This window comes from Pseudomonas sp. FW305-7, assembly GCF_058786735.1.
In genome coordinates, this window is sequence record NZ_JBYSZA010000016.1 from 1 (window position 1) to 115,343 (window position 115,343).

Genomic DNA, 115,343 nt, shown 5'->3' on the forward strand with positions numbered 1-115,343 from the left:
CGGGGATGTCGAGTTCATTGAAAATCAGGGTGCTGTTTTCGGGCAGATCGTTGGCGGACATGGGCGCGAACTCCGGTCGGGAAGGTGACGGAGTGATTGAACGTGGGATCGGGGAATTGCGCACCTGTCAGATCTGACAGGTGCGGGCGGGTTTTCGACGAACGGTCATTGAGGAAAAGCGAAGGTCAAAAAGATCGCAGCCTTCGTCAGCTCCTACAGGATGGAACAGTGGAGGGTCAGAGCTCACGCCACATGTGGATCTTGTCGAAATAGTCTTCGCCGACCCGCACCGCCAGTGGCTCCAGGCCGAACTGGATGAAACCGCAGCGCTGATACAGCTTGAACGCGGCGTCATTGCCGGCGGTGACGGTGAGCTGGATGAGCTTCAGCTCGGGATGTCTGCCGGCTTCGGCGAGGGCGGCTTGCACCAGTTCCTGACCGAAACCGTGTTGACGAAAAGCCGCCGAAACGTACATGCCGAACAGCGTCACCTTGTGCCGGGCCTTCTCACGCGGTTCAAACGCGAGACCGACGATGCCGGCCAGCACACCCGCTTCGAATGCGCCCAGCACTGCATCGAGCTTGCTGGTCAGACGCGCTTCCCACCAACTCAACGGCATCACCGCTCGCTCGCGCACGCTGGAGGTAAACGCCTGCGGATGCCGGTCATACGCTTCGAGCATCAGCTCGCGATAGGCCAGCGCATGACTGGCGTCCAGCCGTTCGATCCACATGGTCAGGCCGTCCTGCGTTGCTCAAGCATCAGACGCACAGCCAGACCGCCGAGCACCATCCCCATGAAATAACGCTGCAGCGCCAACCACGTTGGATTGCGCACGAACCACGAAGCAATGCCCGCCGCAAACAACGCGATCAGCAGATTGACGCAGAAGCTGACGCTGATCTGGGTCAGGCCGAGGATGATGCTTTGGGTGAACACCGAGCCGTGTTCAGGGCTGATGAATTGCGGAAACACCGAGAGGTAGAACACGGCGATTTTCGGGTTCAGCGCGCTGGTGAGAAAACCCATGGTGATCAGTTTGCGCGACGAATCCGGCGGCAACTGCTGGGCTTCGAACGGCGAGCGCGCGCCGGGTTTCACCGCTTGCCAGGCCAGCCACAGCAGGTACAGCGCACCGGCCCACTTCAATACTTCATAAGCCATCGGCACCGCGAGGAACACCGCCGTCAAACCGGCGGCTGCGGCAAACATATGCACGAAGAAACCGGCCACCACACCGAGCAATGAAGTGACCCCGGCCTTGCGTCCCTGGCAGATCGAACGCGAGATCAGGTAGATCATGTTCGGCCCCGGCGTCAGTACCATCAGCAACGCGGCGGCAGCGAAGATCAGCAGGTCTTGAAGCGGGATCATGGTGGGCGTCCTTTGCGTGGATGATCAGGCGATCGCAGTCAGCGAAGCTCGATAAAACGGCAGGATCAGGTCGCGTGTCAATGGCGCCAGAACCACAGCAGGATCAGTGGTGGGGTCGATCCAGATGACTTCTTCGATTTCAGCGGCCGGAGACACCTCGGCGTCGATGCTCAGCTGGAATATCTCGGCCTGAACGATAAACCCCGGTTCGTTGGCGGCGGGTGCCGAGAACTGCCCGAGGAACGTTGCCTGAGCAGGATCGATCGCCAATCCCAGCTCCTCCTCCAGCTCACGGGCCAGCGCATGCACCGGCAACTCATGCGCCTCGATCTTGCCGCCCGGTTGCATGAACGCCGTGGTGCCGCGCTTGCGTACCAGCAATGTCTGGCCATCGGCACGAACCAGCAGGGCGGCGGCAATACGAATCAGTGGAGGGACAACGGATGCAGAGGTCATGGGTCAGCCACCAGCCTTGAAAAAACGCAAGGATCCCATGCTCGCCCGATGACGTCACGTTGCCCGGCCTCACCCCTGAGCCTTGAGCGCGGCTTCGACCTCCTCCGGCACCTTGACGAAAATCCTGTACTTGGCGCCCTCCATGGCTTCGAAGGCAATCAGCTTTTCCACCAGCAGACCGCTGAGGACCTTGCCGGCATTGAGCAGCAACATGCCGTTATCGGCATTCAGATTGCGTGCCAGGATCATTCCCGCCGCCAGATCCCGAGTGGTCAGTACCTTGACCGTCGGATCCGCCAAGGTGACGTCACTGAGGAAGGCCGCACACACCTGAATGAAATCTTCGACCAGATCGGGATCGTACAATCGCCCGGCGTACTGGCGCAGGTACAGCAGCGCTTCGTCACTGTTCATCTGCCGCTCGAGAATCAAACCACGTTGCAATTCAACGAAGTCCACCGCCAGTTTCAGCAAGCGTGAACCAAACGGAATCGCTTCGCCCTTGAGCCGGTCAGGAAAACCGCTGCCGTCCCAACGCTCCTGATGATGCAGGATCAGGCGTGCCGCATCCTTCATCGGATCCAGCGTCATCAACAGTGATTCGCTCTGCTTGGGATAAGCGCGATAACGCTCGCGATCGGTATGCCGTAGCAGGTCCGAGGGCGTGATCATCATGCCGTCGGTCCAGCTCAGTTTGCCGACGTTGTACAGCGCCGCCGCCATGGTCAGGTCACGGCTGGTGGCCTCGTCCAGACCATGCTGTGTGCAGTAGCTGCGCACCAGTTCGATGATCTGCCGGTTGGTCTGTTTGGCCGGGGGCAAGCGCAGATTGGCCAGCAACGAGAACACTTCGGTGCCGGTGACATAGCTGTGCTTGAGCTCCTCGTAGGCCAGATCAAGCATGTCGGCGGTCTGCTGCAGTTCGGCCGTACGCGCGGCGACATGCTTTTCAAGGGTACTGTTGAGCAGCTTGAGCTGGTCGTTCTGCACCCGCGTCACCTGCTCCAGACGCTGGCGCTCCTGTTCGGAGTGCTGATGCTCAAGGGACTGGCGCAGGATCAGCAGCAACTCCTCGTCATTCCACGGTTTGCTGATGTAGCGGTGGATCTGCCCGTCATTGATCGCCTTGATGATGGCGGACGGGTCGGCATAACCGGTGAGCATGATGCGCACAGCGGCCGGATGGCGTTCGCGGACAAGGGCCAGCAACGAGGCGCCGTCCATATTGGGCATGCGCGCGTCACTCATGACCAGATCCACCGCCTGCGTCTGGAGCATCTCCAGCGCCTGCGCGCCACTGGTGGCCAACAGAACATCGTAGGGCTGTCCCCGCAACAAGCGGCGCAAGCTGTTCAGAATCGACTCTTCGTCATCGACCAGCAGCACCTTGGGGCGGCGGCTGTGCGTCGAGGTGGATTGCTCTTCCATGGCGTGCCCTCAAGCGTGACAGTGAACTTGATCGACGCACCGACCTACCACCCCGCTTGCCCCGCGCCTGCCTCAAAGGCTAGATGATTTTTTGCAGCGCTCACGCAAATCTTCGGCCCGGCTGCACAGGCGAAATGCCGCCGGGACAACTATGCTCATCACGTTGTACGACTCCGTCAGCCTTCGAACAGGCCTGACATGAGGGAAAGGATGCTCCCGATGACAGCAGCATGTGACCCCATGGACGTTGCGGCATGAGCCTGCCATCGACGCAGATCAATCGCCGTGTGCTCATTGTCGATGACAGTCCGGCCATTCATGGCGATTTTGCCAAGATTCTCAGCCCCGCCGCCCCCGAAGACGACGGTCTGGACGCAACCGAAAGCCTGTTGTTCGGCACACCGTCTGTGGCCCAGCCTCAGCTATTCGAAATCGATTCGGCGTTTCAGGGCCGCGAAGCCCTGGACAAGCTCGAAGCCGCGTTGGCCGACAATCGTCCGTATGCCATGGCCTTTATCGACATGCGCATGCCACCGGGCTGGGATGGCCTGGAGACCATCGAACGGCTGTGGCAGGTCGATCCCAGGTTGCAGGTCGCGCTGTGCACGGCCTATTCCGACTATTCCTGGGAAGACATCGACCGGCGCCTAGCGTTGAACGACCGCTTGCTGATTCTGAAAAAGCCCTTCGATGCGATCGAGATTCGCCAGATGGCCAGTGCCCTGACGGTCAAATGGCAAATGACCGAAGACGCCGAACTCAAGCTCAACCGGCTCGAACAAGCGGTTCAGGCGCGCACCCGGGAACTGTCCGACGCCAACATCATCGTGCAGAACAGCCCGACCATCCTTTACCGGCTGCGTGGCGACCCTTCGTTTGCGCTGATGTATATCTCCCACAACATCACCCGCTACGGCCATGTCGCGGCTGACCTCGTCGGCTCAGCGAACTGGGCTCAGGTACTGATTCACCCGGACGACCAGCCCTGCGTCGATGCCGCCATGGCCCGGGTGCTGGATCGTCACGCGTCGGGGGCGTCGATCGAATTTCGTCTGCGCACCGGTCAGGGCACCTGGCGCTGGGTGGAAAACCGCTACATCCCGGTACGCGATCACGACGGCCGACTGCTGGAAGTCGAAGGCATTATTCTGGACATCACCGAGCGCCGCCTCGCCGAGGAAAAACTGGCATTGCTGGCCCGCCTCGACGGCCTCACGGGGCTGGCCAATCGCGCCACGCTGATTGAGCGTCTGCATCAGGCGTTTGCCGCCGCACGCCGAGGCGCCATGCCCTTCGCGGTGTTTTATCTGGACCTGGACCACTTCAAGCGGATCAATGACACATTGGGCCATCCCGTCGGCGATCTGCTGTTGCAGGAGGTGGCCCGGCGCATCAGGACCGGTGTGCGCGAAAACGATGTCGTCGCGCGCCTCGGGGGTGACGAGTTCGCGATCCTGCAATTGGACGTCAGCGACCCGACCCAATCGGCCGCGATGGCGGCCAATATCCGCGACGCACTGCTGACGCCCTACAACCTGGCCGGCAATGCGTTGCACATTTCCGTGAGCATCGGCATCAGCACCTACAGCGCCAGCAGCCTCGATGCCGACAGCCTGCTCGGGCAGGCCGACATGGCGCTGTATCGCGCCAAGGAAATGGGCCGCAACCAGTACCACTTCCACTCGGAGGAGATCTCCCGGGAAGTGGCCGAGCGCATGACCATTGTCAGTGAATTGATGACCGCGCTTGAGGGCGATGAGCTGCGGCTGCATTACGCGCCGGAGATGGATTTGCACAGCGGCAGGATTCTGGGCATGGAGGCACAAATCGTCTGGCAACATCCGCGACTCGGGCTGCTGACGGCGGGCGCCTTTGTGCCGGCGGCGGAGCGAACCGGCGCGATCATTCCGCTGGGCCGCTGGGTGCTGGATCGCGCCTGCCGCCAGATGCAGATATGGCGCGACGAAGGTGTCGCGCCGCCGGTGATCGCGATCAAGCTTTCATTGGCCCAACTCAAGAGCGGCCCGGAGCTGATTTACGACGTACTGCGCACCACTGCACGCTGGGAGCTGGCGCCCTGGGACCTGCGTTTTGATGTCACCGAGGCGACGCTGGCCCAGACCAAGTGGACGCACAACGACGTACTGCCGCGCCTGCGCGAACTGGGCGTGACCATCGCCATCGATGATTTCGGCACCGAATACTCATCGTTCGATTACCTGAAAACCTACCGGGTCAATCACCTCAAACTCGCCCAGAGCTTTATCGACAGCGCGACTCAGGATGTGGCCGGCGCCAACGCTCTGCGAGCGATCGTCAATTTCGCCCGGGACCTGGACATCGGCATCATCGCCGAAGGCCAGCCTCCGCAGAATCGGCATTACGCAGCGTCCGCCGTTGCCCCGCTGCCCAGCGCGCAGGGTCTCTACTTCAGCGAAGCCGTCAGCGCCGAGCAGGCAGGACAATTGCTCAAGGACGGACACGCATCGGCTGCGCCCACACAGGAAGACGAGGGATGAAAAAGCCTTCCCCGCAAACCAACCGGCGCATCCTGATCATCGACGACACGCCGGCAATTCACGATGACTTCCGCAAGATCCTCGCCCCGCAGGCGCAAGACGAAGTCGATCTGAATCAGCTTGAGCAAACGCTGTTTGGCAGCCCCCTGTCGCCGCATTTGACGTTCCAGCTCGACTCCGCCTATCAAGGTCAGGAGGCCTTGGCGTTGGTCCAGCGCGCACTGGCTGCCGGCAGCCCTTACGCCCTCGCCTTCATCGACATGCGCATGCCGCCCGGCTGGGACGGCCTGGAAACCATCGAGCAACTGTGGCGCGCCGATCCTGATCTGCAAATCGCCTTGTGCACCGCCTACAGTGACTACAGCTGGGAAGCCATGGCCGAACGTCTGGAGTTCGGCGATCAATTGCTGATCCTGAAGAAACCGTTCGACAGCCTGGAAATCCGCCAGATGGCCAACGCCCTGACGTGGAAATGGCAGCTGGCCCAGGACGCCGCACTGAAGATGCTCGGCCTTGAACGAACCATCGAGGCGCGGGTGCACGAATTGCTGAAAGTGTCGCACCTGCTGCAATACGACAGCCTCACCGGCCTGCCCAACAGCACCCTGCTCGGTGATCGTTTGAGTCAGGCGCTGGCCGTCTGCCGGCGCCATGACAAGCAACTGGTGGTGATGTTTCTGGGGCTGGACCGGTTCAAGCGCATCAACAATGCGCTGGGGCATCCGGCGGGTGACGAGATGCTCAAACGGGTGGGCCAGCAACTGTTGTTGTGCGTGCGTGAATCGGACTCGGTCTTTCGCTACGGCTCCGACGAGTTCGTGGTGATTCTCAGCGACATCAGCCACCCTCAGCAGACCCGCGGCATCGCCGAAAAAGTGCTTGCCGCCATCCGCCTGCCACAGACGATTGCCGGCCATGACGTCAGCGTTACGGCCAGCGTGGGCATCAGCGTCTACCCCGAAGACGGGCTGGATGCCATCGAGCTGATCAAGAAAGCCGAGACCGCGATGCGCAACGTCAAGGAAACCGGCCCCAACGACATCGGTTTCTTCATCGAAGCCATGAACCTGCGGGCCCGTGAGCAACAAGGCATCGAGTCAGGCATTCGCCGGGCCCTGCAACAGCACGAATTCGTCCTCCACTATCAACCGAAAATCGATCTGCGCAGCAACCGGGTGGTCGGCGCCGAAGCACTGATACGCTGGCAGAAACCCGGGCACGGCTGGGTGTATCCGGCGGACTTCATTCCTGTGGCCGAAGACAGCGGACTGATCGTGCCACTGACCCAATGGGTGCTGGGCGAAGCCTGTCGCCAGACCCAGGCCTGGCAAGTGGCCGGACTGCCGCCGATCCGCATGTCAGTGAACATTTCACCGATCGACTTTCGTCAGCGGGATTTCGTCGACAGTGTCGAGCGGGCGCTGGCGCAGTCGGGGCTGGCGGCCGATTGGCTGGAGCTGGAAATCACCGAAAACGTACTGATGCAAAACGTCGAGGCGACGATGAGCGCGCTCAATCGTCTGAAGGCACTGGGCATACGCCTGGCCATCGACGACTTCGGTACCGGCTATTCCAGCCTGAGCTACCTGCGCCGGTTTCCCATTGATGTGCTGAAGATCGATCAATCGTTCATTCGCAGCCTGAGCAATGACAGCAACGATGCCGCCCTCGTCGGCGCCATCATCAGCCTGGGAAAAAGCCTGGGCCTGAAGGTCATCGCCGAAGGCATCGAAACGGCCGGACAACTGGCCTTTCTCAAAACTCACCACTGCGAAGAAGGACAGGGCTACTTTTTCAGCAAAGCCCTGCCGGCCACTGAATTTGTGGCTTTGCTGAGCGGCGCCGGATCCGCGCCATGGACGGTTTGATGCCCTCCCGTGAAACCGGCCTCGAATCAGGGAGTTCCTTGTCGATGAACCTTTTGCATCGCGCCATGCTTTTGCTGTTTTGCGTGCTCTGCGCAAACGCCCGCGCCGAGCCGCTGGACGAACCGCTCAAGCCTTTGCCCAAGGTTGAGCAACAGGATGCCCGGCGTGTCGAACTCGGTCGCCGGTTATTCCATGAGCCACGGTTATCAATCAACAACACGCTGTCTTGCGCCAGCTGCCACCAACTGCACAAGAACGGTGCCGACAGCCGTGCCTTTTCACTGGGCTTCGACGGCAAACCGGTAGCGTTCAACACGCCTAGCGTTTTCAACGCCGTCCTCAACTTTCGCCAGTTCTGGGACGGCCGCGTCGAGACCCTGGAGCAGCAGAGCAACGTCGTCATCACCAGCCCGCATGAAATGGGCAGTGACTGGAGCACCGTTGTCGAGCGTATCGCCAGCGACGCCGATTATCACCGGGACTTCGCCGCCGCCTACCCGGGCGGCGTGAGCAAGGCCAATATCCAGCAAGCGCTGGCCAGCTTCGAACGCACCTTGCTGACCCCTGACTCGCGCTTCGATCAATACCTGTCGGGCAACACCGACATCCTGACCCTGGAAGAAAAGTACGGTTACCAGCGTTTCAAGGATTACGGCTGCATTGCCTGCCATCAAGGCGTGAACATCGGCGGCAACATGTTCCAGAAATTCGGGGTGTTCGGTGATTACATCGCTGATCGCGGCCACCCGACGGAGGCCGACCAGGGACGCTTCAATGTCACCGCTGACGAAGCGGATCGTGCCGTGTTCAAGGTGCCGAGTCTGCGCAATGTGGCACTGACCGCGCCCTACTTCCACGATGGCTCGGCGCCGACCCTCGAGCGAGCCGTGGACGTGATGTTCCAATACCAGTTGGGGCGTATGCCGAGCGACGAAGACAAGGCCCTGATCATTCAGTTTCTGCAGACCCTGACCGGCCGATGGGAGGGCACGCCATGAACCACATCTCACGTCGCGGCAGCCTGCTGTTGCTCACTCTGCTCGCGGTGATCCTGGCCTCGACCCTGTTGTTTCTTTACCTCAAGTCCAGTTCCGAACGGACCATGACGTACACCGATTCCCGGGACCTGATCCGGCAAATCAAACAACAGAACGCGCTATGGGAAAACGAGGTGCTCAAGGCCAGAGTGGCGATCTCTCACAACTACGACCCGCTGGTATCGCCGATGAACGAGATGAGCCGGCTCTGGGAGCGCTTTGATTCTCTGGAGTCCGGGCATGGGCGCAACGACTCGGCGCAATGGAACGACGCCCATGAGGCCTACCTGCAAGCCATGCAGGAAAAGACCCGTCTGGTCGAACAGTTCAAGTCGCACAACGCCTTGCTGCGCAACTCGCTGGCATTCCTGCCGACGGCAGAAGACGACATCCAGGCGCAGCTGGCCAACCTGGCGGATTTCGATAAATTGCAACTGCAGAACATCACCACCGATACCTACGACCTGCTGCTCAGCGCCCTGGAGTTTGCTCAGGTCACCTCCGCCGAAAAGGCCGCCGACATCGAGGTCGGTCTGAACAAACTGGCGGTGAATGCACAACGCCTGCCCCAGGAGTTTCAGGCGCCGATCAGGATCTTGAGTAACCACATCAGCCTGATTGCGCGGGAGCAGCCGCGGGTCAATCAACTGCTTGAAAGCATCGAAGCGATTCCCGTGGCCGACCGTCTGGACACCATCACCACCATGCTCGACCAGGATCAGCAGCGGGTCGAAATCATCGACCGCAAATACCACTTCTATCTGCTGCTGTTTTCCGTGCTGCTGATGTTGTCGCTGATGTGGCTGGCCGTTCGCCTGATTCGCAGTTTCGCCGAAATCAATCGGGTCAACAGCGCCTTGCAGGCCGCCAACGATGCACTGGAACAACGGGTCGAGGAGCGCACCCGCGAACTGAAGAACGCCCAGAGCGAACTCCTCGACGCCGCGCGTCAGGCCGGCATGGCGGAGATCGCGACCAACGTGCTGCACAACGTCGGCAACGTGCTTAACAGCGTGAACATCTCCTCCGACCTGATCGCGCGAAAACTGCGTGCCAGCAAAAGCCAGGGATTGGGCAAGGCCATGCAGTTGATCAACGAACACCCCCACGACCTCGGCCATTTTCTCAGCGAGGATGCCAAGGGCAAATTGCTCCCCGGCTACCTCAATCAACTGGTCGCCGCCATTGCCCAGGAACAACAGGAAATGGTCGATGAGCTGAACCAGATGAACAAGAGCGTCGACCACATCAAGGACATTGTCGCCACCCAGCAATCCTATGCCGGGGCCAACAGCATGACCGAGCCGCTGTTCATCAACGAACTGCTCGAAGACGCGCTGCGCATGAACGCCGGCGCCCTGACCCGGCATCACGTCACGGTGGTCAAGGAGTACGCCGATGTGCCTCAGGTGATGGGCGACAAACACCGCTTGCTGCTGATTCTGATCAACCTCATCAGCAATGCCAAATACGCCATGTCCGACCTCAGCAATCGCCCACGCACCATGACCCTGGGGGTCAAGGTCGTTGATGACCACTTCCTCGAAATCAGCGTTCGGGACGATGGCGAAGGCATTGCCGCCGAGAACATGACGCGGATCTTTGCCCACGGTTTTACTACGCGCAAGGAAGGCCACGGCTTCGGCCTGCACAGCTGCGCCCTGGCGGCCATCGAGATGAACGGCCACCTCACCGCCCACAGCGACGGACCGGGCAAAGGCGCGCTGTTCACCCTGCAGATCCCTCTGATCAGCGTCACGGAGAACGCATGAGCGAGCAGACCAACCGCCGTATTCTGCTGATCGACGACATGCCGTCGATCCATGAGGACTTTCGCAAGATTCTTGCGCCACCGGCAGCGCAGTCGGTGGAACTGGACGAGATGGAAGCCGCACTGTTCGGCACTCAGGCTCATGCCGAGCGTCCGCTGTTCAAACTGGATTCGGCCTATGGCGGCGAAGAAGGTCTGGGCAAGCTGGTGCAGGCCATGCAGGAACAACGCCCCTACGCGCTGGCCTTTGTGGATATGCGCATGCCCGATGGCTGGGACGGCGCGAAAACCATCGAACACCTTTGGCAACAGGATCCGCTGCTGCAAGTGGTGGTGTGCACGGCGTACTCGGATTATTCCTGGGACGAACTGCTGGAACGTCTGCACGCCCATGATCGATTACTGATCCTGAAGAAGCCGTTCGACAACATCGAAGTGCAGCAGATGGCCAATACCCTGTTGACCAAATGGCAGATGACGGAGCGCGCCTCGCTGCAAATGCATCATCTGGAGGATCTGGTCGATCAGCGCACCGCCCAGTTCAAGCAGGCCAGTGAAGCCCTGCAAAGAGAAATCGACGAACGCAAGCAATTGGAGGGGCAATTGGTGCAGTCGGAAAAACTCGCGTCACTGGGGCAACTGGCGGCCGGGGTGGCCCATGAAATCAACAACCCGATCGGCTTCATTTCCTCCAACCTCGGCACTCTGGACAGCTACTTCAAGCAGCTGCTGACCATGCTAGACGCCTACCAGACGCTTGGCCCCAGCCAGGACCGCGAGACCGTGGCACGGCTGGAGCAATTGCGCACAGACATCGAACTGGATTTTTTGCTTGAAGACATTCCCGTGCTGATCCGCGAATCCAAGGACGGCATCGGCCGGGTCGGACAGATCGTCAAGGATCTGAAGGATTTCTCCCGGGTCGATACCAATCAGCAATGGCAGTGGGCCAACCTGCAGCAAGGCATCGAGTCGACCCTGAACATTGTCGCCAGCGAACTCAAATACAAGGCCGACGTGGTCAGGGAGTATCAGGCGCTGCCGGACATCGAGTGCCTGCCGTCGCAAATCAATCAGGTCATCATGAATCTGGTGGTCAACGCCGCTCAGGCCATGGGCGCCGAGCGCGGCACCATCACCTTGCGCACCGGGCAGGCGCAAGACACTGCGTGGATTGAAGTTGCCGATACCGGCTCGGGCATCGCAGCGGACACTCTGCAAAAAATCTTCGACCCTTTCTTCACCACCAAGCCGGTCGGCCAGGGGACAGGGCTGGGCTTGTCCCTGTCCTACGGCATCGTGAAAAAACACGGTGGAGACATTTCAGTGCGCAGCGAGCCAGGCGTGGGCACGACTTTTCGCGTCGAACTGCCGCTGCGCCAGAGCCGGCCCGGCGCGTGAGGACGCCTCAGGTGGCTTCCTGAAAATCCATCTCCGGCGGCTGGCGACGGAAGCCACCGGTGAGCACCGCGAGATACACCACACCGATTGCCAGCCAGCTCAGGCCCAGATACACCGCCAGGTGATCGAGGCTGACCATCAGCCACAAATCCGCCACCAGGCCGATGAACGGGAAAATCAGGAACAGCACCAGCTCGCGCAGCCCCTTCTTTTCACCGCCTATCCAGTAATGAAAGATCACCGACAGGTTCACCAGGCTGAACGCCAGGAACGCGCCGAAATTGATGAACGAGGTCGAGGTGGTCACGTCGAGTTTCAGCGCCAGCAATGCCACGACCGCGCAGAGCAGGATGCTGTTGACCGGTGTGCCGAAGCGCGCGTGCAAGGTGCCGAAGAACGATCTCGGCAGCACGCCGTCGCGACCCATCGCGAACAACAGTCGCGAGCCACTGGCCTGCGCCGACAGCCCGGAAGCAAACTGACCGACGATCAGGCCGATGAGGAAGATCGAGACGAACAGGTCGCCGCCAATGTTGCGCGCGATTTCGTAGGCTGCCGAGTCGACGCTGTCGAACTGGAACGACGGGTGGGCGATCTGCACAAAGTACGAAACACCGACGAAAATCAGCCCGCCGATCAAGGTGATCAACATGATCGCCCGAGGAATGGTTCGACGTGGATCGCGGGTTTCTTCGGTCAACGTGCTGACCGCGTCAAAACCCAGAAACGAATAACAGGCGATGGCCGCACCGCTCATGATCAGCGGCATCTGCATGTCACCGTTGAAGAACGGTTTGATCGACCACAGCGGCGTGCTCGCATCGCCTCCGATGTAGTGCACGCACAGCGCGACGAAGGCGATCAGCACAAGAAACTGCACAAACATCAGCAAGGCGTTGATGCCGTTGGCCAGTTTCAGGCCGACGATGTTGATCGCACTGGTGATGCCGATGAACCCAAGGACCCAGATCCATTGCGCAATTGACGGGAAGGCCGAGGCCAGGTAAGCGGCGCCGATCAGCCAGATCGCCATCGGCAGGAACAGATAGTCGAGCAGCACCGCCCAACCGGCAATGAACCCGAGTTTCGGGCTGATCGCCTTGCGTACGTAGCTGTAGGCGGAGCCGGCGACGGGGAACGCAGCAGCCATACGCCCGTAACTCATCGCGGTGAAAAACATCGCAATCAGTGCGGCCAGATAAGCGGCGGGCACCATGCCAGCGGTGGATTGGGCGAGGATGCCGAAGGTGCCGAGGACAATGATCGGCGTCATGTAGGCGATGCCGAACAGCACCACCGACCCTAGCGAAAGGGTGCGTTGCAAACGAGCCATGGGCGACTTACTCCGAATTATTGGTTTTATGGCAGAGCCGAGTTCGGCGAATGTTTCGGGTGTGGCTGATCGTTCCCACGCTCTGCGTGGGAATGCCTCAATGGACGCTCTGCGTCTGCTCTTGGGACGCGGAGCGTCCCGGGCTGCATTCCCACGCAGAGCGTGGGAACGATCGGGTACAACGGGTCAAGGGATCAGCAACTCGCGCCGCCCGCAAGCGTGCTCCACCACCTCCCCCGGCAACTTCAAGCGCTGATCATCCAGATAGCGGTAATCCTTGCGCGCGATCTTCAATTGGGCGAAATCCAGCTCAACGCTGAACGTCCCTTCTTCGCGCCCCGCCTCGAACAACAGCGCCCCCAGCGGATCCACCAGCGCACTGCCACCGGCAAACATCAAGCCGTCATCCCCCGCGTCCACGCGGTTGACCATCAGCGCGAACGCCTGATTTTCCTGAGCCCGCGCCATGATCGCGGTGCGATGGGTCGGGCCATAGGGGTCCATGTTGCCGTTGGTCACGATCAGCAACTCGGCGCCCAGTTGCGCCAAGGCACGGGCGGTTTCCGGAAACTCGATGTCGTAGCAGATCAGCAGACCGATGCGCACGCCGTTCCACACGCAGGTCGCATAGCGATCACCCGCCTCGAACACACCGCGATCGGAAGCCCACAAATGCGTCTTGCGATATTTCAAGGCAATGCCTTCGGGGGTGATCAGCAGCGTGGTGTTGAAGAAGCGACCGTTGTCGTTCTCGGCCATGCCGATCACCACCGCGATGTTGCGTTCGCGGGCGGCGGCCAGCACTGCGTTCACGGTCGGGCCATCCACTGGCTCGGATGTTTGCGCAACGGTCGCGGCAGTCGGGAAGCCCATCAGGTGCGTTTCCGGGAACACGATCAGTTGCGTGTCGGCCGCACACGCGGCAATCGCGGCAAGGGCCCGTTCGAGGTTGTAGGCGGTGCCATTGTCACGGCCCGCCAGTTGCGCGAGTTCGACTTTCATCGGTAATCCTTGTTCTGAGTGCCGGGCGCTGAAAGATTGCCCGGTGGCTGTCTGTGAGCCAGTATGCGCAGCAAGCAACCGGCCTGGGAATCACGCGGCCGGGGTAACCCGATAGGGGTAGATCGATGACACTTTCGTTTGACGACATCACCTGGCACCGCGCCGTCGGGCAGTTGATCGATGCGCTGGACAAGCCGAATTTCTGGGCGCAACTGGTGCGTTTGCTCGACCAGTACGTGGCGTTCGATAGCTGGGTTGCGCTGTTGTTCAGCGCCGATCAACACCCGCAGGTGTTCGCTGAATGCCCCGGCGTGGACGGCAGTCCGGATCAACTGTTTCAGGACTATCTGCGCGGTCTGTACCTCCTCGACCCGTTCTACATCGCCTGCCGCGAGCAATCGCGTACCGGTTTGTATCGCCTCTCGGAGGTGGCGCCGGAGCATTTCGAGCTGACCGAGTATTACCAGCGATACTTTCGTCTGAATGTGGTCGCCGACGAAATCCAGTTCAATTGTCAGCTCGAAGGCGAGCGCACGTTGTGCCTGTCGCTGGGCAGTAAAAAACGTTTCACTGGCGAGCAGATCGCTTTGCTGTCATTGATCCAGCCATGGGTGCTGGGCCTGTTGCGCCAGCGTCTGCCTTATGAGATCAACGAAACCGTGGCCCTTGCCACCTCACCCGCTGCGGTGGATTGGCGGGTGCAACTGGAAGCCTCGGTGCAACAACTCAAGGGCGCGCAACTGACCGCCCGCGAACTGGACGTCGGCCGTTTGATGCTCAGCGGTTGCTCCAGTAAAGAAATCGCCCGTAAGCTGGAAATCTCCGTAGAAACCGTGAAAGTCCATAAGAAACACATGTACAGCAAGCTGGGGATCAAATCCCAGTCGGAGCTGTTTTCGATATTTCTTCAGGCGCAGAACGCCTGAACAGCCAACGCACGCAGTGGCTTGATATCCCCTGTGGCGAGGGGATTCATCCCCTCACCACAATAGATCTCATCAACAGGCCCGCCTGCTGCCATAGGTTTGCAACCCATTGAGTCCGAACCAAGGAAACCGTATGAGCCTGTCACTTCTGAGCCGCTACGCCTTCTTTGCCGTCTGCGTGATTTTCACCCTCGCCAGCCTGCCTTTTCTCGAACATGACTGGCTGTGGCCATTCACCGCCGTCACTGGCGTATTAAGCCTGATCGGCCTGTTCGACCTGTTGCAGAGCCCGCACGCGGTGCGCCGCAATTACCCGATCCTCGGCAACATCCGCTACCTGGTCGAAGGCATTCGCCCGGAGATTCGCCAGTACCTGCTCGAATCCGACAGCGATGCCCTGCCCTTCTCTCGCGCCCAGCGCTCGCTGGTGTATTCGCGGGCAAAAAACGAAACCGCCGACAAACCCTTCGGCACGCTGATTGATGTCTATCAATCGGGTTTCGAATTCATCGGCCACTCGATGCGCCCGGCACCGCTGAGTGACCCGAGCAGCTTTCGCGTTACCGTCGGCGGCCCGCAGTGCAGCCAGCCGTACTCGGCGTCGGTGTTCAACATCTCGGCGATGAGCTTCGGCTCGCTGAGCGCCAACGCGATTCGCGCACTGAACCAGGGCGCGAAACTCGGCAACTTCGCCCACGACACCGGCGAAGGCAGCATCAGCCCCTATCACCGCGAGCACGGCGGCGACCTGACCTGGGAGCTGGGCAGCGGCTACTTCGGCTGCCGCACCAGCGACGGCCGTTTCGACCCGGAACGCTTCGCCGCCCAGGCGCAGAATCCGCAAGTACGGATGATCGAAATCAAGATGAGCCAGGGTGCCAAACCCGGCCATGGCGGCATCCTGCCCAAGCACAAGGTCACCAAGGAAATCGCCGAAACCCGCGGCATCATGATGGGCGAAGACTGTGTGTCGCCATCACGCCACAGCGCCTTTTCGACGCCGATCGAGATGATGCATTTCATCCAGCAATTGCGTGAACTGTCCGGCGGCAAACCGGTGGGTTTCAAATTCTGCCTCGGCCACCCATGGGAATTCATGGGCATCGCCAAAGCCATGCTGGAAACCGGCATCCTTCCGGACTTCATCGTCGTCGACGGCAAGGAAGGTGGCACCGGCGCTGCGCCCGTGGAATTCACCGACCACATCGGCGTGCCGATGCGTGAAGGCCTGCTGTTCGTGCACAACACGCTGGTCGGCCTGAATCTGCGCGACAAGATCAAACTCGGCGCCAGCGGCAAGATCGTCAGCGCGTTCGACATCGCCAGCGTGCTGGCCATCGGCGCCGACTGGGCCAACTCGGCGCGCGGCTTCATGTTCGCCATCGGCTGCATCCAGTCGCAAAGCTGCCACACCAACAAATGCCCGACCGGGGTCGCCACTCAGGATGCCCTGCGCCAGCGTGCGCTGGTCGTGCCGGACAAGGCGCAACGAGTGTTCAACTTCCATCGCAACACGTTGAAGGCGCTGGCGGAAATGCTCGCCGCAGCCGGGCTCGAACATCCATCACAATTGTCGGCCAAGCACCTGGTACGACGCATGTCCGCGACCGAGATCAAATTGTTCTCGCAGTTGCATGTGTTCCTCAAACCCGGCGAACTGCTCACTGGCGAAGTGAACGGCGAGTTTTATTCGCGGATGTGGCAGATGGCGCGGGCGGACAGTTTTGAGCCGCAGGAAGTGGTCGCAGCGTAACCACAGGCTGAGCCCGTTACCATTGCAGCAGCCTGCCATGCGGCGGCTCTTTGATGACGATGAAAGCGTAATCGCCCAACAGGTAGATCCGGTAATACAGGCTGTCGACCAAAGCGGGATAACCCATGTACCCCACGCGAGCAGCGTTGCGCCGTTCGCGTTCGGCGACCACGTTGGTGATGCCCGCACTCGGCAGGTTTTCGGCAAGCATGCAGTAGTCGATGTTGAGCAGGTAGCGCAGAACCGGCAGCTGTTTGAACGTCCCTACTGCCGCGCTCAGCCAGCGATCGGAATAGGTAACAGACAGATAACTCCGCTTGGCTTCGCGCAGCTCGCGGTGGGCTGAAATGTCATGGCTCAGGCTGTAGAGCGCGCCAGTGGCGAAGGTCTTTTGCATCGTCAGCACCCGGCCATAAGCGAACGACAGCGACAGCGTTGCCAGCAGCGGCATGCTCAGCAGCAGCGGAAGTCGCCGGTGGTGTGACGCCAAGGCGATATGCGCGAGGTAGAACAGAAACACCAGCAGCACACCAAAGCCCATCAGCGTGCGCGCACCTTCATTGAAATCGCGGAACAACAGGGTGATGCCCGGCACCAGCAATACTAACAAAGGCACGGGCAGCAGAAACAACAACCCGCTCTCCCCGGACCTGTCCCGGCGCCGGCCGAGCCGAACAGCACCGGCCAACGCACACGGCGCCAGCCCGGAAAAAACCCATGCATAGCCGCCATGAAACAACAGCCCGACCTTCTCCAGCACCCGGCCAAGGTTGATGCCGATTTGCAACAGTGGATCGGCGCGCCAGTTCAGCAGTTCGCCGCGGCCGGACGCCATGAACGGATGTTCTCTGGCGAGAAAATCGCTCATCCTCATGGCTGCGCCTCGGTAAACGGCTGCGCGAGCTGGTAACGGTTTGAGCCTGTTGCCAGGATTTTTTATCGGTCTTTCAAACCGGCGGTAAGACGTTCAAAGATCGCAGCTTGCAGAGGCAATAGGCAGGCTACGATCTTAGGCTTGTTATGTTTGACAACTCAGGCCGGTATGGCCGCGTGGCTGCCGCTTTGCTGCGTGGCGCTGGCGACCGTTTTCACCGGTTTGGCCCCGGTCTTCACGATATGAGCTTCGGTAAACGCTTTGACAATCCGGGTGGGTTCGTCAAACCAGCCAGGATCGTTTTTGGAGAAACGATCAATCATTGGCCCACCGTGATGAGACTGGTAGTGCATTGTCCACTGGCCCGCTGTCCGGTCATATTTCATGAAGGAAAACCCGGTCAGGATCATGTCGGCATTGCCGTTCCGATCCATTCGCAAACCATAATCCGGAAACTCCATGGCAGCACTTTGTCCCCACCCATGCTCATGAACGGGAAGGTCGTTGTATTGAGCGGCTTCCATGCCCGCTTCAACGTGCCGCACACGCAAAGTCTTCTCCCCCATCTGATCGACCGTGAATGAACACCCACTGAAATTCGGTGTGAATACGTGATCAGGCTCTGCCCATCCTGGATGAACTGGTATATCCACGTACCCGCCCTGAGGCGCCCAATAAGCATGGACCGAGTCGAGTTGACCAGGCCGCTCTCCGGCCTTCACTTCCACCACCTTCAAGGCATTGAACTCGGTTTTCACTGCACCGGAGGTCGTCATTCGCTGCATGGAAAAAATCATCGCTCCGCCACCTTCCCGGTTTGTGAGCTGCGGATCCACCTTGCTTGGATTTGACCAATGCTTGGCGTTGAACAGGTCGCCGATAATTGGCAGCCTGGCAAACTCCGCGCCCGACAGCGCCTGGTGGATATTGGTCGGAGTGGTCGCGTAAGGCACAAATTGAAACTTGCCCCAATCGTAGGACAAATGGCGGACGTCCTTGAGCAACACGACTTGAATGGCGGGCTCCTCCAGACCGTTTGGCAAACCCTCGCGTTTAAAGGGTGGCGGGGTATATACAGGTTTGGCCGGGGCAGGTCTCTGCCTCGGGAATGCACTGGAATGCGCTCCATCAACCCCGTCAGTAATGTCACCGCCTTTCACGGACAACGATTGCCATTGATCCGGCGCCACTTGGCGAAGCCTGGTGCCCTGCACGCGATTGGTCGCGGGGTCGACGATGGCGACGTCCGTGATATCAAGGTTCACGTTGAAATCGTCCCTGATCAGATACACCTTCGATTTGCCGGTTGCATCGATATTGCGAATGAAGCAGCGCTGGCCGTCGACATTTCGAAAAATACCTTTGGCATTGGCTTGCAGACCGGAGATTTGCGCTGACTTGACAGCCAGGCGACTCAATTCCTTGTTATCGAATCCATTAAGTCCGAAGCGGCCAGGTGTTGGCCTGAAGTCGCCAGGCGTACCATAAAGCCGATTGTTCACAGGGTTGTAGTGATACCACTTGTCGTTGTTTAACACGCCCAGGCTTTCGACACTTTGCTCGCCCAACTTCCAGGTACCGATCAGCGTCGGCCCGTGTTCTTTACTCAGGGCCTGCAACAAGTCGTAGTTGCCCGCCGCGCCACGCAACTTGTTGATCTGCTGCAGGCCTTTGGCGCCTGTAAACTTCAGCCCCCTGCCCAGCAGTCGGGCTCCTGCCACTGCCAAATCATCCAATCCACTCAGCGGATTGAGTTCACCAATAATCACTGCGCCGATTATCTTCGCCGCCTTCAGTAACGTGCCGATAGCCGAAGCCGTCTTGGCACCGATCTGCGCCAACTTCGTCACGGCACCTGCACCGGCGGTGACAAATCCCAATAGATCGAGGAACAGATCCACTGCGCCGTCAACGTGGTTACCGTTCACAAAATTAGTAATAGAGGACTTGAACGGAATCAGATTGAGCACAAAATCCCTGGCGGCTTCCACGGCTGCGTCCTCGCGATCTTTTGTGGTTATGCCTTCAGCAGCTTTCAAGATGTTCTGACTGTCGAGATCAAGATGCTCCACAAACGCGCTGGCAATCGCTGTGGTTCTCCTGCTTCGGTAGTTTTGCGGGGGCAGTTCGTTCGGTGATTGTTTTTGCTTGAGTTGCGCCGCTGCCGTCGTTTCGGCGACATGAAAAGGCTCAGTGGTGTACTGGATACTCGGAATGTTCAGGTCGTACTCGTCTTGCGCTGTTGCAGGGTCGATATCGGTTTTGTCGATCATGCTGCGGCTTAAGTCCATCCGATATATCGACAGTTTTTTCTCGACGCCTCGCTCGACTCGCAGAATCAGTGCAGGGCTGGTGGACAGGTGGTTTTTGCCAACAAAGCCCGTACTGAGCCGGTAGGTCTTTTGCTGATAGAAATCGACCTTTCCATATTCCAGGTTTTCTCTATCCTTCAATGGCAACTGGGATATCAGATGCCTTACGCTGCCATCGGCAACTTTCTTGAGGTTACGGACAGCACTACCGAACTCGGTCTTGAAGGTGTCGGGCACGCCGAATTCGAGAGTGGCATTGACTGCACCGATAAGCGGCTTTAGCCGTGGATCGTCGGTTTTCCATTGGTAATAATGGCGGACCTCCGATCATGGCCATGTCCAACAGCGAATATTTACTGACGGGACCCGTACCTAAAAAGAGCGAATAAGCGATGGTTTGCAGAGGGGCGGCGAGTTCAAAGACTCGCTCTTCAAAGGGTACGTTATCGCCAAACTTTTCTCTTAGTTTGGCCAGGGCGATTTCTTTACGACTGGGTATCTGACTGTTCAACAGGGTCGACGTCTCTAGACGATCGGCGAGTTGCTGATTGAATGCGGTTTTCGCATAGTCCAGTTTTTCGTTGGAGTACCGCTCATCAGCGGCCCTTTCCAGCACACCGTTGACGACGCCCCAATCCACCAACGCTGATGCATGGGCTTGCCGGGTAACTACCGGATCAAGCAGGGCGGCACTTTGCGCACTGACCATGACTTGGGCAAACGTCATATTCGCGAGCTTTCCCGGTGATTGGGCATCGATCGTCGCCGCAGCAACCGCGAGGTTAAACCAGGCAGTGGTGCCATATTTCACACTGTCGGGGATATCTTTGATCAGGAAAACAGCAGCCTTTCTCAGCAACAATGCGTACGTCGCCAGCCCGGCCATTGCTGGACTGATCAGGCTTTCTGCAATCAAGTGCGCCCGCAGATCATCGAATACCACCGACGCGCATTTTCCCCAGTGTTTCTCGCTGGCCAGATCGAATCCGGCAACCTGGTTGCGCAGAGTATTTTCCATGGACGCTGGATCCAGCAGCCAATGGACGGCAGCCAATGCATATTCGCTGACGCTGAGATCGGTAGAGATCCCGTTCAGGTGTGTCTGTACCACCAGCCCCAATGCCTGGCCGCGAGCACCGGTGATAAGAGCTTCCAGTGCCGCAGCCGGGTCCTGTAATGATTCAGTTGAAAGCGGCTGGTCGCTATTCAAATAATCCAGTATCCCAAACCCCGGTTTGATACCACTCTCTACATAGTTACTGATGTGGGCCCGTGCCAGTTTCTGTTCAGCGACACTGAGCGGTACCGGCCAGGACAATGCACCACCGAAGTCTCCAAACTTGTGCGGCACGATATTATCGACTTTCAGGTGAGTTGAAATCTTGCCAGCCTGAGTATTATCAGAGGTAGAAGCTGCATTGACAGAGGAACCATTAGATACTGACATTCGATCATCCTTGACGAATTAAAGAGAATCAAAAGTAAATAACCAAACCGGAAAAACAAGAAGCCAATATCTATTGCAAATTTGACGACTTCAAATACTACACAAGCCATTACATACATAAACCCACACACGCATTACCAATTGCATATCACTGGCTATGTATTCTTTCAAATTAAAACCTGTGCAAAACCCCTCATCATCTTATTCAATGAACAACATGAGTTTTCTATTGACATTGGCAGACATGCTTTTCGAAAAGATGCATGAAGACATTACTGAACGGGACTGGATGCCGACGGTAAAACGCAAAAAGATCGCCGCCCCCGGTAGCACCTTGAATAATTTTCAGGGACTACTGGAGGCGGCGATCTCTTGTTTTCGCCTATCGCGCTTTACAACTTACGAAGCCGAACGCGCCGCACCTTGTGTCACTTGGGTCGGTTGCAACTTGAACACGTAAAACAACACGGTCAGCAGCACCAGGAATACCGGCCCTACGTACAGCGCGATGCGCGTGTCCGGGAAGTACGCCATCAAGCCGACCACCAGCACCAGAAACGCCAGCGCACAGTACGAACTGAGCGGATACAGCCACATCTTGTATTTCAGGCCGGCACGCTCGCTGGCGCTCAGGCCTTTGCGGAATTTCAATTGCGCCAGCAGGATCATCACCCAGGTCCAGATCGCGCCGAAGGTGGCAATCGAGGTCACCCAGACGAAGACTTTTTCCGGCACCAGGTAGTTGAGCAACACGCCGATCAGCAAGGCAAAAATCGACAGCAGCAACGCCCGGCGTGGCACGCCGTTGGAGGTCTTGGCGAAACCGGCCGGGGCCTGACCGTTCTGCGCCAGGCTGTAGAGCATGCGCCCGGTGCTGAAGATGCCGCCGTTGCAGGAAGACAGGGCCGCAGTGATCACCACGAAGTTGATGATGCCAGCCGCCGTCTTGATGCCCAGACGTTCGAAGGTCATCACGAACGGGCTGCCCTGCGTGCCGATTTCATTCCATGGGTAGATCGACAGGATCACGAACAGTGCACCGACGTAGAACAGCAGAATCCGCCAGAACACCGAGCCGATGGCGTTAGGGATGGTCTTCTGCGGGTTCTTCGCTTCACCGGCGGTCAGGCCGATCATCTCGACACCGAGGTAGGCGAACATGACCATTTGCAGCGACATCAGCACACCGGTCACGCCATTGGGCATGAAACCGCCGTGCGCCCACAGGTTGGAAATTCCCAGGGCAACGCCGTCGTTGCCGAAACCGAAAGCGATGATGCCGATGCCGCCGATCACCATGGCGATGATGGTGACGATCTTGATCAGGGCGAACCAGAATTCGAATTCACCGAAGGCCTTCACCGCGATCAGGTTGATCGAGCCCATGCTGACCAGCGCCGCGAGGGCCCAGATCCAGCGCGGCACATCGGGGAACCAGATGCCCATGTACACGGCGACGGCGGTGATTTCCGCGACGCACGTCACCAGCCACAGGAACCAGTAGTTCCAGCCTGTGAGGAAACCCGCCAAAGGCCCGAGATAGTCTTGCGCGTAGCGGCTGAACGAACCGGCCACCGGGTTGTGCACGGCCATTTCGCCGAGGGCGCGCATGATCACCAGGATCGCCAGACCGCCAAGAATGTAGGAAAGCATGATCGCCGGGCCGGCCATTTCGATGGCTTTGGCCGAACCTAGAAACAGGCCGACGCCGATACAGGCGCCGAGCGCCATCAGGCGAATATGCCGTTCGCCGAGTTCGCGTTTGAGCGGACCGCCCTGAGCGGTTTCGCCGTGGGGCAGGTGATTGCCAACTGGCATAGGGGTGCAACCTCGTCTTGTTATTGGATAGGACCACCGAGTGTCGAAGCCTCGACCGATAGGCGTTGGCTTGTAGAAAACCGCGCCTGCTTCGTGGGCAAACGCGTCTTGTAGGACAAAACCTGCAAGATCAGCGGGGCGTGCAGTATAAAAAGCGCTGGGCAGGTATTTTCACTCTATAAAACACAACATTCAGCGACAACTCTCGGCAAAAGCCCGGTTTACGGAGAGGCATTACCTGCATTACGTAGGAATTTTCACCGCCGAAAAAGGCGCCGAGTATTGCACAGCATTGGTGCATCGTCATGCCCCTGCTTAGGTGGTATTGCCCCGCAGAGCGCTCTAATTGGCAGGTTTGGGCTACTGATAACTTTGTGGCGAGGGGGCTTGCCCCCGTTGGGTTGCGAAGCAGCCCCATAAATCAGTCGGTTGAACCGAGGTTGCATGATTTACGACGAGGGCGCCGCCGAACGGGGCGGTGCGGTGCGGTACGGCAGTGCGACGACTCGACAAGCCCCCTCGCCACAGGATTCAGTAGTGTCTAAGGCGGAGTAATTGGTCCTTCGCAGAGCTCGGAAACGTCTCTCAACCTAATCAGACCCACTGTCGGCACCTGCGCTCTAGCCTTGAAAAGATCATTAATGATCTAAAAAGGAAACAATGGAGTGCCCTTAAAACCAAACTCGCATCTTTTACGCACAGGTCGATATTCCGAAGTTGATCGGGCCTACTTGATCACGACTGTCGTTCATTCTCGGCAACGCATTTTTTCCGACTGGAAATTGGGAAGACTACTGGTGGCAGAATTGCGACGTGCTCATGACCAAGGTCTCGTTGATTCCATTGCTTGGGTAGTAATGCCTGATCACCTTCATTGGCTGCTTCAACTGAAAGATACCAGTCTGGGAAAAGTCGTCGGCGCTGTAAAATCGCGCTGTACTCTAAAAATCAACCAAGTGACCGGACGACAAGGGCCTCTCTGGCAAACCGGCTACCACGACCGCGCCATCCGCGACGGAGAAGACTTGCGCCCCTATGCCCGCTACATCATCGCCAACCCACTACGGGCCGGACTGGTAGAAAAGATAGGCGACTATCCACTTTGGGATGCCTGCTGGCTCTGATTCAAACTGTGGCGAGGGAGCTTGTCGAAGCTTCGCACCATCCCGCTCGGTTGCGCAGCAATCGCAAAAACTGTGCATGTGGTGTTCAAACAGATCGCGATTAACTGACTTGGGCCTGCTGCGCAGTCCAGCGGGGGCAAGCCCCCTCGCCACAGGGGCAAAAGTTCGCCCCAGTTTTATTCAGATACTCCCTCCCCCCACCCCTTCACAATTTTTTCACCAGCGCCAACCACCGTCTAAGCTTCAGACAAGTCCGATCAATCTGCGTGAATGGATCAATCGACTATGGGCGCTTTGTGGCAGACCGATTCGAGTAAAGCCGTGGTTCCGACTGAACGTGTGGATGATCAAGCGCCTGTCCCTGAAAAACCCCGCCGCAGCCGGCACGGGTGGAAGGCTTTCTGGTTGTTGCTGCTGATTATCGCGGTGGTGGTGGGGCTGGCTGCCTCCAAGGAAATGCGCACCTCGCGTTTTCAATCCCGGGAACTCAGCCAATATGCCGCCTCGCTGACCTACAAACTGGAGCCGGGCCCCAGTGAAGCCATTCGTTATCCGGGCAACGGTCCGTTCGACCTGCGGCTGGGTTACAGCTCCCTTGATGAATTTCTGCCGCGCCTGCTCAAGCGCAACTATGTCGTCACCGAGCAGACGCGTTTTTCACCGGCGCTGCTGAGCTACACCGACAAAGGCCTGTTTGTGCCCTACTCCGAGAAAATCCAGGCCGGGCTGTCGATCACCGATTGCCGCGCCGCACCGCTGTACAAGTACAACTATCCGCAGCAGCTGTATTCGAGCTTCGCGGCGATTCCACCAGTGGTGGTCAACAGCCTGCTGTTCATTGAAAACCGCTTCCTGCTCGACCCCAAGCAACCCTTGGCCAACCCGGCTGTGGACTGGCCACGGTTCGGCATGGCCGCGTGGTCACAGGTGGCGAAGTTGCTGCACCTGCCCGGGCAATCTGCCGGGGGCAGTACCCTGGCAACGCAACTGGAGAAATACCGGCATTCGCCCGATGGCCTGACGGTGTCCGGCGCCGAGAAGATTCGCCAGATGATTTCCGCCAGCGTGCGCGCCTATCAGCCCGGCCCGGAAACCCTCGGCGCGCGGCAGAACATCATTCGCGACTACCTCAACAGCGTGCCGCTGTCCGCCGTGCCCGGCCACGGCGAGGTGCACGGCATGGCCGAAGGGCTGCGGGTCTGGTACGGCACGGATTTCAACAAGGCCAACGAACAGTTGAACAGCCCTGCGACCGACCCGAAAACCATGGCCGAAAAAGGCCTGGCCTTGCGTGAAATGCTCTCGCTGATGATTGCCCAGCGGCGCCCGTCGCATTACCTGACCAAGGGCCACGAAGAACTCGCCGACCTGACCGACAGCCACTTGCGCCTGCTCAAGCAGAGCGGCGTGATCGACAGCGCCCTCGCCGACGCGGCACTGGCCAGCACCGTCAGCTACCGCGACTGGCAGACCCAGCCGACCATTCAGCCGATTGAAACCAACAAAGGCATCAGCGTCGCCCGCAGCCGTTTGGCGAGCATGCTCAATCGTCCGCTGTACGACCTCGACCGCCTCGACCTCTCGGCCACCAGCACTCTGCAGGGCGACCTGCAAACCCAGGCCACCGCTTATCTGAAGAAACTCGCCGACCCGGCCTACGCCGGCGAAATCGGCCTGCTCGGCGAACGCCTGTTGACCCCCACCAGCACCAGTCAAGTGCGCTACAGCTTCACCCTGTTCGAACTGACCCCGGACGGCTCGCGGGTGCGGGTGCAGACCGACAGCACCGATCAGCCGTTCGACATCAACGAGGGCAGCAAACTCGAATTGGGCTCGACGGCGAAGATGCGCGTGCTCACCACCTACCTGCAAATCATCGCCGAGCTGCACGACAAATACGGCGCCATGAGCGTGCCGGAACTGAAGAAAGTCGAAGTGCCGGATCAGGATCGCCTCAGCCAATGGGTCATCGACTATCTGATCCAGAACAAGGATCACGACCTGTCGAAGATGCTCGGCGCCGCCCTCGATCGCAAATACTCGGCCAGCCCCGGCGAGGCGTTTTTCACCGGTGGCGGGCTGCACGTGTTCCACAACTTTCGCAAGGAAGACAACGGGCGCATGCCGACCCTGCGTGATGCCTTGCGTGAGTCGATCAATCTGCCGTTCATTCGCCTGATGCGCGATGTGGTGCGCTACGTCACCTACTCCGGTCCCAACAGCAGCGCCGAACTGCTCAAGGACGACCGCGACCCGCGACGTCAGGAATACCTGGCCAATTTCGCCGACCGCGAAGGCACTTCGTTCCTGCTCAAGTTCTGGAAAAAGTACAAAAACAAGGACACCCAGGCGCGCCTCGACACCTTCCTCGACAGCATGCGCCCGACCCCGATCCGCATGGCCGCCGTGCACCGTTACCTGTTGCCGAACGCCAGTCAGGAAGATTTCAACAGCTTCGTGCGCTCGCACCTCAAGGGCGCCAAGCTCACCGAGAAACTCACCGATGATCGCCTGATCAGGCTCTATGATTCCTATGGCCCGGGCAGTTACGACCTGCCGGATCAAGGCTTCATCGCCAAGGTGCACCCGCTCGACCTGTGGCTGATGGGTTACCTGTTGAACAACCCCGACGCGACGTTTAGCCAGATGGTCAAGGCCAGCCAGTTCGAGCGTCAGGAAGTCTACAGCTGGCTGTTCAAGAGCAAGCACAAGGGCGCGCGCGACAGCCGCATCCGCACCATGCTCGAGATCGAAGCGTTCCTGGAAATCCATCAGCGCTGGCAGAAAGTCGGCTACCCGTTCGATCATCTGGTGCCGTCGCTGGCAACCGCCATCGGCAGCTCCGGCGACCGCCCGGCCGCCCTGGCAGAGCTGATCGGCACCATCCTCAACGACGGCGTGCGCATGCCGACCCTGCGCATCGACAGCCTGCACTTCGCCGCCGGAACCCCCTATGAAACCCGACTGGTCAATGACCCGCATGTCGGCAAACGGGTGATGCCGTCGGAAGTTGCGACAGCCATGCGTGAAGCCTTGTCGCAGGTGGTGGACGCCGGCACGGCAAAACGTGTTTCCGGCAGTTTCAAACTGGCTGATGGCAGCCCGCTGGCCATGGGTGGCAAAACCGGTACCGGCGACAACCGGATCGAGGCCATCGGCTCAGGCGGAAGGATCCTCAGCTCGAAGTCGATCAACCGCACGGCGACCTTCGTTTTCTACATCGGCGATCACCATTTCGGCACCCTCACCGCGTTCGTTCCGGGGCGTTCTGCGGAGAACTTCAAATTCACCTCAGCCCTGCCGGTACAGGTGCTCAAGGGCATGGCACCGATTCTCACACCGTACTTGCAACCGGGTAGTGACTCGCAATGCCGGCCTGCGGAAAACACCCAGGTCACCCTGGTCACAGCACCTGCCGTCGAGCGTCTTTGAACAGCGTTCGGCGTCAGGAAGGTTGAGATAACCCGGCGCACCGGGTGGTACAGAGTTATTTTTTTCGATTCGAATTTTCGACCGGTCGGCCGCGAAAACCCCGGTTTAAACACGTGGGTTTTTAGTCTTTTGTTTTGAGCCTTCACCGATAAGGTGATCATCCCTACCAAGCACTCAAGGATGATTGCCATGCCTGCGTCCCCCTCCTCCGCCGACGATCTGCACAAGGGTCGGCACCACGAATTCATCAAAAACACGCTCCACGGCACGTTCAAGTCCGCCACCCTCAACCGAGGACTGGCACTCAGTGCCGCGACGCTGAAACCCGAAGCGTGGTACGCCACCTCGCACACCCTCCAGCACGACAAACTCAAAGCCGCCAATCTCAAGGCCTGGGCTTCGCAGAACAAGGTCGACGTACTGCTGGCCAAACTCGATATCTACACGTTTGCCGCTCCGCTGTTGCAAGCGAAACTCAAGGAGCGCTGCGGCGTCGACATCGACGTCAAAACCACCTGGCTGCGTTTGTACATGCCCAAGGACAAACCCTGGTGGGCCATCGACATCTCGGGGGGGGCCACGGCCCGCACGGTGTCGTTGCTGGATGCCGCACTGCACAATTTCGCCAAAGACGAACAGGTCGATGCCGCCTCGGCTTTCATCAGCAAACCCGATGCGCTGGGCCACTTCGAGGTGCTTACGCTGGCCAATCTGAGCATCAGCGAGTTCCAGACGCTGTGCCGGGAACTGGACATTGGCGCGCAGTACAAAAAACATCTGGAAAGCTATCTTTTGTCCGGCGACGCCGTCGCCGATGCGGTGCTCAAGCACAAAGTCGTCGAGAGCCAGAAAGACGCACTCACGGTGGCGGCACAGTTGGCGTTGATCACCGGCGACATTCAGTACGACGTCTACAAACTGATGCTGGAATTGACCAAGGACAAACCCCGGCTGGTGCTCAATGGCCGCAGAATGCAGTGCTGCGATCTTTCGATGATGGACAACCGCCTGACCGGCATCACCCTGCTGATCCCCGCCAGACCCGACACCCGTGGCATCAATCGGTTGATCGTGTACCTGCCCCACGACCCCGACCACCCGCTCAAGGAGTACGCCTCGGTCGATGCGTTTATCGAGGAACTGGCGCGGCAGTTGCGTGAGGATAAACTCGCTGCATCCTCACAAATGACCTATCGACAATTCTTCAGCCAGTTTGTCGATCAACAACAGCGCGGGCATTTTTTCGCCAGCCTCGAGCAACGCCTGTTCAAGCTGCAATGGCATCCGCCCGGGGATCCGACGGATCAACGCCCGACATGGCGCAAAGAGCCGGTGCCGCGACCACGCCTGCAAATCGACACCGTCGCGCTGCCCGCCGATTACTGGCGACACGTCTACCAGCAAAAGCTCAACAAGATCCTCAACGATGGCCGCGAGATCGCCGTGTCCACTGCCGATACCGACAGCAACACGCGCTGGGCCTGGTGGGACAACTTCAAGAAAATCGTCTCGGACATTTTCAATGCCGCCCTGCTGATCGCCACGCCGTTCGTGCCGTTTCTCGGCGAGTTGATGATGGCCTACACCGTGTACCAACTGACCAGCGACGTCATCGAAGGCATTGTCGATCTGGCCGAGGGACTGGGGCAGGAAGCCGCCGAGCATGTGATCAGCGTGGTCACCGACGTGATTCAGCTGGCGGCCTTCAGTGCCGGAACCGCCATCGGCTCGACTTTGCGCGTCAAGTTTTCCAAGTTGGTCGACGACATGAAACCCGTGCGTTTGCCCAGTGGCAAAGCCAGCCTCTGGCATCCGGATCTTGGCCCTTACGAACAGAAGAATCTGGCGCTGTCGGTGGCTTCGAAACCCGACCGACTGGGCCTGCACCGTCATGGCAACGACCTGCTGCTGCCGCTCGACGGCAAGCTGTACAAGGTGCAGAAAGCCACGACCGAACCGGCGCACAAGACCCACCGCATCGAACACCCCTCACGCGCCAACGCCTATCAGCCGACCCTTGAACACAACGATCACGGCGCCTGGCTGCACGAAGCGGAAAACCCCGAGGATTGGTCAGGCCCGACCCTGATGCGCCGGCTCGGCCACAGCGTCGAACGCTTCTCGCCGCTGGAGCTGGAGCAGATCCGCGTCGCCAGCGGCACCGACGCTGAAGAGTTGCGGCGCATGCACATCGACAACAGCCCGCCGCCACCGGTACTGGCCGACACGATCAAGCGTTACAAGGCCTATGACGATGCAGACACCACCATCGCCGATATTCGCGCCGGGCGGCCGATCGACGCGCAATCGGTGTGGTTTGAACCGATCATCACCCGACTGCCCGGCTGGCCAACCGAGCGGGCATTGCGCGTGTGTGAAAACGCTGACCTCAGCGGCCACTCACGCCAGTACGGCAATCCGGCCGCCACCGAGGCCGATACCCTGAGCATCGGCCTGCCGGATCTGACCGCCGGCCGACTGCCCGAGCGAGCGGCGGTGTTTCTCACCGACAGCGAAATGCGCGCCTTGGCCGGTCGTGAAGTCCCGGCAGCACAGCGTCCCCAGGCCATGCGCAATCTGCTCGCCGATGCGGTAGATGACCTTCAGGGTGATTTGGCCTCGCGCATTTATCAGGGTACGGAACGCTCCAACAAGGCCGACGTACGGGTCATGACCCAGACCTTCCCGGACATGCCACTGAGCCTCGCCGAAAAAACCCTGGCCCAGGCCCGACCGGCCGAGCTGGAGCGGATTGTCAGCGAAAACCGCCTGCCCCTGCGCATCAAGACGCAGGCCCGCGAGGCCAACTTCGAAGCCACCACGGCCCGCGCCTACGACGGTTTCTACCATGACGAACGGGTGGTGCCGGACACCGAACGGCTTGCGCTCAACACCCTGCGCACTTTTAGCGACAGTTTTGGCGAGATGCGCCTGGAAGTGCGTGACGGCACTTACGACGGCCCGTTGCGTTGCAGCGTCGGTCCGGACGAACCTGCCAGCGTCAGACGCCTGATCCGCGATGAACACGGCCGCTACGAAGTGCTCGACGGCGACAACCGTACCCTGCACGCCCCCGCCGACTTTTACGAAGCGCTGCTGCAGGCCCTGCCGGAGGACAAGCGTCAGCAGATCGGTTATCAGAAAGGTCAGGGACGCTTGCTGAAACTCTGGATCATGGACAAAACCGCGGCACCGGCCGAACGTCGGGTACTCCTCGCCGAGCCGCCCGTGCTCCCGGTGGCGAGCATTGAAACCGTCGAGCTGGTGCGTGGCTGGCCATGGCCGTTCGGCGAAAAAACCTTCGAGGAGCGCATCAAACAGTTGTTTCCAAAACTGAACGAGCGTCAGGTGAACAACTTTGCCGAAGCCTTGCGCGCCAAACCGGATCCCGAAGCGGCGCTGCAACAACTCAAGGACCAACTCAAGGAACTGCGCAGCACACTGGCACGCTGGCGCAACAGTCAGCCGGTGGGACTGGACAGTGCCGGCGAACCGATTCATGGCGTTTCGGCCGAGTTCCTGCGCACTGGCGGACTGCACCTGGAGGAGCGCCTGCTCGATTGCTTTGAACGCAAGAACGAGGCGTTCGCCGAGCGCGATCAGCATCCAGATCAAGGCTACACGCTGAATTTATCCTCCGACCTTTCCCGCCCGGATCACGACCGTTGGTGGAACGAAATGCGCCGGCAACCCGGCATGAAAAAATACCTCGATCAGATCACCGCACTGAAAATCGACAATGGACGCTTCTCCCCGGACAGCCAATTGCTCAATGACCTGCCGCAACTGCGCCAGTTGAGCGCCCGCCAGTGCGGCCTGAACAACGTGCCATCAGCCATCGGCGAAATGCGTGATCTGCAGACCCTCGACCTGACCGATAACCGCATCAGGCTCAATGACGAATCGGCCGCACGTCTGAGCGGCCTCACCCGCCTGCAATCGCTGCGCTTGACCGGCAACCCGTTGGGTCAGGCGCCGGACGTCGGGCGCATGTATCGCTTGAATGAATTGAGTCTGGCCAACAGCGATATCCGCGACTGGCCGCGCGGTCTGTTCCGGGTCGCCAATGCACCGCGCCATCGCCCGCGCAGTTTTGTCCTGGACATGCGCCGATCCCCGATCACCACCGTCCCTGAGGTCACGCCCGGCTCCGATGAAGCGTTCATCCTTTCCCGCGCACGCTTCGATACCCAGCGGCTGGCCGACTCCGACCGCATTCGTTACGGCAACTACCGCGAGTCGGCGGGGTTCAGCCGCCAGCAAGCGTATTCCCCAGCGGTGGAAAACGAAGTCAGCCATTGGCTGTCATCGGATGAGCCAACGACGTTCAGCGCATCACAGTCGCTCAGGCGACAGCGCGAAGAATCCTGGCAGGACGTGATGGCCGAGCCCGGCTCCGAGGATTTGTTCAGGATTATCCGCGAACAAAGAGAGAGCGAGGATTACCGCTCCGAGCGATCACGCAAGAGACTCACCCGACGCGTCTGGGAACTGATCGAGGCCGCCGCCCTTGACACCGACCTGCGTGAACAATTGTTCGAACAGGCCCGTGCGCCGGAAACCTGCCAGGACGGCAACGCTCAACTGTTCAACTCCATGGGGCTGAAGGTGCTGGTGTCCAAAGCCTACGCCGAGCGGACCTCGGCCAGAACACTGGACGATAACCTGGTGCGGCTGGCCCGCAGTGCTGCGCGCCTGGAAAGAGTGGGTGATATCGCCCGCGAAGAAGTCAGCCGCCAGCAACAACGGAACCTGATCAACCCTTCAGTCAATCTGCCACCGGATCAATTTGAAGTGCACCTGGCCTTCGAAACGGGACTGGCCGAGCGTCTGGGCCTGCCATGGCAGTCCGACGGCATGATGTATCACCTGCGCTCAGGCGTAGACCAAGGCATGATCGACCGGGCCTACGACACGATCATCGAGCGCGAACGTGGCGAGGGGCTGGCCAACGGCATGCTCGACTTGTATGTCGACGGCTTCTGGGAGCGCCATTTGCGCAGAACTCATCCCACGCAATTTGAAGCCAATGACCAGGTGTTCGAAGAACAGCATCGGCGACTGGAAGAGTTGCGTGAATTACAGACACAGTGGGTCAACACCACAGACCCCACGCGACTGAATCCACTGGCCCGCCGCATGGAGGCTCTGGCCAGACAATTGAACGCACGCGAAGCTGAAATCTTCAGCGGCGAAGTCATGAGCGATGCCTACTACAGCCGGCTGTTGAGCGACCTGGCGTACACACGCAATGACCTGGCCAGACAACTGACCCACAAGGCGCTGCAGACTGCCGGTCTTGAGGAGAAACCCAAACCGTCTAGCCCAACTCCGAATCCCAGACAACCGTGACGTTGCCTGAGTAGCTGCGCGCGTAACCTTCCTGCAGCATTTCATCTACCGCATCCCGGGCCACCTCGAAATGCAGGATCCCGGGCTTGCGGTCGAGGTAGAAACCCGGCTGGAACATTTCGCTGCCACTGCCGTCGCGCAACAGTCGGCGGCGATTTACCGGACGTCCCGCTGCGTCGGTCAGCCCGGTGGGCAGCGTGACACTGACTTCCAGTGGCACGGCGTGGCCAGCGGTGGGTTCCCACAGTGCACAGTTGTTGTCGCTGGCGTACTCGCACGTCAGGTTCATCTTGAAACGGCTTGAAGCGGAAATGTGAAACGTCTGATCACGCATCAGCCGTGCCGGTTTGCGCCCCTGATCGAGCCACGAATGCCAGCCACCGACGGGTTCCAGCACCACACGGTTACCACCCGGGGGGAGGTCGACTTTCAGCGTGTGGGTGACCGTGAGGAGGAAATTCAAAGTCAGCAACGAGTCGGATGGAATCATCACGTCGCCCATGTCGAAATCCTGGTTGGGGCCAACGGTGTAGCTGATTGAACCGGTGTAGTTGCCTGCATCCATTTGCAGTGGATTGGGCGTACGCAATTCGTAGGCGTAGACGAAAAATACGTAGCGCATGGACGCCGGAATGTCGAACTTTGCCTGTTTGCTGCAGGCGCCGGCCCCGGTCGGCACCTTCCAGAAGCTGTTGTAGCCGAACGATCCAGCCGAAAAAGTACCGATGCCCTGACAGGGCGGCGGAGCGTACATCCATGCACCACCCGCCCACAAATCATCCCAGCCGCCACCACCGGTCAACTCTTCAATCGTCTGTGGCAATCGCGTTTCATGACCGATACCGGCAATCCTCAACTGGAGGATCTGCGTATTGCCGGACGCATGAGTCACGGTAACGTCGCGCCAGTCGGAGGGAATTCTGGCCATCCCGCCCTGGCGAGGATCGCTGTGGTTGGCCAGGATCGGCGCATTGGCCGTGAAAGGAATCCGTGCGACCAGGCTGAACAAACCTGACGGCTCACACGCCCAGGGCGCTTGTCGACAGAAACCTTCCGACGGCGTGCGGTTCGTGAACTGATTTCTTTGCGGGTTGGCAAAGTCCGGTTCGAAGGTCGCTTCGATGTTATGCACTTCAGCCGGTGCAGCACCGGCAAACAGCATCAGCAGCAAGCCGCTCCATGGCCGGCGAATGCTTATGAAATTCACGTTGGTTCTCCAGAAAAGTGCGCGACAACAAGCGCTGAAAAATACGACTCACGCACCGGGCGCCCTGGCATTGAACAACAACAGCACATTGCCGCTGTACTCGCCGGGGCGATAACCCCCGGCGGGTTTGACCGGATCGATTTCCAGCAGCACGCGTTTACCCGCCGCCGCCTCCTCTTGGGAAACCACCTGGCGCGGCGGCATCTCTGCGCTCAATGGCACACCATTGAAGGCGACGCGTAATTCGATATCCTCACCAGCCCTGCCGTTGGACAGGTAGGGCACGGCTTCCAGGCGCGCTTCGATCGCACTGGTGTCGTGACGTACGTCGAAATTCTTGTGCACGCTGCCCAGGCTTGAGGTGACGTAATTCCAGTCGAGCCGCTGCGGCCGGTGAATCCAGTCGGGCTCCGCCGGAATGACGTAAAACGGCCGACTGGGCACGGTCAGCGAGACCTCGAAGGTGTGCTCTTCGCGGGCCGCCCAGGTCGCGGTGGCCGTCAGGGCCGCCGCGACCATCACAGCGGCGACGGTGCATTGCTTGATCATGTGGGTTACCCGTTGCGTCAATGGAGAACAGGTCTAGCGACTGCTGACCTTCAGGACCTTCTTCTCGGCGCCCTCGATCAGAAAGAAGCGATACTGACGGCCCTTCTCTTTATCGAAGGCGAAGGACTTGCCGGCCAGTACATGGTGTTTGGTCGTTGCGCCGCAGTCGGCTTCATTGGTCAACGCGCAGCTTTTGAACTCGTCAATGATCACCACGGTGTTGCCGTTGTTGCGCAATTCGTAGCGGCTGTCGGTTTCATTGATCGCGGTGGCAAAACGCGCATCCCGGGGCCGCACGAAAAAGATCGTGCCGAACCCGGTCATCACGTTAACCCCGGCGCTCAGGGCCTTTTTATAGTCCTCGCGCTCCTCGTTGTTAACCGCAAACTCGTCTTCCTTTTCCGGCACCACCGGCACGAAACGCACGCGGAAATAGCGCTCGCGATCACGCTCACCCATGTACAGCAAACGCGTGCCCTGCATGCCTTGGGACGGCACGATCAACCGCGCCGGACTGGCCATGACGCCGTTGCGTGAGGCGCCGTCAGCGGCGTTCTCGACGGCAATTTCCTGCGGTGTGCCATCGGCGCCATAGACGATTTCGAGGACATTGACCTTGACGAACGCCGTCGCGTCACCGCTGTTGAATATCCGTTTCAAATACGTACTTTTATCGGCGTCCAGATAGTCGTACACCGTCCCCACATTGATCTGCGGACCAGCCTGCGCCGTCAGGCCAAACACACTGAGCACGCCCAGCAAAAAACCACGTTTCATCGTCTTCAACTCCATGAAAAATCAATAGGTCCAGCCCGGAGCGGTCACACTTCGGAATCCCAGATAACCATGATATTGCCGGTGAACGTGTCGCTGAGCCCCGGGCGGAGAACAAAGTCGATCGCGTCTTTGGGCATTTCGAAACGCAGCGAACCGACCTTGCGGTCTACATAGATGCTTGGCTGGAAGGGACCGCTCCAGTGGTTGTATTGCAACTGGAGCAACTTCACGTCGCCACCGCCCGGACCGGTGATTCCGGGGGGCAGCGTGAGTTGGGTTATGACTTCGGTGGAGTTGCCTTTCGGGCTGATCATCTTGCAGCGCGGACCGCCGGTCGAGTTGCACAGGATCATGACCTTGAAACGCGACGAGGCAGACAGGTAGAACGGTTGGTCACGGTAGATCTTGGTCGGCTTCTGGCCGCTGGCGATCCAGCGCATCCAGCCGCCTTCGGGCTCCAGCGTGACGCGATCGCCGCCCGGCGGCAGATCGACTTTGAGGGTGTGCTGCACGTCGAGCACGAAATCCAGATTCAGAACGCCGTCATTGGGCACCATCAACGGGCCCAGACTGAAGTCACCGCTGGGTCCCAGGGAATATGTCATCGAACCGGTGTACAGACCGGAAGACATGCTCAGCGGATTGGGCGTGCGCAGTTCATAGGCGAAATCGAGGGTGTCGAAGTACATCGATGGAATGGTGTACGCGGCGACTTTGCTACACGCCGCCTCAACCGGCGCTTTCCAGAAAAACCAATAAGCTGACGGATTGAAGGCGCCGACGCCGCTGTACTGACATGGCGCAGGCGCATATACCCAACTGCTGCCGGTCCAGAGTTTCTGATGCCCTTCAAGTATGTCGGTGACGCCCACCAAATTGGCCGCTGGATGACTCAGGACGAAATTGGAGCCGATGCCGATGATCCGCACTTCCACCGTTTCGGCTTCCCCGGTTTCGGCATTGGTCACGGTCAACGGTCGCCAATTGGCCGGTACCCGCACATCAATGCTGTCGTTGGGCATTAACGCCCGCAAGGAATCGAAGCGCACCGGCAACTGGATGCTGAACATATTGTTGTCCCTGCACTCGGACGGGTAGTTGGCACAGTAGCCGCTGTTCGGCGTCTGGTTGACGAACACGTTCTTGTTCGGTTGCGACGAATCCGGCTGAAACAACGCGCGAATCTCGCGACTGGCGGCTTCGATTGCCGGCGTGGCCATCACCAGGCACAGGCCAAGACCACATGTGAATCTTTTCATCTGATCAGCCCGCCTTCTGTTCGGTGGAGGTGACATCGGCCAGGGTGTCTGGCGTGCAGCGCAGATCGCCGATCATCAGCACGTTGTTTTCACTTCGGTGCTGGTTCTCCACAAGGCGGAACTGGCAGAGCAGCTGGTTATCCCGGCGCACTTCGAGGGTCGGCGAGCCCGCGTTCATTTCCATCGAGAAGAAGCCGTCGACCTCGGTCACGCCACGGCTGGCGTGGTTGATCACGTGGTGGCCCTTGAGCGGCCGGCCTTGCGCGTCAACCAGACGACCAAGCACGGTGAGGGTTTTCATCACGCGAATCTTGCGGTACTCGACCCCGCCCTTGTTCAAGTGATAACGGGTACGGGCCGGGGCAATGGTCGCCGCCGGGACGTGGTTACCCTCGAAATCGAAACTCACCGAGCTGTTCTGGTAAGCGGTGATCGGGATGAAATTGCGCCCCGGTTTCAAAGCGGCGCTGCCACCGCTGAAGTCATCGGCACGCAAGGCGATGTTTTCGATGTCCGACTCGACGTCGACAATCAACCCGGCACCGCGCATCTCGCTCTGACTGGTCAGCAGCATCTGCTGGCCCCCGATTACCAGGGTGCTGTCGACGTTGAGGCCACCGGTGAAATTGCCGTTGTAGGAGGAGCGCTGAACGAAGCCGTCGCCATTCACCGTATCGGTACGGAAGTTCGCCAGGCTGGACATGCCGAGGCCGTAGGTGTCGGTCAGCGCCGTGACCGAAACGCTTTGCAGCACATGATCCTTGAGATCCTTGCGCCAGCCGATCGAACCGTTGTTGTCGCGTTTTCCATCGCGCGCCGTGCGCGAGCCGATGCTGCCGGTGATCTGCTGGCCGGGCGCACCGAGCGCCAGATTGACGCTCAGGTCAACCCCGCGATTGCGCGCATCGCCGCTGCTGTAACTGCCCGGCCGATCAAACACCGACAAGCGCCAACTGGCATCACTGCCGAACAACACCGTGCGCTGCGTCCAGCCCAGATCCAGGCCGGCACCTTCAACGTTGCCCTCGCTGTGCGACACCCGGGCGTTGAGCGAATTCTTGCTGCTGAGCCGGTGGTTGAGCGCCAGCGACGAATTACTGGTCTGGCCGATAAACACGTTGCGCGGGCGAATACGCGTGCCGTCGGGCAAGGTGTCGTAGGTGTTGGTGGTGTCGAGCCAACTGCGGTTGTGGCTGATCACCAGGCTGCCGGATCCATAGTTGTAAAGACTTTGCAGGTCCAGGCCGGTGCCGTAATCCTCGGTCTTGTAGACGTTGGCGAACAGGCTGAGGTGATTGGCCAGCGTCCAGTCGACGGACGTGCCGTATTGCAGCTTTTCGCGGACCTGCCGCGCCGACAGGCCGAGAATCACGCGCGGGTGCATCAAATAATTGACCGACGCACCGGCCGTGGGGCTGCCGCTGGACTGCGTGTCCCAGTTGCTCAGCAATTTGCTTTCTTCGCCGGCAAACACGTTGTAGCGCCAGCGCTCGTCGAGGTTGCGCCAGTTGTTCGGCTTGTAGACCAGCTCCTGAGTGGTGGAGGTGATCTGGCCGTCTTCGATCAGGCGCACTTCCACTTCATAGATGCCGCCGGGTAACGGTCGGGTATCGAGGGTCTGCAGACCGGCGGGCACCGATTGGGTGTTGATCAACAGGCCATCGCGGTAAATCTCCACCGAGCCCTGCCGATTGGCGGTGACGTAGATCGGGTACACGCTGGGCTTGGGGTTATTGATCGCGAGGCTGTCGGAACTGCCGTACATCACGCCGACCGCCGTGTCGGGGCTGGTGCCGAACGTGCGCGGCTGGCGGGTCAGACCTTCGGAATTGGGGGTGAAATAGCCCAGGCGGAAAAAACTGCCTTGCAGTTCGCGCTGGGTGTGCAATTCATGTACCGCGTGGTAAAGCTTGTCGTCCGGGCCACCGAGACGTGACAGTTGCAGGTTGAGCGTCTGACTCCAGTTACCCAGACTGCTGCTGGCTTCGAGGCCGAAACGGCCACCCAGGTCCTGATCCTGACCGCCGTTGAGGTTGAGCTGATTGCGCACCATCAAGCCGTTGCTGCCGCCTTCGGGCTGTTCGTAGTAACGCTTGGCTTCAACGTCGCGTTCGGCGTTTTCGGTGAGGATCGACACCTGTGAGTTTTCCAGGTTGTAGTGCACCGCCAGCACTTGATCCGGGCAGGAACCGGTGCAGTTGCCCAAGGCCACACCCGGCTTCAGATAGGCCGCCCACTTTTCCCGTTCGGCGGGGCCGAAGCGGTTTTCGCTGGTGTCGGTGAACTCGAGCAGGGTGATGCGATCATCGCGGGACAACACCACCAGCGCCTCGCCCAGAGGCTGATGATCGAGCTCGACCCGAACCGCCAGAGGCACATCAAAGAAATGCTCCTCGAAATCCGCCGGCAGGCCTTTGGCCTGGGCCAACAGACTTCGCGGCGTGGTGCCGGCGGAGTTGGAAGCCACGGCTGCGCTGGCACAAAACAACAGCGCAAGCGCAGCCGCGATGGGTGTCATCGGGAACATGAACTCTTACTCTGATTACGAACAATGGAAGTCCGCCGAGCCAGGCAGTGGCTGCCTGTCCCGGCGGGCAGCGCCCGTTGAACAATGGGCGCGTAATGCCTGATCAGCCGATCAAGGCGTGCCGACCGGCGGAACAGCGTCGAACGTCATGGCGACAACGCCGGTGTAATCACCCGGGTTGAAAGTCGAACCGATAACGCTGATCTTCAGCGGCGCACGGAAGTTGACGTTCGACTCCTCCTCACCGACAACTTCCTGTGGGGTCAGGGTCAGGGTCTTGTTATTGATCTCGACTTTCAGGTCGATGCTGTTTGAACCCGAAATGAGTTTTGGTGCGCTGTCGAGGCTGGCATGAACCGAACCGTTGTTGTTGCGCACATCGAAGAAGCCGTTGACTTCACGCATCTTGCCGCTGCCCGGCTGAAAGCTCATGTCCTGATCCTTGTTGACCAGTTCAGGATCGGTCGGCACCACGTAAAAGCCGTTGGTCGGCACATGGGCGACGATGTTGATGGAATGAGCGGCTTCACCAGCGGCGAACGCTCCCGAGGAACCCAGTGCCAGAAGAGCCAACGGAGCAGCGATTGCGATTTTCTTGAACATCGTTCAGTACCTTGTTTTCTTGATGAGAAGGAAGAATTGAAAGTTCAGGAAAACCCTCAGGGGAGTTGAGCCAGGTCAACTTGAACTTTCAATGCCGGGGCATCATCGACTGTTGTCTCTGGAAAGTAAGCAAGTAACTTCCGATAACCTCGTAGTTAAACAACCTCATGACCCGCAAGAAAAAAGAACAAAAAAACGATATTCAAAACAGTGACTGTAAGTTATGCCCTACATACAGATTCAGTTAAAAAACCATACAGCAACCTGGCCCAGACATAGCAGTACTTAGTTAAAACTTTAGAATACTTGCTCGATTAAATAGAGTGATGACTTTAACTTTAAGGTTATCCATCAAGACACCTTCGCGAAAATTGACCTGTTGCATTTTCTCAGGAGGTCGCCGCTCGTCAGCGGCCCTGAAGATGGGGAAAAAACCTCTTGCGCCAGCTTTAAGATATATCTTAAGTTGTATCTAAACATGACGAGAGAAGACAGAAATGAGAGACCATCATTCCCCCCACCGCGAACACGGTGATGGCCGCGACGGCTTCGAAAAGCGCCCCGGGCGTGAACGCGGCGGCCGTGGCCCGCGAGTATTCGCTCCCGGTGACCTGAAATTGCTACTGCTGGCACTGGTCGCCGAACAGCCGTGCCACGGCTACGACCTGATCCGCCAGATCGAAGGCATGTTCGATGGCGCGTACAGCCCGAGCCCCGGCGTGATTTATCCGACCCTGACCTTCCTGGAAGAAAGCGAACTGATCAGCGGCGACGCCGAGGGCGGCAAAAAACGCTACAGCGTCACCGAAGCAGGCCGTTTGTCCTTGAGTGAACAGGCCGTGGCCCTCGATGGCGTGCGCATGCGCATCGACGTCAGCAAGCGTTCGTTGCGCGGCCATGACCGGCCGCCGGAAATCCACGAGGCGGTGCACAACTTGCGCCATGCCCTGCAACTGCACCACGGGCGCTGGAGCCCGGAAGAAATCCTGCGCGTGCGTGACCTGCTCAACGACACCGCCAAAGCCATCGTCGACGGCCCCGCCGTTCAACCTGCCCCGGAGAAAGCCGAATGACTGCAGTCGATAGCCAAACCATTCACCGCGTGATGCACGAAATCAAACGCCGTCGCCTCGAAGTGCTGCGCGTGGTCGACCTGACCCCGCGCATGCGTCGCATCACCCTCGGTGGGCCGGAGCTGGCCGGGTTCATCAGCCTCGGCACCGATGATCATGTGAAATTGCTGTTCCCGCAGAACGCTGAACAAACCGCCGCCCTGGAAACCATGGTACTCGGCGGCAAGAACGACGGCCCGATGCCCGAGATGCGCGACTACACCCCGCGCCGCTGCGACCTCGACACACTTGAGCTGGACATCGATTTCGTCCTGCATGGCGACGGCCCGGCCTCGACCTGGGCGGAACAGGCCAAACCCGGGCAATTCCTGCACATCGGCGGGCCGCGCGGTTCGATGATCGTGCCGGACATCTTCGACAGCTACCTGCTGATCGGTGACGAAACCGCCCTCCCCGCCATCGCCCGCCGCCTCGAAGGCCTGGCCGCCAATCGCAAGGCGCTGGTGGTGATCGAAGTGGAAAACGGGCGCGAGCAACAAGTGCTGGAGAGCGCGGCGCAGGTCAATGTGATCTGGGTCTTGCGTGAGGGCGGCAAGGACAACCTGCTGACCACCGTGAAGCAGTTGCAGGTACCGAAAGGCAATCTGTATGCGTGGGTGGCGACCGAGACCAAGGTTTCACGGCAGATTCGCCGGGTGCTGCTGGATGAGCACGGGCTCGATGAAAAGCTTGTCAAAGCCGTCGGCTACTGGCGCGCCGAGGGCACTTCCGAAGAGGAGTGACTTTTTGCTATTCACCCTCCACTTGAGGGGTGAACTCAATTGTGGCGAGGGGATTTATCCCCGATGGGCTGCGCAGCGGCCCCAGAACCTGCACCACGGTGAGCCAGGTAATCTGCGGAGGCAGGTTTCAGGGCCGCTCCGCGCCCCATCGGGGATAAATCCCCTCGCCACAGGTTTGCATGCATTCAGGACTGCGATCCGCGCAATCGGTCGAGGCCGATCAGCGCCAGCGCAATCAGCACAAACCCCACCAATATCCCCCCGGCATTGATCAACACCTGCGGATAACCGAGCACCGCCACATCAATGAACGGATACGCATACGCGCCGAGCAAATGCCCGCGCAGCAAGGCATAGATGAAATACACCAACGGATAAGTCAGCCACAACGGCAGATGGCCCAGGCGCAAAGTGCCTTTCGGCACGCAAAACCACCAATAGCCCAGAAACAGCAACGGCATCACATCGTGCAGCAGTTCATCGGCGATAAATTGCCAACCTTGGGGATGCCACAAGTGCCGCAACAAAATGCTGTAGGCGAGGCCGACCACCACAATGCTCACGGCAATGCCACTGCTCACCCACGGCTGTAAAAACCAGCGCCGGGCGGCGGATTCACGCTCCGTCACGGCAAAGGTCAACACCGTCGCCACCAGCGTATTCGTCAGAATCGTGAAGTAACTGAAGAAGCTCACCACCCCGACCAACAGGCTGGCGCCAACACTCAAGCGCGCAAAGAAGATCAGGTAAAGCTGAATACCCAACCCCGCCCAGCCCAGTACGGCTGCGCAAGTGATCAGGCGTCGGCGCCACACGGCGTCCATTTCAGACCGGGCGCTTGGTGCGCATCAATTTCACGTACAGACGTTCGACCTTCTCCCGCGCCCACGGGGTTTTACGCAAAAACGTCAGGCTCGACTTGATGCTCGGATCGCTCTTGAAGCAACGGATGTCGATGCGTTCGGCCAGCCCCGACCATTCGTAGTGGGCCACCAGCGCGGTGAGGATCTGTTCGAGGGTCACGCCGTGCAGCGGATCGGGGGATTGTTCGTTCATGCCTGGCCTTTGGGCGAAGTGAAAATGCAGAAGCCGCGCACCTTAGCCGAGGGGGTGGTCGGGTGGAAGGCCTTCCTTCAAATGTAGGCCAACCCGAGAAGATCGCAGCCTGCGCGCGGCCCGACAATGCGCCCGTTTGCCGCACTGTTACCGAATCCGAAAGGCTGCATGTCAGCAAAACCCCTTTGTCTTTTTGTTACAGATCATTATCCTGCCGCCCTTCGGCTGAAACGCTTCACTGCCTGCGACATTTTGAAGCGCTCGGTCCGCACCCCGAAAACACCCAAAAAAGACTTCTCCATGCCCGATTTTTCCTTCTCCCGAGACAGCGCTATCTCGACCCTGCGCACCCTTGGCGGCTGCACCGCTCTGGGTCTCGCCACCTGCGTTCAAGCGGCTCCCGCGTTCGACAGTGAATCACCGTACATGCTCGGTGACTGGAACGGCACGCGCACCCAACTCTCGGAAAAAGGCTACGACTTCAAACTCGATTACACCGGCGAAATGGGCAGCAACCTGCACGGTGGCTATGACCACGATCGCACCGCGCGCTACAGCGATCAGTTCGGCCTCGGTACGCACCTGGACCTGCAAAAGATCCTCGGCTGGGACGATGCCGAGTTTCAACTGACCATTACCAAACGCAGCGGCAACAACATCAGCAACGACCGCATCAACGATCCACGCGTCGGCGGCTTCACCTCGGCCCAGGAAGTCTGGGGCCGTGGCCAGACCACGCGCCTGACGCAGATGTGGTACCAGCAGAAATTCTTCGATCAGAAACTCGACATCAAGGTCGGCCGCTTCGGCGAAGGCGAAGACTTCAACAGCTTCCCGTGCGACTTCCAGAACCTGGCTTTCTGCGGCTCGCAGGTCGGCAACTGGGTCGGCGGCATCTGGTACAACTGGCCGGTCAGCCAGTGGGCGATGCGCGTCAAATACCATCTGACGCCGGAGTTGTACGCCCAGGTCGGCGCGTATGAGCAGAACCCGTCGAACCTTGATCGCGGCAACGGTTTCAAACTCAGCGGCAGCGGCACCCAAGGCGCAATCCTGCCAATCGAACTGGTGTGGACGCCGAAGCTCAACGGCCTGCCGGGCGAATACCGCGCCGGCTATTACTACAGCAACGCCAAGGCCAGCGACGTCTATAAAGACAACAATGGCCAACCGGCAGCGTTGAGCGGTGAAGCCTATCGCAGCGCGTCGAGCAAACACGGCGTGTGGCTGGGCATTCAGCAGCAAATCACCAGCGTCGCCAGCGACCACTCGCGCGGCCTGAGCGTATTCGCCAACGGCACGATGCACGACAAGAAAACCAACGCCATCGACAACTACGTGCAGGCCGGCATCACCTACAAAGGCCCGTTCGACGCTCGCGCCAAGGATGACATCGGTTTCGCCCTGGCCCGCGTGCACGTCAACCCGGCCTTCCGCAAAAACGCCGAAGCAAGCAACCGCGCCAACGCCGTTTACGACTACGACGATCCGTCCTTCCTGCCGCCACAAGACACCGAATACAGCGCCGAACTGTATTACGGCGTGCACGTGACGAACTGGCTGACCGTGCGCCCGAACCTGCAATACATCCGCCATCCGGGCGGCGTGGACAAGGTCGACGACGCGCTGATCGCAGGACTGAAAATCCAGTCCTCGTTCTAACCGACACCACAAAAACCTGTGGGAGCTGGCTTGCCAGCGATGCGATTTCACAGTCGACATCTTCGTCGGCTGACACGCCGCCATCGCTGGCAAGTCGAATCGTCGCACCGCAGCTCCCACAGGGATCGAAGAAAATTCGTTAGCTACACAAGTTTTTATCTGAACCATGCCTGTGCCAAATCGTCATCTAAAGTGACTACAGCGCGGGACTACATAAACGTCACGGAGAATCACACTATGAGCACCGAAAGTGCTTCGAGTCGGGGCCGTCTGCTACCGAGCCTGCTCGGCATTCTGCTTCTATTGATGGGCCTGGCCATGCTGGCCGGAGGGGTCAAGCTGAGCATGCTCGGCGGCTCGCTGTACTACCTGCTGGCCGGTATCGGCATCGCGCTGAGCGGCATTCTGATGCTGATGCGTCGTCGTGCGGCGCTGGGCCTGTACGCCATCGTCCTGTTTGCCAGCACCGTTTGGGCGCTGTGGGAAGTCGGTCTGGACTGGTGGCAACTGGTGCCACGTCTGGCCCTGTGGTTTGTCCTCGGCTTCGTGATGTTGCTGCCGTGGTTCCGTCGTCCGCTGCTGCTCGCAGGCCCTGCGCCAATGGGCACCGGCGGTTTGACCGTGGCCGTGATCCTGGCCGGCCTCACCGCACTTGCCAGCCTGTTCACCCACCCGGGCGAAACCTTCGGCGAACTGGGCCGCGACACTGCCGACACCACCAGCACCGCGCCAGCCATGCCGGATGGCGACTGGCAGGCCTATGGCCGCACCGAATTCGGTGACCGCTACTCGCCGCTGAAGCAGATCACCCCGGCCAACGTCGGCAAGCTGCAAGAAGCCTGGCGCATCCAGACCGGCGACCTGCCGACTGCCGATGACCCGGTCGAACTGACCAACGAAAACACTCCGCTGAAAGCCAACGGCATGATCTATGCCTGCACCGCGCACAGCAAAGTGCTGGCCCTGGACCCGGACACCGGCAAAGAACTGTGGCGCTTCGACCCGCAGATCAAGAGCCCGGTCGGCTTCAAAGGCTTCGCGCACATGACCTGCCGTGGCGTGTCGTACTACGACGAAGCTGCGTACGCCAAAACTGAAAACGCTGCTTCCGCAGTGATTTCGGAAGCCGGCAAAGCCGTTGCTCAGGCTTGCCCGCGCCGTCTGTACCTGCCAACCGCTGATGCCCGTCTGATCGCCCTGAACGCCGACACCGGCAAGATCTGCGAAGGCTTCGGCAAAAACGGTGTGGTCGACCTGACCCAAGGCATCGGCCCGTTCACCGCCGGTGGTTACTACTCCACCTCGCCAGCGGCGATTACCCGTGATCTGGTGATCATGGGCGGTCACGTCACCGACAACGAATCGACCAACGAGCCATCGGGCGTGATCCGCGCCTTCGACGTGCGCGACGGCCATCTCGTGTGGAACTGGGACAGCGACAAGCCAGACGCCACCGAGCCTTTGGCACCGGGCGAAACCTACAGCCGCAACTCGGCCAACATGTGGTCGCTGGCCAGCGTCGACGAAAAACTCGGCATGGTTTACCTGCCACTGGGTAACCAGACCCCAGACCAGTGGGGCGCTGACCGCACCCCGGGCGCCGAGAAATTCAGCGCCGGTGTTGTAGCCCTGGACCTGGCCACCGGTAAAGTGCGCTGGAACTACCAGTTCACCCACCACGACCTGTGGGACATGGACGTTGGCAGCCAGCCAACCCTGCTCGACATGAAAACCGCCGACGGCGTGAAACCTGCGCTGATCGCCCCGACCAAACAGGGCAGCCTGTACGTCCTCGACCGTCGTGACGGCACGCCGATCATCCCGATCAAGGAAATCCCGGTCCCGCAAGGCGCCGTGAAAGGCGACCACACCGCACCGACCCAGGCCCGTTCGGACCTCAACCTGCTGGCCCCGGAACTGACCGAAAAAGCCATGTGGGGCGCGAGCCCGTTCGACCAGATGCTGTGCCGCATCCAGTTCAAGGAACTGCGTTACGAAGGCCAGTACACCCCTCCTTCGGAACAGGGCAGCCTGATCTACCCGGGTAACGTCGGCGTGTTCAACTGGGGCGGCGTCTCGGTCGATCCGGTTCGCCAGATGCTGTTCACCAGCCCGAACTACATGGCCTTCGTTTCGAAAATGGTGCCACGCGAGCAAGTCGCCGCCGGCAGCAAACGCGAAAGCGAAACCGCTGGCGTGCAACCGAACACCGGCGCGCCATACGCGGTGATCATGCACCCGTTCATGTCGCCCTTCGGTGTACCGTGCCAGGCCCCGGCCTGGGGCTACGTCGCCGGTATCGACCTGACTACCAGCAAAGTCGTGTGGAAACGCAAAAACGGCACCAGCCGCGACAGCTCGCCAATCCCGATCGGCTTCACCCTGGGCGTGCCAAGCATGGGCGGCTCGATGGTGACTGCGGGCGGCGTCGGCTTCCTCAGCGGCACCCTCGACCAGTACCTGCGCGCGTACGACGTCAACTCCGGTAAAGAGTTGTGGAAATCGCGTCTGCCGGCCGGTGGCCAAGCGACTCCAATGACTTACACCGGCAAGGACGGCAAGCAATACGTGCTGCTGGTTGTCGGCGGTCACGGCTCGCTGGGCACCAAGATGGGTGACTATGTGATTGCGTACAAACTGCCGGAGTAAGATTTAGCGGCGGTAAAACAAAGGCGATGCCCCGAAAGGGGCATCGCCTTTTTTGTGCCTGCCAATTTTGAATCCTCTGGAGAAACCTGTGGGAGCTGGCTTGCCAGCGATAGCGTCGGGTCAGCCGGCACATATGCCGGCTGGAAGAACGCCATCGCTGGCAAGCCAGCTCCCACAGTTTGATCAGCGTTGGCTGTAGGAATTGTTCTTGTCCTACAGATGCAGGGAGTTGCAGGGAGATTTCCGACAAGTCGTGTCGGTTGTGCCTCGGAAATCGGCTGGATAGGCTCGGGGGGTCGCTGCAAATTCAGCGAACGGGCGTCGCGGCCCGACTTCTGGGGCATAATTGCCACCGCTTAACAGCAGCACCCCAAGTGCTTGCTTTATGGTGGCTGTGCGGGGGATACCTTCGGGTATGCCGAATGCCTCAGGTCGGTCCGCGAACCCGCGTACAGCTGCCACCCCTCTTTTTGCGTCGCGGCAATTAGAGGAATGGCCCAATTCCTGAGGAGTAACAAATGAAAAAGCCAACACCCAATCCGCCCGAAAACAACGACACCTCCCCCTACGAATCCCCCGAATCCAAGAGATTCCACGAAGCCGCCGAGCGCGCGCTCGATCACTACTTCAAACCTAACGCGTTCACCCCGCGCTTCCACAAACCCAGCACCATGTTCCAGATCGCGCCCGATCAGGACAGCGAAAGCCTGCTGGTCCACGCCTGCGAATCACTGGCACAAGCGAGCCTCATGAGCAGCGACGTCGCCGCCTACATCGACCTGCCGCAGCGGCGCACGATCATGGCGATCCAGCAAATCATCATGCTCGCGGAACTGGCCGTGAACCGCGTGCTGGATAACCTTGAAATCCCTTCACAAAGTTGAGAATGATAAGCCCTGCGCCTGAAATGGATGTGCAATCACCTGCAATCGCACATCCATTTCAGGCGCACGGTTTTCTATGCGCTCGTTCACAGTAGCGCTCAATATGCAGGGTGGCTGACACACCAATTTCGCGAGCACGAATGCCCAGGCTTGATCATCCTGGCCCTATATAACCCCTCTCAAAAAAAACCATCGCGAAAAGGTATAAAAACCTGTCAGATATGACAGTTCACTATTTTTACCCGCTCTCTCAGACTTCCTTCTCCAACTGAATTATTCAAAGGAAGCGCCCATGACAAATCCAAAGGCATCGCCAGCAGTCTTCGCAAATGGCTCTCTTATGATTGATGTGAAAGGCACCATTGGCGGTACGCCGGTCAATCTGGCCAGTTACACGACAACAGCCACTTCCGTGTCCTTCAACCCGTTGGGTGGGTACAATTTTTCTTTTGAGGAAAACGGGACTTTGTCGAGCAAAAGAACCGTCTCGATCTCACTTCGCAAACTGCTGACCCCCACTATCTCTGGCTACTCTGAAAGCGTCGTTACCGAACGCGGTATTCAGGTTTATCAGTATGACCTGACATCCGTTTCGGCCATTGCGGTGACCCAACTCAACTCCAACCTTTACCGATACTCGCTCGATGGATTCAAACTATCCGGGAAGGCACTCCACGGTGAAGAAACGCGTGAACTCACGGGTAGCGGGTTCTTTTTGCTGCAGGAACTGACGTGGCCTGTCTGACATACGGATCAGATTTGTAGTCGGGTCAATCCTGCATTTTCTGCCCGGCCAAACGGACACGAACTGGCTCATCTCACTCAATGAAGGACAAAAACATGTCAATTAACGACTTGCAATTGAACAGTGCAAGGAAACCGGGCACTGGCGATCTGACTGCTGCGATTAACAACAACTACATCATCAGCAACTTCGAAGGGCAACCCACTATATTTACCACTAATGGAAAAGAGGTTGCGTTATATGCAACTTACCCGCACTCCTCTACCGTTTCCTTTTGCATACAGCTCAATTTTTCAGCGAACATCAAACAAGGCCGGTATGAATTCCACCCAAACAATCTTCCTGTTCCGCCCTCCTTCTCGTATACAGAAGGTGGACACACCAAAGGCTACAACAGTGATAAAGGCGCCGGTCATCTTGAAATATCAGAATTCGATATAAACGAAGGAACCTTCAAGGCCTCGTTCAATTTTACCTTTACGGATTTCGATACCAATCGCCGACATCAAGTGGTAGGTAATATCGACGTCTCGGACCTCGAACATATTGAAGAGTGACGGATCGCGTCCGTCAGCAAGATTTAAACGCATCCAGTCAGAAAACGGGCGGAGGCCAGCAGACCTAAACCCACGGCTCCAGGACTTGTTTAGCAATCAGGCCGCCATCGCTGGCAAGCCAGCTCCCATAAGAAATTGAGAACACCCCCGCACGCGGCGCATGCCGCCCCACTCAACAGGATGAGCGTTAGCTCGGCTGCAGCTCTTGATCTTGATCCACGGGCGACGTCGGAAGGCTGAGCGGAGGGATTGATCCGGGGGTAGGCGCGCAGCGCCGTTCGACGAAGTCGAACACATCGAGAGGAGGTGCAGCGAAGCAAACCGGAGGCGATGCCCCCCGGATCAATCCCGCAGCGAAGGAACCCCGAGCCCCAGCGAGCGGGCCGCACGCAGGAGCAAGCCTTTTTGGTTACTTTTTCGGCGTCTGGAAAAAGTGACCCGCCGTAAGGGCGGAACCCTAAGCCGCCATCACCAAAAAACGGATATACACACCAAACCACCACAACATGGTCGGCCCAAAGGCCGCCAAGCCCAAAGCGCGAACCCTGTCAAAACCCTGAACACACAAACAGAAACACACCCCCACCATTGAAACCACCACCAGCCTGCCCCATCTAAGACCCATACTCCATTGCGCAGGTGCCCCATGAGCGACCAGCAAGAATTCCCGGAAAACCCAGACGACTACACCGAAACCGAAGCCGAACACATCGAACACACCTCCTCCGGCAAAGGCCTCGCCCTGCCCGGCCAGAACCTGCCGGACAAGGTCTACATCATCCCGATCCACAACCGCCCGTTCTTCCCGGCCCAGGTCCTGCCGGTCATCGTCAACGAAGAACCCTGGGCCGAAACCCTCGAACTGGTCAGCAAATCCGATCACCACTCCCTGGCCCTGTTCTTCATGGACACCCCCCAGGAAGACCCGCGCCACTTCAACACCGACGCCCTGCCGCAATACGGCACCCTGGTCAAAGTCCACCACGCCAGCCGCGAAAACGGCAAACTGCAGTTCGTCGCCCAAGGCCTTAGCCGCGTACGCATCAAAACCTGGCTGAAACACCATCGCCCGCCGTACCTGGTCGAAGTCGAATACCCGCACCAGCCCACCGAGCCAACCGACGAGGTCAAGGCCTACGGCATGGCGCTGATCAACGCGATCAAGGAACTGCTGCCGCTCAACCCGCTGTACAGCGAAGAGCTGAAGAACTACCTCAACCGCTTCAGCCCCAACGACCCATCGCCGCTGACTGACTTCGCCGCCGCCCTGACCTCCGCCACCGGCCCCGAGCTGCAAGAAGTGCTCGACTGCGTGCCGATGCTCAAGCGCATGGAAAAAGTCCTGCCGATGCTGCGCAAGGAAGTCGAAGTCGCGCGTCTGCAAAAAGAGATCTCGGCGGAAGTTAACCGCAAGATCGGCGAACATCAGCGCGAGTTCTTCCTCAAGGAACAGCTGAAAGTCATCCAGCAGGAGCTTGGCCTGACCAAGGACGACCGCAGCGCCGACCTCGAACAGTTCGAACAACGCCTGGAAGGCAAAGTCCTGCCGGCGCAGGTGCAGAAGCGCCTCGAAGAAGAAATGCACAAACTGTCGATCCTTGAAACCGGTTCGCCGGAGTACGCGGTCACCCGCAATTACCTCGACTGGGCAACGTCAGTGCCATGGGGCGTGTACGGCGAGGACAAACTCGACCTCAAGCACGCGCGCAAGGTGCTCGACAAACACCACGCCGGCCTCGACGACATCAAGGACCGCATCCTCGAATTCCTCGCCGTCGGTGCCTATAAAGGTGAGATCAGCGGCTCCATCGTGTTGCTGGTCGGCCCACCGGGCGTGGGTAAAACCAGCGTCGGCAAATCCATCGCCGAGTCTCTCGGCAGGCCGTTCTACCGCTTCAGCCTCGGCGGCATGCGCGACGAAGCCGAGATCAAGGGCCACCGCCGCACCTACATCGGCGCGCAGCCGGGCAAACTGGTGCAGGCGTTGAAAGACGTCGAAGTGATGAACCCGGTGATCATGCTCGACGAGATCGACAAAATGGGCCAGAGCTACCAGGGCGACCCGGCCTCGGCGCTTCTGGAAACCCTTGATCCGGAGCAGAACGTCGAATTCCTCGATCACTACCTAGACCTGCGCATGGACCTGTCGAAAGTGCTGTTCGTCTGCACGGCCAACACCCTCGATTCGATCCCCGGCCCGTTGCTCGACCGGATGGAAGTGATTCGCCTGTCGGGCTACATCACCGAAGAAAAAGTCGCCATCGCCAAGCGTCACCTGTGGCCAAAACTGCTGGAAAAGGCTGGCGTGTCGAAAGGCAGCCTGAGCATCAGCGACAGCGCGCTCAAAGCCTTGATCGACGGTTACGCCCGTGAAGCCGGCGTGCGTCAGCTCGAAAAGCAAATGGGCAAACTGGTGCGCAAAGCGGTGATGAAGCTGATCGACGATCCGAAAGCGGTGATCAAACTCGGGCCGAAAGATCTTGAGGCCTCACTGGGTCATCCGGTGTTCCGCAACGAGCAAGTGTTGTCCGGTACCGGCGTGATTACCGGCCTGGCGTGGACCAGCATGGGCGGCGCGACCCTGCCGATCGAAGCCACGCGAATTCACACACTCAATCGCGGTTTCAAACTTACCGGGCAACTGGGTGACGTAATGAAGGAGTCGGCGGAGATCGCTTACAGCTACGTCAGCTCGCACCTGAAGTCGTTTGGCGGCGATCCGAAGTTCTTCGACGAAGCCTTCGTCCACCTGCACGTGCCGGAAGGTGCCACACCAAAAGACGGCCCAAGCGCCGGTGTGACCATGGCCAGCGCCCTGCTCTCCCTCGCCCGTAATCAGGCGCCTAAAAAAGGTGTGGCGATGACCGGCGAACTGACGCTGACCGGGCATGTACTGCCGATTGGCGGGGTGCGCGAGAAGGTGATTGCGGCAAGAAGACAGAAGATTTTCGAGCTGATTTTGCCGGAGCCGAATCGGGGTAACTTCGAGGAACTGCCGGATTATCTGAAGGAAGGCATTACCGTGCATTTCGCCAAGCGTTTTGCGGATGTGGCGAAGGTGTTGTTCTGAGCAACTAATACGAGAGTAGTTAAAATGGCCAGCGCTCTTAGCTGGCCATTTTTCGTCTCAAGAGCCTAGTCTTCGCAAATTTTCATAACCAATCAATCTAATAAACCTGTCAACTCTGACAGTTACCACTGTGAGTAGTCCAGTTCACCATTGAGGCTTATCACCTCATTGGAGCACTCGAAAGATGACCGCTAAATCTGCCGTAACAAACACCATTACTGGAAGCTTTAAAGCCAAGATTGAAAAGCAGCCTGATTTCGTAGCCACTCGTTTTACGGTATTCAAGGACGTAGAGCATTTTCATTTCTACGGCACAGAAGGTGATCCCCACCCGCTTAAAAACTATCGAGGGATTTACATAATTGTAAAAAAAGACGTGAGCGGTTTTAAACTCACCCAGTTTGGCTATCTCGACAAGGGTGAAAACCACAAATTCTATGAGGCAGAAGATGGAACATTCACCTTCAATTTCGATGAGACCAAAAGATGCTACAAAATGTCATTCCATGTTGTCGCCCAATACGTAATAGAAAAGGTCGACATTCTCGGCAGCTTCGACCTTGAGGTGAGTTAATTTCCATAACCTTGTGGGCCTGCACTTTGCCAAACGGTTTGCGGATGTGGCAAAGGTGCTCTTCTGACAATCATGTCGTGCCTGATATACCGCTATCGCTGGCAAGCCAGCTCCCACAATGTTCGTTGGTGATCACAAATCCTGTGTTCAACCGAGAAACCTGTGGGAGCTGGCTTGCCAGCGATGGCGCCCGGACTGACGACGCCAGCCCCGACCGTCACACTTTGTCTCATCTTCAGTTATGCTCGCCGTTCGTCGCCAACGCTGGAGCCGCTGACCTTATGTCCCCCACTCGCCTGTTTCTCCCCCTCGCCCTTGCCTTGCTGGCCGCTTGCGCCACGCAGCCGAAACACAACGTGACCGTGGAAAAACAAAGCGAATGCCCGGTGCGGCTCACCACGGGGCAGAACCTCATCATCATGCTGCCGAGCAACCCGACCACGGGTTATCGCTGGGCCATTCAGGACTCGGCCGGTGGCGTGTTGCGCGCGCTCAGCCCTGAGGTTTACAGCAATCCGGAAGATGCCGGCGTGGTTGGCGCTGCCGGGCTTTCGACCTGGCGCTTCCAGGCCTTCGCCCCCGGCACCGGACGTCTGCGCCTGACCTCGCAACAACCGTGGGCACCCGAGGTGTTGCCGGTGGAAACCTTTGACTGCGCGATTTCGGTGAACTGATCGTGGGTTGGCTGATTCTGGCGCTGATGGGCGCGGTGACGTTTCTCTACGGTGTAAGCACACATGCAGCGCTGCTCTGCCTGTTGGTCAAACCGCTGCCGGTGCTGGCGTTGCTCGGCTGGCTGCATGATGCGCCGCCCAGCGACTATCGGCGCTGGATCAGCCTGGGTCTGATTTTCTCTCTGCTCGGCGATGTGCTGCTGGCGTGGCCGGGGGATTTGTTCGTGTTTGGCCTGGGTGCGTTTCTGGTTGCGCATCTGGCGTATCTGAAGGCCTATCTGAGTGACTGCAAACGTCTGGCGCTGTTGCCGCTGGTGCTCGCAGTCGTGGTCGGCGCGGCGCTGTTGGGCATTCTGATTTCCAACGGGCTTGGGCCATTGCTGGTGCCAGTGATTGTCTACGGCACAGCCATAAGCGCCATGCTCTGGCGCGCCCTTGCCCGTCTTGGCACTGACGTCCCCAAGCGCTCGGCGCTGCTGGCGGCCGGCGGTGCGCTGGCGTTTGTGTTCTCGGACAGCGTGATCGGTATCGATCGTTTTGTGTCGCCGTTCCAGGCTGCGCCGTACGTCATCATCCTCAGCTACTGGCTGGGACAGTGGGGCATTGCGGCCTCGGCGTTTGATAGAAACCTAAAGCGTCACCAACCCTCATAACTGAAATCCCAAAGGTTCATTCCCAAACGGTATAAAAACCTGTCAGATCTGTCAGGTGCCAAATGAGTCTGGTGCTCCCATTATTGGATGGTGTTACCTATAGGCCATTCAAGGAAAGACCCATGAGCTATTTCAACCGCGATTTTTTTACATCTTCCGACACGAACCCTCCTCTCATCACAGTCAGTGCCAGAACATATTTGACGATCTCTAACCGAGTGGAATTCGACACTCAAGATATCCATTACGAAGCCCATCCTGATCCTGCAAACAATCTGATTGGGCTACATAGTTTCGCAAACTTTAGCCACCCTCTGGCCAGGACTCACAAATACCTCAAGCTTTACTTTGATAAAACCATTGAGTCCGGCTCCTATTCTGTTAGCGACCCAGACTTTCCATTCGATTTATTCCACTACGTTGAATTGGGCACCAAAGGCGATGGTTCCGCCGGTATCCTTTATGAACCAACCACCGGCACTGTCACAGTAGAGGTCATTGAAGTGTCTCCCGAGAAATTGCATTACCAGATCAACTACGACTTCAAGGCGTCTGGAAACTTCAATGAAGATTTGACCATTTCCGGCGAATCCACCTTTATCGTAATGTTGCGCAAGACTTATTAAAAGTTGAATGACCAGGCTCACCCGGCGAGCCTGGTCATTCAGTTTTCCTCAAACGCTTTCTCGCGTTTTATCAGACAACCCAAGCATCCCCGCGCCAGTTTGGCTAAAATGCCGGCCTTTTCCACCGACACCGCCGGACACCGCCGTGAGCAAAGAACCCGATCGCATTTTCGCCCAGCCCCTGGACAAGGTGCCTGACTTCGCCTTCAACGAAGACGTGGTGCGGGTGTTCCCGGACATGATCAAGCGCTCGGTGCCGGGTTACCCGACCATCGTCGAGAACCTTGGCGTGCTCGCGGCGCAGTTCGCCCAGCCAAACAGCGTGCTCTATGATCTCGGCTCGTCGCTGGGTGCGGTGACTCAGGCATTGCGTCGCCATGTGCGCACTGACGGCTGCCGGGTGATCGCGGTGGACAACTCGGCGGCGATGGTCGAGCGTTGCCGCGAGTACCTCAACGGTCAGGATTCGATGTTTCAGGAGTTGCTGCCGGTTGAAGTGATCGAGGGCGATATCCTCGCGCTGGACTTCAAACCCGCGTCGGTAGTGGCACTGAACTTCACGCTGCAATTCATCGCCCCGGATCAACGCACCGCGTTGCTTTCGCGCATCCGCCAATCGTTGCTGCCTGGCGGCGCCTTGATTCTCTCGGAGAAGCTGCGCTTCAACGATGCCGAAGAACATGAGTTGCTCACCGACCTGCATGTCGCGTTCAAACGCGCCAACGGTTACAGCGAACTGGAAATCGCCCAGAAGCGCAGTGCCATCGAAAACGTCATGAAGCCCGACAGCCTCGAAGAACACCGCGAACGCCTGTTGGCCGCCGGGTTCTCGAAAGTCGTGCCGTGGTTCCAGTGTCTTAACTTTGCCTCGTTGATTGCCTTGCCATGATTGATCTGTCCCCCCTCGCCCGCCGTCTGGCTGGCACCCCGCTGGCCGACTGGGCCAACACCCTGCAAGCGCAACTCGACAAGAAAATGGAGAAAGGTCACGGCGACCTGGAGCGCTGGCAAAGTGCGCTGAATGCCTTGCCGAAGATCCAGCCGAGTGAAATCGATCTGCTCAACGGCTTGAAGCTCGACACCGATTGCGACGATGCAACCCGTGCGCAAATGCGCACCGCGCTGATGGGCCTGTCGCCATGGCGCAAAGGGCCGTTCGATCTGTTTGGCGTGCACGTCGACACCGAATGGCGTTCGGACTGGAAATGGTCGCGGGTTGCACCGCATCTGAATCTGCAGGGCAAACGCATCCTCGATGTCGGTTGCGGCAACGGCTACTACATGTGGCGCATGCTCGGTGCCGGCGCGGACAGTGTGATCGGTGTCGATCCGAACTGGCTGTTCTTCTGCCAGTTCCAGGCGGTGCAGCGTTATCTGTCCGAGCCGAACGCCTGGCATCTGCCGTTCCCGTTCGAAGACCTGCCGCCGAACCTCGAAGGTTTCGACACGGTGTTTTCCATGGGCGTGTTCTATCACCGTCGCTCGCCGATCGAGCATTTATTGGCGCTGAAGGATTGCCTGGTCAAGGGTGGCGAACTGGTGCTGGAAACGCTGGTGGTCGAGGGCGACAAGCATCAAGTGCTGGTGCCGGAAGATCGTTATGCGCAGATGCGTAACGTGTGGTTCCTGCCGTCAGTGCCGGCGCTGGAGTTGTGGCTGCGGCGAGCAGGTTTCACCGATATTCGTTGCGTCGATGTCAGCACAACGACGGTCGAGGAACAACGTGGTACCGAGTGGATGAAGTATCAGTCGCTGAGCGACTTCCTTGATCCGGAAGATCACAGCAAGACGATTGAAGGACTGCCGGCGCCGATGCGGGCGGTGATTGTCGCGAAGAAGTAATTTTTACAACCACCAAACAAACCTGTGGGAGCTGGCTTGCCAGCGATGGCGTCGGCACATCAAACATTGATGTTGGCTGAACCAATGCTATCGCTGGCAAGCCAGCTCCCACAGGGTTTTGTGTTGTCTTTTAGATAGCTGGTTTAGCGCGACGAGCGCGGAAGAACTCGGTCAACACCGCCCCGCACTCCTCCGCCAACACCCCGCCCTCATACAACACCCGATGATTCAAAAAGCCCTGGGTAAAAAACTGTCCCTGGCTCTGCACGATCCCGGCCTTCGGTTCCAGCGCGCCATACACCACCCGCGCCACCCGCGAATGCACGATCAAACCGGCGCACATGCTGCACGGTTCCAGCGTCACATACAGCGTGCTGCCCGGCAGGCGATAGTTGTTCACGGCTTGCGCGGCGGCGCGGATCGCGACCATTTCCGCGTGGGCGCTAGGGTCGCTGGCGCTGATCGGGCAATTGAAGCCGCGACCGATGATCTCGCCAGCCTGCACCAGCACCGCGCCCACTGGCACTTCGCCGAGGGCCGCACCTTGCGCCGCGAGGGCCAGGGCTTCGCGCATGAAATCTCGATCACGGCTGCGGTCGATGATCGCCGCGGGGCGAATCTGGCGCATCACTTCACCTCGATGGCGGCCATCAGGCCGGTTTCCATGTGATCAATCACATGACAGTGGAACATCCACACCCCCGGGTTATCCGCCACCAGCGCCACTTGTGCGCGCTCGTTCTTGCCCAGCAGATAGGTGTCGGTGAAGTACGGAATGATCTTGTGCCGGTTCGACGCAATCACCTTGAAGCTCATGCCATGCAGGTGGATCGGGTGCTGATACTGGGTCATGTTTTTCAGTTCGAAAATATAGCTCTGACCCAGTTTCAGGCTGGCAATCGGCCGGTCGGCACAAGTCTTGTCGGTGATGTCCCAGGCCTTGCCGTTGATCTGCCACAGACTTGGCGGCTTGCCGTTGTCGACGTTGACCGACACCGAACCGACCCATTCGAAATTGAAGTTGAGTTTCTCGGCATTGGCCAGGTCCGGCTCGGCCACCGGATTGGCGGGCAGCGCTTTCGGCCAGTCCGTCGGCGCATCGGTGTTGGCCACCGAACGCAAGGTACCCAGTCGGACCGGGCCGTTGCGCAGCGAGAGTTCTTCACCCTCGGCCGGCGCCTTGATCGCCAGACAAATGCGCATGCCCGGGCCGAGCCAATATTCCTTGCCCAGCGGGCGAGGTTCGACCGGGTTGCCATCCAGCGCGTAGATCTTTGCCTCAACACCAGGAATGTTGATGCGATACGTCAGGGTGTTATCGAGATTGAGCAAGCGCACGCGGGTGATCTGCCCGGCCGGCAATTCGATCACTGGCAACGGTACGCCGTTGATGGTCGACAGACGCCCCGCCGTGCCGCCACGCGCAGCTTCACGCGGAATGCTGAATTCGACGAAGTTGCCTTCGTCATCGATGTGCCAGTTTTTCAGGCTCAGGGTCTTTTCATACTTGAAACCGGTCGGCTCGCGCTCTTCGATGATCAGCGGCCCGACCAGTCCGCGACCGAGTTCTTCGCTGCTGCTGACGTGCGGGTGATACCAGTAGCTGCCGGCGTCCGGCACGCGGAATTTGTAGTCGAAGTATTCGCCCGGCAGCACTGGCAGTTGCGAGACGTACGGCACGCCGTCCATTTCCAGCGGCAGGCGAATGCCGTGCCAGTGGATGGTGGTCGCCACCGGCAGATGGTTGATGAACCGCACCCGCAGCCATTCACCCTGACGCACACGCAATTCGGTACCCGGCGCCGACGGGCCGAACGCCCACGCCTCGGTCTTGTGCCCGGGCACCAGTTCCACGTCCAGTGGCGCGGCGATCAGCTCGTAGTCGTGACCCGCCTCGGCGTCGGCCATCTTGCCCAGCCAGTAACGCGACGCGCCCCCCGCTCCAACGCCAACGACAACAAGACCGGCCAGGCCACCGAGGATTTGGCGACGGGTAAAGGACATGAACTCAACTACCTCACGTATCAGCGACAGACCCTGAAGGCCCGTAAAAGGCGAATACGATACACCTGCGGTTGAGAAACAGTAAGGGTGACCTGAGGCCGCACATCCCCTCCGCGCTCAGCTTTGCAGGCCGGTAATCAGGTGCACCACCCCGCCCTCCAGGGGCATGACGCCCGCGACACCGGCCTCGCTGAGCGCCTGGCGATCCATCAGCGACACATCGCCCAACGCCACGCGCACGCGGGTCAACGCGACCGGTTGCTGCGATTTGAGGTTATCCGCACCACCCAGCGCGGCGACGATCTCGGCACTCAATCCATCGGCAGGCTCGGCCTGCGCGGGCGGTGCATCCACCACCAGATCCGGGGTCAGGGCTTTCCAGAATGCCTGCTGCAATTTATCGAACATGTTCAGTTCTCCAGAGCCGGTAAGGTATCGACGGTCGCTTCTTGATACAGGCGCAGCGCCTCACGCACTTCTTCAGCGCTTTCCAGGCCCTGCACCTGCTCGGCAATGGCCTTGCAGTCGAGCAGATCCACCTCGCGTACCGCCGCTTTGATCGCCGGAATCTGCGGCACACTCACCGACAACTCGTCCACGCCCAGCCCCAGCAACAGCGGCACCGCCAGACGTTCGGAGGCCATCGCCCCACACACACCGACCCATTTGCCATGGGCGTGCGCGGCGTTCACGGTCAGCGCAATCAGGCGCAGTACCGATGGATGAAAGCTGTCCGCCTGACTGGCCAGACGCGGATGATCGCGATCCATGGCCAGGGTGTATTGGGTCAGATCGTTGGTGCCGATCGAGAAGAAGTCCACGTGCGGGGCAAACACGTCGGCCATCAATGCCGCCGCCGGCACTTCGATCATGATCCCCAGTTTCGGCAGTTGACCCAGATTCAGCGCCAGCGCTTCCTCCTCCAGCATCTGTCGGGCCAGACGCAATTCCGCCAGTTGAGTGACCATCGGCAACATGATGTGCAGACGCGTCAGGCCGACACTGCCGAGGATCGCGCGGAACTGCTCACGCAACAGGTCCGGGCGCGCCAGACACAGGCGAATTCCGCGCAGCCCGAGGAACGGATTGGTTTCGCTGTCCATCGGCACGTAAGCCAGCGGTTTGTCGCCACCGACATCCAGCGTACGCACCACCAGATTGTGCGACGGCCCCACCGCCCGGGCGATGGCGCTGTAGGTCGACACCTGTTCATCACGGGTGGGCGCATGATTGCGATCCAGATAAAGAAACTCCGAACGCAAAAGCCCCACGCCTGTGCTGCCCACGGCCATCGCCCGTTCGGTTTCGCTCAGCGAGGCAACGTTGGCCGTGACTTCGATGTGATGCCCGTCGCGGGTGCAGGCTGCTTGCGTCGCCTGCGCCTGCTCGTGATGATGGCGCTGGCGTTGCTGCTCGTGCCTGGCTTGCCACTGGCTGATCGCCTCCGGATCCGGATGCAAGTGCAACTCGCCCCGGTCGGCGTCGAGCAATACCTGGGCGCCATTGGCCAGCGCGAGCATTTGCCCAGGCATCCCGCAGATCGCCGGCAAACCACAGGCTCGGGCCAGAATCGCAACGTGACTGGTCGCCCCGCCACCGACCGTGGCGAAACCCAGCACTTTTTCGGTGTCGAGCCCGGCGGTCTGCGACGGCGTCAGTTGATCGGCGATCAGAATCGTCCCGGCGTGCAGTTCCAGCGCCCGCTCGCGAACCCCGAGGATCAGTTTCAGCACACGTACGCCCACGTCAGCCAGATCCGCCGCCCTCTCGGCCAGCAACGCACTGCCCAGTTGCTGGAACAGTGTCGCTGTCGACTCGGTAGCCGCACGCCAGGCAAACGCCGCGCTTTTACCCTCAACGATCAACGCCTGAGCCTGATCCAGCAGACTCGGATCTTCGAGCAGTTCCTGATGCGCCTTGAAAATTTCCGCCTGAGCTTCACTGATGGCGATGTCGCGCAGATGCTGCAAGGCCATATCGGCCTCGATCAACGCGTTAGCCAGAGTTTCGCGTTCGATGTGTGCGCCAGCGCCGAACTCTTTCACCTCGAGCGTCGGCTCAGTGATCTGCACCGCCGTCCCCAATACCGAACCGGGTGACGCACAGACCCCACGCAAAACCGTCAGGGCCTCTGCCTCGGCGCGCTCGACTGGCGCCACAGCAACCACTGCCGTCAGCGCTTCGCCGCAGCCTTCGGCCAATAATCGGGTGAGCGTATTGACCGCGTCTTCAGCATCGTCGCCCAGCGCACTGACCTGCACGCTGTCACCGAAAGCGGTCTGCAACGCCATGATCGCCACCAATGACTTGGCGTTGGCTTCAGATTGCTGTTTGTGCAGATAAATCTTTGCTGAAAAAGCCTTGGCCGCTTGCGCGAACACCGCCGCCGGACGCGCATGCAGGCCATTCGGGTTAGGCAGTTTCAGCGATTGCGAAAACAGCCTTTGGCCCTCTGCAATCAAAGGTTCCTCGCTGCTCGCCGTGGCGCTGGCGAGACTCAGCAGTGCCTGGCCGGTTTCGACCAGACCGCTTGGCGAGACGCACCAACTGAATGACTCACCGCTGACCACCAGCATCAGGGTCATCAGGCTGCGGGCGTGCAGGGCGACGTAATCGGCATCGAACTCGATCAGCGCCTGCCCGACTTCAACCCGCTGGCCTTCCTCGACCTGCCGGGTGAATCCCTGCCCCCCCAGGTTCACCGTATCAAGACCGATGTGCATCAATACCTGAACGCCCGTGTCGGCGGTGATACTGATCGCATGCCCACTGGCCTGCACGTTGCTGACCACCCCGGCCAGCGGCGCGCACAGCGTTGACGAAGTAGGGTCGATGCACAGACCGTCGCCGATCACGCGCCTGGAAAACACCGGATCAGGCACTTGATCCAGTGATATCAGCACGCCGGACAGAGGCGCCAGCAGTTGCAATTGTTGGGATGTGGCCATGACGTCACCTGCGGTTTTGTTCTCTGAAGTGCCCGTGGAGCGCGACGCCCCACCAGCATCGCTTATTTCCACCAGTATTCGACCTGCAATCCGACGTTCGCACCGTGGCGCGCAGTGCCGAAGGCGCCGGTATCAGACAGTGCCGAGCCTTTGGCCAGTTCGTTGGCCGCACGCTTGGCCGCCTCGTTCCAGGTGGCATAGGTGTAATACAGCCGCACCTCGGGGCGCGCCCAGAATTCCGGGCCCTTGGGTGACCAGGTCGGGGCGAAAGTGAACTTGCTCAGCTTGCGCGTCCCTCCCGGGGCTTCGACTTGATCGTGGCCCAGTTCGGTGACCAGTTTGAACTGCTCGGTGAGCGCATAGGTCGGGCGCACACCCAGGGAAATCCAGTTCTGGTCAGCCCCGTCCGGGCGAATGTCCTTCTGATACACCGCCTCGACTTGCCCGCCGAAACGCGGCGTCACCTGCCAGTCGAAAAACTCCACGATCCGGTAACTCTTGTTGCTGTCGTCGAGTTTGACGTTACCGGTGTAGCCCAGCCCGGTGCCCGGCCCTTCGCCGTATTGCAGGGCCAGTTTGTTCTTGCCGCCAAGAAAATCCCTTTGCACATGTTGCGTGGTGATCGCCCAGCCACGGTGAGCATCGCGGCTGTCGGGCTTATCGATGTAGCTGAGGCCGAACTCAAGTTCACCACCGGGGTTGGTATTGAAACCGGCGACGTTGAAGTCGTGCCGGTTGATGTAATCCTTCTGGTAGAGGTTGTCTTTGCGCGAGAACGCGTAGCTGTATTTCAGATCACCGATCAGCACGTCCTCGATCCCGCCACCGGTGGCGCTCTGGTTCCAGTAGTAGAAATCGGAAATATGGATGTCGTTACGTTTGTAGTAACGGCGGCCGGCCCAGAGTGAGCCGCCATTGAGCGCGGGCATCGCCGACCACTGGGCGTAGGCCTGCGGCAGGCGAATCGAACCGTTGTCTTCGTTGAACGTCGGGCGGCGGTTATAGCGGTTGTACAGCGAGGCCATGCCGTCGACGCTGAGTACCGAGCCGTCGTCAAGGGTGTACAGATCCTGGCGCAGTTCAAGCTCGCCGTACTGCTCGCACTCGTTGCCCAAGCGATATTTGGTTTGCGCCCCTGGCAACTGGAAACACGACTGGCCACCGCCCTTGAGCGAATTGCCAACGCCACTGCGCAAGTAGCCACCGAACTCCAGCCCGTGCGACGACTGTGGTAACGCGAGGCATATACCTGCTACTGCAAGGCTGCGATTTATTGTTGTTTTCATAAGCCACCCCATTATTTTTATTGTGTGTTTGCATGAATTCGGCGCAAAACTCCCCCGCGCAGGGCTCTGCGTGTTTTTTGAAACGCTGGTTTTCCTGTTAGGAATCAGGGATCGATCAGGTGCAGCACGAACGACTCATAAGGTCGCAAACTCACCTGTCGATTGCGTCGCGGACAGTCCGGGTAATTGCTGATCAGCAAGCGCTGGTTCAATGCCTCGTCGATCTCCATGGGCAGTTCGACTTCGCACGGGGTGCCGTAGAAATTGTTCACCACCAGCAGGCGCTCGCCCGTGCCTTCGCGCAGGTAAGCCCAGACTTGCTTGTGCTCCGGCAGCAGTTGCCGATAAACGCCGTCTGACATCAACGTCTCGGTGCGCCGCAAAGCGATCAGCCGACGGTAGTGATTCAGTACCGATGCGGGATCGTCGAGCTGGTTATCGACGTTGATCTGAGCGGCATTCGCCGGCACCCCGATCCACGGTTCAACGCTGCTGAAGCCGGCGTTCGCTTCAGCGTTCCACTGCATCGGCGTGCGTCCGTTGTCGCGGGACTTCTGCATGATCGCCGCCATGTTGTCGGCGTCGCAGATACCCGCTTCGCGCTTGAGGCGGAAGATGTTCAGGGTTTCGACATCGCGGTACTGATCGATGTGTTCAAACCCCGGATTGGTCATCCCCAGCTCTTCGCCCTGATACACGAACGGTGTGCCCTGTAAAAAGTGCAGGGCAGTGCCGAGCATCTTCGCCGAGAGTTCCCGATATTCGCCGTCATGGCCAAAACGCGAGACCACCCGCGGCTGATCGTGGTTACACCAGAACAGCGCATTCCAGCCACCTCCGGCCTGCATGCCGGTCTGCCAGTCGGAGAGAATCCGCTTGAGCTGGAGGAAATCGAAATCGGCGCGTACCCACTTTTGCAGGTTCGGATAATCGACTTTCAGGTGATGAAAGTTGAAGGTCATCGACAGCTCTTGCGACTGCGGATTCGAGTAGCGAATGCAGTGTTCGAGGCTAGTGGATGACATTTCGCCGACGTTGATCAGGTTATGCCCGGCGAAGACTTCGCGGTGCATCTGCTGCAAGTACTCATGGACGTTCGGACCATCGGTGTAAAAGCGTCGACCGTCACTGCTGTCCTCGGGAAAGTCTGCAGGCTTGGAGATCAGATTGATCACATCGAGACGGAAACCGCCCACACCCTTGTCACGCCAGAAGCGCATCATCTTGAACACTTCGGCGCGCACCTTGGGGTTGTCCCAATTCAGATCGGCCTGGGTGTGGTCAAACAGGTGCAGGTAATATTGCCCGGTCTGGGCTTCATACTCCCAGGCCGAGCCGCCGAACTTGGATTCCCAGTTGTTCGGCTGATCGCGCCAGATATAGAAGTCGCGATATGGATTGTCGAGACTGCTGCGCGCCTGCTGGAACCAGACGTGTTCGATCGAAGTGTGGTTGACCACGATGTCGAGCATCAGCTTGATCCCGCGCTTGCCGGCTTCGGCGATCAGCAATTCGCAGTCGGCCATGCTGCCGTAACTCGGGTCGATCGCGTAGTAATCGCTGATGTCGTAGCCGTTGTCACGTTGCGGTGAACGCAGGAACGGCGTGATCCACAGGCAATCGACACCCAGCCATTGCAGATAGTCGAGTTTGGCTACGACCCCGAGCAGATCACCGGTCGGGTTGCCGGCATGGCTGTGAAAACTCTTCGGGTAGATCTGGTAGATCACCGAACGCTGCCAGTCTTGCATGGCGCATCTCCCTCTTGAATATGTAGCCCTTTGCAGGTCTGGAATCAGGCAACCCGGTAGCCGGGACGGACAATCTTCATGCTCAGCGCACAGGTCAGAACAAACGGCACAACCATGGCAATCAGCATTCCGATCACGAACATCGGAATGAACTGCGGAATGATCGAGATGAAACCGGGCAGGCCGCCGACGCCGATCGCCGACGCCTGGATCTTGTTCATCGACAGGAAGATGCAGCCCAGTGCCGAACCGGTCAGCGCGGCATAGAACGGAAATTTGTAGCGCAGGTTGACCCCGAACATCGCAGGCTCGGTGATACCGAAATACGCGGAAATCGCCGAAGTCGACGCCATGCTTTTGTCCCGCGCATTGCGCGTCATGTAGAACACTGCCAGCGCTGCACTGCCCTGGGCGAGGTTGGACATGACAATCATCGGCCAGATGAATGTGCCGCCCTGGGTCGAGATCAACTGCAGGTCGACCGCGAGAAACATGTGATGCATGCCGGTGATCACCAGCGGTGCATAGAGCAGTCCGAAAATCGCCCCGCCGACCATCGGCGCCAGATCAAACAGCATGACCACCCCTTCGGTGATCAGGATGCCGACATGACGGGTCACCGGGCCGATCACCGCCAGTGCCAGCACACCCGTGACAACGATGGTGGTGATCGGCACCACCAGCAATTGCACCGCATTGGGCACACGCGCCCGCAGCCATTTCTCGATGACGCTCATCACGTACGCGGCCAGCAATATCGGCAGGATCTGCCCCTGATAACCGACTTTCTCCACCTGAAACAGGCCGAGGATGTCGAAGTACGGCATGTGTTGCCCGTCCAGCCCGGCCACGGCCTTGCCGTAGTTCCAGGCGTTGAGCAGATCCGGGTGAACCAGCATCAGGCCGAGCACGATGCCGAGGATTTCGCTGCCGCCAAAACGCTTGGCCGCCGACCAGCCCACCAGTGCCGGCAGAAACACAAAGGAGGTGTTGGCCATCAGATTGATCAGGCTCCAGAGCCCGTCGAGTTTCGGGTAGGCGTCCAGCAGGGTCTGGCCCTCGATGAACATGCCCTTGGCACCGAGCAGATTGTTGATGCCCATCAGCAGGCCGGCAATGATCAGCGCCGGCAGGATGGGCATGAACACATCGGAAAACACCCGCACCAGGCGCTGCATGGCGTTGATCTTTTCGGCGCTTTTCTGTTTGACGTCGGCGATGGTCGACGCGGCGAGACCGGTCTGGCGACGCAGTTCGGCGTAGACCTTTTCCACCTCGCCCGGACCGATCACTACCTGATACAGACCGCCGGTGAAGAACGAGCCTTTGACCAGATCGATCTGGTTGAGCGTGGCGCTGTCGACCAGGCCGGGATTCTTCAGGGCCAGGCGCAATCGCGTGACGCAATGGGCGGCCTGTTCGAGATTTTCACTGCCGCCGAGGCTTTGCAGCAGCTCGCTGGCGATCTTCGGATAGTCGTGGCTCATGCTTGTTCTTCCACTGTGGATTGTTGTTATTGGCAGCACGCCGAAGCGAAAAATACTCGTACAGACGAGTTAATGCAATAACTCGTCTGTACGAGTTTGTTTTTGCCTATTGCCGCCAGACCGTCAGCGAATTTTCCTACCCGAACCTAAGGCGATTTCCATCCACCACATGGACAAAGCCCTACCCTGCCCTTAAGGTTCGAGGCTTTGAGCACAGCCGGCACAGAGCCTATCCATGAGCAAATACAACCAGATCTATAGCGATCTGCTGGCCAGTATCACCACTGAACGCCTCGAACGCGGCGCGCGACTGCCGTCCGAAACCGAACTGATGGACAGCTATCAAGCCAGCCGGGGCACCGTGCGCAAGGCGATCGAGCTACTTCAGGAGCGTGGTTTTGCGCAGAAGATTCATGGCAAAGGCACGTTCGTTCTTTCGACCAACCCGATCGAATTCCAGCTCGGCGGCATCGTCAGTTTTCAGGAAACCTATCCACGGCTGGGCAATGACGTCAGCACCGAAGTCGTCGAGTTGGCCCAGATCCCGCTCGAAGGCGCCCTGCTCGAACACATCGATGCCGAGCCCGGTAGCCTGATTACCCGCGTCAAGCGCGTGCGACGAATCGACGGCAAACGGGTGATTCTCGACATCAACCACTTCGTCACCGAGGTGATTCCCGACCTGTCTCGCGACATCGCCGAGCAGTCGATCTACGCCTACATCGAACAAACCCTGCTGCTGCAGATCGCCTATGCCCAACGCACCATCGAAGCCGTGCCACGCAGCAAGGATGACCTGCTGCACCTGGACCTCGACGGGCAGAGCCATGTGATCGTGGTCAGCAACCAGACGTTTCTGCAGGACGGCCGGCAGTTCGAGTACACCGAGTCGCGCCACACCCTCGACAAGTTCTACTTCTCCGACGTAGCCCGGCGCTGACCCCGGCACGTTTCGACCGCCGATGTGCGGTATCCATGTAGTGCACTCTCCCGGGGCGAATCAGCCATGCTCGGCTTTCGTTTCTCAAGGATGGAGAAAGCATGAACGCCCCCGAAACACGTCCTCTGCCCAACGCAGCGGACAACGCCGCCCTCAAGCTCATCGCCGCGACGGTCGTGCAAACCTGCCCCAGCCTGCACGACGCGGCCTATCAAGTCGCCCGCGAGCTGCTTGAGCTCAAAGGCCTGCCAGACACCGATCCGGACCGGGTTTACTTCCATCGATTCAAAGCGGCCCAGAGCAGCAGCCAGTCGTTTACCGGCTGGGAACATATCCGCGAAAAACCCTACGAATCGATGACCCTCACACAATTGGTGATCCATCGCTTTCGCGCCACCGACGTCGACAACGCCGACCTGCTGGATCTTTACGCTGGGTTCTATTCGGACGGGCCCGAGACCGAAGATTTCGACCACAGCAATGAAGTTCGCCTGCATGGCAACGAAGTGCTCAACGCCTTCTGGGACATCGATTTCAGCTCGCGTTACAACGACACACTGACTACGTTCTGGAACACTCACACCGATGATTTCCGCACGTTAGCCAGGTGTAACTTCCTCAGCCGTGCCGTGCAGGCACTTGAACTCGAGCAATTGAGCGGCACGGATTTCCAGTGGATCGTCAGCGCCGTTATGGGGCCTGTTACCTGGCCAGTGACGCTGGCCACGTTGCAATCAACCCACACACCAGACAGTGGCGTGCGCGCCTTCGATATCGACGGGCATATGGCGACCAACCTTCTGCGCATCGTCAGTACCACAGGCCGGGAGATGGTCTATCTGCCGGGTGAAACGGTGGCGTTCGTCGTACAGGAAACCGCGGCGGACATGCATGGGTGGGTGCTTGAGCAGATGAACCTGGAGCCCCGGCGCCAGGCTTTCTTCAGTCACTTTGCACTCGCCGACCGTCAGCACATGACGACGAACATCACCGATCTGATGAATCGGTTGGTCAGCACGTGGGGACACTCCGATCATCATCTGATCAATAAAACCAACGCCGTAATCAGCGGCGACGCCTTCAGTTGGCTGTGCGACTCGACCCGCAGCGCCATGTTTGCCGAAGCCAGCCTGACGCTGACGTCCAATGGCGATCTGCGCAAAAAACTGTGGATCGGTTACTTGAGCGCCGGCCTCAAGGTATTTGGCCCGATGGCCGCCGTCGGCTGGCCGCTCGCGCTGCCGGTGATTGGCGCCAGCATTGCCAGCATGGGGCTGAACATCGATCAGGCGGTCAACGGCAAAACCTCCAGCGAACGCAAGGCCGGCGTGCTGGGTGCCGTGTTGAGCGGCATTGATGCACTGTTCAACATTCCATTTCTCAAAGGCACCGGCCCGATGCTGGAGGTGGGTGTCGAGGTGGATGCAGTGGAGGCCGCAGAAATGGCCGGACTGAACGAGCCGGCTGCAGCAGTGGAGGTGCCGGATCCGCTGGTCGAACGGCAGGAAAGCGAGGTTGCGGTCGAGCCAGACGTGATTGCGCCGCCGCTGGAAACATCTTGGTTGCCGCCGACCGAGAGCGCTGCACCACCGCCCATACCTGACAAATACCTGTGCAACGAGCTGCTCGACGGGCTCGATGTGCAACGCGAGCCCGGGCAATTTCAGGGGATCTTTCGCCTGGATAGCGATCCGCCCTACGCCATCCATCTGGATGACAACCCATACTACGTGCGCTATTTCGGCGACACCGACGAGGGCGGCTACTGGGCCATCGTTGATCCGGACAGGCCCAATCAATTTGTCCACTCATTGCCTGTTCGCCTGAACGCCGAGGGCCAGTGGGAGCGGATGCAGGCCCTGCGCTTGCGGGGCGGCGGCCAATGCGCGGGCAAACCGTGCGCGCCCGACCTTGCGCTCGCCCCTCAGGAACCGCCAGCCCCCGAAGCGCCCGCGCAAACAGAGGTCGAATTGCCCAGCCCGGTATCACGTCCGGTGCGCATTGTGACGTCTGCCTTCGACATCGAGCCGACGGTACGCCGTTCGATAAGAGCCTGGGCACTGAATCTGAACGAAACCCACGCTCAACTGGTGCCCGACGCCGACGGTGCCTTCGGCATGACTGACCCTTTTGAGCTGTACGCCGTCAACAAGCGCATTGCGCTGCAAACCGCCGCGAAAAGATTTTTCAGTTCACTGCCGTGGATCACTCCACCGTTTCGCGCTCCCATTCCCGCGATCAATGCGCAGATCAGCCTTTCCGAGCTTATCGACCGCCTCTTTGAATCCGCCGTCGGGCTGGTGGTGGGAGAAACCCTAGATCGCATCACCAGCATGCGCTTCCTGATTGAGAACATGCCGGCGCTGGCTCGACACGCAAAAACCCTCTACATGCGCGGCATCCTCAGTGATTTCGCGCAGGTGGAACTGAACCGCTATTTCACAACCGGCAACCTGTCGGCCGATCTGCAAACCTACCTGAGCAGCCTGGGCACCGATCCGACGGGACGCTTCAATGCACTGGAACTGGTCAAAGTGGCCAGGGAAAACGGCGTTCGGGTCCAGGGAATCGACTGTGCAGCGAGCTACAAGATGAAGACTCCACTGTCGCCCTTTGACGAGCAAATGATCGGCACGTATCTGGCGAGCGACATCATGACCGGCGATACCTACCTCAACAGCCCGAAAAAATGGATCGTACTGACCGGCGCGCAGAACACCAACACCCTCAGGGGGCTGACCGGCCTCAGTGAGATAAAGGGCGGCATCGGTTTGCGCATCGAGGAAGTCGGCGCAGTGGACGCCATGGAAATCGACATCGATCCGGGTATCGACGTGAACCGGGGGCCGTTTGCCAATGGGGCTGCCGCGCGGGGCAATGACGATGTGCTTCGCGCCGATTTACGCCTGCGCATGCCGAGCGAACCGGTGAACTGGAATGAGCAGACGCTGGAAAACCTGCTGCACCGACGTGGCATGTACCTGTTCAGAAAAGTCGGCGATAGCTTCACCGTGCTGCACCGCAGCAAGTCAGGAATGCTCGCGCATACACCTGTGACGCGTCTGGCCGATGGACGGGTTTCCCTGCACCGGCCGGCTTGGCCGCTGGTGAACGATGTCAGCTTTGCCAGCATCGAGGACATGTCTCATCGTCTGACCGAGATGGGGCTGACGTTGCAGAGCCGACTGCCGGACTGAATCCGCACCGCAAAGGAAAAATACAGGGATAGTGCATGGCCCGTGAGCCGATGGGACATGCTCGATCTTCGTTTCCTCATGGATGAAGAACTGCATGAACGCACCCGAACGCCGTCTGCTGCCGAACGCAGCAGACAAGGCCAGCCTCAAGGCCATCGCTACCACCGTCGTACAAACCTGTCCCAGTCTGCTGGACGCGGCCCGCGAAGTCGCCAGTGAGCTACTGACGGACAAAGGACTTTCGGGCAACGATCCGGACCATGTCTATTTCCACCGATTCAGGACGGCGCAAAGCAGCGCTCTGACATTTACCGGTTGGGAACACACACTGGAAAAACCATACGAATCGTTGACCCTCACACAATTGGTGATCCATCGCTTTCGTGTCACCGATCAGGACAATGCAGACCTGCTGAGCCTGTACGGCGGCTTTTACACGGACGGGCCGCAGGCCGAAGCCTTCAATCAGAGCAATGAAGTGAAGCTGCTGGGCAGCGATGTTCTGAAGGCGTTCTGGAACATCGATTTCAGCGCGCGCTACACCCGTCAACTGAGCACGTTCTGGCAGAACTCAGCGGACAATTTCCGCACGCTGGCCAAGTGCAGTTTTCTCAGCCTGGCGGTGAACGCGCTGCAAAAAGGTCACCTCGACGGCACTGATTTTCAACGCGTGATCAACTCGGTGTGCGGTCCCGTCACCTGGCCCGTCACCCAGCAAATGCTGCAGTCCTCTTACCCTGTCGGCAGTGAGGTGCGCGCGCTGGATATCGACGGTCACATCGCCGTCAATATCCTGCGCTTTGTTGAAGATAGCGGGCGGCAAACACTTTATCTGCCAGGCGAAGCCCAGGCCTTTCAAGTGCTGGAGAACGAAGCGGCGCTGCACTGGTGGGTGCTTGAACAATTGAACGACGAGACGCGCTGCAAGATTTTTCTCAACCATTTCTCTTTCGCAGACCGTCACGCCATCAACCAGAACTTCACCGACCTGATGAATCGTCTGGTCAGCACCTGGGGTCATTCCGATCATTACCTGATCAACAAGACCAACCTTGAAATTGGTCGTGATGCGTTCACCTGGCTACGCATTTGCGCCCGCCATTCGATGTCCGAGGAAGCCAGTCTGTTACTGACGTCCAATGCTGAGCTGCGCAAAAAGCTCTGGATCGGTTATTTGAGTGCCGGACTCAAGGTGTTCGGCCCGATGGCCACCGTGGGCTGGCCGTTGGCGTTGCCGGTTATTGGCGCCGGCATTGCCAACATGGGACTGAACATCGACAGAGCGGTCAACGGAAGGACGCCCGCCGAGCGCAAGGCCGGTACCCTTGGCGCGGTGCTCAATGGCATAGAAGCGCTGTTCAACGTGCCGTTTCTGATCGGCACCGGGGCGCATCTGGAAGTGGGGCCACAGGTTGAATTTGCCGAAGCGCAAGAGATGGCCGGGTTGATCGAGTTCACCTCGGCTGACGAACCTTTCCTGCCAACCCAGGATCAGGCGCAGGTTGTGGTGGCGGATAAAGATGTTGTCGAGATGGCAAACGACATTGCCAGCGAAACAACCCCCACTTCGCCCGTAGTCCTCGCTCCCACTGCGCCGCAAACCCCAACGGTACCGAAGGTTCCGGCCCGCTATCTATGCAATGAGTTGCTTGATCGCTACAGCGCAGAAACGCAGTCAGGGAAATTTCAGGGCATTTACCGCCTCGATGGCGAACCGCCCTATGCCATTGATCTCGATGGCAAGCCCTACTACGTACGTTATTTCGACACCTCCGAGGACAGTGGCCACTGGGCTATCGTCGACCCTGAGCGCGCCAATCAGTTCGTCGGCTCATTGCCGGTCCGCTATAGTGCCGCCGGCCGGTGGGAGCGCATGCTGGCGCTGCGACTCAATGGCGGCGGTCAATGTCTGGGTACGGCGTGCCATTCGTACTTTGATCCGCACTCGTCGACCATCTCATCAAACCCGCCCACCCCATCAACACCATCGCCGGAGCTGCCATTGGTCGAACCCGTCCCGGCAACCGCCCGTCCGCTACGCCTTGTGACCACCCTCTATGATGTTTTGGGGCTGGACATGGCCAGGCTGAGAAAGTGGGCGATGAACTTGCCTGACGATTCCGCCGATGCGGTTCGCGAGGCCAGACGCAATTTGTCTGTGAACGATCTGTATACCCTGCATTTCGACCACCAACGCACATTGCTCCTGAACGAAGCCAGAGAGTATTACTCAGCACTGAACTGGTCCAATCTGCCCGCACGCCCGATTCTGCCCGAGGTCAGTCACTCAATGACGACCGATGCATTGATTGATCGCATTTTTGAAAAAACCAAAGGTCTGGTGGTGGGAGAAACCCTGGATCGCATCACCAGCATGCGCTTCATGATCGAAAACATGCCTGCGCTGGCGCGCCACGCCACGACGCTCTACGTGCGTGACCTGCTGAGTGATTTCGCCCAGTCAGACCTGAACAGCTTCCACACGTCCGGTCAGATGTCAGAGGATCTGCGGATTTATCTGACCAGCCTCGGAACCGATCCGAACGAATCGTTCAACATGCTCGAACTGGTCAAGTCTGCCCAGGCAAATGGCGTCCGGGTTCAAAGTCTCGATTGTGCGGCGAGTTACAAAATGAAGGTGCCGCTCACCTCGATTGAAGAGCAGATGATGCGCGCTCGCATGACGTCCAAAATCATGTGGGGCGACGAAATCCTCAATCGCCCAGACAAATGGATCGCCCTGGTCGATGCGCAGAACACCAATAACTTCAGAAATCTGCCGGGCATCAGCGAGCTCAAAGGCGGCATCGGTTTGCGGATTGAAGAAGCCTTTCCCGGAGAAGATCCGGGCGTCAGCATCGACCCGGGAATCAAAGTCGCTCGCGGCCCCTTTGACAACGGGGCATCGACGCGCGACTCGTTCGATTACCTGCACGCTGACTTGCGCCTGCAAATCGACGCACCGCCGGTGACATGGACTGACGAAACACTGGACCGCCTGCTGCATCGCAATGGCATGTACTTGATCGAGAAGTCGCAAGGCAATTACACACTCGTGCGTCGCAACAGCACAGGCAGCATTGTGCGAACCCCCGTGAATCGGACGCTGGACGGCCAAGCCTACCTCTGGCTTCAATCAATGCCACGCATCAGTGGCGTATTGTTTCCTGATATCTCAGCGTTATCGCAGCGCCTGATAGAAATAGGCCTGAAACTACAAAGTCGCCTACCCGACTGAAGGGTTTTCGCAAGCGATTGAAATGCCCCAAATCCGGCCTGGGCCGGGGGTTTCAGCCACTTGAAGCAAGCAGGCAAGTTCAGCGCGATCATTGCCGTTCAATGGTCCGCTGGTGGCTTGTCAGGCCCTCAGCCCCCGTTCGTGTCGGGGCGCAGAGCAACCTGACAAACGGGAACAACCTCCCGTAGAATGCGTCCGTGGCTATGGAACACCTTCCTTCTAAACCTCCTATGACCTAGGGGTTTCGCTCTCCACACTGCGCCTGCTGCTTGCAGGCGTTTTCATATCTGCTGTAGACACAATGCTGCTGCTCGTTCACGACGGCGACCAAAGGAGAAAATCAAGGATGAATCAGGAGCTGTTCCTGCGTCGCCGCAGCAAAGTTCACGTCCCGATGGGCACTGGCGGTGCCACGCGTGCTCATGTCGCGTCGGCCATCCAGGAAATCGCGGCGTTCCGATGCGTACTCTCGGAGTCTCTGATTGAGCAAATCGGCGGGCTGTCACCCGCAGAACTCAAGCACTGGCTGCGCGACATTATCGGAATGCTTCGGCGCCGGGCTGGCGCTCATGTGCACCACCGGCCGTTTTATCCTGACTTTCCAGAGCAGGTTCTGCAGGCCCCAGAGGCAGAGCTGTACCTGAACGCCGTCATGCACTACCTCACGCTTCGGCGTTTACCACCGACTGAACACTCTCGACCTCCCCTGCTTGAAGGCAACTTCATACCTTGGGTGATCGAATCCGGAAGCGTCTCTGAGTTCGAGTCACTGCTTGAGCCACTGGTTTCATCGCGCACCTCGCTCTCCGAAGAGGAGACGGCCGATGTCGTCTGGTTTATCCGCGAGTACAAAAGCGATGTATTCCATCTGCTGCCCGAGACCATCCCCTTCCGGGAGATCCGTGCACTGGTTGGCGGGGCATTGATCCTGCATGTCGCCAGCGATGCTCGGGTCGACACATTTCTGCAGCGAAACGTCGAAACGGCAACTGACGTGCTACGACTGGCGGTCGCGTTGAGTGGCGGAGACGTGTCGCTGGCGACCGCTTCGACACGTTTCAAAGCGATGAAGCGCTCGATGCGTCGCCTGTTTTTGCGCCTGCTCGATAACATTCCCGACGCTGTAGAAGACGTGATGCGCCATGCTGAGCGCTGGAAACGCCTGGCTGAAGTACTGCATCCGGGCGACTACGCCGAGAAGTACCCACGAGCGCTGGCCGCCATCACGGCAGCGCGTCGTAACGAACCGCCCGCCACATTTAATTCACGTGTCGAAACAATGCTGGCCCAGCGTGACATCACCACGCTTGTGCCAATACTACAAAGCCGTCCTGGCGAGTTCGCACGAAGGCTTGACGTGACCCTGCGCCGCGCGACGGAAACCGAATCGGTACTCGACGCGTTCGAGGCCGTTGCGGCACACGTTTCCTCACCCGTTCTGCTGCAGTTGCTGGCCCAGTTACGTGCACCGCGCCCTCTGCCCCTGCGGGCGTTCACCCCGAAAGGTTCATTCGCCAAAGTCTTTGCCATCAAGGATCGACGCGAACCTCTCACACCTGAAACGTTGGCGCGTGCTGCCCGTATCTGCGAGAACGCACTCGTACAGCGTTTTGCCTCCCTGCCGCCATTAGGTCGCTGTTTCATCGATCCAGCATTACGTGAATACAAGGTGCCGCTGGCGCAGCGCGCTTCATCGAAGTCACTACGTACACTTGTGCGGGGCAGTCGGTTGCCTGTGCCTGACACACGATTCATTCGCCTGTTTCTGTGGTGGAAGAATGGCCGCGAACGCACGGACATCGACTTGTCCGCCGCATTTTTCGATGCCGACTTCGTGTTCAAGGATACGGTCGCGTACTACAACCTGAAGGGCTACGGCGGTTACCACAGCGGCGACATCGTCGATGCGCCCGACGGGGCTTCGGAATTTATCGATCTCGACATCAACGTGCTCGTCGAGCAGGGCATCCGTTATGTCGTCACGTCCATCAATTCATACACCGAGCAGCCGTACTGTGATCTCCCGGAATGCTTCGCTGGCTGGATGGCCCGCACTGACACTGCGTCGGGTGAAGTGTACGAGCCGCGAACCGTGTTCGACCGTATCGATATCGCGTCCGACACAGTGATCTGTCTGCCATTCGTGATGGACCTTCAGGAACGACGCATGATCTGGGCCGATCTGGGGCTCACTTCATCTCCACGGTGGAACAACGTCGGCAACAATCTCAGCGGGGTATCGTTGATGCTGCGGGCTTTGGTGCATACGCCACGGCCGGATCTGGAGACTCTGTTCGATTTACATGTACGAGCACGAGGGGAACGCGTGGCTTCGCCGCAGCAGGCACAGATGGTTTTTGCGCCTGATCAAGGGACAACGCCGTTCGATACAGACGTGATTCGATCGCAGTTTCTTTAGTAACGACTCCAGTCTTCGCGATCAATTTAGCGCGACGAGTCTTGCCAAGGTGCTTTGCGCCCGGAAACAAAAATGCCAGTCAGTAAAACTGACTGGCATTGGCGAAGATCCGTAGGCGTAATCAACGCGAAACAGAATAATTCTGGACGATATCGTTCTCGAAAAAAATCCTCAAATTGATCCCTTGGGCGGTGGTCTTGCCGGTGGTTACGCTGGTCACTTCATTCATCGTGCCCTGCGCATTGGCCACGTGTGACGTCGCTGTACCAATAGCACCGCTGGTTTCCGGCGAGACGAATCGGTGGGCAAGATTCACGTACTTCTCCAGCCCTTCTTCGCTTTTTACGTACGTCCAGTTAGTCATGGTGTCCGAGTCGGCCTGTTCCTGCATCGGCGGGCCAAACATCTGAGATATCTGGTTTTTAGTGGTTTTGCCACGAACGATGGCGGTCCAACCCACAACAGAAGTTGCCTGTAGCTTAGGGCGATGAAATACGCGTAGCTATAGTACAGGTGTGCTAGTACCCACTTCGATTGCACACGGTGAACTCAAAAAAAAACCGCCTGACGCGAACGCCAGACGGTTTTTTATTTCAGTCAATCGGCCCTCAGGCCGGTGACATTATTCCCACTCAATGGTCGCCGGCGGCTTGCTCGACACGTCATAAGTGACGCGGGAGATACCTTCGATTTCATTGATGATGCGGCCGGATACGGTTTCCAGCAGTTCGTAAGGCAGGTGTGCCCAACGTGCGGTCATGAAGTCGATGGTTTCCACGGCACGCAGGGCCACGACCCAGGCGTAACGACGGCCATCGCCCACCACGCCAACCGATTTCACTGGCTGGAACACCACGAAGGCCTGGCTGACTTTGTGGTACCAGTCGGCTTTGCGCAGTTCTTCGATGAAGATGTGGTCGGCACGACGCAGCAGGTCGGCGTATTCCTTTTTCACTTCACCGAGGATACGTACGCCCAGGCCCGGACCCGGGAACGGGTGACGGTAGACCATGTCGTACGGCAGGCCCAGTTCCAGGCCCAGACGACGGACTTCGTCCTTGAACAGCTCGCGCAGTGGCTCGACCAGTTTCAGGTTCATCTCTTCCGGCAGGCCGCCCACGTTGTGGTGCGACTTGATCACGTGCGCCTTGCCGCTTTTCGCGCCAGCCGACTCGATCACGTCCGGGTAGATGGTGCCCTGAGCGAGGTACTTGATGTTTTCCAGTTTGTTGGACTGGGCATCGAAGACGTCGATGAAGGTGCGACCGATGATCTTGCGCTTCTTCTCTGGATCGGCTTCGCCGGCCAGGTTGTTGAGGAACTGCTCTTCAGCGTTGGCGCGAATGACTTTGACGCCCATGTTCTCGGCGAACATGGCCATCACTTGCTCGCCTTCGTGCAGACGCAGCAGGCCGTTGTCGACGAACACGCAGGTCAGTTGGTCGCCAATGGCTTTGTGCAGCAGCGCCGCAACCACCGAGGAGTCAACGCCGCCGGACAGACCCAGCAGCACGTTGTCGGTGCCGACCTGGGCGCGGATGTTGGCGATGGCGTCTTCAGCGATTTTCGATGGAGTCCACAGGGCTTCACAGCCGCAGATGTCGAGAACGAAACGCGACAGGATGCGACCGCCCTGTTTGGTGTGGGTCACTTCCGGGTGGAACTGCACGCCGTAGTAAGCACGCTCGTCGTTGAACATGCCGGCGATCGGGCAGCTCGGGGTGCTGGCGAGGATGTGGAAGTCTTCCGGCATCCTGGTGACTTTGTCACCGTGGCTCATCCACACGTCGAGGCCGAACAGGCCGTCGGCGTCGATGTGGTCTTCGATGCCGTCGAGCAGACGGCTCTTGCCGACCACGTCAACACGGGCGTAACCGAACTCACGCAGTTCGGAACCTTCAACCTTGCCGCCCAGTTGCTCGGCCATGGTCTGCATGCCGTAGCAGATACCGAAGACCGGAACGCCCAGGTCAAACACGGCCTGCGGGCAGCGCGGGCTGTTGGCTTCGTGTACGGACTCTGGGCCGCCGGCGAGGATGACGCCTTTTGGAGCGAATTCGCGGATCGCATCTTCGTCCATGTCGAACGGGTGCAGTTCGCAGTACACACCGATCTCGCGCACGCGGCGGGCGATCAGTTGGGTGTATTGCGAGCCGAAGTCGAGGATCAGGATGCGGTGAGCGTGAATATCGAGGGCCATGATTCAGTCTCGTCTAAGTCATTCAGAAACAGTCGTGATTCAGAAACAACTCGGGGCTGAATAAAACAGCCCCGGTTGCTTAGCTTGTTGCTTGAAGGCTCAACCTACGCGGTAGTTTGGCGCTTCTTTGGTGATCTGCACGTCGTGCACGTGGGATTCGGCCATGCCGGCGCCGGTGATCCGCACGAATTCAGGCTTGGTGCGCATCTCTTCGATGTTGGCGCTGCCGGTGTAACCCATCGAGGAACGCAGACCGCCCATCAACTGGTGAATGATCGCGCTCAGGGTGCCTTTGTAAGGCACACGGCCTTCGATGCCTTCCGGAACGAGTTTCTCGGCACCGGCCGAGGAGTCCTGGAAGTAACGGTCGGAAGAACCTTGAGCCTGGGACATGGCGCCCAGCGAACCCATGCCGCGATAAGCCTTGTACGAACGGCCCTGGAACAGTTCGATTTCGCCCGGTGCTTCTTCAGTACCGGCGAACATCGAGCCCATCATCACGCAGGAAGCACCGGCTACGATGGCCTTGGACAGGTCACCGGAGAAACGGATACCGCCGTCGGCGATCAACGGAACGCCAGTGCCTTCGAGGGCAGCGGCAACGTTGGCGATGGCACTGATTTGCGGAACGCCGACACCGGCGACGATACGGGTGGTGCAGATCGAGCCAGGGCCGATACCGACCTTGACTGCGTCGGCGCCCGCTTCGGCCAGAGCCTTGGCAGCGGCGCCGGTGGCGATGTTGCCGCCGATCACCTGCACTTCAGGGAAATTCTCTTTGACCCAGCGAACGCGGTCGATCACGCCTTTGGAGTGACCGTGCGCGGTGTCGACCACCACCACGTCCACACCGGCATTGACCAGGGCTGCGACGCGATCACCGGTGTCTTTACCGGTGCCGACGGCAGCGCCAACGCGCAGACGACCTTGATCGTCCTTGCTGGCCAGCGGGTAGGCTTTGGCTTTTTCGATGTCTTTGACGGTCATCATGCCTTTGAGGGCAAACTTGTCGTCGACGATCAGAACTTTTTCCAGACGGTGCTTGTGCAGCAACTCGCGGACTTCGTTCTTGTTGGCGCCTTCGCGTACGGTGACCAGACGCTCTTTAGGCGTCATCACTTCACGTACGGTGGCTTCCAGACGGGTTTCGAAACGCACGTCACGGGAAGTGACGATGCCGACCAGGTCGCCATCGTGCAGTACCGGAACGCCGGAAATGTTGTGCATGCGGGTCAATTCGAACAGATCACGAACCGTGGCGTCAGCCTCGATGGTGATCGGATCCTTGACGACGCCGGCTTCGAACTTCTTGACCTTGCGAACTTCGGCAGCTTGCTGCTCGATGGTCATGTTCTTGTGGATAATGCCGATGCCACCTTCCTGAGCCATGGCGATTGCCAGACGGGCTTCAGTGACGGTGTCCATTGCAGCAGAAACCAGAGGAATGTTCAGCTCGATGCCACGGGTAAGGCGGGTCTTGAGACTGACTTCGTTAGGAAGCACCTCGGAATAACCAGGCACTAGGAGAATGTCGTCGAATGTCAGAGCTTCTTGGCTGATACGCAGCATCGCGGGGGCTCCCGAGCGGGAAAATGGAAGCGCGCCATTATAGTCAGACACCCCCTGCTGTTCAATGTAAAACTCTGCTTAATATCAATGTTGCTGATGTACGGGAATCGCCGGCTCTACAGTTCTACCTTGACCCAAGAGACAGGTTGATCCAGCCAATCGGCAAATTCATCGATAAAGCTCTGCTTGAACCCTGCTTCCAGCCAGTTATTGAAGATGAAACCGAGGTTGGAGAACGCGCACTCCTGCAGGTACAGAAAGCCGTTGATGTCGTCTTCGTGCCCGCATTCTGGGCAGGTGAAGTTGTCGGTGCGGCCTGGGAACCAGTCTTCGAGGCTTTCGAACAGCGCTTCGCCGACTTCGCGACGGCACTCGGCGCAACCGGCTTCTTCGAGAAAGCCCTTGGCCGGGGTGTAGATGCAGCGTTTGGTGACGATCTCCAGGCCGTTGATCGGCTCGCCGAACGGCAGCGCCTCTGGGTGCAACACCACGGCGCGGGCGCCATCGGCAATGGCGTGGGCCATGCGGTTGCCAGTGCGCCCGCAGGTGGTCAACTCTTCCTCGATGATGTTCTTGCGCACCAGCCAGCGCACGATCGCCCGGGCCCGGGGTTCGTGGACCGGCAGGGTGGAAATTTTCGGGACGATGATGCTTTGCGAATTCATGGGTGCAGCCTGTGACGTCAAATGGAAATTCTGCGGTGCTCTCTCCGACGCCATCGTTGGCAAGCCAACTCCCACAGGTTTTTCTGGTGTACACAATATTTGTGAGCGACCGAACTCTGTGGGAGCTGGCTTGCCAGCGATGGCGTCAGTGCGGGCGGCAGCTTAATCCCTGACGAAATGCGGTCAAGTGCTGAAATAACGCCCGATCAACGCAATCCCGCTCGCCAGCACCAACCACGTCACCAGCCGCACAAACGCCTCGCGAGACAAGCGCAGGGTCAACCGCCGCCCGATCCACAACCCCAGCGCCATGGCCGGTAACAGACACAGCGCCAACATCAACAAGGGTAGCTCGGCATACACGCCGGCGATGGCAAACAGGCTCAAACGCACCACCGTACTGCAACTGATCAGCGCACTTTGCGTGGCCCGCGCTGCGTCTTTCGGCAACCGGCTGTTGAGATAGATCGCGTATAAAAAGCCGCCACTGCCAAACAGCGCCCCGAACAACCCACCGACCGTACCCATCGGCACCGCCCACGCCGCTGACAATTGCGCCGGCCGCGTTTTGACCCACAGGCTGTAAATCGCATAGGCGCTGATGAACAGCCCCATCAACAGCAACAACAGCTCCGATTTGAGGTTGAGCAGGAAGATCACCCCCAACGTGCAACCCACGGCCATGCACGGCAGCAGCCGCAGCAACTCAGGCTTGGCCACATCGCGGCGCGACGGCAGCAGATTGCCGAACGCTGCAACGAAATCCAGCAACACCAGCAACGGCACGATTTTCGACAACGGCATAAACACAATCAGAATCGGCCCCGCCACCAGCGCCGTGCCAAATCCGGCGATGCCGAACACGATATAAGCCAGCGCGATAGCCAGCCCGATCACCACCCAGCCCTCGGCGCCCCACGCCCATTCATTCAACAGTCCTGCCACGCTCATCGATCCGCGTCCTTAATAAGCTTGCGATGACTTTAGCCAGCGCCAAGCGTTGCGACTAATATCTTCAAAGCCGACCACCCATCTCGAAAAGGCATACCTCGTGCTGTCTACCCGCCAACTGCGTTACTTCGTGGAAATCGCCGAATGCGGCAGTTTCAGTGCTGCAGCCGAGCGATTGTTCATTGCGCAATCGGCGCTGAGCCGGCAGATCAAGGAGATGGAGATCCAGTTGCAAACACCGTTGTTCGAACGCACCGCGCGCCAGCCTCGACTCACCGCCGCGGGCGAAGCGTTTTTACCGCGTGCGAAAAATCTGCTCAACGAGCTGAGTAAAGCCAGCGCCATGGCCACCGAAGTCGGTAACGGCCAACTCGGTACATTGCGCCTGAGTCATTCGAGCACCGTACCGATCAGTGGGCGCCTGCTGCGTGACATCAGCCGCTATCTCGATCAGCAACAAGGCGTGTCGCTGAACATCGGCAAACTGTCCTCGGAGGCGCAACTTGAGGATCTGGCCGAGGGGCGCCTCGATATTGGCTTGCTGCGCCTGCCTGTGCTTCGTCAGCGTGAAGGCATTCAGATCGTGCCGCTGTTTACTGAGCGTTTGCTGCTGGCAGTTCCGGCCGAACATCGGTTGGCCGATTCGGCCCTGGTCGAACTGGCGCAACTGAAAGATGAACCGTTCATTTCCATTCCCCATCCACAGCGCGGCGGCCTGAGCTATTTATGTGCCGACCTGTGCATGCGTCAGGGCTTTTTTCCGAAAGCGGCGCGGGTGATGTCGCGCAAGACCACGCAATTGCAGTTGATTCAGGCCGGATTCGGCATTGCCCTGCTGCCGGAATCGATGCAGGACCTTGCCCCGCCCGGCGTACGCTTTTTGCCACTGAGCGACCCCGACTGCCAAAGCACCGTCGCCCTCGCCTATCGCCAGAACCCTACTCCACTGATCCAACACTTCCTCCAGACTTTTACAAATCCCTTGTAGGAGTGAGCCTGCTCGCGATAGCGATCTGTCCATCACCACCTCTTCGCCTGACACACCGCTATCGCGAGCAGGCTTACTCCTACAGGGGACATGTGGTGATTCGACGGCGAATGCCTTTAAACTGCGCCCCATGATTAAAGATCCCTTTGCAAGACTTGGCCTGGACCGTGAAGTCCTGACCGTCAGCCAGCTCAACGGCCGTGCGCGGGTGTTGCTCGAAGACGTGTTCAGCAACATCTGGGTCGAAGGCGAAATCTCCAACCTCGCCCGCCCGGCGTCGGGGCACATTTACTTCACGCTCAAGGACAGCGGCGCACAGGTGCGCTGTGCCTTGTTCCGCCAGAACGCGGCGCGAGTGCGTCAGGCGCTGAAGGATGGCCTGGCCGTGAAGGTGCGCGGCAAGGTTTCACTGTTCGAGGGCCGTGGCGACTACCAGCTGATTCTCGACACCGTGGAGCCGGCCGGTGACGGTGCGTTGCGTCTGGCCTTCGATGCACTGAAGGAAAAGCTCAGCGCCGAAGGCCTTTTCAGCGCCGAACGCAAAGTGCCGCTGCCGGCGCATCCGCAGCGCATCGGCATCATCAGCTCGCCGACCGGCGCGGTGATCCGCGACATCATCAGCGTGTTCCGCCGTCGTGCGCCGCAGGTGCAACTGACGCTGATTCCGACTGCCGTACAGGGCCGCGAAGCCACTGCACAAATCGTCCGCGCCCTGAAAATGGCCGATGCCCGCGGCTTCGATGCGTTGATCCTTGCCCGTGGCGGTGGCTCGCTGGAAGACCTCTGGTGCTTCAACGAAGAAGCCGTGGCCCGCGCCGTCGATGCCTGCGTAACGCCGATTGTCAGCGCCGTCGGCCATGAAACCGATGTGTCGATCAGCGACTTTGTCGCCGACGTTCGCGCACCAACGCCTTCCGCCGCCGCCGAACTGCTCGCCCCAGACTCCAGCCATCTGATCCGTCAGGTGGAAAGCCTGCACCGCCGTCTGGTGATGCGCATGCGAGACCGTTTGATGCGTGATCGCCTGCGCCTTGAAGGCATGGCCCGGCGTCTGCGTCATCCCGGTGAACGTCTGCGCCAGCAGGCTCAGCGTCTGGACGATCTGGACATGCGCATGCGCCGCGCCTTTGAACGCCACCTCAACACCCGCCGCGAACGCCTGATTCGCCTGGAAACGCGCCTCGCCGGTCAGCATCCGGGACGGCAACTGGCGATGCTGCGCCAACGTCTGGACAGCCTCGCCGAACGCCTGCCGCGAGCCATGCGCGAAGGTCTGAAAAACCGTCGCCTGCAATTGCATAGCCAGATGCAGACACTGCATGTGGTCAGTCCGCTGGCGACCCTCGGCCGTGGTTACAGCATTCTGCTCGACGAACGCGGTCATGCGATTCGCAACGCCGCACAGACTCACACCGGGCAGCGCCTCAAAGCCAAACTCGGCGAAGGCGAACTGCAAGTGCGCGTCGAGGACAATCACCTGACGCCTGTCACCCTCTCTTTACTGGACTGATCCATGCCGCGTTTTCTGGCTCCATTGTTTTTGCTCTGTCTGACCTTCAACGCCCACGCCGACAGTTACATCACCCGGCTGCTGAACAAACCGGTGCCGGGGGGCGTCGCGGTGGTTGATCTGGGCGTTGCCGCTCAGGCGCCGAAAGCCACGTATCAGGGCAAACCGGTGCTGGTGGTGAAGGAGCAGAACAATTGGCTGGCGATTGTTGGCGTGCCGCTAACGGTCAAGCCCGGCGCGCAGCAGATCAGCAGTGGTGGGCGCAATCTGCCGTTTACCGTGGGCAACAAGAAATACCCTGAACAACGCATCACCCTGAAGAACAAGCAGCAAGTCAATCCGGATCAGTCGAACCTCAAGCGCATCGAGGGCGAACTGGCCGAGCAGATCAAGGCGTATCGCAGTTTCAGCCCGAACACGCCGAGCAATCTGCTACTGGACAAACCGGTCAACGGGCCGCTGTCGAGCAAGTTTGGTGTGCGCCGTTTCTTCAATGGTGAAGAGCGCAATCCGCATGCGGGCCTGGACTTCGCGGTGCCGGCGGGCACGCCGATCAAGACTCCGGCGGCGGGCAAAGTGATTCTGACCGGCAACTATTTTTTCAACGGCAACACGGTGTTTGTCGATCATGGTCAGGGCTTTATCAGTATGTTCTGCCATATGTCGAAGATTGATGTGAAGGTCGGCGATCAACTGGCGCGTGGCGCAGTGGTCGGCAAAGTGGGTTCGACTGGCCGGGCGACCGGGCCGCACATGCACTGGAATATCAGCCTAAATGATGCGCGGGTGGATCCGGCGATTTTCATTGGTGCATTCCAGCCTTAAATATGTGTTGAGGCGACCGGCCTCTTCGCGAGCAGGCTCGCTCCCACACTCGATCTTATTAACAACAAAGATCCCCTGTGGGAGCGAGCCTGCTCGCGAAGGCGGCCTGTACAACACCGCAATACTCAATGCTCCCCCAAAAAATCAATTGCGCCCCAACCGAACCCCGCGCAAAAAACCAAACAATCGTCTTTATTACGCACAATAAAATCGCGCAAAAACTCGCTTTCCGAGTATTCCTCTCAATTTTTTCCGACTGCTTGCCATCCTTCCCACCCGCGGTTAGGGTTGAAGGCATGAAAACCTCTCACACCCTTATTCAGCTTCGCCAGCACCGCAGCCTGTGCCTCGTCAGCGCACGACTGCCGGGCTGAATCGCTGCGCCTCGTCCCACTCTTTTCCAAGAATATTCGTTCCACCGGCAGGCCGCCTCTTTTCGGCCCAGACAATAAGGAATTTCCCGATGAGCATGCTCAAAGATCCGTCTTCGAAATACCGCGCATTTCCCGTCATTAACTTGCCGGATCGCACCTGGCCGTCGAAAACCATCGACACCGCGCCGATCTGGTGCAGCTCCGACCTGCGTGACGGCAACCAGTCGCTGATCGAGCCGATGGACGCGGTGAAAAAGCTGCGCTTCTGGAAAACCCTCGTTCAAGTGGGTGTGAAGGAAATCGAAGCCTCGTTCCCGGCAGCGTCGCAAACCGACTTCGACTTCGTGCGTACTCTCATCGAGGAAGGCCATATCCCGGACGACACCACCATTCAGGTGCTGACCCAGGGCCGTGAAGACTTGATCGAGCGCACTTTCGAATCCTTGCGCGGGGCGAAAAAAGCCATCGTTCACCTGTACAACGCTACCTCGCCGTCTTTCCGTCGCATTGTCTTCAACCAGGACAAGGACGGCATCAAGGCCATCGCGGTCAACGCCGCCAAGCTGTTCGTCAAATACGCCGCGATGCAGCCGGACACCGAGTGGACCTTCGAATACTCGCCGGAAACCTTCAGCGCCACCGAACTGGAATTCGCCAAGGAAGTCTGTGACGCGGTGATCGAGGTCTGGAACCCGACGCCTGAGCACAAGATCATCCTCAACCTGCCAGCCACCGTTGAATGCGCGACGCCGAACGTCTACGCCGACCAGATCGAGTGGTTCCATCGCAACATCAACCGTCGTGACAGCGTGCTCATCAGCCTGCACACCCATAACGACCGTGGCACCGGCGTGGCCGCCACCGAGTTGGGCCTGATGGCCGGCGCCGACCGCGTCGAAGGCTGCCTGTTCGGCAACGGCGAGCGCACCGGTAACGTCGACCTCGTCACAGTGGCACTGAACATGTACACCCAGGGCCTCGACCCGCAACTGGACTTCTCCGACATCGACGGCGTGCGCAAAGTCGTCGAAGAGTGCAACCAGATCCAGGTTCATCCACGTCACCCATACGTCGGTGACCTGGTCCACACCGCATTCTCCGGCTCCCACCAGGACGCGATCCGCAAGGGCTTCGCCCAGCAGAAATCCGATGCCCTGTGGGAAGTGCCGTACTTGCCGATCGACCCGGCCGACATCGGTCGTAGCTACGAGGCGGTGATCCGCGTCAACAGCCAGTCCGGCAAGGGTGGCATCGCCTACTTGCTGGAGCAGGAATACGGCATCAGCCTGCCGCGTCGCATGCAGATCGAGTTCAGCCAGGTCGTGCAGCGTGAAACAGACCGTCTGGGCCTGGAAATGACCGCCAAGCAGATCCACTCGCTGTTGATCAGCGAATATCTGCAAGCCAACACCCCGTACGCGCTGGTCAGCCATCGCCTGCAGGAAGAAAACGGCAACAGCAATGTTGAAGTGGAAGTGGCGAGCAAGGGTCAGGGCGAAACCAACCTGCACTGGCGCGGCAAAGGCAACGGTGCGCTGGAAGCACTGGTGGCCGGCTTACCGATTCCAGTGGAGATCATGGACTACAACGAACACGCAATTGGTGCGGGTACCAACGCCAAGGCTGCGGCCTACATCGAATTGCGTGTGAACGGTGAGCGTGCGGTGCACGGCGTAGGGATCGATGAAAACATCACCACCGCCAGCTTCAAGGCGCTGTTCAGTGCACTGAACCGCTCGTTGAGCCAGCCGGAAGCGAAAGCGGCTTAAGCTGTCGCTGAAATGCAAAAGGCCCCGGGGTTTGAACCTCGGGGCCTTTTTTTGCCTGATGGTTTTGTGTTGTTCAATCAGGCCTCTTCGCGGGCAAGCCCGCTCCCACAGTTTGAACGCAATTCCCTGTGGGAGCGGGCTTGCCCGCGAAGAGGCCTGAACAGACGGCGCAAAACTCAGGTGAACTCGAAGGTATCCGCATCCAGATTCGCCGGAAAGCGCTCGCGGTACGCCGCCAGTGGCGCCGCCTCAAGAACAGCCTTAAAGACTCCGTCAGCCTCGCCCGCCGCCAGCAACATCTCGCCTTGGAAATCCAATACCTGACTGTCACCGGTGTAGGCAAAGCCCTTGCCGTCGGTCCCCACGCGATTCACCGCCGCCACGTAGCAGAGGTTTTCAATCGCTCGCGCTGGCAGCAAACGGTTCCAGTGCAGACGCCGGGCACCCGGCCAGTTGGCGGTGTACAGGAGCAGATCGGTGTCCTGGGCGTCGCGACTCCATACCGGGAAGCGCAGGTCGTAGCAAATCAGCGGGCGGATGCGCCAACCCTTGAGCTCGAACTGCACTTGGCGCTCGCCGGGGGTGTAATGGTTGTGCTCGCCGGCCATGCGAAACAGATGACGCTTGTCGTAATGCAGCACTTCGCCATCGGGACGTGCCCACAGCAGACGATTGCGATGGCTGCCGTCAGCCGCCTGAATGATCACGCTGCCGGTAATGACCGCATTCAGCTTTGCCGCCTGCACCTTGAGCCATTTGCTGGTCGGGCCGTTTTCAGCTTCGGCGAGGGTTGCCGACTCCATCGAGAAGCCAGTGGTGAACATTTCCGGCAGGATGATCAGATCTGCCCCACGCGCCTGTTCCAGCAACGCGTCGAAGTGCTCAAGGTTGGCCTGACGGTCGTGCCAGGCAAGGCTGGTCTGGATCAACGCCAGATTGAGGTCGGGCAACGTACTCAGATCGCGCATAGTTTTGCCGCCGCTTCGCGCAGCGTCTCCTCGCGTTTGGCAAAGCACAGACGCACCAGGCGCTGGCCTTCAGGTGGGTTCTGGTAGAACACCGACACTGGAATACTCGCCACGCCGTGTTCGCGGGTCATCCATGTCGCCATCTCGACATCGTTCAGCTCGGGACGGATCTGCGAATAGTCGACCAACTGGAAATAGGTGCCAGCGACACGGGTGAAGCTGAATCGCGACGAAGCCAATAGATCGCAGAACAGATCGCGCTTGGCCTGATAGAACCCCGGCAGCTCTTCAACGTGTTCCGGATGCTCGGCCATGTAATCGGCCAAGGCGTATTGCAGCGGTGTGACCCCGCAGAAACTGACGTACTGGTGCACTTTGCGCAACTCGGCGGTCAGCGCGGGGGGCGCGACGACGTAACCGGTTTTCCAGCCAGTGACGTGGTAGGTCTTGCCGAACGAGCTGACCACGAACGCGCGCTGATACAGCTCTTCATGGGCCAGCACACTGACATGCGGCACGCCGTCGAACACCAGATGTTCGTAGACTTCGTCGCTGATCAGGTAGATGTCGCGGTCGCGAATCAATGCCGCCAGTTGATCCAGCTCGGCGCGGCTGATCAATGCGCCGCTGGGGTTGTGCGGGGTGTTGATGACGATCATTTTCGTGCGCGGGCTCAGGGCCGCCGCGAGCTTGTCGAAATCGATGGAGAAATCGTTCGGGTTCAGTTGCACATGCACACACCGGCCGCCCGCCAACTCCGTCGCCGGCTCGTAGCTGTCGTAGCAAGGGTCGAACACGATGACTTCGTCGCCGTTGTGGATAACCGCCTGAATCGCACAGAAGATCGCTTGGGTGGCGCCCGGCGTCACCGTCACCTCAGTGTCGGCATCCACCTTCACGCCGTAGCTGCGAGCGATCTTCGCCGCAATCTGCTCACGCAGTGCCGGCAGGCCGGTCATCGGCGAATACTGGTTGTGGCCACTGGCGATATGCCGTCCCACCGCGTCGCGCAACGACTGCGGGCCGTCGAAATCAGGGAAACCCTGGGACAGGTTGATGGCTCCGGTCTGCGCCGCGAGCTGAGACATCTGCGTGAAAATAGTGATGCCGACATTCGGCAGCTTACTGGTGATCATCGGGGGTTCCCTGCTCAACACCCGGCTCTGACGGCGGCGCGGGAGAGCCCGAGGATAGCCCATCCGACGCCCATAAAAAAAGGGCGCCTACCGGCGCCCTTCTCTTTCAACGATCGTTCCCACGCGGAGCATGGGAACGATCAACGGCCAGCGACCTTACTTCTTGTCGCGGCGCTTCTTGCTGGCTTTCTTGTTGTGCGACATCAAGCGACGCTTCTTGTTGACCTGGCGGTCGGTCAACGTGTTCTTGTTGCCTTCGTACGGGTTCTCGCCGCCCTTGAACTCGATGCGGATCGGCGTACCGACCAGCTTCAGCACACGGCGATAAGTGTTCTCCAGATAGCGCACGTACGACTTCGGCACTTTCTCGATCTGGTTACCGTGAATCACGATGATCGGCGGGTTCGCACCACCCAAGTGGGCGTAACGCAGCTTGATCCGGCGGTTGTTGACCATCGGTGGCGCGTGTTCGCCAACCGCGTCTTCGAGAATCTGGGTCAGACGGTTGGTCGGCCAGCGGGTGACCGCCGACTTGAACGAGTTCTGCACGGAAGCGTAGAGGTTGCCCACGCCAGTACCGTGCAGGGCCGAGATGAAGTGGATGTCGGCGTAATCAACGAAGAACAGTCGACGTTGCAGCTCGACCTTCACGAAGTCGCGCTCGCTCGGCGTCATGCCGTCCCACTTGTTGATCGCGATAACCAGCGCACGACCCGATTCGATGGCGAAGCCCAACAGGTTGAGGTCGTGATCGACCACGCCTTCGCGGGCGTCCATCACGAAGATCACCACGTTGGCGTCTTTGATCGCCTGCAGGGTTTTGACCACGGAGAATTTTTCGACTTCTTCGTGGATCTTGCCGCGCTTGCGCACACCGGCGGTGTCGATCAGCGTGTACTTCTCTTCATTCCGTTCGAACGGGATGTAGATACTGTCACGCGTGGTGCCGGGTTGGTCGTAGACGATGACCCGGTCTTCACCAAGCATGCGGTTGACCAGCGTCGATTTGCCGACGTTCGGACGGCCGATGATGGCGATCTTGATCCCGTCTTTTTCGCTCGGGCCAGGAATGCGCTTGGCTTCCTCGCCTTCGGCGACGATCTCTTCTTCTTCGCCTTCAGCAGGCTCGTCATCATCACGCGGGAAATCGCTCAGGGCGGCTTCCAGCAATTGCGTGATGCCGCGACCGTGAGCACCGGCGATCGGGATCGCGTGGCCCATGCCCAGCGGGGCGAACTCGGCGCGAGCCATTTCCGGGTCGATGTTGTCGACCTTGTTGGCGACCACGTGGGAACGCTTGTTACGTTTGCGCAGGTGCTCGGCGATCATCTGGTCGGCGGCGGTGAAACCGGCCTTGGCATCTACCAGGAACAGAACAACATCTGCCTCTTCAATGGCCAGCAGCGACTGCTCGGCCATTTTTTCGTCCATACCGTGCTCGTCACCGGAGATACCGCCGGTGTCGATCAGAATGTAGGAACGCCCTTGCCACTTGGCCTCACCGTACTGGCGATCACGGGTCAGACCGGACAAGTCGCCGACGATGGCGTCGCGAGTCCTGGTCAGGCGGTTGAACAAGGTGGATTTGCCGACGTTCGGTCGGCCCACCAGGGCGATTACGGGAACCATGCGGCTCTCCACTTCGTTATTTCAGAAAATACAAAAGCCGCTGCGAGGCAGCGGCTGGTGCTCGGGGCAACACCCATGGGTGCTGCAAGCCTTGTAAATACAAGGCCGCTTGGGGATTAACCCCAAGCATAGTTGTTACTTGATGGTCAGGGCTTCCAGTTTGCCGCTGTTGCCATACACATAAATCGTGTCACCCACCACCAGCGGACGGGCACGCAGGCCGTCGCTGTCGATGCGCTCACGGCCGACGAAACGACCGTCAACCTGACTCAGCAGGTGCAGATAACCTTCCAGGTCACCCACTGCCACGTAGCTGGAGAACACTTCCGGAGCCGACAACTGACGGCGAGCCAGCGAATCGTTGCTCCACAGCGCAGTGGTGGAACGCTCGTCGACGCCTTCAACGGTGCCCGAGGACAGGCTCACGTAAACGCTGCCGAAACCCTGGGCAATACCGGCGTAGCTCGACGCATCGCGCTGCCAGAGTTGACGACCGCTTTCCAGATCCAGTGCCGCCACGCGACCCTGATAGCTGGCAACGTACAGCGTACCGCCGGACAACAGCAGACCGCCGTCGATGTCGACCACGCGCTCCAGTTCCGAGCGACCCTGTGGAATCGCGATCCGTTGTTCCCACACCGGCACGCCGTTGGAGATGTCCAGAGCGACCACTTTGCCGGTCGACAGGCCAGCCACCGCGAGGCGGTTGGTCACCAGCGGTGCACTGGTGCCACGCAGGGTCAGAACGGCAGGCGTGCTGTCATACACCCAGCGTTGCGTACCGGTGGAGGCATCCAGACCGATCAGACGATCGTCCTGAGTCTGAACCACCACCACGTCGCCGTTGTTGGCCGGCGGCGCAAGGACTTCGCTGTTGACGCGAGCACGCCATTTCTCTTCACCATTGCTGGTATCCAGAGCGACCACTTCGCCACGCAGAGTGCCAATCAGAACCAGACCGTAACCCACGCCAACGGCGCCGGAGACAGGCAGATCGAGATCCTGCTTCCACTTCACGTCGCCATTGCCGCGATCCATGGCCATCACCACGCCGGTCACATCAGCGGCGTAGATGGTGTCACCGTCGATCGCCGGCACCAGCATGTTGTAGGTCTCGCCCTGACCGTCACCGATCGAACGACTCCACTGCTTGTGCAGAACCACTTCTTCTTTGAAGTCGGTCAGTTCAGCCGGTGGCAATTCTTTTTTACTGTTGCTGCTGCAACCCGCGGCCAGAAGGGCCAGAGCCAGCAATGCTGCATGCTTCCAACGGATCACGTCACGCATCCCCTTTGGCCAGGTCGTCGAGCTTGATTTGAAGGCCACCGACCGCCGCTTCATCCGACAGTGCCGCCTTGGCTTTTTGATACGCCTTGTTCGCGTCATCGGTACGGCCCAGCTGTACCAGCAGGTCGCCCTTGAGTTCTTCGCGAGTGGCCAGGAACGCTTTGTCGGCGTCGCCGTCGAGCAGTTTCAGGGCGTCTTCGGCCTTGTTCTGCGCGCCGAGCACCTGCGCCAGACGCTGACGGGCGATTTCGCCCAGCGCCGGGTTGGCCGGTTTGTCGACGATGGTTTTCAGCTCGGTCGCGGCGTCGTCCAGCTTGCCGCTGTCGACTGCAACCTTGGCCACGAACAGGCTGCCGTACTGTGCGTAGGCAGAACCGCCGAACTCGCTGTTGAGCTTGCCGGCCAGATCTGCAACACGGGCAACATCAGGCTTGCCGTCAGGCGTCAGCGTGGTTTCCAGCAATTGCTGATAGAGCACCGAAGCACCTTGCGACTGGTTGCTCTGATACTTGTGATAAGCCTGCCAGCCGAACACGATGACCAGCGCCAACAGGCCGCCGGTGACCAGAGGTTTGCCGTTGCGTGTCCACCAGTCCTTCAAATCCGCCAACTGTTCGTCTTCGGTACTCGACACCCCAATACTCCTTAATCGCTAAATCGGCTGTTTAGACAGCTTCAACCCTGCACGACGCAGGTGGCCAGGTGAGCGGCGAGCGCATCCCAGGCAATGCTTTGTTGTTCGCCCTGGCCACGCAGGGGTTTGAAACCTAACACTTGCTGGGCCATTTCGTCGTCACCGAGGATCAGTGCGTACAGCGCACCGCTCTTGTCGGCCTTCTTGAACTGGCTCTTGAAGCTGCCGGCGCCGGCATTGACTTGCAGGCGCAGGTTTGGAAGTTGATCGCGAACACGTTCGGCCAGTTTCAGACCGGCCAGCTCGGCGGCTTCACCGAAGGCGCAGAGGTAGACATCGACCTGACGGGAGATTTCTTCCGGGATCTGCTCAAGGGTTTCGAGCATCAGCACCAGGCGCTCGATACCCATGGCGAAACCGACGCCAGTGGTTGGCTTGCCGCCCATCTGCTCGACCAGACCGTCATAACGGCCGCCCGCGCACACAGTCCCCTGGGCACCCAGCTTGTCGGTGACCCACTCAAAAACGGTTTTGCTGTAGTAATCGAGGCCACGCACCAGCTTCGGGTTGAGCACGTAAGGAATGCCAACGGCATCCAGACGGGCCTTCAAGCCTTCGAAGTGGGCACGGGATTCGTCGTCGAGGTAGTCGGCCATTTTCGGCGCATCGACCAGCACGGCCTGGGTGTCGGCATTTTTGGTGTCGAGCACGCGCAGCGGGTTGGTTTTCAGACGACGCTGGCTGTCTTCGTCGAGCTTGTCGTGGTGCGCCGAGAGGTACTCGACCAGCGCTTCACGATAACGACCACGGGACTCGCTGGTGCCGAGGCTGTTGAGTTCGAGTTTGACCGCATCACGAATGCCCAGCTCGCCCCACAGGCGCCAGGTCATGATGATCAGTTCGGCATCGATGTCCGGACCGTCGAGGTTGAACACCTCAAGACCGATCTGGTGGAACTGGCGATAACGGCCTTTTTGCGGACGCTCGTGGCGAAACATCGGGCCGATGTACCAAAGCTTTTGCACCTGACCACCGCCGGTGATGCCGTGCTCGAGCACAGCGCGCACGCACGCGGCAGTGCCTTCCGGACGCAGGGTCAGGGAGTCGCCGTTGCGGTCTTCGAAGGTGTACATCTCTTTTTCGACGATGTCGGTCACTTCACCGATCGAGCGTTTGAACAGCTCGGTGAACTCGACGATCGGCATGCGGATCTGCTTGTAACCGTAGTTATCCAGCAGGCGCGCAACGGTGCTCTCGAAATAGCGCCACAGCGGGGTCTGCTCGGGCAGGATGTCGTTCATGCCACGAATGGCTTGCAGAGACTTGCTCACTTTAAATCCTTAAATTCGTTCGGCTTTCAGTCAGGCTCAGCCGCGCGCGATAACCGCTGCGTCAGCTTCGACCTTTTCGGCCGCTTTCTCGCGGATCAGCCTTTCCAGCTCATCCACCAGATTGTCATTCGTCAGTTTCTGCGACGGTTTGCCGTCGATGTAAATCAGGTTTGGCGTGCCGCCGGTCAAGCCGATATGGGCTTCCTTGGCTTCGCCGGGGCCGTTGACCACACAACCGATCACCGCGACATCCAGCGGCACCAGCAGGTCTTCAAGGCGCCCTTCCAGCTCGTTCATGGTCTTGACCACATCGAAGTTCTGCCGCGAGCAGCTCGGGCAGGCGATGAAGTTGATGCCGCGGGAACGCAGATGCAAAGACTTGAGAATGTCGTATCCGACCTTCACTTCCTCGACCGGGTCGGCCGCCAGCGAGATGCGGATAGTATCGCCAATCCCCTCGGCGAGCAGCATACCTAGGCCCACGGCGGATTTCACTGTGCCCGAACGCAATCCACCGGCTTCGGTGATGCCCAGGTGCAGCGGCTGAACGATTTCCTTGGCCAGCAAGCGGTAGGCTTCGACGGCCATGAACACGTCGGAAGCCTTCACGCTGACCTTGAAGTCCTGGAAATTCAGGCGTTCGAGGTGTTCGACGTGGCGCAGAGCGGACTCAACCAGCGCCGCTGGCGTCGGCTCGCCGTATTTCTTTTGCAGATCTTTTTCCAGCGAACCGGCGTTGACGCCGATGCGGATCGGAATCCCGCGATCACGGGCGGCATCGACCACGGCACGCACGCGGTCTTCACGACCGATGTTGCCCGGGTTGATCCGCAGGCAGTCCACACCCAGTTCGGCTACGCGCAAAGCGATCTTGTAGTCGAAGTGAATGTCGGCAACCAGCGGCACCTTGACCAGTTGCTTGATCTTGCCGAACGCCTCGGCGGCGTCCATGTCCGGCACCGATACGCGGACGATGTCGACACCGGCGGCTTCCAGACGATTGATCTGCGCAACGGTGGCGGCAACATCATTGGTGTCGCTGTTGGTCATGCTCTGCACAGCGATCGGCGCATCGCCGCCCACCGGCACATTGCCGACCCAGATCTTGCGCGAAAAGCGACGTTTGATTGGAGATTCGCCGTGCATGACTTATTGACCCAACTTCAGGCGAGCAGTCTCGCCACTGGTGAACGGAGCGACATCGACCGGCTGGCCGTTGTAGCTGACCTGCGCGCCACGGGCATAACCCAGGCGCACGGCAAACGGTGGCTTGCCGGCAACCGCCAGGCTGTCGCCTTTACGCTTCAGGCCACTGAACAGAACTTTGCCGCTGCCGTCGCTGACCTGGGTCCAGCAATCGGCGACGAACTGTACCGACACCTGGCCTTGACCGGCCACCGGAGCGGCTGCGGCAGGAGCGCTGATCGTCGGGGCCACTGGCGCGGTGACAGTCGGCGCTGGCGTGCTCGGAACAGTTGGTGCCGGAGTAGCAGGCGTGGCAACAACCGGGGCGGGCGTATGAACCGGTGCTGCGGGCGTTGCGCTCGGAGCAGCTGGAGCAACCGGTGCAGTTGCTGGCGCAGCAGGCTCGGCACCGGTCGATTCAGCGGTGGTTTCCGACTGCGGCAGGGCCAGAGCGGTCGCGCCCTCCGCCTGACCTTCAGCGACAGCCTGATCTTCCGGCTCGTCGATCGGGTGAATCTGGGTGGTGCCATCGGCGCCTTCGACTTCGACGTGCTCCGGGGCCAGAGTGTTCAAGTCTTTGCTCCGCAGCGAGGTCTGATCCTGCCACCAGACGAAACCGCCACCGATGACCGCGATCAGCAACAGCAGGCTGACGATACGCAAAATAGTGTGGGACACGCGCACCGGCTCTTCGATACGGCCCAGCGCATGGACGTTGCTGCCCTGGGAATCGGTGCCGGTGGACTGGTCGAATTGCTGAACCAGAACGGTCTGATCCATACCGAGCAACTTGGCATAGGCGCGAATGTAACCGCGAGCGAAGGTATGCCCCGGCAGCTTGTCGAAGGCGCCGGCTTCAAGATTGCTTAGGGAAGTCACGGTGAGGTTGAGCTTGAGGGCCACTTCGGCCAGCGACCAGCCATTGCTTTCGCGGGCCTGGCGCAGGGTCTCACCGGGGTTAACGCGATTCGCTGCTACAACTTCGGGATGCGCCGCTTTCATCATTGCTCCGACAGGTATTGCTGATATTCCGGCGTACCGGGATAGAGTCGTTTTAATTGCAGGCCGTAACTGGCGGCCTTGTCGCGATCTTCAAACACTTTTGCCAGCCGAACGCCGAGCAATAGACTACGTGCATTTTGCTCGGTTAGCAGGCTGAAACGGTCGTAATAGTCACGCGCGGGCACATAATGCCTGTCTTCGAAGGACAACTCAGCCATTTCCAGCAATGCACGCGGTTGTTGACGGTTCAAACGCAGGGCCTTTTCCAGCTGCTGCTGCGCCAACTCACGCTGCCCCAGCTTGGATGCGGTCATGCCGAGGTTCTCGAACACACGCGAACGCTCAGGATACAGGGTATCGGCGGCGGCCTGTTCAAAACGCTCGTAGGCTTCCTTGTAACGCTGTTCTTCGTAGAGAAAACTGCCGTAGTTGTTGAGGATGCGCGCATCAGCGGGACGGGAGGACAAGGCTTTGCGGAAGTGCTCGCCGGCCAGTTTCGGCTCCATTTCGGCCTGAAACACCAGACCGAGGGCAGCATTGGCGTCGGGATCGGAGCTATCCAGATCCAGTGCTTTCTTCAGCGGCACCTTGGCCCGCTCGGTCATGCCCTGCTGCAAATACCCCAGCCCCAGCTGCACATAGGCAGCCCGCGCTTCATCGCGGCCCTTGCTGGTCTTCATCGGGTTGTAGTCACCCGACAGGACACAACCAGCACTCAGGCTGGCCAACAGCAACAGCAGCGCAAAGCGCAGGGACATAGAGATCCTCTCTTAGTTAGTGTTCGCGGCGTTCTGTGCCAGATCGCTGTCGGCGCTCAACTCACGCACCGCGATGTAACGTTCGCTGCGACGGGTGCGATCCAGCACCTGCCCTACCAATTGACCACATGCGGCATCGATGTCTTCACCACGGGTGGTGCGGACAGTGACGTTGAAACCGGCCTGATGCAACTGATCCTGGAAACGACGGATCGCGTTGTTGCTTGGCCGCTCGTACCCGGAGTGCGGGAACGGGTTGAACGGAATCAGGTTGATCTTGCACGGAATATTCTTCAGCAGCTCGATCATCTCAACGGCGTGTTCGACCTTGTCGTTGATGTCCTTGAGCAAGGTGTACTCGATGGTCAGCACGCGTTTCTCGCCGAGGGACGACATGTAGCGCTGGCACGACTCGAGCAGCATCTTAAGCGGATACTTCTTGTTGATCGGCACCAATTGGTTACGCAATGCGTCATTCGGTGCGTGCAGGGACAACGCCAGGGATACGTCGATGTGCTTGGCCAGCTCATCGATCATCGGCACCACACCCGAGGTGGACAGGGTCACGCGGCGCTTGGAGATCCCGTAGCCCAGATCATCCATCATCAGATGCATGGCGGCGACGACGTTGTCGAAGTTCAGCAGCGGCTCACCCATGCCCATCATCACCACGTTGGTGATGGCACGGTCGACGGTGGCCGGGACACTGCCGAAAGATTTGTTGGCAATCCACACCTGACCGATGACTTCGGCGGCGGTGAGGTTGCTATTGAAGCCTTGCTTGCCGGTGGAGCAAAAACTGCAATCCAGGGCACAGCCTGCCTGGGACGAAACGCACAAAGTGCCGCGTTTGCCCTGGGGAATGTACACGGTCTCGACGCAGCTGCCGGACGCCACGCGCACCACCCATTTACGGGTGCCGTCGCTGGAGATGTCCTCGCTGACCACTTCCGGACCACGGACCTCAGCAATCGCCTTGAGCTTGTCGCGCAAGGCTTTGCTGACGTTCGTCATGGCGTCGAAATCATCGACGCCAAAGTGGTGAATCCATTTCATTACCTGACCGGCACGGAAACGCTTCTCCCCGATTGAGTCGAAGAATTTTTCCATTTCCGGCTGGGTCAGACCCAGCAGGTTTGTTTTAACAGTCGATGTAGTCATGGATTCACCTTCACTCTTTAAGCAATGCTTAGCGAGTGGTTACTTCAGTAGCTGCGAAGAAGTACGAGATTTCGCGAGCAGCAGCGGCTTCGGAGTCCGAACCGTGCACGGCGTTGGCGTCGATCGACTCAGCGAAGTCAGCACGGATGGTGCCAGCAGCAGCTTCTTTAGGGTTGGTAGCGCCCATCAGCTCACGGTTGCGAGCGATAGCGTTTTCGCCTTCCAGAACCTGAACAACTACTGGACCGGAGATCATGAAAGCAACCAGGTCACCGAAGAAACCGCGCTCTTTGTGCTCAGCGTAGAAGCCTTCAGCTTCGGCTTTGGACAGTTGCTTCATTTTCGAAGCAACAACTTTCAGACCAGCCTTTTCGAAACGGGTAACGATTTCGCCGGCAGCGCCTTTAGCAACAGCGTCAGGCTTGATGATGGAGAAAGTGCGTTGAACAGCCATGGTGTAACTCCAGAAACGGTAATTTGCGAAAAATTAAACCCGCGAATTATACGCGGGTTCTTGGGTATTGCCTAACCTGCGAGACGATCAGTCCAATTCTTTGGCCCAGAGCTCCTGAACCGCTTCCAGCACCTTCTCGCCGACACGGCCAGAAGTGCTGTCGAAGTCAGGCAGATCCAGGATCATCTGCTGCAAACGGACAAAACCTACAGAATACGGATCGACGCCGGCATGGGCCTCGGCCAGTTCTTCTGCAATACGTTGAACATCATTCCAACCGTAGCTCATGACAGTCTTACCAGTCAGTGCGGCGCTTCGGCCGCATGGTTAAGCGAATATTTCGGAATTTCGACGGTGATGTCTTCTTCACCGACGATAGCCTGACAGGCCAGGCGCGATTGCGCTTCCAGACCCCAGGCACGATCGAGGAAGTCTTCTTCCAGCTCGTCAGCCTCTTCCATCGAGTCGAAACCCTCGCGGATGAGGCAGTGGCAAGTGGTGCAAGCGCAGACGCCGCCGCAGGCGCTTTCCATCTCGATGTGGTGTTCGTGGGCCAGTTCGAGAATCGATGTGCCGGGCGCAGCCTCGACCACCATGCCTTCAGGGCAGAACTTCTCGTGGGGCAGAAAAATGACCTGCGGCATCAGATATCCTCGATTTCATTCAGATTGCGCCCCGACAGAGCGGCTTTCACCGTCAGATCCATGCGGCGGGCAGCAAAAGCATCGGTCACTTGCGACAGACGCTTGGTCTGCTGCTCGATGGCGTAACCATCGGTACCTTTCATCAGTTCGGTGAGTTCCTGCACTTGCAGGTCGATGACCATGCGCTCTTCGGCGTCGAGCAAACGCTCGCCATCCGCCTCCAGAGCGCCCTGCACCGCTTCGATCAGGCGCTGGGCATCGACTTGCTGCTCACGCAGGACGCGGGCGACTTTGTCGTCATTGGCGTGCTGGAACGAATCTTTGAGCATCTTGGCGATTTCGCCGTCGGTCAGACCGTAGGACGGCTTGACCTGAATGCTCGCCTCAACGCCCGAACCCAGTTCTCGGGCAGAAACGCTGAGCAGACCGTCGGCATCGACCTGGAAGGTCACGCGAATCTTCGCCGCGCCAGCCACCATTGCTGGAATGCCACGCAATTCGAAGCGCGCCAGCGAACGGCAGTCACTGATCAGCTCGCGCTCACCCTGCAGTACGTGGATCGCCATGGCCGACTGGCCATCTTTATAAGTCGTGAAATCTTGTGCGCGAGCGACGGGGATTGTGGTGTTGCGCGGGATCACCTTCTCCATCAGACCGCCCATGGTTTCCAGCCCCAGGGACAGCGGAATCACGTCGAGCAGCAGCAGCTCGCCGCCATCGCGCTTGTTGCCAGCCAGCGTATCGGCCTGGATCGCAGCACCGATGGCCACCACTTGATCCGGATCGATTTCAGTCAAAGGCTGACGACCGAAAGCTTCGGCAACGGCTTCGCGAACACGCGGCACGCGAGTCGAACCACCGACCATGACTACGGCGTGCACGTCTTCCAGCTCGATACCGGAATCACGCACGGCACGGCGGCAGGCTTTCAGGCTGCGCGCGACCATCGGCTCGATCAGCGCATCGAAGGCTTCGCGGGTCAGTTGCGCCTTCCAGTCGCCGTAGGTCACTTCAACGCTGACCCCATCGGTCAGTGCTTCTTTGGCCGCGCAGGCGGTTTGCAGCAGATTACGCTGTGCGCCCGGATCGAGGTCAGCGGACAGGCCCGCGCGCTCGATGATCCAGCTGGCAATCGCGTGATCGAAGTCATCGCCTCCCAGCGCGCTATCGCCGCCGGTTGCGAGCACTTCGAAAACACCGCCAGTCAGACGCAGAATCGAAATATCGAAGGTGCCGCCGCCCAGGTCGTAGATCGCAACAAGCCCTTCGGCATGCTGATCCAGACCGTAAGCCACAGCGGCCGCCGTCGGCTCGTTAAGCAGACGCAACACATTGAGACCGGCGAGTTTGGCCGCATCTTTGGTGGCCTGACGTTGAGCATCGTCGAAGTACGCCGGAACGGTGATCACCGCACCAACCAATTCGCCACCCAAGGTCGCCTCAGCGCGCTGACGCAGCACCTTGAGAATATCGGCGGAAACTTCGACCGGGCTTTTCGGGCCTTGCACGGTGTCGATGAACGGCATGTGCGATTCGCCACCAACAAAGCGGTACGGCAGTTGCTCGCCCAATTGCTTGACGTCGGACAGACCACGACCCATCAAGCGCTTGACCGATAGCACAGTGTTCAAAGGATCGGAGGACGCAGCCAGCTTGGCCGATTTACCGACTTCGACGCGGTCGGCGTGATAACGCACGGCGGACGGCAGGATGACCTGCCCGTTTGCGTCGGCCAGCGGTTCGGAAAGACCACTGCGCAACGCAGCGACCAGCGAATTGGTAGTGCCCAAGTCGATCCCCACAGCCAGACGACGCTGGTGCGGTTGAGGACTTTGGCCGGGTTCGGCGATCTGCAGTAGGGCCATCGTGATCAGGACTTATCTGTATATCAGGCGTGCGACCGGAGCGGCACTGGGTTAATCGTCGAGGCGCTCTTCTAACTGGCGCACTTCGTAGGTGAGCTTGTCGAGGAACTGCATGCGCCGCATCAGGCGTTCGGCCTGTTCACGTTGCGCTGCATCATCCCAACAGGCCGCGAAGCTTTCGTTGAGTTCTTCCTGAGCCACTTTCAAGCGACGCTTGAATACCGCGACACCGTCGAGGTCGGCGCTGTCCTGGAGGTCTTCGAGCTCTTCGCGCCATTGCATCTGCTGCAGAAGAAACTCGGGGTCATGGACCGTGACTTCCATCGGCACTTCATGCCCGCTGATGGTCAGCAGGTAGCGTGCACGCTGGGCCGGGCTCTTGAGCGTCTGATAAGCGTCGTTGAGGCGCGCAGACTGCTCGAGTGCCGAACGCTGCTCACGCTCGGAAGCGTCGGCAAAGCGATCAGGATGAACGCCGCGCGCCAACTCACGATAGCGCGTTGCCAACTGCTCGAGATCCAGACGGAAGCTCGGTTGCAGCTCGAATAAAGCGAAATGACAAGGAATACCCACGACAAGCCTCAGATGTTGAAGCTTTCGCCGCAGCCACATTCACCGCGAACGTTGGGATTGTTGAACTTGAAGCCTTCGTTCAACCCTTCCTTGACGAAATCGAGCTCGGTGCCGTCCAGGTAGGCGAGGCTTTTCGGGTCGATGATCACTTTTTCGCCGTGACTCTCGAACACCTGATCCTCTGCAACCACCTCGTCGACAAACTCCAGCACGTAGGCAAGGCCGGAACAGCCTGTGGTGCGAACACCCAGACGAATCCCTTCACCTTTGCCGCGCCCGTCGAGGGAGCGCCGCACGTGTCGAGCAGCCGCTTCTGTCATGCTGATAGCCATCGTTGACTCCTTACTCGTCGCCCAATGCTTAGATCAAGCCTTTCTTCTGCTTGTAATCGCGAACAGCCGCCTTGATAGCGTCTTCAGCGAGTACCGAGCAGTGAATTTTCACTGGCGGCAAGGCCAGTTCTTCGGCCAGCTGAGTGTTCTTGATGGTTTCCGCTTCATCCAGAGTCTTGCCCTTCATCCACTCGGTGGCGAGGGAGCTGGAGGCGATGGCGGAACCGCAGCCGTAGGTCTTGAACTTGGCGTCTTCGATAACGCCCTGATCGTTGACCTTGATCTGCAGACGCATCACGTCGCCGCACGCTGGTGCGCCAACCATGCCGGTGCCGACATCAGGATCTTCCGCGTTCATCTTGCCGACGTTGCGCGGGTTTTCGTAGTGGTCGATGACCTTTTCGCTGTAAGCCATGATTCTCAATCCTCACTCATCAGGGCCGCTCTTGAGACCCTGCAACTGCGCTGCGTCAGTCGCCGCGTCGCTACAGGATCTGTACCTGGCGGCTTCTATATTTAGTGTGCCGCCCACTCGATCTTCGAGATATCGACGCCGTCTTTGTACATGTCCCACAGCGGCGACAGAGCGCGCAGCTTGGTAACGGCCTCGCAAACTTTCTGCGCGGCGTAATCGATTTCTTCTTCGGTGGTGAAGCGGCCGAAGGTGAAGCGGATCGAGCTGTGTGCCAGTTCGTCGTTGCGGCCCAGGGCACGCAGTACGTACGAAGGCTCCAGCGACGCCGAGGTGCAGGCCGAACCGGACGATACCGCCAGATCCTTGAGCGCCATGATCAGCGACTCGCCTTCAACGTAGTTGAAGCTCAGGTTCAGGTTGTGCGGAACGCGGGCGGTCAGGCTGCCGTTGACGTACAGCTCTTCCAGATGCTCGACCTGCTTGTAGAAACGGTCGCTCAAGGCTTTGATGCGGACGTTTTCGGCAGCCATGTCTTCCTTGGCTACACGGAATGCTTCACCCATGCCGACGATCTGGTGAGTCGCCAGGGTGCCGGAACGCATGCCACGCTCGTGACCGCCGCCGTGCATGGTCGCTTCGATGCGCACACGCGGCTTGCGGCTGACGTACAGCGCGCCGATGCCTTTAGGGCCGTAGGTTTTGTGAGCAGAGAAGGACATCATGTCGACTTTCAGCTTCTGCAGGTCGATCTCGACCTTGCCAGTGGACTGAGCGGCGTCGACGTGGAACAGGATGCCTTTCGAACGCAGCAGTTCGCCGATGGCGGCGATGTCGTTGACGGTGCCGATTTCGTTGTTCACATGCATGACCGACACCAGGATGGTGTCTTCGCGCAGTGCAGCTTCGATCATTGCCGGGGTGATCAGACCGTCAGTCTGAGGCTCGAGGTAGGTCACTTCGAAACCTTCACGCTCCAGTTGGCGCATGGTGTCGAGGACAGCCTTGTGCTCAATCTTGGTGGTGATCAGGTGTTTGCCCTTGGAGGCGTAGAAATGTGCCGCACCCTTGATTGCCAGGTTGTCGGACTCGGTGGCACCGGAGGTCCAGACGATTTCGCGCGGATCGGCATTGACCAGATCGGCCACCTGACGACGGGCGTTTTCGACGGACTCTTCAGCTTTCCAGCCGAACACGTGGGAACGGGACGCCGGGTTACCGAAGTTTCCGTCGACCAGCAGGCATTCGCTCATTTTTTGCGCAACGCGCGGATCGACCGGGGTGGTCGCAGAGTAATCAAGGTAAATCGGCAATTTCATGGACTATCTCCTAAATCAGGGCTGGCGTGCCGCTAGCTCTTTGGCTGTCATTCGACGGCGGACGCTTCAATCTTGTCCAGGCGTGGCGCCTTGCTGTTGCAACGGCGCTGGTCCTGACGCTGGGCTACTTCTTGCACCTCACGGCGAGTCACAAGATCAGCCAAGCTGATACCACTTAGAAATTCGTGAATCTGCAGGCTCAAGTCGCACCACAGATGATGGGTCAGGCAGGTGTCGCCGGAATGGCAATCGCCCTGGCCCTGGCACTTGGTCGCATCGACCGATTCGTTGACCGCATCGATCACTTGCGCCACCTGGATGCCCTGCATGTCGCGAGACAGCTGGTAACCACCACCGGGGCCGCGAACACTGGAAACCAGGTTACTGCGGCGCAGCTTGGCGAAAAGCTGTTCGAGATAGGACAGGGAGATGCCTTGGCGCTCGGAGATATCGGCCAGGGACACGGGCCCGTGCTGCGCGTGCAACGCCAGGTCAAGCATGGCGGTCACGGCGTATCGGCCTTTTGTAGTCAGTCGCATGGACAGTTACCACGGAGTTCGGAATGGGCGGGAGTATGCAATTCCCGAGCATTTAAGTCAACTATAAGACCTAGTGCTTTAGTCGGGTTTACCCGCAAAAGAGCGCGCGCATCATAGCAAAGGCTGGCGGCGTACAGCCAGTGATTGCGAGTTATCGCTCTACGCGAGCAGGCTCGCTCCCACAGGAGAACTCATTCCAATGTGGGAGGGAGCCTGCCCGCGAAGAAATCGGCGCGGTTTAACTGGCCTGGCTTTGATCCTTGCCTTTTACGCAGGCGAAGTCTTCTTCTCGCAGCTCAGGCAGATCTTTCGCACAGTAATTGCTGCCCAGATCCTTCAGCGCACCGCACATCCCCTCCAGGCGCCCGTCGACCGCTTGCAGGTGATCGAGCAACTGGCCAATCGCGCGCGCTACCGGGTCAGGCATGTCCTCGCTGACACCGTAGGCATCAAAACCGATTTTCTCTGCCATGGCCTTGCGCTTGGCATCCTGCTCTTCATCGGATTTGACGATGATTCGACCGGGAATCCCCACAACCGTGGCGCCCGGCGGTACTTCCTTGGTCACCACCGCATTGGAACCGACCTTGGCACCGGCACCGACAGTGAATGGCCCCAGCACCTTGGCGCCAGCACCGACGACAACGCCATCACCCAGCGTCGGATGGCGCTTGCCTTTATTCCAGCTGGTACCCCCAAGAGTCACACCTTGATAAATAGTCACGTCATCGCCAATTTCGGCGGTTTCGCCAATGACAATGCCCATGCCGTGGTCAATAAAGAAGCGTCGACCGACTTTCGCCCCCGGATGAATCTCGATCCCGGTCAACCAGCGACCGAAATTCGACACCAGCCGCGCCAGCCATTTCAGCTCGTTGCGCCACAGCATGCCCGCGAGCCGATGAATCCAGATCGCATGCATGCCGGGATAGCAGGTCAGGACTTCAAAAGCGTTACGCGCCGCCGGGTCTCGATGGAATACGCTTTGGATATCTTCACGCAAACGCTCAAACATCATTTAGTCCTTCCGCTTCAGAAGCTCGCCACGGGCCGCTTTTTGGGTTTCCGTGAGGATGCCACGCAAAATGTTCATTTCCGCCCGGCTGACCGAGCTGCGTCCGTATAACCGGCGCAGGCGCGCCATCAAGTGCCGCGGCTTTTCCGGATCGAGGAATTCGATGGCAACCAGCGTTTGCTCCAGATGCTCATAGAAACGCTCCAGCTCATCCATGGTCGCCAGCTCGGCACTTTTCACCGAGGCCACTTCTTCTTTCTCGATCTTGGTCGGCTGACCTTGTGCGGCCAGCCAGGCCATGCGCACTTCATAGCTCAACACCTGCACCGCTGCCCCAAGATTCAGTGAACTGAACCCAGGATCAGAGGGGATGTGCACGTGAAAGTGACATCGCTGCAGCTCGTCATTGGTCAGGCCGGAATCTTCACGACCGAACACCAAAGCGATTTCCGCGCCCTGCCCGGCTTCCTCGACCACTTTGCTGCCGCATTCACGCGGATCCAGCAGCGGCCACGGAATGCGGCGGTCGCGGGCGCTGGTGCCGAGCACCAGATTGCAGCCGACCAAGGCATCTTCCAGGGTGGCGACGACTTGCGCGTTTTCAAGGATGTCACCGGCACCGGAAGCGCGAGCATCGGCTTCGTGATGCGGAAACAACCGCGGTTCGACCAGCACCAGCCGCGACAGACCCATGTTTTTCATGGCGCGCGCGGCCCCGCCGATGTTGCCGGGGTGGCTGGTATTGACCAGGACGACACGAATGTTCTGCAGCAAGGGAGGCGCTCTCGGACACAGGAAAGGGGTGCAAATCTTACAGAACAGCCTACCGTTAAGCTATGAAAGCGAACAGCGTCCTTCACCTGAAGAAAAGTTCTGATAGAATGCGCGGCTTTCTTTAACAACCTTAGGTGACACATCCATGCAGCCCATGCTGAATATCGCGCTGCGCGCCGCCCGCAGCGCCAGTGAACTGATCTTCCGCTCCATCGAGCGCCTGGATACCATCAAGGTCGACGAAAAAGACGCCAAGGATTACGTATCCGAGGTCGATCGCGCCGCTGAACAGAAAATCATCGATGCCCTGCGCAAGGCTTACCCGAATCACTCGATCCAGGGTGAAGAAACCGGCCTGCACGCCGGCACCGGCATCGAAGGCGAAGAGTACCTGTGGATCATCGATCCGCTGGACGGCACCACCAACTTCCTGCGCGGCATTCCTCACTTCGCTGTCAGCATTGCCTGTAAATACCGTGGTCGCCTGGAGCACGCAGTGGTTCTGGACCCGGTTCGCCAGGAAGAATTCACCGCCAGCCGTGGTCGCGGCGCTCAACTGAACGGTCGTCGTCTGCGCGTCAGCGGTCGCACCAGCCTCGACGGCGCTCTGCTGGGTACTGGCTTCCCGTTCCGTGACGACCAGATGGACAACCTCGACAACTACCTGGGCATGTTCCGCGCCCTGGTTGGCCAGACTGCCGGCATCCGCCGCGCCGGTTCGGCGAGCCTGGACCTGGCCTACGTGGCTGCCGGTCGTTTCGACGCATTCTGGGAATCGGGCCTGTCCGAGTGGGACATGGCTGCAGGCGCCCTGCTGATTCAAGAAGCCGGCGGTCTGGTGAGCGACTTCACTGGCGGTCACGACTTCCTGGAAAAAGGCCACATCGTTGCCGGCAACACCAAATGCTTCAAGGCAGTCCTGACGGCGATCCAGCCGCACCTGCCGGCTTCGCTGAAGCGCTAAGCTTCCCGCGAAACAAAAAAAGCACCCTACGGGGTGCTTTTTTTATGCCTGGAATTCGATCTTCAGATCACCAAAATCTTCATGCTGGAGCGAGCCTGCTCGCTCCCACAAGAGATCCGGGTTTAGCCAGAAATTCCGGGCACAAAAAAGCACCCCGCAGGGTGCTTCTTGTTAAAACAGTCGGTCTTTACTGACCCGGCTCATTCTGCGACAAAATCAGCTTGCCTTCCTTGTCGACCGGAATCTGGTTGCCCGGATCGCGATCCATCCGCACTTTGCCTTCCTTGCCATCGAGCGAGTAACGCACGTCGTAACCGACGACCTTGTCGCTGATGTCATTGACCGTGTTGCAGCGGGTTTGCGTGGTGGTGTAGGTATCGCGGTTCTGCATGCCTTCTTGAACCTTGTTACCGGCATAGCCGCCACCGACCGCGCCAGCCACCGTGGCAATCTTCTTGCCGGTGCCGCCGCCAATCTGATTACCCAGCAAACCACCTGCCAGTGCACCGACCACCGTACCAGCGATCTGATGCTGATCTTTTACCGGTGCCTGACGAGTCACTGTCACGTCCTTGCACACTTCACGTGGAGTCTTTATCTGTGTCTTGACCGGTTCGACGGCCAACACTTGCGCATACTCAGGGCCGCTTTTAACCAGGCTGTAGGTGGCAACAGCACCCCCGGCAGTCACACCGACAGCACCCAATACCGCACCAACCAGCAACGACTTGTTCACATGAACCTCCTGACCATCACATGCGGGACGCGCCCGCGCTTCTCCCAGCCTTGGAGCATAAAAAAAGGCGCGAGTTCAACTCGCGCCTTTTTCACCTGACTGCCGGGAAAACGATGGCCGTTTATGGACGGTCGTCGACTTCCTTCTCGGTGTTGGCCGGAGGAATCAGATCCTCAGTGGTCAGGTTCAACCAGATCAGCACCACGTTGGCGATGTAGATCGACGAGTAGGTACCCGCCAGAACACCGATGAACAATGCGATCGAGAAACCGAACAGATTGTCGCCACCAAAGAACAGCAGTGCCGCGATCGCCAGCAAGGTGGAGATCGACGTCGCCATGGTGCGCAGCAGGGTCTGGGTGGTCGAGATGTTGATGTTCTCGATCAACGTTGCCTTGCGCAGCACACGGAAGTTCTCACGAACCCGGTCGAATACCACGATGGTATCGTTCAGCGAATAACCGATGATCGCCAACACCGCCGCCAGTACGGTCAGATCGAAAGTGATCTGGAAGTACGACAGGATACCGATGGTCACGATCACGTCGTGGATCAACGAAACAATGGCGCCGACCGCGAATTTCCACTGAAAGCGGAAAGCCAGGTAGATCAGGATACCGCCGAGCGCCAGAAGCATGCCGAGGCCGCCCTGATCGCGCAGCTCTTCACCGACCTGCGGACCGACGAACTCGACACGTTTGACGGTCGCCGGGTTGTCGCCGCCGACCTTCTGCAGCGCTTCCGCGACCTGATGACCCAGTTGCGGGTCTTCACCCGGCATACGCACCAGCAAATCGGTGGTTGCACCGAAGTTCTGCACGATGGCTTCGTGATAACCGGAAGTGGTCAGTTGCTCGCGCACCTTGGTGACGTCAGCCGGACGCTCGTAGGTCAGCTCGATGAGCGTACCGCCGGTGAAGTCCAGACCCCAGTTCATGCCCTTGTGGAAGACGCTGAAAATAGCCAGCACCGTAAGAAACACTGTGACGCCGAACGCAAAGTTGCGAACGCCCATGAAGTTGATTGTACGTAACATGGCAGCCCCTTAAATCCACAACTTCTTGAAGTCACGTCCGCCAAAGATCAGGTTGACCATTGCGCGGGTCACCATGATGGCCGTGAACATCGAGGTAAAGATCCCGAGGGACATGGTCACTGCGAAACCTTTGACCGGGCCTGTGCCCATCGCAAAGAGAATGCCGCCGACCAACAAGGTAGTCAGGTTGGCGTCGAGAATCGCAGTGAATGCCCGGCCGAAGCCTTCGTTGATTGCACGCTGGATGGTCATGCCGGCGGCGATCTCTTCACGAATCCGCGAGAAGATCAGCACGTTGGCGTCGACCGCCATACCCATGGTCAGCACGATACCGGCGATACCCGGCAGGGTCAGTGTTGCACCCAGCAGCGACATCAAGGCCAGCAGCAGCACCATGTTCACCGCCAGTGCGACGGTGGCGATAACGCCGAAGAAGCGGTAGATGGCGATGATGAACAACGACACGAACAGCATGCCCCACAGCGACGCATCGATACCTTTGGTGATGTTGTCAGCACCCAGGCTCGGGCCGATTGTGCGCTCTTCAGCGAAGTACATCGGCGCCGCCAGACCACCGGCACGCAGCAGCAGTGCCAGTTCGGACGATTCGCCCTGGCCGTTCAGGCCAGTGATGCGGAACTGAGCACCCAGTGGCGACTGAATGGTCGCCAGACTGATGATCTTCTTCTCTTCTTTGAACGTCTGAACAGCAACGTCTTTCTCGACGCCATCAACCACTTGCTTGGTGTAAGTGGTGATCGGACGCTGCTCGATGAAGATCACCGCCATGCTGCGACCAACGTTGGAACGGGTTGCGCGGCTCATCAGCTCACCACCGTGGCCATCCAGACGGATGTTCACTTCAGGCGTGCCGTGCTCGCCGAAACCGGCCTTGGCGTCGGTCACCTGGTCACCGGTGATGATCAGGCCACGCTCGATCTGCGCAGGAGGACGCTTGCCTTCACGGAACTCGAAGGTTTCGGAAGTGGCTTTCGAAGCGCCCGGCTCTGCCGCCAGACGGAACTCAAGGTTGGCCGTCTTGCCGAGAATACGCTTGGCTTCGGCAGTGTCCTGCACGCCCGGCAGCTCAACCACGATGCGGTTGGCGCCCTGACGCTGAACGATCGGTTCGGCAACACCCAGCTCGTTGACGCGGTTACGTACCGTGGTCAAGTTCTGCTTGATGGAGTATTCACGGATTTCCGCCAGCTTGGCCGGGGTCATCGCCAGACGCAGCACCGGTTGACCGTTGAGGTCGGCCGGAACAATGTCGAAATCGTTGAAGTTCTTGCGGATCAGCGCACGGGCCTGTTCGCGGGAGTCAGCATCGCTGAAGCCCAACTGAATGGCACCGCCCAGTTGCGGCAGGCTGCGATAGCGCAGCTTCTCTTTGCGCAGCAGGCTCTTGACGTCGCCTTCGTAGACTTTCAGGCGTGCATCGAGGGCTTTGTCCATGTCCACTTCGAGCAGGAAGTGCACACCACCGGACAAGTCCAGACCCAGCTTCATCGGGTGCGCGCCGAGATTGCGCAGCCATTGCGGGGTGGTTTGTGCCAGGTTCAGCGCGACGACGTAGTCATCACCCAACGCCTTGCGCACAACGTCTTTGGCCGGCAGCTGGTCTTCAGCCTTGGTCAGACGGATCAGACCGCCCTTGCCGTTGGCCGCCAGAGTGGCTGCCTTGACGTTGATCCCGGACTCCTTGAGCGCAGTGCTCACACGATCCAGATCAGCCTGATTGACTTGCAGCGCAGTGCTTGCACCGCTGACCTGAATGGCCGGGTCATCGGGGTATAGATTGGGAGCGGAATAAATCAGACCGACCGCCAGCACCGCCAGGATCAGAATGTATTTCCACAGAGGATATTTGTTCAGCATCACGCCGCCCGTTATGACGCGGGGCGCCTTGCGCGCCCCGTCGATTGAGTAGAAGTTGTTACCTTTAGATCGCTTTCAGCGTGCCTTTTGGCAGCGTGGCGGCGATGGCGCCTTTCTGGAACTTCATTTCCACGGTGTCGGAAACTTCCAGAACCACGAAGTCATCGGCCACTTTGGTGATCTTGCCGGCGATGCCGCCGGTGGTGACCACTTCGTCGCCCTTCGCAAGGCTGCTCAGCAGGTTCTTCTGCTCTTTGGCGCGCTTGGCCTGTGGACGCCAGATCATCAAGTAGAAGATGACCAGGAAGCCGACCAGGAAAATCCACTCGAAACCGCCGCCCATTGGGCCAGCAGCAGCCGGTGCAGCCGCGTCGGCCATGGCGTTAGAGATAAAAAAGCTCATTTAGCACTCCAGTTGCAAATGTTGAATCTTGGGGTCAGAAAACTCAGTCCAAAGGCGGAACGGGGAGCCCGCGTTTGGCGTAGAAGGCATCGACAAAGGCGGCCAATGTACCCTGTTGAATAGCCTCGCGCAAACCAGCCATGAGCACCTGATAATGGCGCAAGTTATGGATGGTATTGAGCATGCTTCCCAGCATTTCGCCGCACTTGTCCAGGTGATGCAGATAAGCGCGGGAGAAGTTCTGGCAGGTATAGCAATCGCAGGTCGGATCGAGCGGCGAATCATCATGGCGATGGAACGCGTTACGGATCTTCAGCACGCCGGTATCAATGAACAGATGCCCGTTGCGGGCATTACGGGTTGGCATCACGCAATCGAACATGTCCACACCGCGGCGCACACCCTCAACCAGATCTTCCGGTTTGCCAACGCCCATAAGGTAACGAGGTTTGTCAGCTGGCATCATGCCCGGCAGATAATCCAGCACCTTGATCATCTCGTGCTTGGGTTCGCCCACCGACAGACCGCCGATGGCCAGGCCGTCGAAGCCGATTTTGTCGAGGCCTTCCAGCGAGCGCATGCGCAGATCCTGGTGCATGCCACCCTGAACGATGCCGAACAGCGCCGCAGTGTTGTCACCGTGGGCATTTTTCGAACGCTGAGCCCAACGCAGCGACAGCTCCATCGATACGCGAGCGACGTCTTCGTCAGCCGGGTACGGCGTGCATTCGTCGAAGATCATCACGATGTCGGAGCCCAGATCGCGCTGAACCTGCATCGATTCTTCCGGCCCCATGAACACTTTCGAGCCGTCGACCGGAGAGGCGAAGGTCACGCCCTCCTCCTTGATCTTGCGCATCGCGCCGAGGCTGAACACCTGGAAACCGCCGGAGTCGGTCAGGATCGGACCCTTCCACTGCATGAAATCGTGCAGGTCGCCGTGTTCCTTGATGACCTCGGTGCCAGGGCGCAGCCACAGGTGGAAGGTGTTGCCCAAAATGATTTCCGCGCCGGTGGCGACGATGTCACGCGGCAACATGCCCTTGACCGTGCCATAAGTACCGACCGGCATGAAGGCCGGGGTCTCGACGGTGCCACGCGGGAAGGTCAGACGACCACGACGGGCCTTGCCATCAGTGGCCAGGAGCTCAAAGGACATGCGACATTCGCGACTCATTCTGTTTCCTCTGGGCCGGTTTGTTTAGGGGCAGTAGGTGCAGGATTACGAGTGATGAACATCGCATCACCGTAGCTGAAAAAGCGGTATCCGTTTTCGACAGCGGCTTTATAGGCGGCCATGGTTTCGGGATAACCGGCAAACGCCGAAACCAGCATCAACAGCGTGGATTCGGGCAAATGGAAATTGGTCACCAGAGCGTCGACCACATGGAACGGCCGGCCCGGGTAGATAAAGATGTCGGTGTCGCCACTGAACGGCTTGAGCACGCCATCGCGCGCGGCACTTTCCAGAGAACGCACGCTGGTGGTGCCGACCGCAATCACTCGACCGCCGCGCGCACGGCACGCGGCGACCGCATCGACCACGTCCTGACCGACTTCCAGCCATTCGCTGTGCATGTGGTGATCTTCGATCTTCTCGACGCGCACTGGCTGGAACGTACCCGCGCCCACGTGCAACGTCACGAATGCGGTCTCGACGCCTTTGGCAGCAATCGACTCCATCAACGACTGATCGAAATGCAGCCCCGCGGTCGGCGCCGCCACCGCGCCCAGACGCTCGGCATAAACGGTCTGATAACGCTCGCGATCCGAGCCTTCATCCGGGCGATCTATATAAGGAGGCAACGGCATGTGCCCGACGCGATCAAGCAGCGGCAGCACTTCTTCAGCGAACCCCAGCTCGAACAGCGCATCGTGACGCGCGAGCATCTCGGCTTCGCCACCACCGTCGATGAGAATCTTCGAACCCGGCTTCGGCGACTTGCTGGAGCGCACATGCGCCAGCACGCGATGCGAATCAAGAACCCGCTCGATGAGGATCTCCAGCTTGCCGCCGGACGCTTTCTGCCCGAACAGCCGCGCCGGAATCACCCGGGTATTGTTGAACACCATCAAATCGCCCGGGCGCAAATGCTCAAGCAAGTCAGTGAATTGACGGTGTGCGAGGGCGCCGCTCGGCCCATCAAGGGTCAGCAGGCGACTACCGCGACGCTCGGCCAAAGGGTGGCGGGCGATCAGCGAATCAGGGAGCTCGAAAGTAAAGTCAGCAACGCGCATGATGGGGTTCGTCTAGCAGGGCCGGAAAGTCTAGCGGAAATATCGAAAATTCTCTATGTACCTGATTGACCGACGGTAATCTCATCTCTATACTTCGCCGCCATTGAGCCCTGATGGCGGAATTGGTAGACGCGGCGGATTCAAAATCCGTTTTCGAAAGGAGTGGGAGTTCGAGTCTCCCTCGGGGCACCACATAGCTGTATCTGAGAGTCTCTACCAGTCTCTCAGACCTAAAGAAACCGGCCACTTGGCCGGTTTTTTTGTGCCTAACTGTTTACCCCTGTCTCCCCCTATCCGTTGTATCCCTGTATCCCTCCTTGTATCCTGAGAAAATCACCTAACTTTGGGATACAAGGATGAAGCGCGCAGACATCAAGCGCCGCCCTCTCGCTGACACGACACTCGCGGGACTGGAGCCGGAATCAAAGGAATACCGCGAGCTGGACGGAAACGGCCTCTACTTCAGGGTAAAACCTGATGGCGGTAAGTCCTGGCAACTTCGATACAAACGACCGGCGGGCAACTGGGCATGGATGGGGCTCGGGGGTTACCCTGAAGTAAGTGGAGCGCTGGCACGAGACAAAGCTGCTGATTTACGTAAAGTAGTGAGCAGTGGCGCAGATCCCCTTGAACAGAAACGCTCTGCTAAGGCTGCGATTGATTTAGCCAAGACACGCACTTTTCGAGCAGCTGCCGATGCTTGGCTCAAGGCTAAGGAGGAGAAGGGGCTAGCGCCCTCCACCCTCAACAAAATACGTACATATCTCGATAAAGATATTCTTCCTGCGCTCGGCGACAAGCCACTGGACGAAATTACTCGTACCCATTGCGCAGAACTTCAAGCATCTATCGAAGCAAGAGACGCTCACAACGTTGCGGAAAAATGCCGCACCTGGATCAATCAGATTTTTGGTAGAGCCATTGGCCTAGGCCTGACTGAGAACGATCCCGGAAGCCGTCTTCGAGACATTGCCGCCCAAGCACCGAAAACTCAGCAGCACCCTCATCTACTGGAGCATGAGCTAGGCGACTTTTTAATCGCTCTCAAGAACACGCCAAGCAGGCTGACGGCTCGAACTGCGGCGTGGCTCTGCCTTTGGACCGCCTCTAGGCCGGGTATGGTTCGCTTAGCCGAATGGAAAGAGTTCGACCTTCACAAAGCTATTTGGACAACACCTGCCGCGAAAATGAAAATGCGCAGGGATTTCGTATGTCCATTACCTAAGCAAGCGATATCAGCTTTGAAAGAGCTTCACTGCCTCACTGGGCGCAGTCGATGGTTATTCCCCGGAGTGGGCGCGAAGAATCCAACAATTAGTGAAAACACTATCAACAAAGTGTTCGCAACGGTCGGCTACAAAGGGAGGCTTGTGGGTCACGGCACACGCCATACTGCTAGCACACTGCTCAGGGAGCACGGCTGGCCAAAGGAGCACGTCGAAGCTCAACTCGCTCATAAGGAAGAGGGAGTTTCAGGAATTTACAATAAAGCTCAATACTTCGAGCATCGGGTAAAGATGATGCAGTGGTACGCGGATTACCTAGATCAGTTGGCAGCAGGAAATGTCATTCACGGACATTTCGGCGAGGCGGTCTGAGCGCACACCCTCAACCCCTTCAAAAATCCATGTAACGCGTGTAACTCGTGTAACTCGTGTAACTCGTGTAACTCGTGTAACGACCTCGACCAAACGCCTGAATTTCTTGGGTCTTCCGGTGGTTACACGTTTGATCGGGATCGCGTACACCCGGTGTAACGATGACTAAGCGTGTAACGCCTGATAGCACCACTTCACTGATGGCCACATGTGGCTGGGACTTGAATGTCTTTCGCTGGAAACGACAGAAAGCATGGGGCGCGGGGCTGAATTTCGGAAATTGAGAAACTGCAGAGAGAGAGAGTCAAAAACTCGGTAATAAAGTACCGTTTGTGTAAAGAATTGTGAAAAACG

The 115,343-nt window shown here is 59.1% G+C and carries 90 protein-coding genes, 1 tRNA gene and 1 pseudogene; 35 read left to right on the forward strand and 57 right to left on the reverse strand.

Features of this window, described 5'->3' with window-relative positions; translation table 11 throughout:
- Positions 1–236: 236 nt before the first annotated feature.
- The 4 genes from AC3WMT_RS18745 to nosR form a co-directional block, all read right to left on the reverse strand.
- On the reverse strand, positions 237–734 hold the full coding sequence (locus AC3WMT_RS18745; RefSeq protein ID WP_103304604.1) for a GNAT family N-acetyltransferase: 498 nt from the start codon (positions 732–734) through the stop codon (positions 237–239).
- A 2-nt stretch (positions 735–736) separates the two neighbouring features.
- On the reverse strand, positions 737–1,375 hold the full coding sequence (locus AC3WMT_RS18750; RefSeq protein ID WP_103304603.1) for a LysE family translocator: 639 nt from the start codon (positions 1,373–1,375) through the stop codon (positions 737–739).
- Between the two features lie 24 nt (positions 1,376–1,399).
- Entirely contained in the window at positions 1,400–1,831 is a 432-nt protein-coding gene (locus tag AC3WMT_RS18755) for an NUDIX hydrolase (protein WP_103304602.1), read from the reverse strand.
- A gap of 69 nt (positions 1,832–1,900) precedes the next feature.
- Positions 1,901–3,259: a response regulator c-di-GMP phosphodiesterase, NosR family gene (gene nosR / locus AC3WMT_RS18760; protein WP_103304601.1), complete on the reverse strand. Its 1,359-nt coding sequence runs from the start codon at positions 3,257–3,259 to the stop codon at positions 1,901–1,903.
- A gap of 254 nt (positions 3,260–3,513) precedes the next feature.
- Here nosR and AC3WMT_RS18765 point away from each other — a divergent pair, with 254 nt between their 5' ends.
- Genes AC3WMT_RS18765 through AC3WMT_RS18785 form a run of 5 tightly spaced genes read left to right on the forward strand, consistent with a single transcriptional unit; the run spans position 3,514 to position 11,855 of the window.
- Positions 3,514–5,778 (forward strand): GGDEF/EAL domain-containing response regulator, encoded by a 2,265-nt coding sequence (locus AC3WMT_RS18765; protein WP_103304600.1) that lies wholly within the window; start codon positions 3,514–3,516, stop codon positions 5,776–5,778.
- A complete protein-coding gene (locus AC3WMT_RS18770) occupies positions 5,775–7,646 on the forward strand; it encodes a putative bifunctional diguanylate cyclase/phosphodiesterase (RefSeq protein ID WP_103304599.1) in 1,872 nt (623 codons plus the stop codon). The genes AC3WMT_RS18765 and AC3WMT_RS18770 overlap by 4 nt, the downstream gene beginning before the upstream one ends.
- Before the next feature lie 44 nt (positions 7,647–7,690).
- Positions 7,691–8,644, forward strand: a complete 954-nt coding sequence (locus tag AC3WMT_RS18775; RefSeq protein WP_103304610.1) for a cytochrome-c peroxidase — start codon at positions 7,691–7,693, stop codon at positions 8,642–8,644.
- Positions 8,641–10,455, forward strand: coding sequence for a DAHL domain-containing protein (locus AC3WMT_RS18780; RefSeq protein ID WP_103304598.1), 1,815 nt, complete (start codon positions 8,641–8,643; stop codon positions 10,453–10,455). The genes AC3WMT_RS18775 and AC3WMT_RS18780 overlap by 4 nt, the downstream gene beginning before the upstream one ends.
- Entirely contained in the window at positions 10,452–11,855 is a 1,404-nt protein-coding gene (locus AC3WMT_RS18785) for an ATP-binding protein (RefSeq protein WP_103304597.1), read from the forward strand. The genes AC3WMT_RS18780 and AC3WMT_RS18785 overlap by 4 nt, the downstream gene beginning before the upstream one ends.
- A 7-nt stretch (positions 11,856–11,862) precedes the next feature.
- On the opposite strand, the gene AC3WMT_RS18790 is transcribed toward AC3WMT_RS18785, so the two are convergent.
- Both AC3WMT_RS18790 and AC3WMT_RS18795 read right to left on the reverse strand, forming a co-directional pair.
- A complete protein-coding gene (locus AC3WMT_RS18790; RefSeq protein WP_103304596.1) occupies positions 11,863–13,188 on the reverse strand; it encodes an APC family permease in 1,326 nt (441 codons plus the stop codon).
- 186 nt (positions 13,189–13,374) lie between these two features.
- Complete coding sequence (locus AC3WMT_RS18795) at positions 13,375–14,190, reverse strand: carbon-nitrogen hydrolase family protein (protein ID WP_103304595.1); 816 nt, start codon at positions 14,188–14,190, stop codon at positions 13,375–13,377.
- 125 nt (positions 14,191–14,315) lie between these two features.
- On the opposite strand from AC3WMT_RS18795, the gene AC3WMT_RS18800 reads away from it, so the two are divergent.
- Together AC3WMT_RS18800 and AC3WMT_RS18805 are read left to right on the forward strand one after the other, a co-directional pair.
- Entirely contained in the window at positions 14,316–15,116 is an 801-nt protein-coding gene (locus tag AC3WMT_RS18800; protein ID WP_103304594.1) for a helix-turn-helix transcriptional regulator, read from the forward strand.
- A gap of 133 nt (positions 15,117–15,249) precedes the next feature.
- Positions 15,250–16,869, forward strand: a complete 1,620-nt coding sequence (locus AC3WMT_RS18805; RefSeq protein WP_103304593.1) for an FMN-binding glutamate synthase family protein — start codon at positions 15,250–15,252, stop codon at positions 16,867–16,869.
- Positions 16,870–16,885: 16 nt separating this feature from the next.
- On the opposite strand, the pseudogene AC3WMT_RS18810 reads toward AC3WMT_RS18805, so the two are convergent.
- From AC3WMT_RS18810 to AC3WMT_RS18825, 4 genes and pseudogenes are all read right to left on the reverse strand, one after another.
- A pseudogene (locus tag AC3WMT_RS18810) lies at positions 16,886–17,713 on the reverse strand (glucosyltransferase domain-containing protein); the annotation flags it as partial.
- Positions 17,714–17,901: 188 nt separating this feature from the next.
- Entirely contained in the window at positions 17,902–20,292 is a 2,391-nt protein-coding gene (locus AC3WMT_RS18815) for a hypothetical protein (RefSeq protein WP_103304592.1), read from the reverse strand.
- Positions 20,261–21,502, reverse strand: a complete 1,242-nt coding sequence (locus AC3WMT_RS18820) for a hypothetical protein (protein WP_103304591.1) — start codon at positions 21,500–21,502, stop codon at positions 20,261–20,263. The genes AC3WMT_RS18815 and AC3WMT_RS18820 overlap by 32 nt, the downstream gene beginning before the upstream one ends.
- Positions 21,503–21,901: 399 nt before the next feature.
- A complete protein-coding gene (locus AC3WMT_RS18825) occupies positions 21,902–23,320 on the reverse strand; it encodes an amino acid permease (RefSeq protein ID WP_103304590.1) in 1,419 nt (472 codons plus the stop codon).
- A gap of 665 nt (positions 23,321–23,985) precedes the next feature.
- Here AC3WMT_RS18825 and AC3WMT_RS18830 point away from each other — a divergent pair.
- From AC3WMT_RS18830 to AC3WMT_RS18840, 3 genes are all read left to right on the forward strand, one after another.
- The gene (locus AC3WMT_RS18830) at positions 23,986–24,444 is read left to right on the forward strand and encodes an REP-associated tyrosine transposase (RefSeq protein ID WP_103304589.1); all 459 of its coding nucleotides are present in this window, start codon (positions 23,986–23,988) and stop codon (positions 24,442–24,444) included.
- A 285-nt stretch (positions 24,445–24,729) separates the two neighbouring features.
- A complete protein-coding gene (locus AC3WMT_RS18835) occupies positions 24,730–27,876 on the forward strand; it encodes a transglycosylase domain-containing protein (RefSeq protein WP_103304588.1) in 3,147 nt (1,048 codons plus the stop codon).
- 189 nt (positions 27,877–28,065) lie between these two features.
- Entirely contained in the window at positions 28,066–33,228 is a 5,163-nt protein-coding gene (locus AC3WMT_RS18840; protein ID WP_103304587.1) for an NEL-type E3 ubiquitin ligase domain-containing protein, read from the forward strand.
- On the opposite strand, the gene AC3WMT_RS18845 is transcribed toward AC3WMT_RS18840, so the two are convergent.
- From AC3WMT_RS18845 to AC3WMT_RS18870, 6 genes are all read right to left on the reverse strand, one after another.
- Positions 33,197–34,390, reverse strand: coding sequence for a hypothetical protein (locus AC3WMT_RS18845; protein ID WP_249412165.1), 1,194 nt, complete (start codon positions 34,388–34,390; stop codon positions 33,197–33,199). The two genes, AC3WMT_RS18840 and AC3WMT_RS18845, sit on opposite strands and share 32 nt — an antisense overlap.
- A 93-nt stretch (positions 34,391–34,483) precedes the next feature.
- Positions 34,484–34,984: a CS1 type fimbrial major subunit gene (locus AC3WMT_RS18850; protein WP_146041242.1), complete on the reverse strand. Its 501-nt coding sequence runs from the start codon at positions 34,982–34,984 to the stop codon at positions 34,484–34,486.
- A 33-nt stretch (positions 34,985–35,017) separates the two neighbouring features.
- Entirely contained in the window at positions 35,018–35,761 is a 744-nt protein-coding gene (locus AC3WMT_RS18855) for a pilus assembly protein (RefSeq protein WP_103304585.1), read from the reverse strand.
- 44 nt (positions 35,762–35,805) lie between these two features.
- The gene (locus AC3WMT_RS18860; protein WP_103304584.1) at positions 35,806–37,020 is read right to left on the reverse strand and encodes a hypothetical protein; all 1,215 of its coding nucleotides are present in this window, start codon (positions 37,018–37,020) and stop codon (positions 35,806–35,808) included.
- Between the two features lie 4 nt (positions 37,021–37,024).
- Complete coding sequence (locus tag AC3WMT_RS18865; RefSeq protein ID WP_103304583.1) at positions 37,025–39,547, reverse strand: TcfC E-set like domain-containing protein; 2,523 nt, start codon at positions 39,545–39,547, stop codon at positions 37,025–37,027.
- A gap of 111 nt (positions 39,548–39,658) precedes the next feature.
- Positions 39,659–40,150 carry a CS1 type fimbrial major subunit gene (locus AC3WMT_RS18870; RefSeq protein WP_103304582.1) on the reverse strand — a complete coding sequence of 164 codons (492 nt, stop codon included), beginning with the start codon at positions 40,148–40,150 and terminating at the stop codon, positions 39,659–39,661.
- A gap of 497 nt (positions 40,151–40,647) precedes the next feature.
- On the opposite strand from AC3WMT_RS18870, the gene AC3WMT_RS18875 reads away from it, so the two are divergent.
- Together AC3WMT_RS18875 and AC3WMT_RS18880 are read left to right on the forward strand one after the other, a co-directional pair.
- Positions 40,648–41,223, forward strand: coding sequence for a PadR family transcriptional regulator (locus AC3WMT_RS18875; RefSeq protein ID WP_103304581.1), 576 nt, complete (start codon positions 40,648–40,650; stop codon positions 41,221–41,223).
- Positions 41,220–42,005: a siderophore-interacting protein gene (locus AC3WMT_RS18880; protein WP_103304580.1), complete on the forward strand. Its 786-nt coding sequence runs from the start codon at positions 41,220–41,222 to the stop codon at positions 42,003–42,005. The genes AC3WMT_RS18875 and AC3WMT_RS18880 overlap by 4 nt, the downstream gene beginning before the upstream one ends.
- A gap of 185 nt (positions 42,006–42,190) precedes the next feature.
- Here AC3WMT_RS18880 and AC3WMT_RS18885 read toward each other — a convergent pair whose 3' ends face one another.
- Positions 42,191–42,829 carry a Pr6Pr family membrane protein gene (locus AC3WMT_RS18885; protein ID WP_103304579.1) on the reverse strand — a complete coding sequence of 213 codons (639 nt, stop codon included), beginning with the start codon at positions 42,827–42,829 and terminating at the stop codon, positions 42,191–42,193.
- Between the two features lies 1 nt (position 42,830).
- A complete protein-coding gene (locus tag AC3WMT_RS18890) occupies positions 42,831–43,061 on the reverse strand; it encodes a VF530 family protein (protein ID WP_103304578.1) in 231 nt (76 codons plus the stop codon).
- 300 nt (positions 43,062–43,361) lie between these two features.
- Here AC3WMT_RS18890 and AC3WMT_RS18895 point away from each other — a divergent pair, with 300 nt between their 5' ends.
- The 12 genes from AC3WMT_RS18895 (at position 43,362) to cmoB (ending at position 56,997) form a co-directional block, all read left to right on the forward strand.
- The gene (locus AC3WMT_RS18895; RefSeq protein ID WP_103304577.1) at positions 43,362–44,723 is read left to right on the forward strand and encodes a carbohydrate porin; all 1,362 of its coding nucleotides are present in this window, start codon (positions 43,362–43,364) and stop codon (positions 44,721–44,723) included.
- Positions 44,724–44,960: 237 nt separating this feature from the next.
- Positions 44,961–47,372, forward strand: coding sequence for a glucose/quinate/shikimate family membrane-bound PQQ-dependent dehydrogenase (locus AC3WMT_RS18900; protein WP_103304576.1), 2,412 nt, complete (start codon positions 44,961–44,963; stop codon positions 47,370–47,372).
- A 518-nt stretch (positions 47,373–47,890) separates the two neighbouring features.
- A complete protein-coding gene (locus AC3WMT_RS18905; RefSeq protein WP_103304575.1) occupies positions 47,891–48,256 on the forward strand; it encodes a DUF6124 family protein in 366 nt (121 codons plus the stop codon).
- A gap of 292 nt (positions 48,257–48,548) precedes the next feature.
- Complete coding sequence (locus AC3WMT_RS18910) at positions 48,549–49,001, forward strand: hypothetical protein (protein ID WP_103304574.1); 453 nt, start codon at positions 48,549–48,551, stop codon at positions 48,999–49,001.
- Positions 49,002–49,096: 95 nt separating this feature from the next.
- Positions 49,097–49,558 (forward strand): hypothetical protein, encoded by a 462-nt coding sequence (locus AC3WMT_RS18915; RefSeq protein ID WP_103304573.1) that lies wholly within the window; start codon positions 49,097–49,099, stop codon positions 49,556–49,558.
- Positions 49,559–50,204: 646 nt separating this feature from the next.
- Positions 50,205–52,628: an endopeptidase La gene (gene lon, locus AC3WMT_RS18920; protein ID WP_103304572.1), complete on the forward strand. Its 2,424-nt coding sequence runs from the start codon at positions 50,205–50,207 to the stop codon at positions 52,626–52,628.
- A 184-nt stretch (positions 52,629–52,812) separates the two neighbouring features.
- Positions 52,813–53,202 (forward strand): hypothetical protein, encoded by a 390-nt coding sequence (locus AC3WMT_RS18925; RefSeq protein ID WP_103304571.1) that lies wholly within the window; start codon positions 52,813–52,815, stop codon positions 53,200–53,202.
- A 281-nt stretch (positions 53,203–53,483) separates the two neighbouring features.
- Entirely contained in the window at positions 53,484–53,876 is a 393-nt protein-coding gene (locus AC3WMT_RS18930; RefSeq protein ID WP_103304570.1) for a protease inhibitor I42 family protein, read from the forward strand.
- Positions 53,877–53,878: 2 nt separating this feature from the next.
- Entirely contained in the window at positions 53,879–54,529 is a 651-nt protein-coding gene (locus AC3WMT_RS18935; protein ID WP_177431406.1) for a lysoplasmalogenase, read from the forward strand.
- A gap of 122 nt (positions 54,530–54,651) precedes the next feature.
- Complete coding sequence (locus AC3WMT_RS18940; protein ID WP_103304568.1) at positions 54,652–55,155, forward strand: hypothetical protein; 504 nt, start codon at positions 54,652–54,654, stop codon at positions 55,153–55,155.
- A gap of 145 nt (positions 55,156–55,300) precedes the next feature.
- Positions 55,301–56,044: a carboxy-S-adenosyl-L-methionine synthase CmoA gene (gene cmoA / locus AC3WMT_RS18945; RefSeq protein WP_103304567.1), complete on the forward strand. Its 744-nt coding sequence runs from the start codon at positions 55,301–55,303 to the stop codon at positions 56,042–56,044.
- Positions 56,041–56,997 carry a tRNA 5-methoxyuridine(34)/uridine 5-oxyacetic acid(34) synthase CmoB gene (gene cmoB / locus AC3WMT_RS18950; RefSeq protein ID WP_103304566.1) on the forward strand — a complete coding sequence of 319 codons (957 nt, stop codon included), beginning with the start codon at positions 56,041–56,043 and terminating at the stop codon, positions 56,995–56,997. The genes cmoA and cmoB overlap by 4 nt, the downstream gene beginning before the upstream one ends.
- Before the next feature lie 130 nt (positions 56,998–57,127).
- Here cmoB and tadA read toward each other — a convergent pair whose 3' ends face one another.
- From tadA to treP, 7 genes are all read right to left on the reverse strand, one after another.
- Positions 57,128–57,625, reverse strand: a complete 498-nt coding sequence (tadA, locus tag AC3WMT_RS18955) for a tRNA adenosine(34) deaminase TadA (RefSeq protein ID WP_103304565.1) — start codon at positions 57,623–57,625, stop codon at positions 57,128–57,130.
- Positions 57,625–59,001 (reverse strand): multicopper oxidase family protein, encoded by a 1,377-nt coding sequence (locus tag AC3WMT_RS18960; protein ID WP_103304564.1) that lies wholly within the window; start codon positions 58,999–59,001, stop codon positions 57,625–57,627. The genes tadA and AC3WMT_RS18960 overlap by 1 nt, the downstream gene beginning before the upstream one ends.
- A 117-nt stretch (positions 59,002–59,118) precedes the next feature.
- A complete protein-coding gene (locus tag AC3WMT_RS18965) occupies positions 59,119–59,409 on the reverse strand; it encodes a PTS sugar transporter subunit IIB (RefSeq protein WP_103304563.1) in 291 nt (96 codons plus the stop codon).
- A 2-nt stretch (positions 59,410–59,411) separates the two neighbouring features.
- Positions 59,412–61,949, reverse strand: a complete 2,538-nt coding sequence (gene ptsP, locus AC3WMT_RS18970; RefSeq protein ID WP_103304562.1) for a phosphoenolpyruvate--protein phosphotransferase — start codon at positions 61,947–61,949, stop codon at positions 59,412–59,414.
- A 62-nt stretch (positions 61,950–62,011) separates the two neighbouring features.
- On the reverse strand, positions 62,012–63,235 hold the full coding sequence (locus AC3WMT_RS18975; protein ID WP_103304561.1) for a maltoporin: 1,224 nt from the start codon (positions 63,233–63,235) through the stop codon (positions 62,012–62,014).
- A gap of 104 nt (positions 63,236–63,339) precedes the next feature.
- Entirely contained in the window at positions 63,340–64,986 is a 1,647-nt protein-coding gene (treC, locus tag AC3WMT_RS18980) for an alpha,alpha-phosphotrehalase (protein WP_103304560.1), read from the reverse strand.
- 44 nt (positions 64,987–65,030) lie between these two features.
- Complete coding sequence (treP, locus tag AC3WMT_RS18985; protein WP_103304559.1) at positions 65,031–66,473, reverse strand: PTS system trehalose-specific EIIBC component; 1,443 nt, start codon at positions 66,471–66,473, stop codon at positions 65,031–65,033.
- A gap of 235 nt (positions 66,474–66,708) precedes the next feature.
- Here treP and treR point away from each other — a divergent pair, with 235 nt between their 5' ends.
- From treR to AC3WMT_RS19005, 4 genes are all read left to right on the forward strand, one after another.
- Positions 66,709–67,413 carry a trehalose operon repressor gene (gene treR / locus AC3WMT_RS18990; RefSeq protein WP_103304558.1) on the forward strand — a complete coding sequence of 235 codons (705 nt, stop codon included), beginning with the start codon at positions 66,709–66,711 and terminating at the stop codon, positions 67,411–67,413.
- 101 nt (positions 67,414–67,514) lie between these two features.
- Positions 67,515–70,610: a membrane-targeted effector domain-containing toxin gene (locus AC3WMT_RS18995; RefSeq protein WP_103304557.1), complete on the forward strand. Its 3,096-nt coding sequence runs from the start codon at positions 67,515–67,517 to the stop codon at positions 70,608–70,610.
- A gap of 94 nt (positions 70,611–70,704) precedes the next feature.
- On the forward strand, positions 70,705–73,848 hold the full coding sequence (locus tag AC3WMT_RS19000) for a membrane-targeted effector domain-containing toxin (RefSeq protein WP_103304556.1): 3,144 nt from the start codon (positions 70,705–70,707) through the stop codon (positions 73,846–73,848).
- Between the two features lie 346 nt (positions 73,849–74,194).
- Positions 74,195–76,267: a TerD family protein gene (locus AC3WMT_RS19005; protein ID WP_103304555.1), complete on the forward strand. Its 2,073-nt coding sequence runs from the start codon at positions 74,195–74,197 to the stop codon at positions 76,265–76,267.
- Between the two features lie 121 nt (positions 76,268–76,388).
- On the opposite strand, the gene AC3WMT_RS19010 is transcribed toward AC3WMT_RS19005, so the two are convergent.
- The 5 genes from AC3WMT_RS19010 to AC3WMT_RS19030 all read right to left on the reverse strand — a co-directional run bounded on the left by AC3WMT_RS19010 (position 76,389) and on the right by AC3WMT_RS19030 (position 81,652).
- Positions 76,389–76,727: a hypothetical protein gene (locus AC3WMT_RS19010; RefSeq protein WP_103304554.1), complete on the reverse strand. Its 339-nt coding sequence runs from the start codon at positions 76,725–76,727 to the stop codon at positions 76,389–76,391.
- Between the two features lie 162 nt (positions 76,728–76,889).
- Positions 76,890–78,467, reverse strand: a complete 1,578-nt coding sequence (gene guaA, locus AC3WMT_RS19015) for a glutamine-hydrolyzing GMP synthase (RefSeq protein WP_103304553.1) — start codon at positions 78,465–78,467, stop codon at positions 76,890–76,892.
- A 99-nt stretch (positions 78,468–78,566) separates the two neighbouring features.
- Positions 78,567–80,036 carry an IMP dehydrogenase gene (gene guaB / locus AC3WMT_RS19020; protein WP_085709413.1) on the reverse strand — a complete coding sequence of 490 codons (1,470 nt, stop codon included), beginning with the start codon at positions 80,034–80,036 and terminating at the stop codon, positions 78,567–78,569.
- A 116-nt stretch (positions 80,037–80,152) separates the two neighbouring features.
- On the reverse strand, positions 80,153–80,701 hold the full coding sequence (locus AC3WMT_RS19025; protein ID WP_103304552.1) for a sugar ABC transporter ATPase: 549 nt from the start codon (positions 80,699–80,701) through the stop codon (positions 80,153–80,155).
- A 183-nt stretch (positions 80,702–80,884) separates the two neighbouring features.
- Positions 80,885–81,652, reverse strand: a complete 768-nt coding sequence (locus tag AC3WMT_RS19030) for a sulfite exporter TauE/SafE family protein (protein ID WP_103304551.1) — start codon at positions 81,650–81,652, stop codon at positions 80,885–80,887.
- A gap of 100 nt (positions 81,653–81,752) precedes the next feature.
- On the opposite strand from AC3WMT_RS19030, the gene AC3WMT_RS19035 reads away from it, so the two are divergent.
- The 4 genes from AC3WMT_RS19035 (at position 81,753) to leuA (ending at position 87,118) form a co-directional block, all read left to right on the forward strand.
- Positions 81,753–82,640 carry a LysR family transcriptional regulator gene (locus tag AC3WMT_RS19035; protein ID WP_103304550.1) on the forward strand — a complete coding sequence of 296 codons (888 nt, stop codon included), beginning with the start codon at positions 81,753–81,755 and terminating at the stop codon, positions 82,638–82,640.
- A gap of 130 nt (positions 82,641–82,770) precedes the next feature.
- Positions 82,771–84,150, forward strand: coding sequence for an exodeoxyribonuclease VII large subunit (gene xseA / locus AC3WMT_RS19040; RefSeq protein ID WP_016984362.1), 1,380 nt, complete (start codon positions 82,771–82,773; stop codon positions 84,148–84,150).
- Between the two features lie 3 nt (positions 84,151–84,153).
- The gene (locus tag AC3WMT_RS19045) at positions 84,154–84,975 is read left to right on the forward strand and encodes a peptidoglycan DD-metalloendopeptidase family protein (RefSeq protein WP_103304549.1); all 822 of its coding nucleotides are present in this window, start codon (positions 84,154–84,156) and stop codon (positions 84,973–84,975) included.
- A gap of 463 nt (positions 84,976–85,438) precedes the next feature.
- Entirely contained in the window at positions 85,439–87,118 is a 1,680-nt protein-coding gene (gene leuA / locus AC3WMT_RS19050; protein WP_103304547.1) for a 2-isopropylmalate synthase, read from the forward strand.
- Between the two features lie 176 nt (positions 87,119–87,294).
- Here leuA and AC3WMT_RS19055 read toward each other — a convergent pair whose 3' ends face one another.
- From AC3WMT_RS19055 to trmJ, 21 genes are all read right to left on the reverse strand, one after another.
- Positions 87,295–88,086 (reverse strand): amidohydrolase, encoded by a 792-nt coding sequence (locus AC3WMT_RS19055; protein ID WP_103304546.1) that lies wholly within the window; start codon positions 88,084–88,086, stop codon positions 87,295–87,297.
- Positions 88,074–89,222, reverse strand: a complete 1,149-nt coding sequence (locus AC3WMT_RS19060) for a pyridoxal phosphate-dependent aminotransferase (RefSeq protein ID WP_103304545.1) — start codon at positions 89,220–89,222, stop codon at positions 88,074–88,076. The genes AC3WMT_RS19055 and AC3WMT_RS19060 overlap by 13 nt, the downstream gene beginning before the upstream one ends.
- A gap of 156 nt (positions 89,223–89,378) precedes the next feature.
- Positions 89,379–90,851 (reverse strand): ribosome biogenesis GTPase Der, encoded by a 1,473-nt coding sequence (gene der / locus AC3WMT_RS19065; RefSeq protein WP_090286015.1) that lies wholly within the window; start codon positions 90,849–90,851, stop codon positions 89,379–89,381.
- A gap of 135 nt (positions 90,852–90,986) precedes the next feature.
- The gene (gene bamB / locus AC3WMT_RS19070; protein WP_034156262.1) at positions 90,987–92,138 is read right to left on the reverse strand and encodes an outer membrane protein assembly factor BamB; all 1,152 of its coding nucleotides are present in this window, start codon (positions 92,136–92,138) and stop codon (positions 90,987–90,989) included.
- Positions 92,131–92,772, reverse strand: coding sequence for a YfgM family protein (locus AC3WMT_RS19075; RefSeq protein ID WP_103304544.1), 642 nt, complete (start codon positions 92,770–92,772; stop codon positions 92,131–92,133). The genes bamB and AC3WMT_RS19075 overlap by 8 nt, the downstream gene beginning before the upstream one ends.
- Before the next feature lie 41 nt (positions 92,773–92,813).
- Complete coding sequence (gene hisS / locus AC3WMT_RS19080) at positions 92,814–94,103, reverse strand: histidine--tRNA ligase (RefSeq protein WP_103304543.1); 1,290 nt, start codon at positions 94,101–94,103, stop codon at positions 92,814–92,816.
- A gap of 36 nt (positions 94,104–94,139) precedes the next feature.
- Positions 94,140–95,249: a flavodoxin-dependent (E)-4-hydroxy-3-methylbut-2-enyl-diphosphate synthase gene (gene ispG, locus AC3WMT_RS19085; RefSeq protein ID WP_103304542.1), complete on the reverse strand. Its 1,110-nt coding sequence runs from the start codon at positions 95,247–95,249 to the stop codon at positions 94,140–94,142.
- Between the two features lie 3 nt (positions 95,250–95,252).
- On the reverse strand, positions 95,253–96,290 hold the full coding sequence (locus tag AC3WMT_RS19090; RefSeq protein WP_103304541.1) for a RodZ domain-containing protein: 1,038 nt from the start codon (positions 96,288–96,290) through the stop codon (positions 95,253–95,255).
- Positions 96,290–97,048 carry a type IV pilus biogenesis/stability protein PilW gene (gene pilW, locus AC3WMT_RS19095; protein ID WP_103304540.1) on the reverse strand — a complete coding sequence of 253 codons (759 nt, stop codon included), beginning with the start codon at positions 97,046–97,048 and terminating at the stop codon, positions 96,290–96,292. The genes AC3WMT_RS19090 and pilW overlap by 1 nt, the downstream gene beginning before the upstream one ends.
- Positions 97,049–97,060: 12 nt before the next feature.
- A complete protein-coding gene (gene rlmN, locus AC3WMT_RS19100; protein WP_103304539.1) occupies positions 97,061–98,209 on the reverse strand; it encodes a dual-specificity RNA methyltransferase RlmN in 1,149 nt (382 codons plus the stop codon).
- Between the two features lie 28 nt (positions 98,210–98,237).
- Positions 98,238–98,663: a nucleoside-diphosphate kinase gene (gene ndk, locus AC3WMT_RS19105; protein ID WP_003227894.1), complete on the reverse strand. Its 426-nt coding sequence runs from the start codon at positions 98,661–98,663 to the stop codon at positions 98,238–98,240.
- Positions 98,664–98,750: 87 nt separating this feature from the next.
- Positions 98,751–98,951, reverse strand: a complete 201-nt coding sequence (iscX, locus tag AC3WMT_RS19110; protein ID WP_077574428.1) for a Fe-S cluster assembly protein IscX — start codon at positions 98,949–98,951, stop codon at positions 98,751–98,753.
- A gap of 14 nt (positions 98,952–98,965) precedes the next feature.
- Positions 98,966–99,307 carry an ISC system 2Fe-2S type ferredoxin gene (fdx, locus tag AC3WMT_RS19115; RefSeq protein ID WP_103304538.1) on the reverse strand — a complete coding sequence of 114 codons (342 nt, stop codon included), beginning with the start codon at positions 99,305–99,307 and terminating at the stop codon, positions 98,966–98,968.
- Positions 99,307–101,172, reverse strand: coding sequence for a Fe-S protein assembly chaperone HscA (gene hscA, locus AC3WMT_RS19120; protein ID WP_103304537.1), 1,866 nt, complete (start codon positions 101,170–101,172; stop codon positions 99,307–99,309). Before hscA ends, fdx begins: the two co-directional genes overlap by 1 nt.
- 51 nt (positions 101,173–101,223) lie before the next feature.
- Positions 101,224–101,745: a co-chaperone HscB gene (gene hscB / locus AC3WMT_RS19125; protein ID WP_008084660.1), complete on the reverse strand. Its 522-nt coding sequence runs from the start codon at positions 101,743–101,745 to the stop codon at positions 101,224–101,226.
- 8 nt (positions 101,746–101,753) lie between these two features.
- Positions 101,754–102,077: an iron-sulfur cluster assembly protein IscA gene (gene iscA / locus AC3WMT_RS19130; RefSeq protein ID WP_003227904.1), complete on the reverse strand. Its 324-nt coding sequence runs from the start codon at positions 102,075–102,077 to the stop codon at positions 101,754–101,756.
- Between the two features lie 28 nt (positions 102,078–102,105).
- On the reverse strand, positions 102,106–102,492 hold the full coding sequence (gene iscU, locus AC3WMT_RS19135) for a Fe-S cluster assembly scaffold IscU (RefSeq protein WP_003227907.1): 387 nt from the start codon (positions 102,490–102,492) through the stop codon (positions 102,106–102,108).
- 101 nt (positions 102,493–102,593) lie between these two features.
- Positions 102,594–103,808 carry an IscS subfamily cysteine desulfurase gene (locus AC3WMT_RS19140; RefSeq protein WP_103304536.1) on the reverse strand — a complete coding sequence of 405 codons (1,215 nt, stop codon included), beginning with the start codon at positions 103,806–103,808 and terminating at the stop codon, positions 102,594–102,596.
- 47 nt (positions 103,809–103,855) lie between these two features.
- The gene (gene iscR, locus AC3WMT_RS19145) at positions 103,856–104,347 is read right to left on the reverse strand and encodes a Fe-S cluster assembly transcriptional regulator IscR (protein ID WP_003227911.1); all 492 of its coding nucleotides are present in this window, start codon (positions 104,345–104,347) and stop codon (positions 103,856–103,858) included.
- Positions 104,348–104,585: 238 nt separating this feature from the next.
- Positions 104,586–105,362 (reverse strand): serine O-acetyltransferase, encoded by a 777-nt coding sequence (gene cysE, locus AC3WMT_RS19150; RefSeq protein WP_025109222.1) that lies wholly within the window; start codon positions 105,360–105,362, stop codon positions 104,586–104,588.
- Between the two features lie 3 nt (positions 105,363–105,365).
- Positions 105,366–106,136: a tRNA (cytosine(32)/uridine(32)-2'-O)-methyltransferase TrmJ gene (gene trmJ, locus AC3WMT_RS19155; protein WP_064589075.1), complete on the reverse strand. Its 771-nt coding sequence runs from the start codon at positions 106,134–106,136 to the stop codon at positions 105,366–105,368.
- A gap of 145 nt (positions 106,137–106,281) precedes the next feature.
- On the opposite strand from trmJ, the gene suhB reads away from it, so the two are divergent.
- A complete protein-coding gene (suhB, locus tag AC3WMT_RS19160; RefSeq protein WP_016773320.1) occupies positions 106,282–107,100 on the forward strand; it encodes a type III secretion system regulator SuhB in 819 nt (272 codons plus the stop codon).
- A 187-nt stretch (positions 107,101–107,287) separates the two neighbouring features.
- Here suhB and AC3WMT_RS19165 read toward each other — a convergent pair whose 3' ends face one another.
- The 6 genes from AC3WMT_RS19165 to queA form a co-directional block, all read right to left on the reverse strand.
- Positions 107,288–107,836 (reverse strand): glycine zipper 2TM domain-containing protein, encoded by a 549-nt coding sequence (locus tag AC3WMT_RS19165; RefSeq protein ID WP_053123539.1) that lies wholly within the window; start codon positions 107,834–107,836, stop codon positions 107,288–107,290.
- A 121-nt stretch (positions 107,837–107,957) separates the two neighbouring features.
- On the reverse strand, positions 107,958–108,872 hold the full coding sequence (gene secF, locus AC3WMT_RS19170; protein ID WP_103304535.1) for a protein translocase subunit SecF: 915 nt from the start codon (positions 108,870–108,872) through the stop codon (positions 107,958–107,960).
- Positions 108,873–108,881: 9 nt separating this feature from the next.
- Positions 108,882–110,750, reverse strand: coding sequence for a protein translocase subunit SecD (secD, locus tag AC3WMT_RS19175; RefSeq protein ID WP_103304534.1), 1,869 nt, complete (start codon positions 110,748–110,750; stop codon positions 108,882–108,884).
- Positions 110,751–110,814: 64 nt separating this feature from the next.
- Entirely contained in the window at positions 110,815–111,153 is a 339-nt protein-coding gene (gene yajC / locus AC3WMT_RS19180) for a preprotein translocase subunit YajC (protein WP_003227923.1), read from the reverse strand.
- A 43-nt stretch (positions 111,154–111,196) separates the two neighbouring features.
- Positions 111,197–112,312, reverse strand: a complete 1,116-nt coding sequence (gene tgt / locus AC3WMT_RS19185) for a tRNA guanosine(34) transglycosylase Tgt (protein WP_161794909.1) — start codon at positions 112,310–112,312, stop codon at positions 111,197–111,199.
- Between the two features lie 14 nt (positions 112,313–112,326).
- A complete protein-coding gene (gene queA / locus AC3WMT_RS19190; protein ID WP_103304533.1) occupies positions 112,327–113,391 on the reverse strand; it encodes a tRNA preQ1(34) S-adenosylmethionine ribosyltransferase-isomerase QueA in 1,065 nt (354 codons plus the stop codon).
- 107 nt (positions 113,392–113,498) lie between these two features.
- Here queA and AC3WMT_RS19195 point away from each other — a divergent pair.
- Both AC3WMT_RS19195 and AC3WMT_RS19200 read left to right on the forward strand, forming a co-directional pair.
- Positions 113,499–113,583: transfer RNA gene (locus AC3WMT_RS19195), tRNA-Leu, on the forward strand.
- 164 nt (positions 113,584–113,747) lie between these two features.
- Positions 113,748–114,989, forward strand: a complete 1,242-nt coding sequence (locus tag AC3WMT_RS19200) for a tyrosine-type recombinase/integrase (RefSeq protein ID WP_103304532.1) — start codon at positions 113,748–113,750, stop codon at positions 114,987–114,989.
- Positions 114,990–115,343 lie beyond the last annotated feature (354 nt).

Excerpts from the sequence above, each read along its gene's own strand:
- AC3WMT_RS18745 (WP_103304604.1), bottom strand. The coding sequence starts at position 734 with ATGTGGATCGAACGGCTGGACGCCAGTCATGCGCTGGCCTATCGCGAG.
- AC3WMT_RS18750 (WP_103304603.1), bottom strand. The coding sequence starts at position 1,375 with ATGATCCCGCTTCAAGACCTGCTGATCTTCGCTGCCGCCGCGTTGCTG.
- AC3WMT_RS18755 (WP_103304602.1), bottom strand. The coding sequence starts at position 1,831 with ATGACCTCTGCATCCGTTGTCCCTCCACTGATTCGTATTGCCGCCGCC.
- nosR (WP_103304601.1), bottom strand. The coding sequence starts at position 3,259 with ATGGAAGAGCAATCCACCTCGACGCACAGCCGCCGCCCCAAGGTGCTG.
- AC3WMT_RS18765 (WP_103304600.1), top strand. The coding sequence starts at position 3,514 with ATGAGCCTGCCATCGACGCAGATCAATCGCCGTGTGCTCATTGTCGAT.
- AC3WMT_RS18770 (WP_103304599.1), top strand. The coding sequence starts at position 5,775 with ATGAAAAAGCCTTCCCCGCAAACCAACCGGCGCATCCTGATCATCGAC.
- AC3WMT_RS18775 (WP_103304610.1), top strand. The coding sequence starts at position 7,691 with ATGAACCTTTTGCATCGCGCCATGCTTTTGCTGTTTTGCGTGCTCTGC.
- AC3WMT_RS18780 (WP_103304598.1), top strand. The coding sequence starts at position 8,641 with ATGAACCACATCTCACGTCGCGGCAGCCTGCTGTTGCTCACTCTGCTC.
- AC3WMT_RS18785 (WP_103304597.1), top strand. The coding sequence starts at position 10,452 with ATGAGCGAGCAGACCAACCGCCGTATTCTGCTGATCGACGACATGCCG.
- AC3WMT_RS18790 (WP_103304596.1), bottom strand. The coding sequence starts at position 13,188 with ATGGCTCGTTTGCAACGCACCCTTTCGCTAGGGTCGGTGGTGCTGTTC.
- AC3WMT_RS18795 (WP_103304595.1), bottom strand. The coding sequence starts at position 14,190 with ATGAAAGTCGAACTCGCGCAACTGGCGGGCCGTGACAATGGCACCGCC.
- AC3WMT_RS18800 (WP_103304594.1), top strand. The coding sequence starts at position 14,316 with ATGACACTTTCGTTTGACGACATCACCTGGCACCGCGCCGTCGGGCAG.
- AC3WMT_RS18805 (WP_103304593.1), top strand. The coding sequence starts at position 15,250 with ATGAGCCTGTCACTTCTGAGCCGCTACGCCTTCTTTGCCGTCTGCGTG.
- AC3WMT_RS18820 (WP_103304591.1), bottom strand. The coding sequence starts at position 21,502 with ATGTCAGTATCTAATGGTTCCTCTGTCAATGCAGCTTCTACCTCTGAT.
- AC3WMT_RS18825 (WP_103304590.1), bottom strand. The coding sequence starts at position 23,320 with ATGCCAGTTGGCAATCACCTGCCCCACGGCGAAACCGCTCAGGGCGGT.
- AC3WMT_RS18835 (WP_103304588.1), top strand. The coding sequence starts at position 24,730 with ATGGGCGCTTTGTGGCAGACCGATTCGAGTAAAGCCGTGGTTCCGACT.
- AC3WMT_RS18840 (WP_103304587.1), top strand. The coding sequence starts at position 28,066 with ATGCCTGCGTCCCCCTCCTCCGCCGACGATCTGCACAAGGGTCGGCAC.
- AC3WMT_RS18845 (WP_249412165.1), bottom strand. The coding sequence starts at position 34,390 with ATGCTGTTTGCCGGTGCTGCACCGGCTGAAGTGCATAACATCGAAGCG.
- AC3WMT_RS18850 (WP_146041242.1), bottom strand. The coding sequence starts at position 34,984 with ATGATCAAGCAATGCACCGTCGCCGCTGTGATGGTCGCGGCGGCCCTG.
- AC3WMT_RS18855 (WP_103304585.1), bottom strand. The coding sequence starts at position 35,761 with ATGAAACGTGGTTTTTTGCTGGGCGTGCTCAGTGTGTTTGGCCTGACG.
- AC3WMT_RS18860 (WP_103304584.1), bottom strand. The coding sequence starts at position 37,020 with ATGAAAAGATTCACATGTGGTCTTGGCCTGTGCCTGGTGATGGCCACG.
- AC3WMT_RS18865 (WP_103304583.1), bottom strand. The coding sequence starts at position 39,547 with ATGTTCCCGATGACACCCATCGCGGCTGCGCTTGCGCTGTTGTTTTGT.
- AC3WMT_RS18870 (WP_103304582.1), bottom strand. The coding sequence starts at position 40,150 with ATGTTCAAGAAAATCGCAATCGCTGCTCCGTTGGCTCTTCTGGCACTG.
- AC3WMT_RS18875 (WP_103304581.1), top strand. The coding sequence starts at position 40,648 with ATGAGAGACCATCATTCCCCCCACCGCGAACACGGTGATGGCCGCGAC.
- AC3WMT_RS18880 (WP_103304580.1), top strand. The coding sequence starts at position 41,220 with ATGACTGCAGTCGATAGCCAAACCATTCACCGCGTGATGCACGAAATC.
- AC3WMT_RS18885 (WP_103304579.1), bottom strand. The coding sequence starts at position 42,829 with ATGGACGCCGTGTGGCGCCGACGCCTGATCACTTGCGCAGCCGTACTG.
- AC3WMT_RS18890 (WP_103304578.1), bottom strand. The coding sequence starts at position 43,061 with ATGAACGAACAATCCCCCGATCCGCTGCACGGCGTGACCCTCGAACAG.
- AC3WMT_RS18895 (WP_103304577.1), top strand. The coding sequence starts at position 43,362 with ATGCCCGATTTTTCCTTCTCCCGAGACAGCGCTATCTCGACCCTGCGC.
- AC3WMT_RS18900 (WP_103304576.1), top strand. The coding sequence starts at position 44,961 with ATGAGCACCGAAAGTGCTTCGAGTCGGGGCCGTCTGCTACCGAGCCTG.
- AC3WMT_RS18905 (WP_103304575.1), top strand. The coding sequence starts at position 47,891 with ATGAAAAAGCCAACACCCAATCCGCCCGAAAACAACGACACCTCCCCC.
- AC3WMT_RS18910 (WP_103304574.1), top strand. The coding sequence starts at position 48,549 with ATGACAAATCCAAAGGCATCGCCAGCAGTCTTCGCAAATGGCTCTCTT.
- AC3WMT_RS18915 (WP_103304573.1), top strand. The coding sequence starts at position 49,097 with ATGTCAATTAACGACTTGCAATTGAACAGTGCAAGGAAACCGGGCACT.
- lon (WP_103304572.1), top strand. The coding sequence starts at position 50,205 with ATGAGCGACCAGCAAGAATTCCCGGAAAACCCAGACGACTACACCGAA.
- AC3WMT_RS18925 (WP_103304571.1), top strand. The coding sequence starts at position 52,813 with ATGACCGCTAAATCTGCCGTAACAAACACCATTACTGGAAGCTTTAAA.
- AC3WMT_RS18930 (WP_103304570.1), top strand. The coding sequence starts at position 53,484 with ATGTCCCCCACTCGCCTGTTTCTCCCCCTCGCCCTTGCCTTGCTGGCC.
- AC3WMT_RS18940 (WP_103304568.1), top strand. The coding sequence starts at position 54,652 with ATGAGCTATTTCAACCGCGATTTTTTTACATCTTCCGACACGAACCCT.
- cmoB (WP_103304566.1), top strand. The coding sequence starts at position 56,041 with ATGATTGATCTGTCCCCCCTCGCCCGCCGTCTGGCTGGCACCCCGCTG.
- tadA (WP_103304565.1), bottom strand. The coding sequence starts at position 57,625 with ATGCGCCAGATTCGCCCCGCGGCGATCATCGACCGCAGCCGTGATCGA.
- AC3WMT_RS18960 (WP_103304564.1), bottom strand. The coding sequence starts at position 59,001 with ATGTCCTTTACCCGTCGCCAAATCCTCGGTGGCCTGGCCGGTCTTGTT.
- AC3WMT_RS18965 (WP_103304563.1), bottom strand. The coding sequence starts at position 59,409 with ATGTTCGATAAATTGCAGCAGGCATTCTGGAAAGCCCTGACCCCGGAT.
- ptsP (WP_103304562.1), bottom strand. The coding sequence starts at position 61,949 with ATGGCCACATCCCAACAATTGCAACTGCTGGCGCCTCTGTCCGGCGTG.
- AC3WMT_RS18975 (WP_103304561.1), bottom strand. The coding sequence starts at position 63,235 with ATGAAAACAACAATAAATCGCAGCCTTGCAGTAGCAGGTATATGCCTC.
- treC (WP_103304560.1), bottom strand. The coding sequence starts at position 64,986 with ATGCAAGACTGGCAGCGTTCGGTGATCTACCAGATCTACCCGAAGAGT.
- treP (WP_103304559.1), bottom strand. The coding sequence starts at position 66,473 with ATGAGCCACGACTATCCGAAGATCGCCAGCGAGCTGCTGCAAAGCCTC.
- treR (WP_103304558.1), top strand. The coding sequence starts at position 66,709 with ATGAGCAAATACAACCAGATCTATAGCGATCTGCTGGCCAGTATCACC.
- AC3WMT_RS18995 (WP_103304557.1), top strand. The coding sequence starts at position 67,515 with ATGAACGCCCCCGAAACACGTCCTCTGCCCAACGCAGCGGACAACGCC.
- AC3WMT_RS19000 (WP_103304556.1), top strand. The coding sequence starts at position 70,705 with ATGAACGCACCCGAACGCCGTCTGCTGCCGAACGCAGCAGACAAGGCC.
- AC3WMT_RS19005 (WP_103304555.1), top strand. The coding sequence starts at position 74,195 with ATGAATCAGGAGCTGTTCCTGCGTCGCCGCAGCAAAGTTCACGTCCCG.
- guaA (WP_103304553.1), bottom strand. The coding sequence starts at position 78,467 with ATGGCCCTCGATATTCACGCTCACCGCATCCTGATCCTCGACTTCGGC.
- guaB (WP_085709413.1), bottom strand. The coding sequence starts at position 80,036 with ATGCTGCGTATCAGCCAAGAAGCTCTGACATTCGACGACATTCTCCTA.
- AC3WMT_RS19025 (WP_103304552.1), bottom strand. The coding sequence starts at position 80,701 with ATGAATTCGCAAAGCATCATCGTCCCGAAAATTTCCACCCTGCCGGTC.
- AC3WMT_RS19030 (WP_103304551.1), bottom strand. The coding sequence starts at position 81,652 with ATGAGCGTGGCAGGACTGTTGAATGAATGGGCGTGGGGCGCCGAGGGC.
- xseA (WP_016984362.1), top strand. The coding sequence starts at position 82,771 with ATGATTAAAGATCCCTTTGCAAGACTTGGCCTGGACCGTGAAGTCCTG.
- AC3WMT_RS19045 (WP_103304549.1), top strand. The coding sequence starts at position 84,154 with ATGCCGCGTTTTCTGGCTCCATTGTTTTTGCTCTGTCTGACCTTCAAC.
- leuA (WP_103304547.1), top strand. The coding sequence starts at position 85,439 with ATGAGCATGCTCAAAGATCCGTCTTCGAAATACCGCGCATTTCCCGTC.
- AC3WMT_RS19055 (WP_103304546.1), bottom strand. The coding sequence starts at position 88,086 with ATGCGCGATCTGAGTACGTTGCCCGACCTCAATCTGGCGTTGATCCAG.
- AC3WMT_RS19060 (WP_103304545.1), bottom strand. The coding sequence starts at position 89,222 with ATGATCACCAGTAAGCTGCCGAATGTCGGCATCACTATTTTCACGCAG.
- der (WP_090286015.1), bottom strand. The coding sequence starts at position 90,851 with ATGGTTCCCGTAATCGCCCTGGTGGGCCGACCGAACGTCGGCAAATCC.
- bamB (WP_034156262.1), bottom strand. The coding sequence starts at position 92,138 with ATGCGTGACGTGATCCGTTGGAAGCATGCAGCATTGCTGGCTCTGGCC.
- ispG (WP_103304542.1), bottom strand. The coding sequence starts at position 95,249 with ATGCACGGCGAATCTCCAATCAAACGTCGCTTTTCGCGCAAGATCTGG.
- AC3WMT_RS19090 (WP_103304541.1), bottom strand. The coding sequence starts at position 96,290 with ATGAAAGCGGCGCATCCCGAAGTTGTAGCAGCGAATCGCGTTAACCCC.
- pilW (WP_103304540.1), bottom strand. The coding sequence starts at position 97,048 with ATGTCCCTGCGCTTTGCGCTGCTGTTGCTGTTGGCCAGCCTGAGTGCT.
- rlmN (WP_103304539.1), bottom strand. The coding sequence starts at position 98,209 with ATGACTACATCGACTGTTAAAACAAACCTGCTGGGTCTGACCCAGCCG.
- ndk (WP_003227894.1), bottom strand. The coding sequence starts at position 98,663 with ATGGCTGTTCAACGCACTTTCTCCATCATCAAGCCTGACGCTGTTGCT.
- iscX (WP_077574428.1), bottom strand. The coding sequence starts at position 98,951 with ATGAGCTACGGTTGGAATGATGTTCAACGTATTGCAGAAGAACTGGCC.
- fdx (WP_103304538.1), bottom strand. The coding sequence starts at position 99,307 with ATGCCGCAGGTCATTTTTCTGCCCCACGAGAAGTTCTGCCCTGAAGGC.
- hscA (WP_103304537.1), bottom strand. The coding sequence starts at position 101,172 with ATGGCCCTACTGCAGATCGCCGAACCCGGCCAAAGTCCTCAACCGCAC.
- iscA (WP_003227904.1), bottom strand. The coding sequence starts at position 102,077 with ATGGCTATCAGCATGACAGAAGCGGCTGCTCGACACGTGCGGCGCTCC.
- iscU (WP_003227907.1), bottom strand. The coding sequence starts at position 102,492 with ATGGCTTACAGCGAAAAGGTCATCGACCACTACGAAAACCCGCGCAAC.
- AC3WMT_RS19140 (WP_103304536.1), bottom strand. The coding sequence starts at position 103,808 with ATGAAATTGCCGATTTACCTTGATTACTCTGCGACCACCCCGGTCGAT.
- iscR (WP_003227911.1), bottom strand. The coding sequence starts at position 104,347 with ATGCGACTGACTACAAAAGGCCGATACGCCGTGACCGCCATGCTTGAC.
- cysE (WP_025109222.1), bottom strand. The coding sequence starts at position 105,362 with ATGTTTGAGCGTTTGCGTGAAGATATCCAAAGCGTATTCCATCGAGAC.
- suhB (WP_016773320.1), top strand. The coding sequence starts at position 106,282 with ATGCAGCCCATGCTGAATATCGCGCTGCGCGCCGCCCGCAGCGCCAGT.
- secF (WP_103304535.1), bottom strand. The coding sequence starts at position 108,872 with ATGTTACGTACAATCAACTTCATGGGCGTTCGCAACTTTGCGTTCGGC.
- secD (WP_103304534.1), bottom strand. The coding sequence starts at position 110,750 with ATGCTGAACAAATATCCTCTGTGGAAATACATTCTGATCCTGGCGGTG.
- yajC (WP_003227923.1), bottom strand. The coding sequence starts at position 111,153 with ATGAGCTTTTTTATCTCTAACGCCATGGCCGACGCGGCTGCACCGGCT.
- tgt (WP_161794909.1), bottom strand. The coding sequence starts at position 112,312 with ATGTCCTTTGAGCTCCTGGCCACTGATGGCAAGGCCCGTCGTGGTCGT.
- queA (WP_103304533.1), bottom strand. The coding sequence starts at position 113,391 with ATGCGCGTTGCTGACTTTACTTTCGAGCTCCCTGATTCGCTGATCGCC.
- AC3WMT_RS19200 (WP_103304532.1), top strand. The coding sequence starts at position 113,748 with ATGAAGCGCGCAGACATCAAGCGCCGCCCTCTCGCTGACACGACACTC.